At 63.2% G+C, this 112141-nt stretch carries 111 protein-coding genes and 2 pseudogenes (2 of these 113 cut by a window edge); 64 read left to right on the top strand and 49 right to left on the bottom strand.

Translation table 11 applies throughout. The features are described from left to right. Positions 1 to 822 carry the 5' portion of an inositol-3-phosphate synthase gene (locus FJ972_RS24505; RefSeq protein ID WP_140515202.1) on the bottom strand. The gene continues 282 nt to the left of window position 1, outside the view, so only the first 822 of its 1104 coding nucleotides appear in the window; its start codon is at positions 820 to 822; its stop codon lies off the left edge, out of view. Between the two features lie 152 nt (positions 823 to 974). Here FJ972_RS24505 and FJ972_RS24500 point away from each other — a divergent pair, with 152 nt between their 5' ends. Beyond that, positions 975 to 2729 (top strand): hypothetical protein, encoded by a 1755-nt coding sequence (locus FJ972_RS24500; RefSeq protein WP_140525131.1) that lies wholly within the window; start codon positions 975 to 977, stop codon positions 2727 to 2729. Positions 2730 to 2732: 3 nt separating this feature from the next. Here the strand turns inward: FJ972_RS24500 and FJ972_RS24495 are convergent, their stop codons facing one another. From FJ972_RS24495 to FJ972_RS24455, 9 genes are all read right to left on the bottom strand, one after another. After that, positions 2733 to 2918, bottom strand: coding sequence for a hypothetical protein (locus FJ972_RS24495; RefSeq protein ID WP_140497402.1), 186 nt, complete (start codon positions 2916 to 2918; stop codon positions 2733 to 2735). A gap of 139 nt (positions 2919 to 3057) precedes the next feature. Beyond that, positions 3058 to 4098 (bottom strand): UDP-glucuronic acid decarboxylase family protein, encoded by a 1041-nt coding sequence (locus FJ972_RS24490; RefSeq protein ID WP_140525130.1) that lies wholly within the window; start codon positions 4096 to 4098, stop codon positions 3058 to 3060. Positions 4099 to 4121: 23 nt separating this feature from the next. Beyond that, positions 4122 to 5225 (bottom strand): glycosyltransferase, encoded by a 1104-nt coding sequence (locus tag FJ972_RS24485; RefSeq protein ID WP_140497406.1) that lies wholly within the window; start codon positions 5223 to 5225, stop codon positions 4122 to 4124. Next, positions 5225 to 6316, bottom strand: coding sequence for a glycosyltransferase (locus tag FJ972_RS24480; protein ID WP_140525129.1), 1092 nt, complete (start codon positions 6314 to 6316; stop codon positions 5225 to 5227). Before FJ972_RS24480 ends, FJ972_RS24485 begins: the two co-directional genes overlap by 1 nt. Next, the gene (locus FJ972_RS24475) at positions 6313 to 7443 is read right to left on the bottom strand and encodes a glycosyltransferase (protein WP_140525128.1); all 1131 of its coding nucleotides are present in this window, start codon (positions 7441 to 7443) and stop codon (positions 6313 to 6315) included. Before FJ972_RS24475 ends, FJ972_RS24480 begins: the two co-directional genes overlap by 4 nt. A 2-nt stretch (positions 7444 to 7445) precedes the next feature. Beyond that, positions 7446 to 8546 carry a glycosyltransferase family 4 protein gene (locus tag FJ972_RS24470; protein WP_140497412.1) on the bottom strand — a complete coding sequence of 367 codons (1101 nt, stop codon included), beginning with the start codon at positions 8544 to 8546 and terminating at the stop codon, positions 7446 to 7448. Next, complete coding sequence (locus tag FJ972_RS24465) at positions 8531 to 9823, bottom strand: TIGR04295 family B12-binding domain-containing radical SAM protein (RefSeq protein WP_140525127.1); 1293 nt, start codon at positions 9821 to 9823, stop codon at positions 8531 to 8533. The genes FJ972_RS24470 and FJ972_RS24465 overlap by 16 nt, the downstream gene beginning before the upstream one ends. Continuing rightward, positions 9820 to 10809, bottom strand: a complete 990-nt coding sequence (locus tag FJ972_RS24460; protein WP_246671721.1) for an NAD-dependent epimerase/dehydratase family protein — start codon at positions 10807 to 10809, stop codon at positions 9820 to 9822. Before FJ972_RS24460 ends, FJ972_RS24465 begins: the two co-directional genes overlap by 4 nt. Before the next feature lie 86 nt (positions 10810 to 10895). After that, on the bottom strand, positions 10896 to 12002 hold the full coding sequence (locus FJ972_RS24455) for an NAD-dependent epimerase/dehydratase family protein (RefSeq protein WP_140497418.1): 1107 nt from the start codon (positions 12000 to 12002) through the stop codon (positions 10896 to 10898). A 216-nt stretch (positions 12003 to 12218) separates the two neighbouring features. Between FJ972_RS24455 and FJ972_RS24450 the strand changes: the two genes are divergently transcribed. After that, complete coding sequence (locus tag FJ972_RS24450; RefSeq protein WP_140497420.1) at positions 12219 to 12491, top strand: hypothetical protein; 273 nt, start codon at positions 12219 to 12221, stop codon at positions 12489 to 12491. Between the two features lie 40 nt (positions 12492 to 12531). Here the strand turns inward: FJ972_RS24450 and FJ972_RS24445 are convergent, their stop codons facing one another. After that, positions 12532 to 13128: a response regulator gene (locus FJ972_RS24445; protein WP_140497422.1), complete on the bottom strand. Its 597-nt coding sequence runs from the start codon at positions 13126 to 13128 to the stop codon at positions 12532 to 12534. A gap of 288 nt (positions 13129 to 13416) precedes the next feature. On the opposite strand from FJ972_RS24445, the gene FJ972_RS24440 reads away from it, so the two are divergent. Beyond that, positions 13417 to 16524, top strand: coding sequence for a CheR family methyltransferase (locus tag FJ972_RS24440; RefSeq protein WP_140525126.1), 3108 nt, complete (start codon positions 13417 to 13419; stop codon positions 16522 to 16524). Further along, on the top strand, positions 16521 to 16892 hold the full coding sequence (locus FJ972_RS24435; RefSeq protein ID WP_140515210.1) for a response regulator: 372 nt from the start codon (positions 16521 to 16523) through the stop codon (positions 16890 to 16892). Before FJ972_RS24440 ends, FJ972_RS24435 begins: the two co-directional genes overlap by 4 nt. Before the next feature lie 404 nt (positions 16893 to 17296). Here the strand turns inward: FJ972_RS24435 and FJ972_RS24430 are convergent, their stop codons facing one another. The 3 genes from FJ972_RS24430 to FJ972_RS24420 all read right to left on the bottom strand — a co-directional run bounded on the left by FJ972_RS24430 (position 17297) and on the right by FJ972_RS24420 (position 22481). Continuing rightward, the gene (locus tag FJ972_RS24430) at positions 17297 to 18475 is read right to left on the bottom strand and encodes a zinc-dependent alcohol dehydrogenase (protein ID WP_140497428.1); all 1179 of its coding nucleotides are present in this window, start codon (positions 18473 to 18475) and stop codon (positions 17297 to 17299) included. 80 nt (positions 18476 to 18555) lie between these two features. After that, positions 18556 to 19341, bottom strand: a complete 786-nt coding sequence (locus FJ972_RS24425) for an SDR family NAD(P)-dependent oxidoreductase (RefSeq protein ID WP_140525125.1) — start codon at positions 19339 to 19341, stop codon at positions 18556 to 18558. A gap of 806 nt (positions 19342 to 20147) precedes the next feature. Continuing rightward, on the bottom strand, positions 20148 to 22481 hold the full coding sequence (locus tag FJ972_RS24420; RefSeq protein WP_140525124.1) for an FdhF/YdeP family oxidoreductase: 2334 nt from the start codon (positions 22479 to 22481) through the stop codon (positions 20148 to 20150). A 178-nt stretch (positions 22482 to 22659) separates the two neighbouring features. On the opposite strand from FJ972_RS24420, the gene FJ972_RS24415 reads away from it, so the two are divergent. From FJ972_RS24415 to FJ972_RS24385, 7 genes are all read left to right on the top strand, one after another. Then, positions 22660 to 22878 (top strand): hypothetical protein, encoded by a 219-nt coding sequence (locus FJ972_RS24415; protein WP_140497436.1) that lies wholly within the window; start codon positions 22660 to 22662, stop codon positions 22876 to 22878. Between the two features lie 34 nt (positions 22879 to 22912). Next, positions 22913 to 23515 (top strand): diguanylate cyclase, encoded by a 603-nt coding sequence (locus FJ972_RS24410; RefSeq protein WP_140525123.1) that lies wholly within the window; start codon positions 22913 to 22915, stop codon positions 23513 to 23515. 137 nt (positions 23516 to 23652) lie between these two features. Beyond that, positions 23653 to 23889 (top strand): hypothetical protein, encoded by a 237-nt coding sequence (locus FJ972_RS24405; protein ID WP_140497440.1) that lies wholly within the window; start codon positions 23653 to 23655, stop codon positions 23887 to 23889. A gap of 476 nt (positions 23890 to 24365) precedes the next feature. After that, the gene (locus tag FJ972_RS24400; RefSeq protein ID WP_224647132.1) at positions 24366 to 24752 is read left to right on the top strand and encodes a hypothetical protein; all 387 of its coding nucleotides are present in this window, start codon (positions 24366 to 24368) and stop codon (positions 24750 to 24752) included. After that, positions 24749 to 25969, top strand: a complete 1221-nt coding sequence (locus tag FJ972_RS24395) for an Nramp family divalent metal transporter (RefSeq protein ID WP_140525122.1) — start codon at positions 24749 to 24751, stop codon at positions 25967 to 25969. Before FJ972_RS24400 ends, FJ972_RS24395 begins: the two co-directional genes overlap by 4 nt. Beyond that, on the top strand, positions 25969 to 26328 hold the full coding sequence (locus FJ972_RS24390) for a hypothetical protein (RefSeq protein ID WP_140515218.1): 360 nt from the start codon (positions 25969 to 25971) through the stop codon (positions 26326 to 26328). The genes FJ972_RS24395 and FJ972_RS24390 overlap by 1 nt, the downstream gene beginning before the upstream one ends. Then, on the top strand, positions 26328 to 26681 hold the full coding sequence (locus FJ972_RS24385) for a hypothetical protein (protein WP_226880401.1): 354 nt from the start codon (positions 26328 to 26330) through the stop codon (positions 26679 to 26681). Before FJ972_RS24390 ends, FJ972_RS24385 begins: the two co-directional genes overlap by 1 nt. 83 nt (positions 26682 to 26764) lie before the next feature. On the opposite strand, the gene FJ972_RS24380 is transcribed toward FJ972_RS24385, so the two are convergent. Beyond that, on the bottom strand, positions 26765 to 27094 hold the full coding sequence (locus tag FJ972_RS24380; RefSeq protein WP_140525120.1) for a hypothetical protein: 330 nt from the start codon (positions 27092 to 27094) through the stop codon (positions 26765 to 26767). 247 nt (positions 27095 to 27341) lie between these two features. Between FJ972_RS24380 and FJ972_RS24375 the strand changes: the two genes are divergently transcribed. Continuing rightward, positions 27342 to 28088, top strand: coding sequence for a DUF4142 domain-containing protein (locus FJ972_RS24375; RefSeq protein WP_140525119.1), 747 nt, complete (start codon positions 27342 to 27344; stop codon positions 28086 to 28088). Positions 28089 to 28109: 21 nt separating this feature from the next. Continuing rightward, a complete protein-coding gene (locus FJ972_RS24370) occupies positions 28110 to 28703 on the top strand; it encodes a general stress protein (RefSeq protein ID WP_140497452.1) in 594 nt (197 codons plus the stop codon). 138 nt (positions 28704 to 28841) lie between these two features. Here the strand turns inward: FJ972_RS24370 and FJ972_RS24365 are convergent, their stop codons facing one another. The 8 genes from FJ972_RS24365 to FJ972_RS24330 form a co-directional block, all read right to left on the bottom strand. Continuing rightward, positions 28842 to 29003 carry a hypothetical protein gene (locus FJ972_RS24365; protein ID WP_140497454.1) on the bottom strand — a complete coding sequence of 54 codons (162 nt, stop codon included), beginning with the start codon at positions 29001 to 29003 and terminating at the stop codon, positions 28842 to 28844. 69 nt (positions 29004 to 29072) lie between these two features. Continuing rightward, positions 29073 to 29558 (bottom strand): YbhB/YbcL family Raf kinase inhibitor-like protein, encoded by a 486-nt coding sequence (locus FJ972_RS24360; RefSeq protein ID WP_140525118.1) that lies wholly within the window; start codon positions 29556 to 29558, stop codon positions 29073 to 29075. 134 nt (positions 29559 to 29692) lie between these two features. Next, complete coding sequence (locus tag FJ972_RS24355; RefSeq protein WP_181167175.1) at positions 29693 to 29830, bottom strand: hypothetical protein; 138 nt, start codon at positions 29828 to 29830, stop codon at positions 29693 to 29695. A 154-nt stretch (positions 29831 to 29984) separates the two neighbouring features. Next, entirely contained in the window at positions 29985 to 30503 is a 519-nt protein-coding gene (locus tag FJ972_RS24350) for a ferritin-like domain-containing protein (RefSeq protein WP_140497458.1), read from the bottom strand. Positions 30504 to 30735: 232 nt separating this feature from the next. Continuing rightward, a complete protein-coding gene (locus FJ972_RS24345; protein WP_140525117.1) occupies positions 30736 to 31284 on the bottom strand; it encodes a DUF6496 domain-containing protein in 549 nt (182 codons plus the stop codon). A gap of 120 nt (positions 31285 to 31404) precedes the next feature. Then, complete coding sequence (locus FJ972_RS24340; RefSeq protein WP_140515222.1) at positions 31405 to 31863, bottom strand: DUF1772 domain-containing protein; 459 nt, start codon at positions 31861 to 31863, stop codon at positions 31405 to 31407. 80 nt (positions 31864 to 31943) lie between these two features. Beyond that, positions 31944 to 32609 carry a dienelactone hydrolase family protein gene (locus FJ972_RS24335; protein ID WP_140525116.1) on the bottom strand — a complete coding sequence of 222 codons (666 nt, stop codon included), beginning with the start codon at positions 32607 to 32609 and terminating at the stop codon, positions 31944 to 31946. 29 nt (positions 32610 to 32638) lie between these two features. Continuing rightward, a complete protein-coding gene (locus tag FJ972_RS24330; protein ID WP_226880392.1) occupies positions 32639 to 34630 on the bottom strand; it encodes an erythromycin esterase family protein in 1992 nt (663 codons plus the stop codon). 310 nt (positions 34631 to 34940) lie between these two features. Between FJ972_RS24330 and FJ972_RS24325 the strand changes: the two genes are divergently transcribed. Continuing rightward, complete coding sequence (locus FJ972_RS24325) at positions 34941 to 35132, top strand: DUF2934 domain-containing protein (RefSeq protein ID WP_140497466.1); 192 nt, start codon at positions 34941 to 34943, stop codon at positions 35130 to 35132. 81 nt (positions 35133 to 35213) lie between these two features. Here FJ972_RS24325 and FJ972_RS24320 read toward each other — a convergent pair whose 3' ends face one another. The 4 genes from FJ972_RS24320 to FJ972_RS24305 form a co-directional block, all read right to left on the bottom strand. Then, entirely contained in the window at positions 35214 to 35642 is a 429-nt protein-coding gene (locus FJ972_RS24320) for a hypothetical protein (RefSeq protein ID WP_140515225.1), read from the bottom strand. A gap of 252 nt (positions 35643 to 35894) precedes the next feature. Further along, positions 35895 to 36725 carry a sensor histidine kinase gene (locus tag FJ972_RS24315; RefSeq protein WP_140515226.1) on the bottom strand — a complete coding sequence of 277 codons (831 nt, stop codon included), beginning with the start codon at positions 36723 to 36725 and terminating at the stop codon, positions 35895 to 35897. A gap of 351 nt (positions 36726 to 37076) precedes the next feature. Next, positions 37077 to 37850, bottom strand: coding sequence for a Crp/Fnr family transcriptional regulator (locus tag FJ972_RS24310; RefSeq protein WP_140497473.1), 774 nt, complete (start codon positions 37848 to 37850; stop codon positions 37077 to 37079). Next, positions 37847 to 38236 (bottom strand): response regulator, encoded by a 390-nt coding sequence (locus tag FJ972_RS24305; protein ID WP_140497475.1) that lies wholly within the window; start codon positions 38234 to 38236, stop codon positions 37847 to 37849. The genes FJ972_RS24310 and FJ972_RS24305 overlap by 4 nt, the downstream gene beginning before the upstream one ends. Before the next feature lie 231 nt (positions 38237 to 38467). Here FJ972_RS24305 and FJ972_RS24300 point away from each other — a divergent pair, with 231 nt between their 5' ends. Then, a complete protein-coding gene (locus FJ972_RS24300) occupies positions 38468 to 38689 on the top strand; it encodes a hypothetical protein (RefSeq protein ID WP_140497477.1) in 222 nt (73 codons plus the stop codon). A 121-nt stretch (positions 38690 to 38810) separates the two neighbouring features. Here FJ972_RS24300 and FJ972_RS24295 read toward each other — a convergent pair whose 3' ends face one another. Continuing rightward, entirely contained in the window at positions 38811 to 39110 is a 300-nt protein-coding gene (locus tag FJ972_RS24295; RefSeq protein WP_224519082.1) for a DUF1236 domain-containing protein, read from the bottom strand. A 194-nt stretch (positions 39111 to 39304) separates the two neighbouring features. Here FJ972_RS24295 and FJ972_RS24290 point away from each other — a divergent pair, with 194 nt between their 5' ends. After that, positions 39305 to 40246 (top strand): DUF1236 domain-containing protein, encoded by a 942-nt coding sequence (locus tag FJ972_RS24290; RefSeq protein ID WP_140728045.1) that lies wholly within the window; start codon positions 39305 to 39307, stop codon positions 40244 to 40246. 93 nt (positions 40247 to 40339) lie between these two features. Here the strand turns inward: FJ972_RS24290 and FJ972_RS24285 are convergent, their stop codons facing one another. The 3 genes from FJ972_RS24285 to FJ972_RS24275 are packed head-to-tail and all read right to left on the bottom strand — an operon-like array spanning position 40340 to position 43025. Further along, the gene (locus FJ972_RS24285; RefSeq protein ID WP_140515229.1) at positions 40340 to 41449 is read right to left on the bottom strand and encodes a mannonate dehydratase; all 1110 of its coding nucleotides are present in this window, start codon (positions 41447 to 41449) and stop codon (positions 40340 to 40342) included. 6 nt (positions 41450 to 41455) lie between these two features. After that, on the bottom strand, positions 41456 to 42241 hold the full coding sequence (locus tag FJ972_RS24280; protein ID WP_140525114.1) for an SDR family NAD(P)-dependent oxidoreductase: 786 nt from the start codon (positions 42239 to 42241) through the stop codon (positions 41456 to 41458). Continuing rightward, positions 42234 to 43025: a FadR/GntR family transcriptional regulator gene (locus tag FJ972_RS24275; RefSeq protein ID WP_224671760.1), complete on the bottom strand. Its 792-nt coding sequence runs from the start codon at positions 43023 to 43025 to the stop codon at positions 42234 to 42236. Before FJ972_RS24275 ends, FJ972_RS24280 begins: the two co-directional genes overlap by 8 nt. 134 nt (positions 43026 to 43159) lie before the next feature. Between FJ972_RS24275 and uxuA the strand changes: the two genes are divergently transcribed. From uxuA to FJ972_RS24210, 13 genes are all read left to right on the top strand, one after another. Then, positions 43160 to 44344 carry a mannonate dehydratase gene (gene uxuA, locus FJ972_RS24270; RefSeq protein WP_140525113.1) on the top strand — a complete coding sequence of 395 codons (1185 nt, stop codon included), beginning with the start codon at positions 43160 to 43162 and terminating at the stop codon, positions 44342 to 44344. Between the two features lie 129 nt (positions 44345 to 44473). Next, on the top strand, positions 44474 to 45622 hold the full coding sequence (locus tag FJ972_RS24265) for an ABC transporter substrate-binding protein (RefSeq protein ID WP_140525112.1): 1149 nt from the start codon (positions 44474 to 44476) through the stop codon (positions 45620 to 45622). Next, positions 45622 to 46473: an IclR family transcriptional regulator gene (locus tag FJ972_RS24260; protein WP_140515233.1), complete on the top strand. Its 852-nt coding sequence runs from the start codon at positions 45622 to 45624 to the stop codon at positions 46471 to 46473. Before FJ972_RS24265 ends, FJ972_RS24260 begins: the two co-directional genes overlap by 1 nt. A 27-nt stretch (positions 46474 to 46500) precedes the next feature. Further along, positions 46501 to 47532 (top strand): sugar ABC transporter substrate-binding protein, encoded by a 1032-nt coding sequence (locus tag FJ972_RS24255; protein ID WP_027027652.1) that lies wholly within the window; start codon positions 46501 to 46503, stop codon positions 47530 to 47532. A 132-nt stretch (positions 47533 to 47664) separates the two neighbouring features. Then, positions 47665 to 48648 carry an ABC transporter permease gene (locus tag FJ972_RS24250; protein ID WP_140515234.1) on the top strand — a complete coding sequence of 328 codons (984 nt, stop codon included), beginning with the start codon at positions 47665 to 47667 and terminating at the stop codon, positions 48646 to 48648. Further along, positions 48638 to 50170 (top strand): sugar ABC transporter ATP-binding protein, encoded by a 1533-nt coding sequence (locus FJ972_RS24245; protein ID WP_140525111.1) that lies wholly within the window; start codon positions 48638 to 48640, stop codon positions 50168 to 50170. Before FJ972_RS24250 ends, FJ972_RS24245 begins: the two co-directional genes overlap by 11 nt. Positions 50171 to 50173: 3 nt before the next feature. Continuing rightward, positions 50174 to 51169: an ABC transporter permease gene (locus FJ972_RS24240; protein ID WP_140525110.1), complete on the top strand. Its 996-nt coding sequence runs from the start codon at positions 50174 to 50176 to the stop codon at positions 51167 to 51169. 2 nt (positions 51170 to 51171) lie between these two features. Beyond that, the gene (locus FJ972_RS24235) at positions 51172 to 51957 is read left to right on the top strand and encodes an SDR family NAD(P)-dependent oxidoreductase (protein ID WP_140497497.1); all 786 of its coding nucleotides are present in this window, start codon (positions 51172 to 51174) and stop codon (positions 51955 to 51957) included. A gap of 22 nt (positions 51958 to 51979) precedes the next feature. Continuing rightward, entirely contained in the window at positions 51980 to 53185 is a 1206-nt protein-coding gene (locus tag FJ972_RS24230) for a CaiB/BaiF CoA transferase family protein (protein WP_140525109.1), read from the top strand. Positions 53186 to 53187: 2 nt separating this feature from the next. Further along, positions 53188 to 53976 carry an enoyl-CoA hydratase/isomerase family protein gene (locus FJ972_RS24225; protein ID WP_140525108.1) on the top strand — a complete coding sequence of 263 codons (789 nt, stop codon included), beginning with the start codon at positions 53188 to 53190 and terminating at the stop codon, positions 53974 to 53976. Continuing rightward, on the top strand, positions 53973 to 54989 hold the full coding sequence (locus FJ972_RS24220; RefSeq protein ID WP_140525107.1) for a hypothetical protein: 1017 nt from the start codon (positions 53973 to 53975) through the stop codon (positions 54987 to 54989). Before FJ972_RS24225 ends, FJ972_RS24220 begins: the two co-directional genes overlap by 4 nt. Before the next feature lie 14 nt (positions 54990 to 55003). Continuing rightward, positions 55004 to 56773: a CoA-transferase gene (locus tag FJ972_RS24215; protein ID WP_140525164.1), complete on the top strand. Its 1770-nt coding sequence runs from the start codon at positions 55004 to 55006 to the stop codon at positions 56771 to 56773. 6 nt (positions 56774 to 56779) lie between these two features. After that, on the top strand, positions 56780 to 57622 hold the full coding sequence (locus FJ972_RS24210; protein ID WP_140497508.1) for an SMP-30/gluconolactonase/LRE family protein: 843 nt from the start codon (positions 56780 to 56782) through the stop codon (positions 57620 to 57622). 14 nt (positions 57623 to 57636) lie between these two features. Here the strand turns inward: FJ972_RS24210 and FJ972_RS24205 are convergent, their stop codons facing one another. From FJ972_RS24205 to FJ972_RS24185, 5 genes are all read right to left on the bottom strand, one after another. Continuing rightward, positions 57637 to 58557 carry an ABC transporter permease gene (locus FJ972_RS24205; RefSeq protein WP_140515241.1) on the bottom strand — a complete coding sequence of 307 codons (921 nt, stop codon included), beginning with the start codon at positions 58555 to 58557 and terminating at the stop codon, positions 57637 to 57639. 31 nt (positions 58558 to 58588) lie between these two features. Continuing rightward, the gene (locus tag FJ972_RS24200) at positions 58589 to 59683 is read right to left on the bottom strand and encodes an ABC transporter permease (RefSeq protein WP_140497512.1); all 1095 of its coding nucleotides are present in this window, start codon (positions 59681 to 59683) and stop codon (positions 58589 to 58591) included. Beyond that, complete coding sequence (locus FJ972_RS24195) at positions 59667 to 61214, bottom strand: ABC transporter ATP-binding protein (RefSeq protein ID WP_140525106.1); 1548 nt, start codon at positions 61212 to 61214, stop codon at positions 59667 to 59669. Before FJ972_RS24195 ends, FJ972_RS24200 begins: the two co-directional genes overlap by 17 nt. Before the next feature lie 98 nt (positions 61215 to 61312). Continuing rightward, positions 61313 to 62407 carry a BMP family ABC transporter substrate-binding protein gene (locus FJ972_RS24190; RefSeq protein WP_140525105.1) on the bottom strand — a complete coding sequence of 365 codons (1095 nt, stop codon included), beginning with the start codon at positions 62405 to 62407 and terminating at the stop codon, positions 61313 to 61315. Then, positions 62404 to 63237 (bottom strand): GntR family transcriptional regulator, encoded by an 834-nt coding sequence (locus FJ972_RS24185; protein WP_140497518.1) that lies wholly within the window; start codon positions 63235 to 63237, stop codon positions 62404 to 62406. Before FJ972_RS24185 ends, FJ972_RS24190 begins: the two co-directional genes overlap by 4 nt. Positions 63238 to 63486: 249 nt before the next feature. On the opposite strand from FJ972_RS24185, the gene FJ972_RS24180 reads away from it, so the two are divergent. The 8 genes and pseudogenes from FJ972_RS24180 (at position 63487) to FJ972_RS24145 (ending at position 71282) form a co-directional block, all read left to right on the top strand. Beyond that, positions 63487 to 64344 carry an aromatic ring-hydroxylating oxygenase subunit alpha gene (locus FJ972_RS24180; protein WP_140525104.1) on the top strand — a complete coding sequence of 286 codons (858 nt, stop codon included), beginning with the start codon at positions 63487 to 63489 and terminating at the stop codon, positions 64342 to 64344. Between the two features lie 31 nt (positions 64345 to 64375). Continuing rightward, positions 64376 to 65266, top strand: a complete 891-nt coding sequence (locus FJ972_RS24175) for an aromatic ring-hydroxylating oxygenase subunit alpha (RefSeq protein WP_140525103.1) — start codon at positions 64376 to 64378, stop codon at positions 65264 to 65266. A gap of 21 nt (positions 65267 to 65287) precedes the next feature. Next, positions 65288 to 67054: a Rieske 2Fe-2S domain-containing protein gene (locus FJ972_RS24170; protein ID WP_140525102.1), complete on the top strand. Its 1767-nt coding sequence runs from the start codon at positions 65288 to 65290 to the stop codon at positions 67052 to 67054. Between the two features lie 9 nt (positions 67055 to 67063). Further along, positions 67064 to 67711 carry a glutathione S-transferase family protein gene (locus tag FJ972_RS24165; RefSeq protein ID WP_140525101.1) on the top strand — a complete coding sequence of 216 codons (648 nt, stop codon included), beginning with the start codon at positions 67064 to 67066 and terminating at the stop codon, positions 67709 to 67711. Between the two features lie 57 nt (positions 67712 to 67768). Then, positions 67769 to 68896, top strand: a complete 1128-nt coding sequence (locus tag FJ972_RS24160) for an S-(hydroxymethyl)glutathione dehydrogenase/class III alcohol dehydrogenase (RefSeq protein ID WP_140525100.1) — start codon at positions 67769 to 67771, stop codon at positions 68894 to 68896. A gap of 273 nt (positions 68897 to 69169) precedes the next feature. Further along, the gene (fghA, locus tag FJ972_RS24155; protein WP_140497531.1) at positions 69170 to 70003 is read left to right on the top strand and encodes an S-formylglutathione hydrolase; all 834 of its coding nucleotides are present in this window, start codon (positions 69170 to 69172) and stop codon (positions 70001 to 70003) included. A gap of 48 nt (positions 70004 to 70051) precedes the next feature. Beyond that, positions 70052 to 70153, top strand: a pseudogene (locus tag FJ972_RS24150) (isocitrate/isopropylmalate family dehydrogenase); the annotation flags it as partial. Between the two features lie 58 nt (positions 70154 to 70211). After that, a complete protein-coding gene (locus FJ972_RS24145; protein WP_140525099.1) occupies positions 70212 to 71282 on the top strand; it encodes a tartrate dehydrogenase in 1071 nt (356 codons plus the stop codon). 127 nt (positions 71283 to 71409) lie between these two features. On the opposite strand, the pseudogene FJ972_RS24140 reads toward FJ972_RS24145, so the two are convergent. Continuing rightward, positions 71410 to 72343 (bottom strand): annotated as a pseudogene (locus FJ972_RS24140) (LysR family transcriptional regulator). 77 nt (positions 72344 to 72420) lie between these two features. On the opposite strand from FJ972_RS24140, the gene FJ972_RS24135 reads away from it, so the two are divergent. Beyond that, the gene (locus FJ972_RS24135) at positions 72421 to 72948 is read left to right on the top strand and encodes a hypothetical protein (protein WP_140514462.1); all 528 of its coding nucleotides are present in this window, start codon (positions 72421 to 72423) and stop codon (positions 72946 to 72948) included. A 64-nt stretch (positions 72949 to 73012) separates the two neighbouring features. Here the strand turns inward: FJ972_RS24135 and FJ972_RS24130 are convergent, their stop codons facing one another. The 3 genes from FJ972_RS24130 to FJ972_RS24120 all read right to left on the bottom strand — a co-directional run bounded on the left by FJ972_RS24130 (position 73013) and on the right by FJ972_RS24120 (position 76183). Further along, positions 73013 to 73759, bottom strand: coding sequence for an SDR family NAD(P)-dependent oxidoreductase (locus FJ972_RS24130; protein ID WP_140525098.1), 747 nt, complete (start codon positions 73757 to 73759; stop codon positions 73013 to 73015). 59 nt (positions 73760 to 73818) lie between these two features. Continuing rightward, positions 73819 to 75330, bottom strand: a complete 1512-nt coding sequence (locus FJ972_RS24125) for a UxaA family hydrolase (RefSeq protein ID WP_140497541.1) — start codon at positions 75328 to 75330, stop codon at positions 73819 to 73821. Between the two features lie 178 nt (positions 75331 to 75508). Then, entirely contained in the window at positions 75509 to 76183 is a 675-nt protein-coding gene (locus FJ972_RS24120; protein ID WP_140497544.1) for a GntR family transcriptional regulator, read from the bottom strand. Between the two features lie 310 nt (positions 76184 to 76493). On the opposite strand from FJ972_RS24120, the gene FJ972_RS24115 reads away from it, so the two are divergent. From FJ972_RS24115 to FJ972_RS24090, 6 genes are all read left to right on the top strand, one after another. Further along, the gene (locus FJ972_RS24115; protein WP_140525097.1) at positions 76494 to 77993 is read left to right on the top strand and encodes a sugar ABC transporter ATP-binding protein; all 1500 of its coding nucleotides are present in this window, start codon (positions 76494 to 76496) and stop codon (positions 77991 to 77993) included. Next, positions 77990 to 78988: an ABC transporter permease gene (locus FJ972_RS24110; protein ID WP_226880389.1), complete on the top strand. Its 999-nt coding sequence runs from the start codon at positions 77990 to 77992 to the stop codon at positions 78986 to 78988. The genes FJ972_RS24115 and FJ972_RS24110 overlap by 4 nt, the downstream gene beginning before the upstream one ends. After that, complete coding sequence (locus FJ972_RS24105) at positions 78988 to 79983, top strand: ABC transporter permease (RefSeq protein ID WP_140525162.1); 996 nt, start codon at positions 78988 to 78990, stop codon at positions 79981 to 79983. The genes FJ972_RS24110 and FJ972_RS24105 overlap by 1 nt, the downstream gene beginning before the upstream one ends. Before the next feature lie 14 nt (positions 79984 to 79997). After that, positions 79998 to 80936 carry a sugar ABC transporter substrate-binding protein gene (locus FJ972_RS24100; protein WP_140525096.1) on the top strand — a complete coding sequence of 313 codons (939 nt, stop codon included), beginning with the start codon at positions 79998 to 80000 and terminating at the stop codon, positions 80934 to 80936. A 164-nt stretch (positions 80937 to 81100) separates the two neighbouring features. Continuing rightward, positions 81101 to 81316: a KTSC domain-containing protein gene (locus tag FJ972_RS24095; protein WP_140525095.1), complete on the top strand. Its 216-nt coding sequence runs from the start codon at positions 81101 to 81103 to the stop codon at positions 81314 to 81316. A gap of 133 nt (positions 81317 to 81449) precedes the next feature. Next, positions 81450 to 82130: an aspartyl/asparaginyl beta-hydroxylase domain-containing protein gene (locus tag FJ972_RS24090; protein WP_140525094.1), complete on the top strand. Its 681-nt coding sequence runs from the start codon at positions 81450 to 81452 to the stop codon at positions 82128 to 82130. Between the two features lie 43 nt (positions 82131 to 82173). Here FJ972_RS24090 and FJ972_RS24085 read toward each other — a convergent pair whose 3' ends face one another. Then, positions 82174 to 83670 (bottom strand): HAL/PAL/TAL family ammonia-lyase, encoded by a 1497-nt coding sequence (locus FJ972_RS24085; protein ID WP_140525093.1) that lies wholly within the window; start codon positions 83668 to 83670, stop codon positions 82174 to 82176. Positions 83671 to 83919: 249 nt separating this feature from the next. Here FJ972_RS24085 and FJ972_RS24080 point away from each other — a divergent pair, with 249 nt between their 5' ends. Both FJ972_RS24080 and FJ972_RS24075 read left to right on the top strand, forming a co-directional pair. Next, entirely contained in the window at positions 83920 to 84600 is a 681-nt protein-coding gene (locus FJ972_RS24080) for a GntR family transcriptional regulator (RefSeq protein WP_226880386.1), read from the top strand. A gap of 197 nt (positions 84601 to 84797) precedes the next feature. Then, on the top strand, positions 84798 to 85631 hold the full coding sequence (locus FJ972_RS24075; protein WP_226880612.1) for an SDR family NAD(P)-dependent oxidoreductase: 834 nt from the start codon (positions 84798 to 84800) through the stop codon (positions 85629 to 85631). A 6-nt stretch (positions 85632 to 85637) separates the two neighbouring features. Here the strand turns inward: FJ972_RS24075 and FJ972_RS24070 are convergent, their stop codons facing one another. Then, positions 85638 to 86513, bottom strand: coding sequence for an SMP-30/gluconolactonase/LRE family protein (locus FJ972_RS24070; protein ID WP_140514479.1), 876 nt, complete (start codon positions 86511 to 86513; stop codon positions 85638 to 85640). After that, positions 86510 to 87169, bottom strand: coding sequence for a GntR family transcriptional regulator (locus FJ972_RS24065; protein WP_140497561.1), 660 nt, complete (start codon positions 87167 to 87169; stop codon positions 86510 to 86512). Before FJ972_RS24065 ends, FJ972_RS24070 begins: the two co-directional genes overlap by 4 nt. A gap of 141 nt (positions 87170 to 87310) precedes the next feature. On the opposite strand from FJ972_RS24065, the gene FJ972_RS24060 reads away from it, so the two are divergent. The 9 genes from FJ972_RS24060 to FJ972_RS24020 all read left to right on the top strand — a co-directional run bounded on the left by FJ972_RS24060 (position 87311) and on the right by FJ972_RS24020 (position 96834). Then, the gene (locus tag FJ972_RS24060; RefSeq protein WP_140525091.1) at positions 87311 to 88507 is read left to right on the top strand and encodes a UxaA family hydrolase; all 1197 of its coding nucleotides are present in this window, start codon (positions 87311 to 87313) and stop codon (positions 88505 to 88507) included. Positions 88508 to 88542: 35 nt separating this feature from the next. Further along, positions 88543 to 89313: an ABC transporter permease gene (locus FJ972_RS24055; protein WP_140497565.1), complete on the top strand. Its 771-nt coding sequence runs from the start codon at positions 88543 to 88545 to the stop codon at positions 89311 to 89313. After that, entirely contained in the window at positions 89310 to 90062 is a 753-nt protein-coding gene (locus FJ972_RS24050; RefSeq protein ID WP_140525090.1) for an ABC transporter permease, read from the top strand. Before FJ972_RS24055 ends, FJ972_RS24050 begins: the two co-directional genes overlap by 4 nt. Further along, on the top strand, positions 90059 to 90865 hold the full coding sequence (locus FJ972_RS24045; RefSeq protein WP_140514487.1) for an ABC transporter ATP-binding protein: 807 nt from the start codon (positions 90059 to 90061) through the stop codon (positions 90863 to 90865). The genes FJ972_RS24050 and FJ972_RS24045 overlap by 4 nt, the downstream gene beginning before the upstream one ends. Positions 90866 to 90889: 24 nt before the next feature. Beyond that, positions 90890 to 92122 carry an ABC transporter substrate-binding protein gene (locus tag FJ972_RS24040; protein WP_140497572.1) on the top strand — a complete coding sequence of 411 codons (1233 nt, stop codon included), beginning with the start codon at positions 90890 to 90892 and terminating at the stop codon, positions 92120 to 92122. Between the two features lie 57 nt (positions 92123 to 92179). Further along, on the top strand, positions 92180 to 93079 hold the full coding sequence (locus FJ972_RS24035; RefSeq protein WP_140525089.1) for an NAD(P)-dependent oxidoreductase: 900 nt from the start codon (positions 92180 to 92182) through the stop codon (positions 93077 to 93079). Next, positions 93076 to 93357, top strand: a complete 282-nt coding sequence (locus FJ972_RS24030; protein ID WP_140497576.1) for a UxaA family hydrolase — start codon at positions 93076 to 93078, stop codon at positions 93355 to 93357. The genes FJ972_RS24035 and FJ972_RS24030 overlap by 4 nt, the downstream gene beginning before the upstream one ends. Before the next feature lie 127 nt (positions 93358 to 93484). Then, complete coding sequence (locus FJ972_RS24025; protein ID WP_140525088.1) at positions 93485 to 94273, top strand: DeoR/GlpR family DNA-binding transcription regulator; 789 nt, start codon at positions 93485 to 93487, stop codon at positions 94271 to 94273. An 83-nt stretch (positions 94274 to 94356) separates the two neighbouring features. Beyond that, a complete protein-coding gene (locus FJ972_RS24020; RefSeq protein ID WP_140525087.1) occupies positions 94357 to 96834 on the top strand; it encodes a GcvT family protein in 2478 nt (825 codons plus the stop codon). Here the strand turns inward: FJ972_RS24020 and FJ972_RS24015 are convergent. Beyond that, positions 96831 to 97700: a LysR substrate-binding domain-containing protein gene (locus FJ972_RS24015; protein WP_140497582.1), complete on the bottom strand. Its 870-nt coding sequence runs from the start codon at positions 97698 to 97700 to the stop codon at positions 96831 to 96833. The two genes, FJ972_RS24020 and FJ972_RS24015, sit on opposite strands and share 4 nt — an antisense overlap. A 293-nt stretch (positions 97701 to 97993) precedes the next feature. On the opposite strand from FJ972_RS24015, the gene FJ972_RS24010 reads away from it, so the two are divergent. From FJ972_RS24010 to FJ972_RS23970, 9 genes are all read left to right on the top strand, one after another. Continuing rightward, positions 97994 to 99193, top strand: a complete 1200-nt coding sequence (locus FJ972_RS24010; protein ID WP_140525086.1) for a 2-aminoethylphosphonate--pyruvate transaminase — start codon at positions 97994 to 97996, stop codon at positions 99191 to 99193. A gap of 25 nt (positions 99194 to 99218) precedes the next feature. Then, positions 99219 to 100475: a phosphonoacetate hydrolase gene (gene phnA, locus FJ972_RS24005; RefSeq protein ID WP_140525085.1), complete on the top strand. Its 1257-nt coding sequence runs from the start codon at positions 99219 to 99221 to the stop codon at positions 100473 to 100475. A gap of 238 nt (positions 100476 to 100713) precedes the next feature. Further along, positions 100714 to 102171: a phosphonoacetaldehyde dehydrogenase gene (gene phnY / locus FJ972_RS24000; protein WP_140525084.1), complete on the top strand. Its 1458-nt coding sequence runs from the start codon at positions 100714 to 100716 to the stop codon at positions 102169 to 102171. Positions 102172 to 102244: 73 nt separating this feature from the next. Beyond that, positions 102245 to 103609, top strand: coding sequence for an aspartate aminotransferase family protein (locus FJ972_RS23995; RefSeq protein WP_140514502.1), 1365 nt, complete (start codon positions 102245 to 102247; stop codon positions 103607 to 103609). After that, positions 103606 to 104616: a 2-hydroxyacid dehydrogenase gene (locus FJ972_RS23990; protein WP_140525083.1), complete on the top strand. Its 1011-nt coding sequence runs from the start codon at positions 103606 to 103608 to the stop codon at positions 104614 to 104616. Before FJ972_RS23995 ends, FJ972_RS23990 begins: the two co-directional genes overlap by 4 nt. Before the next feature lie 279 nt (positions 104617 to 104895). Beyond that, positions 104896 to 105924 (top strand): 2-aminoethylphosphonate ABC transporter substrate-binding protein, encoded by a 1029-nt coding sequence (locus FJ972_RS23985; RefSeq protein WP_140497593.1) that lies wholly within the window; start codon positions 104896 to 104898, stop codon positions 105922 to 105924. Positions 105925 to 105983: 59 nt separating this feature from the next. Next, positions 105984 to 107096, top strand: coding sequence for an ABC transporter ATP-binding protein (locus tag FJ972_RS23980; RefSeq protein WP_224680228.1), 1113 nt, complete (start codon positions 105984 to 105986; stop codon positions 107094 to 107096). Then, on the top strand, positions 107089 to 107946 hold the full coding sequence (locus tag FJ972_RS23975) for a 2-aminoethylphosphonate ABC transporter permease subunit (RefSeq protein WP_140497597.1): 858 nt from the start codon (positions 107089 to 107091) through the stop codon (positions 107944 to 107946). Before FJ972_RS23980 ends, FJ972_RS23975 begins: the two co-directional genes overlap by 8 nt. Positions 107947 to 107948: 2 nt before the next feature. Next, positions 107949 to 108746, top strand: coding sequence for an ABC transporter permease subunit (locus tag FJ972_RS23970; protein WP_140514512.1), 798 nt, complete (start codon positions 107949 to 107951; stop codon positions 108744 to 108746). A 7-nt stretch (positions 108747 to 108753) separates the two neighbouring features. Here the strand turns inward: FJ972_RS23970 and FJ972_RS23965 are convergent, their stop codons facing one another. The 5 genes in view from FJ972_RS23965 to FJ972_RS23945 are tightly spaced (at most 10 nt apart) and all read right to left on the bottom strand, a layout consistent with a single transcriptional unit that may run on beyond the window. Continuing rightward, positions 108754 to 109200, bottom strand: coding sequence for a MaoC/PaaZ C-terminal domain-containing protein (locus FJ972_RS23965; protein WP_140525081.1), 447 nt, complete (start codon positions 109198 to 109200; stop codon positions 108754 to 108756). 7 nt (positions 109201 to 109207) lie between these two features. Next, on the bottom strand, positions 109208 to 110284 hold the full coding sequence (locus FJ972_RS23960; protein ID WP_140497603.1) for a Gfo/Idh/MocA family protein: 1077 nt from the start codon (positions 110282 to 110284) through the stop codon (positions 109208 to 109210). After that, positions 110277 to 110606 carry an L-rhamnose mutarotase gene (locus tag FJ972_RS23955; RefSeq protein ID WP_140497605.1) on the bottom strand — a complete coding sequence of 110 codons (330 nt, stop codon included), beginning with the start codon at positions 110604 to 110606 and terminating at the stop codon, positions 110277 to 110279. Before FJ972_RS23955 ends, FJ972_RS23960 begins: the two co-directional genes overlap by 8 nt. Positions 110607 to 110616: 10 nt before the next feature. After that, positions 110617 to 111729, bottom strand: coding sequence for a mandelate racemase/muconate lactonizing enzyme family protein (locus tag FJ972_RS23950; RefSeq protein ID WP_140497607.1), 1113 nt, complete (start codon positions 111727 to 111729; stop codon positions 110617 to 110619). Positions 111730 to 111733: 4 nt separating this feature from the next. Then, positions 111734 to 112141, bottom strand: partial view of an ABC transporter ATP-binding protein gene (locus FJ972_RS23945; protein ID WP_140520949.1) — the 3' end only. Its footprint extends 690 nt past the window's final position; 408 of the gene's 1098 nt are visible here — the last part of the coding sequence; its start codon lies off the right edge, out of view; its stop codon occupies positions 111734 to 111736.

The following is a 112141-nucleotide window of genomic DNA, read 5'->3' as shown; positions in this document are numbered from 1 at the left end:
TTTGCGATCGGTGAGCCATGGCACATGGTCACTGGGGCCGACATGAATGTTGCCCGGCTCCAGGGGAACATCGAACTGGCTGGTCACGGACTGCGTCTTCGAGATCTTCTTCGATTCCAGCCGCTCGCGTTCCAGCATGTTGAGGAAATCGGTGTTGCCGCCGAAGTTCAACTGATAAGTGCGGTCGATGCGGACGCCGCGCTCGCGGAAGAGATTGGCCAGCAACCGATGCACGATTGTCGCGCCGACCTGGCTCTTGATATCGTCGCCGACCAGCGGCAGCCCGCGTTCCTCGAAACGCAGGCGCCATTCGGGCCGTGACGCGATGAAAACCGGTATGCAGTTGACGAAGGCGCAGCCGGCCTCGAGGGCGCATTCGGCATAAAAGCGCGTCGCTTCCTCCGACCCCACCGGCAGGTACGAGACGAGCACATCGGCACCGCTGTTCCGCAGGATTTCGCTGACATTGGCAACCGGCTCCGGCGCTTCCTCGATTTCCGTGCGCAGATATTTGCCGATGCCGTCCAACGTGGGGCCACGCTCCACGCGAACCCCGGTTGCAACCGCATCGGCAAAACGGAACGTGTTGTTCGGGGCGCTGTAGATCGCTTCGGCCACGTCGCACCCGACCTTGCCCTTGGCGACGTCGAACGCACAGACGACCTCGATGTCATCGACGTGGTACCCGCCGAGATCGGCGTGCATCAGCCCGGGGATCGGCTCGTTGCCTTTTGCGTCTCGGTAATAGGAAAGGCCTTGCACCAGGGAGGATGCGCAATTGCCTACACCGACGATACCGACACGAACTTTCTTCGATCCCACGAAATTGCCGTCCTGTGCTGTCCAAGGTAAGTTCCTGGGCCCGAACCGTCAGCTTGCCGGAATGTTCCTTGGCATGTGGAAAAATTGCGCGCGGCAGGATGGATCAAAGCCGCGCATGCCGCGTTGGCGCACGGCGAGCTTGGAATCGGTGGATGATCGTCTACGGCGACCACAAACGAACGGAAGACGCGCGACAGCTTCGCGAGGCTGCAAGCGAAATGGCTGAAAGCCTCGATTGCAGGCCCTGCGGCATTCAACGCCACGCTGCGCTGGTAGGGTTGTTCGTCAAGGTCTCGGAACTGGTCCAGGCACTGGCCGACGTCGAGTTCGAGGCCCGCGGCGGGGACACCCCTTCGCCGAGGCAGCGGCAAGGTGCCAAGCTGCTGGTCGGCCTTGCGGCGGAAGTGGCGAGGTCCTGGCGAAGCGGCTTCACAGTGACCGGCGCCGTCGATCCCATGCTGAGGCATATGCTGGCCGCGCTCGACTGCCGGGGCAAGGTTCTTACCGGCACGGCCGAGGGATACGCGCATTATGCGCTCTATCCTGAAAGCTATCTCGGCGCGGCGCGGGCATCAGGCCTCGACGCGAATACATGCGTCATCGGCATCCGCAGCATTGGCCTCGGGCTTGCCGCCCTGGTCGCCGCGGCGATCGACGCGCCGGGACCCATCAGCGTGCGCCCGATCGGCCATCCTTTCCGCAGGTATGTCAACGCCGACCCGGAATTGATCAGCGCCTGGAGGGACAAGCCCTCGGCTTGCTTCGCTGTCGTCGACGAGGGCCCCGGCCTGTCGGGCAGTTCGATGCATGCCGTCGTCGCATGGCTGCGGCGGCTGGGCATCGATAGGGATCGCATTCACCTGTTCCCCAGCCATTCCGGCGGCCCAGGTGCCGAAGCCTCTAAGGAGGTTCGTGAGACATGGTCGGGTTGCCGCAAACATGTGGCGCGGGCCTTCGAACGCACCTTCCCGGGCGGCGCGCAAATGCCGACGCTACGCGATTGGGTGGCGGAGGCTGCCGGCAGCCCGCAATTGGCCCTGACCGAAATATCCGCTGGAGAGTGGCGAAACCTCCACTACGCCGAGGAGAGGCTCTGGCCGCCGATTCAACGCGGCATCGAGCGGCGAAAATTCCTGGCGTCCGCGGGACGCGATCGGTGGCTCGTCAAATTTGCCGGCCTCGGTCAAACCGGGCAGCGCAAGATGCAAACCGCGGAGATGCTGCACGAAGCCGGCTTCGGACCGCAGATCGTCGGGCTTTGTCACGGTTTTCTGGTTGAACGGTGGATCGAGGGAAAGACAATGGATCAGGCAAACCTGTCCAGAGACAGGCTTGTCGCGGAGCTCGCACACTATCTCGCTTGGCGTGCGGCCAATCTCAGAACTCCGGAACTGGGTGCTGGATTGCCGGAACTCGCTGAGATGGCCGTCCACAATGGCGCCGAAGCCCTGGGTGAGCGGCGCGCGGCGGAACTGCGGAACTGGTTCTCGAAGCGTGCCCCTGCGCAAGCGCTGCCACGGGTCGAGATCGACGGAAGGCTTCACCCGTGGGAGTTTCTCGTTTGTGACGACGGGACGTTGATCAAGACGGATGCCGTCGATCACTGCCGGGGACATGATTTGATCGGCTGCCAGCCCATAGAGTGGGATATTGCCGGCGCTCGCGTCGAATATGGATTTTCCGACAGCGAGCTAGCGACGTTGGTCCACCGCATGGAAGCCGGGGAGCGGCTCAATATCGATACCGGCCTCATTGACTGTCTCGAACCTTGCTACCTGGCGTTTCAACTGGGACTCTGGGACGTTGCTGCCCGATCCGAGCATGGCCCGGAGAAGCCAAGGCTGGTAGCTGCGGCAACGCGGTACAAGAAAGGGCTGCTACGGTTCCTGGAGAGGTCCGGGCCGTGACGATCAGTCCAGTCTCCGCAGCATGTCCGCTTCGCGTTCGAGAATGGTGGCCACTTCCTCGCGCTGCAGATGCGTCATCATTAGGCTGACGCAGCACTCGAGATAGGTGATGGAGGCCCGTCGCAGAAAGGCAGCCGTCTCTCTTTCCGCAATCTGCTCGATATCCTTTGCGGATCGTTTGGGTTGCACAGGTCCGTTCTCCATAGCGGGATCTCATCGTCAAACCCCGAGCTTGCCAGGATGTTCCGCGCAATCCGCAAAAGTGCGACAGGAGGCATGACCGTGCTTGAGCGGTCATGCCGGAACACGTGGCTGCGGCGGCCTGGCCTCAGGCCGGAAGGTCCTGCAACCTGCCCGATCTTGCGTTTGTCGCAATAGCTGTCATCCGGCCGTCGATCTCGCTGGTTTCGAGATTGGAGAAGTATCCGATCGTCTGCATCAGCCCTTGCCTGAGGGGCACTTTCGGCGTCCAGCCGAGCAGCGCCTTCGCACGCGAGATGTCGGGCTGCCTGCGGCGGGGATCGTCTTGCGGCAAGGGCAGGAATTTCAGATCCGATTTGGTTCCGGTCATGTCTCTCACCATGGATGCCAGTCGCATGATGGTGAATTCTCCGGGATTGCCCAGGTTGACAGGTTTTCCGGGATTGGGGTCGAGATCCATCAGGCGCATCATACCTTCGATCAGATCGGAGACGTAGCAGAAGGACCTTGTCTGCAACCCATCACCGAATATCGTCATCGAGCGCTTCTCAAGCGCCTGCATGATCAGGTTCGAGACGATGCGGCCGTCGGCGGGGTCCATCCTGGGACCGTAGGTATTGAAGATGCGAGCCACGCGAATATCGGCTTTTGCTGCTCTCAGATAATCGAAGCAAAGCGTTTCGGCGGTGCGCTTGCCTTCGTCGTAGCAGGCGCGCGGGCCGGTGAAGTTCACATGGCCAACATAGTCTTCCCGTTGCGGATGTTGTTCCGGGTCGCCATAAACTTCACTTGTCGACGCCTGCAGGAATCGCGCATTGTTGCGGGCGGCGAGTTCGAGCAGGTTGAGCGTTCCGATGACGCAGGTGCGTGTCGTGTGTATCGGATCGGCCTGGTAGCGCGGCGGCGAAGCAGCGCATGCCAGGTTGAAAACGCGATCGACCGGCTCGCCGAGGTTCAGCGGCCGGCAGATATCCTGCTCGATCAGCCGGAAGCGCGGCTGGTCCATGATCGAGACGATGTTGTCCATGCGGCCGGTAAGGAAATTGTCGACGCAGATCACACGCCAGCCGTTGCGGAACAACGTTTCGCAAAGATGCGAGCCGAGGAAACCCGCGCCGCCGGCGACAAGCACTGTCTTCGCCCTTCGCGCTTTTCTTGTTTGCCGCATCGCTGTTTTCTCCTGTCTTTCAGTCATGCTGCGGTTCCGATATCGAGATCGATCATCGCCGCTCTCGGTCGTGTCAGCAGCGACACGAATTCGCGGGCCCTGGCCGCACCGGTATGTGCTGCCAGGACGAGTTCGCGCGCCCGGCCGGCCATGGCGAGCCGGGCGCGCTCGGATTCCCTGAGCAGGATATCGACGATGTCATCCGCCTTGTCGGCCGTGCGGATCGCCGAAGCAGGAAAGAAGCTGTCGAGACCCGGCCAGCGATCGCTGATAATCGGCGTGCCGCAAGCGGCAGCCTCGAAAAGCCGTACGCTGGGCGACCATCCGGCGGCGATCATCGATCTGCGCGTGACGTTCAGCGTGTAGCGCTGGCGGCTATAGAATGCGGCATGGTCGGCCGGCGGCAAATGTTCGATTCGTTCGACATTCTCAGGCCAGACGATGTCGGACGGATATTGCGAGCCGGCGACGACGAAACGGCGCTCCGGCATGCGCCGTGCGGGCTCGAGCAACAGCGCGTTGAGCGTTGCCTGCCGGTCGGTGCTGTAGGTGCCGAGATAACCGAGGTCCCAGCCGACTGGGTCGGCGGTTCGGTGATGCCGTTGCGGATCGACCGAACAGTAGAGCGGTTCGGCACGGCGCGCACCGAAATCCTGCGCCAGTCGGCCAAGCGTCGGCCCGCCGGTGAAGGAGAAATAGACATCGAAATACGGAATCTGCCGCCGACTAAGATAGTCGCATTCATCCGTCGAAAGCTTTGCCAGGGTCACCGGCGTGTCGATGTCATAAAAGCAGAGCGCCCCTTTGCAGAGCGCCACGGCAATGTCGATGACCGCGCGCCCCTCCGGAACGAAGGACCCCACGACCACGACATCGGCCTGTTGCAGGCATCGTGCCCAGTCCTGTTGCAACTCCTGCGTCGTTTCGTAGTAGCGCAGAGTGCAGAAATCGGGATCGCGCAAGTCGCGGTGATTGGCATACCACGGCACGTTGCGCTCCAGAAAGGTCACGCGGTGACCGAGTTCATGCAGGCCTTTCAGCAGGCCTCGAAATGTCGTGGCGTGGCCGTTTCCCCAGGACGAGGAGAGGGACAGGCCGAGAAAGACGATGTTGAGCCGCTTGGTCATTACGCCGCCTCCACGGTCCCGCGCTCGAAGTGCCGCCTCAAGACCGTATCGGTCACGGCCGCTCTCATGGCGTAGGTATGTTCACCGCGGACGCGGCGCAGCGCGGACGCGCCGATCGCCTTTGCCCGGTTGGGGGTCAAGGTGCGCATGATTTCGGCGACATCGCCGCCGTCGCGCGCGACCAGGATCTCCTCGCCGGGTTTCAGGAACAGTTCGACGCCCAGCCACGCATCCGTGATGAGGCAGGCACCGGCGCCCGCCGCCTCGAAAACCCGGGTGGCGGGCGAAAAGCCGTTTGCGGCCATGCTGTCGCGGCTGATGTTCAACACGGCCTTCGGGGTGACGTTGAAGGCGTTGTGGTCGCGGGTGCCGACGTGGCCGAGCCAACTGAGATTGGCGGGAAGCGGCTTGTCGCCCCAGCCCGATCCGCCAAGCAGGAAACGCTGCTCCTGCAAACGGCTGGCCGGATCGAGAAAAAACGCCTCGACGCGCGCCTCACGGTCCGGCAGCCGGTTTCCGAGGAAAGCGAGGTCGCAAGCAAAACGCGCCTGACTGGAGACTGGATGATGCGTTTCAGGATCGAGCGCATTGTAGATCGGCACGCATTCCTTCGCTCCCATGGCGCGATAGGCCCAGACCACGGGGTCGCCGCCGCCATAGGTCAGCACAAGATCGATTTGCCGCAGCGCGGCATGCAGCGGATGGTCCGGTTCATCGCGCAATTGGCCGAGCGTCGCCGGAGCATCCACGTCCCAGAACACGACGAGCGCGTCAGGACGCGCGTGATCGAGCACGGCGCGCAGCAGCGCCTCATCCTCGAAACCGACGCCGCTCGCCTTGACGACGATATCCGCCTCGGCGGCGCACGCCGCCACCTGCATCAGCGCGTGCTGGGTCGCCTCGTACACGACGACGGCGCACCAATCCGGCGCCTCGATGTCGCGGTTGTTCCGGCGGTCATAGACGTCAGGTTCATAGAAGGTGATTTCGTAGCCGAGTTGGGAAAGCGCCTTGAGCAACCCACGGTAATAGGTAGCGGCGCCGTTCCAGTAGGACGACAACAGGCTCGATCCATAAAAAGCGATCTTCATTCAGCAGCTTCCTTTGCGGCGGTCGGATTGGTGATGTGTTGAGGTCCGCATTCGGCGAGCACGCCGAACAACTCGTCCACGCGGTGCCGGCATGTGTGCCGCAGGCGGATGGTCTCGAGACCAGACGCCGCCAGGGAGGCAGCGAAATCCGCGTCGCCGAGTACGGCCCGGAGGTGTCGCCGCATCTGGGAGCCATTGTCCGCAAACAGGAAATCGACGCCTGGCCTGAACAGTTGCTCGGTGTCGGACCACGGGGCCGAAATCAGCGGAATGCCGCAGGCGAGCGCCTCGAACACGCGGATGGTCGGAATGCCGGGCAGGCCTTCCCGATAGGGGCGGCGCGGAACATGCACCGTGACACGATGCGTTGCGAACGCCTTCGGCACGTCGGCATTGGCGATCCAGCCTTCATGGCGCAGGCCGGCGGCTGCGAGATCGGCGAGCGCCTGCCTGGGGTAGCGCACGCCATGAACGGTGGCATCGAGGCCGAGTTCGTGCACCGGCTCGATCAGAAATTCCTTGAGCTCCGCGGTACGCTCGTCGTCGCCCCAGTTTCCAATCCAGATCAGATCGGAGGTCGGGCGGATCTCAGGATGCGGTCTGAACAGGCGGTCGTCAGCCGCCTCGTGCCAGGTGAAGACGCGTTTGCCCCACCCGGCGCGCAGGTAGCTCTCGCGCAGGGCTTCGCCAAAGGCGAGGACGCCGTCGTAATGCTCCAGCCGGAGCGCCGAGATCGCCTCGGTCGCCGACACGGCGCGGTGGTGGGTGTCGTGAAACAGGAGGATAAAGTTGCCGCCGTTGGCCCTGGCGCGACCAAGGCGCGCGACGAGGTCCGGCTCGGTCCATTCATGGACGACCACCACGTCCGCATCGGCGATCCAGGCCTCGTGGTCGAAGCCGGCATCGTAGGTCACCGGCATCAGCTCGGGGAAATCGTTCCTGAAGCGCTCGATGGCGAAGGAGCCCTTCTCGGCCAGCAGATTCGAGCGGCTCCAGCCGTCCGCCGGCTCCAGCGCGATCGCCTGATGCTGGCGTGCGACCAGCTCCCGCATGACGCCGCGCACGAAATGTGCGTTGCCGTGGTTCCAGTCGGAAACGACCGAATGGGTATAGAACAGAAAGCGCATGATCAGCGCTCCGCCATCGCTAGGGCCGCTTTGTCGTAGACGTCGCGCATGGCCGCTGCCTGCCTCGCCAACGAAAACCTGCGGCTCCGGCGCAGGGCTGCCCGTCCGAGCTCCCGCCTGTGCTGCGCATCCGCGGAGAGACGGTTGATGCAGGCGGCGAGATCATGCGGATCGCGCGCGTCGTAGAATAACGCGGCCCCGTCCCATAACTCGCGGTAGGTGGCGATGTCGGATAGAACCAGCGGCGTCGCCGACATGGCCGCTTCCAGCGTCGCCAGGCCGAACGGCTCGTAGAGCGATGGCGACACGAAGATTCCGGCGCGCGCCATCAGGGAGCGCATCTCATCATGCGGTAGCGCTCCGAGAGCGACGGCATGGCTGAAGCCGGCGCGCTGGCCGTCCGGACCTTGCGTGGAACCGGCTGCAAAGACGGGCCATTGCGTTATCGACGCGGCCTGGTCGATCACCATCGCGTTCTTGGCTTCGTCCCACCAGCGGGCGGCGGCGAAGACGAGCGGTTGACGCTTTTCGGCTTTCGCTACCGGGCGGGCGCCGTTGGCGACGACATTAAGACGCGCGATTTGTCCATAGCAGGTTTCGAGCATGCCGGCGTGGCTGTGGCTCGGCGCGATGACGGCGTCGGCCGTGTCGAAGCCGCGCCTGTTGCGCTGCTTCTGCCAATCCCATGCGCTGTCCACCGCCTGTCCCTTGACGGCATGGAACCATGTGACCACGCAGGAATGCGAGACCACCACGATAGGGCAGGGCGCATCGAGCCCCACTGCCTGCGTCGGGGCATTGAGATGAACAAGGTCGATGGCGTGGTCACGAATGGGCGCATGCAACTCCCCCGGCAACGCATCGAGGTCGCTGGCATTGCGGGTCATCCAATCCGGCGGCGTGTTCAGCCAGGTCAGTGTCGCCAAGGACTGTGCTTCTTCGGCCTGTTGCGTGGATGGTTCCGGGCCGAGACCGGCGAGCAAAACGCTGTCCCCGCCGTCCACGAATTCCCGCGCCAGATCAAGCGCGTACCGCCACACGCCGCCCACGGCATCGACCGTCATCAGGATGCGCCGCGAACGCGGGGTCAGTGTCCGCAACATGTCGCCTCCAGTTCCGCCAGCGGACGCGGGCGCTTCTCCTGGATGTCGCTGAATTTTTGGAACGAGGCGAGATAGTGTTCATGCGCGCGCTCCCACGCGATGTCATCGGGCTCGCCCCAAAGCTCGCGATAGCTGGGCGAACTCGGGTAGGGATAGAGCGGTACCGGCTCATTGGCCCATACCCCGTTGTCGATCAGGTGGTTTCGCCAGTAGTCGACCAGGGCAGGGTCATCTTCGACCACGCCGATCAGATTGGCCTGGACGAACGGAACATGGCGTCTTGCATCGACGAGCAGCGCGGCGAGTTCCTCCGTGCCCAACCGGCAGCGCTTGGCCAGCATGGCCCGACCCTCCACCGTTAGGCTTTCGAGGCCCGCTTCGATTGACACGCAACCGGCCGCGCCAAGCAATTCCAGCAGTTCGGGCTTCCACAGGTCGATGCGGGTCTGTACGCCGAATTTCACATCACGGTCGACCAGTGCCTCCAGCAAGGCTTTCTGCGGCAGGAAAATCTCGTCGATGAAGTAGATATAGCCGACACCTTGGGCGATCAGCCGGTCTATTTCCGTCACGACCGCCTCGTGGTTTCGGCGGCGATAGGCATCGCGGAAATCCATCTTGGCGCAGAAGCTGCAATTGTAAGGGCAGCCGCGCGACGCCTCGACTTCCGCGCCGAACCCCACCTGGTGGTCGTCGAACCTGTGATGGTGGTGCGCGTGCGCGGCGATCCAGTCCGATGGCCATTCGAGCGGTGGATGGTCGATGAACGAACTGGCGTGGACGCCGCCGTTGGAGACCAGCCTTGCTTCGCTAAAGTAGGCGGTTGACGACACCGCACTCCAATCATCGCGCCGTGCAAGGTCGGCCACGACCTCCTCGCATTCGCCGCGCACGATGATGTCGACGCCGAGCTTGCGCAGCGTTGGCGCCGGTGTCGCCGAGCCATGCGGCCCGACCGCGACGGTGCGCCCGCCCCGCCCGGCAAGGCGGTTGAGAAAATCGGCCGGCACGCGCAATTCCGGCGGCGCGCAGCGCCAGAACAGATAGGTCGGCGCTGTGGTGACGACCGTCATTGCCGGCGCGAACTCGGCCACCCGTTCGGAAAGGCTGGAATTGTCAAGCTTCTGAAGCTGTCCGTCCAGCATCAGCACCTCATGGCCAGCCCGTTCGAGCAAGGCTTTCGAGTAGCCGAGTTCCAGGGGTAGATGCGGTTGGCGGCAGCCGAAATAGATGCTGTCGTCGTAGGTCCAGAATGGGTTGACCAACGCGATTTTCATGCGACGTACCTCTCGGCTTCGGCGTGGGGTTCGAGCCGGTGACGCTGCAACCATTCGGCGAGGTCGCGGATGCCTTCTCGCCACGAAACATGCGCCGTCCAGCCAAGCGTGGTTTGCATCTTTCTCGTATCGGCGACGAAGAAGGGCTGGTCGCCCGTCCGCTCTGCCTCATAGCGGATCGACAGTGCTCGATCCGTCAGGCTGCCGATCTCGCTCAACAGCATGCGCAGGCTGAGCGCATTTTTCGGTCCGCCGCCGAGATTGAACGCCTGGCCCGTGATCGTCTCGATCCGGTCGAGCACGGCCCTGTAGGCTGCAACTGCATCGGAGACGTGCAGGATGTCGCGCACCTGCCTGCCGTCGCCGTAAATGGTTATCGGCCGCCCCGAAAGCGCGCAAAGGAGGAAGTGCGCAACCCAGCCCTGGTCCTCCGTTCCGAACTGGCGCGGGCCGTAGATGCAGCTCATCCGCAGGACCGCCGTCGGCAAGCCATAGGACTTGGCGTAGTCGAGCACGTACTGGTCGGCCGCGCCTTTGGAGCAGCCATAGGGTGTGCAAAAGTCCAGGCTGCGGCCCTCGCCGATGCCCTCGGTGCGGATCGCAGGGTCGCAGGGCACATAGCGCTCGCCCTCCGGGCGAACCGCAATGTCGGGGAGGCTGCCGTACACCTTGTTGGTGCTGGCGAAGATCACCGGGATTCGTTCGCCGCTCTGTCGCGCCGCCTCCAGGACGTTGAAAGTTCCTCTAAGGTTAATGTCGAAATCCTCGCCCGGCCGAACCAGGCTGGTGGTAACGGCGGTCTGCGCGGCCAGGTGGAATATGGCTTTCGACCCCGTGAGGGCCGAAGCCAAGGCGTTGGCGTCGCGCACATCGACGGTTTCCACGGTGAGGCGGCTTCCATGCTTGTGCGACAACCATTCAAGGTTCTGTTCGACACCAGCGCGACTGAGATTGTCGATCACCAGCACCGGCTCGCCGTCCGACAACAGGCTGTCGGCAAGATTGGACCCGATGAAGCCGCTGCCGCCGACGATGGCGACAGGTGCTTCGCGACGGTTGCGCCTACCCGGCTTCATGACACCAGCCCGCGTTCTTCGAGTTCGCGTTTCATGTCGGCGCCGCGATCGATGGCAATCGTGTTGCGCACCCAGGAAACGAAGTCGCCGAGGGAATTCTCCAACTGCCGCCCTGGTTCGAAACCCAGCAGTTCGCGCGCCTTGGAAATGTCGGCGAAGCAGTTGCGAATGTCACCGGAACGCGCTTTGCCGAGCAGCTCGGGCGAGCGGTCCGGCGTTCCCATGGCCTCGGCCAGCAGGCGCGCGACATCGCGGATCGCATAAGCCCGGCCGCTTCCGATGTTGATGACGTGGCCTTTTGCCTGGCGTTGCTCCAGTGCCAGGCGAAAGGCGCGGGCGACGTCACGTACATGAACGAAATCGCGCTTCTGCTGGCCATCTTCGAAGATCATCGGCCGCTTGCCGTTGGCCAGACGCGAGGCGAAGTTGGCCAGCACGCCGGTATAGGGGTTTGAAAGCGCCTGTCCGGCGCCGAAAACGTTGAACAGGCGCAGCGCCACCGCATCGACGCCATAGGCTTCGCCGAAGATCAGCACGGCGCGTTCCTGGGCATATTTCGTCAATGCATAGATGGAGGCGAGATCGATCGGCTTTTCTTCGTCTGTCGGCAACGGCGAGAGAGGTTCACCGTCCGCCGACAAGGGATCCCACTGTCCGCCTTTGAGGTCGTTGGCCTTGCGCCGGGCGTTGCCGACGCGCCGGCCGTCGGGCGTGGCATACAGACCTTCGCCGTAGACGCTCATCGAAGACGCGACGACGATCCGCTCGACCGGGTGCTTGATCAACACCTCGAGCAGTGTTGCAGTGCCGAGATCGTTGGCGCCGACATAGCGGGCGATCTCGTACATGGATTGGCCGACGCCGACTTCCGCAGCCAGGTGAACCACCCCGTCGACGCCCTTCAGCGCCTTGGTGACGGCTTCGCGATCGCGCACGTCGCCCTTGATCAGTTCGGCTCCAGCGGGAAGGTTGACCGCTTCGCCGGCATGCACCTGATCCAGCAATGCATCTAGGATGCAAACCGAATAACCGTGATCGGCGAATTCTTGTGCGACGTGGCGACCAATGAAACCACAGCCCCCTGTGACCAGTATACGTTTCACGACAACTCCTCGGACTGGTGACCTCGGCGCCCCCAACTTCTCGGCAAAAGCTTTGTTCCCTGCGCATCAACAAAGTTCTCCTGGCGGTTTCATTCGACAGCAGGCGCATCGCACCACGCGACGGGTGCTGGAACATTGCCTGCCGTGTGCTGTTAGGACGCTCAACAGTTGCCGCGGTGCGTGCGCGGCGAGAGAGCTGGCTGAAAGGAGATTTCAATGTCGCAATCGCAGACGACCACCAATCACGAGGAGATTCGCAAATGGGCCGAGGAGCGGAACGGCCGGCCGGCAGTGGTGCGAACCAAGGGCGAGGGCGGCATCCTGCGGATCGATTTCGGCGAGCCCGAGGAGGCATTCGAACCAGTCGAATGGGATGAGTTCTTTCGGATATTCGATGAGAACCGTCTGGCTTTTCTTTACCAGGCCAACACCGGCGGCGGGCAAACCAGCCGTTTCAACAAGTTCGTCGAGCGTGACCAAAAGGGCTGACCGAGGGCCGGCTGGCGATCAATCGGAAACCTGGTTCGGCTCAGTTCAGAAGCCTTGCGCCGCCGGACTTTGCCAAATCGCGCATGATGGCGTTAAGCCAGTCTTCGGTGGACTGGCCGATCCGCCTTTGGTCGATGTCACGGATCGCTCGCTCGAGCGTCCTTTCGACAAGCCGGTCGGAGGCTTCCACATCCCCCAGCAACAGACGTGCCGCAAGCCTGAGCTTGGGCAGGAGCGAAAACACGTCATCCGGCGAACTTGGCACAAAGCCGCTCGCCTCAGCCGGGCCTTGCGGCGGGAAAAGGGCGTTGAATACAGCCCCGCTGCCCGAGGATTTTCGCAGGTTGCTGGCATGCCGGAGATGTTCGGGAATGGCGATATCGCTGTCACCGCTGAAAAACACGAACGGCACGCCGCGGCGCATCAGTTCGTCCGCGATCGGAAAGACACGTCGCCCGTTGAGGTTGACGTCGAGGATGGCAGCCTCGGCCGATTCAGTGTGCAATGATGCTTGTTCGACCGTCGCTGCCGGTCCCAGGATGATCGCACCCATATTGCTGAAATAGCGGGCGAGATCTCCGGCTACCATCCATTCGTCTTCGACGATCAGAAGATGCACCCCTTGCAGATCGCGCACCTCGTCATCCTTTCTCGACCGGTATCTCGTGGAAACAGTCTCCCTGGCCGAGCCTGCCGGCGTTTCGGCACGAGCCCGGCCGAAATCGTCGAGCAATTCCACGCCGTTGACTCCATGTGCGTCGGGAGCTTTGTTTCAGAATGGACGTTTGGTCATTGAACACGTGAACTCTAAATTCAACGCCATCCGTCGCGACTTGTTCCGTATCTCCGCCGCGCCTATGCTTACCTGCTGTCCAGCCTGCTTCATAAGTGATTTCGCACACAGGTGCCGAAAGGGGAACTTCCAGTGACAGCCCAGGCGAAAAGATTTCCCATCGTGGGCGTCGGCGCGTCCGCCGGCGGGATTCCGGCGATGGAAGGGCTGTTCAAGGGCATGGCCGATCAGCCCGGCATGGCGTTCGTCGTCATCACTCATCTCAGCCCTAAGCGAGAGAGCCTGTTGCACGAGGTCGTCGGCCGCTACACCGAAATGGCGGTCGAAATCGCGGCGGACGGCATGATCGTTCAACCGAACCACGTCTATGTCATGCCGCAGAACGTGACCATGACCATCGACAAGGGAATGCTGCGCCTGCGCCGGCCCAATGGGTTCAGCCAGGAGCGCAAACCCATAGACATCTTCTTCAGCGCACTTGCCGAAGACCAGGGCGAACATGCCGTCGGCGTCATCCTGTCGGGCGGAGATTCCGATGGAACCTTGGGCGCCAAGGCGATCAAGGAGCATGGCGGGCTCACCGTCGCGCAGATCTCCGACGGCTACGGCCCGCGCAACCCCGATATGCCGCAGAGCGCCATCACCAGCGGACTTATCGATATAGCCGCGCCCGCCGAGGACATCGGCACGAAACTGGAAGCCTTCACGCGCGGCTTCGACGCGTTGAATGGGTTGACGGAGGAGGATAGCGTCCGCACGGCGGGTATGGAAAAGCTCCTGTCCCAGATCTACGGCATCCTGCGCAGCCACTCAGGCCATGATTTCTCGGGCTACAAGACCAAGACGTTCCTGCGACGCATCAAGCGGCGCATGCAGATCGCGCAGATGCAATCCATTGGCGCATACGTGGAATGGCTGCAGAAGGACCCTCGCGAGGTGATGAACCTTTTTCGCGACCTGCTGATCAACGTCACCAACTTCTTTCGCGATCCCGAGGCCTTCGAACTGCTCGAGCGAAAGATCGTACCGCAACTCTTCGAAGGCAAGACCGCCAACGACATCATCAGGGTGTGGATTCCCGGCTGCGCCACAGGCGAAGAGGTGTTCTCCATCGGCATCCTGCTACGCGAACATGTGGAAAAGCTCCCGGTCGTTCCGCGAATCCAGATATTCGCGACCGATATCGACGAACCGGCGCTGGCGGTGGCGCGGGCAGGGCGCTATCCCGAAGCCTTGCTGCAGGGACTTTCCCCCGAACGCCGCCAACGGTTTTTCAATGGCGACGGCGACACCTATGTCATCAGCAACGAGATACGGGAGCTGTGCATCTTCTCGCCGCACAGCGTCGTTCGCGACCCGCCTTTCTCACGCATGGACCTGGTCTCGTGCCGCAACCTGCTGATCTATTTCGGCCCAGCCATTCAGAGCCGGGTCATTCCTATTTTTCATTACGCCCTGAAGCCTGGCGGTTACCTTTTCCTCGGCACCTCGGAGAGCGTCGGACAGAACGACGATCTGTTCGCTACCGTCGACAAGAAACATCGCATCTTCCAGGCGCGGGAGCATGCCTCGCCGCATGTCAGGCTGCCGGCCCTGATCGGCGATGGCCGTTCAGGCGCATTCCCGTCCGAGAGCACTGGCTTGAGGAAGGGAGCCGCCGGTTATCCCCTACGCCAGGCGGTCGAGGCGCAGGTGCTGGAGCGCTTCGCCCCCCCGCATGTGCTGGTCAACGCCGAGGGCGATGTCGTCTACTACTCAGCTCGCACCGGCAAATATCTCGAAGCGCCGCAAGGCATTCCCAGCCGGCAACTGTTGACAATGGCGCGCCGTGGGCTGCGACTCGACTTGCGCGCCGCGCTGCGGGAAGCGACGTCGACGCGCCGGACCGTCATACGGGAAAATCTCACGGTCGAGGAGGATGATGAGCGGATCCAGCCGATCAAGCTCACCATTGAGCCGCTGGCGGAACGCGACAATGGCGAGCCGCTCTATCTCGTCCTGTTCGAACCGTCGGGACCTACGCAGATCCGCACAGACCAAGGCGGCAGCCATGACACCGACAGCACCGCCGATCTGGAGCGAGAACTGCGCGATGCGAGGGAGCGCCTGCAATCGACGATCGAGGAATATGAGACCGCACTGGAAGAGGTGAAATCGTCCAACGAGGAACTCGTCTCTGTCAACGAGGAGGCCCAGTCGACCAATGAGGAACTTGAGGCCTCGAAGGAGGAAATGCAGTCGCTCAATGAGGAACTGAACACTATCAATGCCGAGTTGACGAACAAGATCGAGGAACTCGATCACGCCAACAGCGATCTGCGCAACCTGTTCGAAAGCACGGAGATCGCGACCATTTTCCTCGATCGCAATCTGGTGGTGCGGACCTTCACGCCCGCGGCTTCGTCGTTCTTCAGTCTGCGACCCTCCGACGTCGGCCGGCCGCTGACGGACCTGTCGAGCCAGTTGGAGTATCCCGAGTTGAAGCAGCATATCGCCGAGGTGTTCGAGACAGGCGAGACCCTGAACCACCACCTTGCGCGCGACAGCGCCGGGCGGTTTCACATGGTCCATATCAATCCCTATCGGGACAAGAGCAACCGCGTTCAGGGTGTGGTCGTGACACTGGTCGACGTCACCACTCTGGCTCAGGCGGAAGAACATCAGCAGGTTCTCATCTCTGAGCTCAACCACCGGGTCAAGAACATGTTGGCGGTGATCGTCAGCATTGCGAGCCGCACGCGGGAGAAATCCGTGTCGAAGGATGAATTCGCGGAAGCCTTGATCGGGCGCTTGCATGCGATGTCGCGGGCCTATGGGTTATTGAGCCGGAAAAGCTGGAAGGAAGCTTCGGTCAGCGAGCTGCTTCACCAGGAGCTCGAGCCGTTTGGCATTGAACGGTTCGAACTGAACGGCCAGGAGATAGAACTTGGACCGCAACAGGGCCTTTCCCTTAGCATGGCCGTCCACGAACTGGCCACCAACGCGGCCAAATATGGCGGTCTTTCCAAACCTCGTGGCAAGGTGGTGGTGATGTGGTCGATCGCTGACGACATGTTTACGCTTACCTGGCGCGAGAAGGACGGTCCCCCTGTCAATGAACCCGTCGGCAGCGGCTTCGGCCTCACGCTGCTGCAGGGAGAGATCGGCTACAGGCTTGGCGGCCATGTCGAAACCGTTTTTCGCAAGGAAGGCCTCAACGTTCAGATCGCATTTCCCGTTAACCGGAAGGAGGGGTCGTGAACGACGGACCGCGCGTCCTGGTTGTCGAGGATGAATGGCTAATCGCGGAAGACACCGCGTTAGTCCTGCGTAGCGCCGGTTACCAGGTGGTCGGTCCCGCGCCTTCGGTAGCCGCGGCGCTTCGTCTCGTCGGCTCGGACAAGATCGACATGGCGTTGCTGGACATTCAGTTGAACGGTGAAACGAGCCTGCCCCTCGCGGAGACATTGCAGGCGCAGGGTGTTCCCTTCGCCCTCATGACGGGATTTGGCGCGCGCGACCTACCGGCATCCTTTCGCGACTGCAAATTCGTGCCCAAGCCGGCGACTGAAGCAGCTATCCTGGCTGCGCTGGCCGACCTGGGGTCGCTGCGCGACGTTTCGCGTTGACGGGCACTCGAAGGGCGCCACAGGATCAGTCCAAGGGCTTGTCCGTCGGTCGCGGAGTCGTGCTGGGCTGACGGGGACGACCGGCATTTCGATTGGCTGTGGGATTGTCCAGGGGAGGGGCTGAAGGGTGAGATCCTCCGGCAGTCTTCGGCGTCGGCGATTTCGCCCCTGCGTCCGTATCACCGGCGTCTCGCCTCGGGTGTGGCAAACCATCGGTGTTCGGAGACCGAATAACGGGTTTCGAGCGAGAATTCTCGTTGGCCATGGCGGCACCCTTCTTCTGAACCGAACTCAGCGGGTCAATCGCCGACACAGCAGAAGGTTCCGAACTGCCAATGCCGATCGGGCGGGCGTCCAACGGATGCCGGGAATGAGACAGCTCTTGCCTCTGGAATTGCGACATCTCAGCCATGCGGCCGCATAACCACCTTGATGCAACCATCCTGCTTGTCTCGGAAGGTCTTGTAGAGGTCCGGCCCGGCTTCGAGCTCGGCTCTGTGGGTGATGACGAAAGACGGGTCGATCTCGCCATTCTGGACCTTGGCCAGAAGTGGTTCGAGATAGCGCTGGGTATGGGTTTGGCCCATTCGGAAGGTCAGCCCCTTGTTCATCGCGGCGCCGAACGGGATGTGATCGACCAGGCCGATATAGACGCCGGGAACCGAGATGGTGCCGCCCTTGCGGCAGCAATAGATCGCCTCTCGCAGCACATGCGGCCGATCGGTGCCGAGATAGACGGCGGCCTTCACCTTGTCGAGCATGGCGTCGGCGCTGGCGCCGGGGTCGGATTCAGTGCCGACGCAGTCGATGCAGCGATCCGGGCCGCGGCCGTCGGTCATCGCCATCAGTGCGTCGTAGATATTGGAATTGCTGAAGTCGAGCGTCTCTGCTTTGCCGTGTTCACGCGCCATGGCCAGCCGCTCCGGCACCTTGTCGATGGCGATGACGCGGCCGGCGCCGAGCATCCACGCGCTCTGGATGGCGAATTGGCCAACCGGGCCGCAACCCCATATCGCGACCGTATCGCCCGGCTCGATGCCGGCGTTCTCTGCCGCCATGTAGCCGGTCGGGAAGATGTCGGAGAGAAACAGCACCTGTTCATCTTCCATTCCCTCCGGCACCTTGATCGGACCGACATCGGCGAACGGAACCCGCAGATATTCCGCTTGTCCGCCCCAATAGCCGCCGACAAGATGCGAATATCCGAAAAGGCCGGCCGGCGATTGACCCATCGCTTCGGCGGCCTGTTTTGCGTTGGGATTCGAGCGGTCGCAAAGCGAAAACAGCCCGTTCTGGCAAAACCAGCACTCGCCGCAGGAAATGTTGAACGGCACCACCACCCGGTCACCCTTCTTGAATTTCGAATGGCCCTGACCAACCTCCACCACTTCGCCCATCGTCTCGTGGCCAAGCACGTCGCCCGATTTCATCGTCGGCATGTAACCGTTCATCAGGTGGAGGTCGGAGCCGCATATGGCGCAGCAGGTAACCTTGATGATCACGTCGCGGTCATCCTCGATGACGGGATCGGCCACTTGGTCGCAGCGTATGTCGCCTTTGCCGTGCCATGTAAGGGCTTTCACGATGTTGCTCCTGAGTTTCGAGGGTGCGTTTCATTGGTGAGACGCGCGTTTCTCGTGCGTGGCGCCGGAGATGCCGCCGGTCAGTCCTGGGACGCCGAGCCCGGCGCAGCCATCTCGCGGTGCTGTTCGGCCAGCGTACCCGCTGGCGTGACATGCGCAGCGGCGACCTGCAGCTTGTTCTTCCAGCCGCTGACCACCTGTTCTTCGCCAGTCATCATCGCTTCGTAGCCGGCCTTGGCAACGTCGGCCGGATTGTCCTTCTCGTCGGTGCCGACCTTGGTGTCCATCATCTCGGCGCGTTCGAAGAAGCGTGTCTGCGTGGCGCCGGGCATCAACACGGTCACCGTGACGCCGGTGTCCTGCAATTCGTGACGCAAGGCGATCGCGAAGGAATCGATGAATGCCTTGGTGCCGTTGTAGACGGCTTGGAAAGTCCCGGGCATGAAACCGGCGATCGACCCGGTGAAAAGAATGCGCCCGCGCCCGCGGCGAGCCATCTTGGCGCCGAGTTCATGCGCGAGATACACCGTTCCGGTGATATTGGTGTCGATGATGCGCCGGATCTTCCCCCAGTCCTGGTCGACGAAGCCATTGCCGAGCCCGCGTCCAGCGTTGAGAAACAGCAGGTCGATGTCACGCTCGCTAATTCGGGAGATCAGCCGATCCACGCCTTCGACGGTCGCGAGATCGGCCTCGACGGCTTCGACTGCGATGTTATGTGAGCCGAGTGCCTCGGCGGCCTGCTGGATTGCCGGTTCATCAGCCGCAACGACGAGATTGTAGCCATCCTTCGCGCAGAGTTTCGCAAGTTCCTTGCCTATGCCGCTCGAGGCGCCGGTGACCACTGCGAGTTTTGCATCCGTCATGATTTCCTCCGTCGTGCCGGCCGAACCAGCAGAGGAGATGATTGTTCCGTGGATCGGTATCGTCCGGTCGGCGCCTGTCGGGAGTCTGACTTCTGCTCTTGGCCGGGCGATGGATTTTCGGAATTCGGGCGGGAACAACCGGATGGTCCCGCAGTTCGGCGCGTGCAGGAGGAACATGATGCAACATGCTGATAAGATCGCGCTCCGGCGTGTGAAAATGCTGGTCGAGCAATATGTGCTGACCAGGAGCAGGCGATATGATTTCGTGTCGACGGAGTTGGCTTGCAGGGCCATTCGTGAGGTGATGCGCAGCCCGATCGAAGATGCCGAACTGGATCGCATGTTGGCCAGAAGCGCGGCCAGGCAGGGGCTTTCGGTGCGATTCGACCGGATGGAAGCTTGGCAGGCTGCTTCGCCATCTCCCACCGAAGGAGTATCGATATGAGAGCCGTGTTGCTGATGCTGGCACTGGTCTGTCTGGCCGGGTGCAACAATCCCGATCCCGACAAATCCAAAGCGGATACGAACAGTCAGCCGGTCGACAAAAACCCCACAACCGACACGAACCCCACCCCACAAACCACCACCGGCGGAGATCAGCAAGGCACCCAACCGGCCCAGCCGGCATCCCCTAAGCCGGCTGGCGGCTAGCTACCGGCCTAGCCCACCAGACTGGGACCGCCATAGAGCAGTTCATCGTCTGCGGAAACGGCTAACCACTCTGTGTTGTTGTTTTTGCGCAATTCCTAAGGGAAAGCGCACCGCGCTTTTCCCCGGAAAGCCGTACACACTTTTCCTGGATTGCTTTAGTGGCGCGCCGAGCTTCTCGTTCTGGGTTCCCTGGCAACAATTCTGACGGGTACCGATTTGACGGCGGGGACGTGAGCCTTCTTGGCCCGGTGCCACAGAGGAACCAGGGGATTGAGTTCCGGATAATAACCGGCGCAGTTGCCTTCGGGCACGGAGTAGGGGGTGATGCGCAAACCTCGAACCCGCCGCTCCACGCCATCATCGGCATGGGTTTCCAGATCGATTTCCTGCCCGGCGCTCAATCCGAACCGCTGAATGTCGGCCTCGTTCATCAACAGGACCATGCGTGTGCCGTGTATGCCGCGCAGTCTGTCATTGTACCCATAGACGGTGGTATTGAACTGGTCATTGGAGCGCACCGTTATCAGCGTCAGCACATTGTGACCCGAAACATCGATGTCCGGGTCTGTTTCAAGCGTCGTCGGCAGCTTGAAATTGGCTTTCTTGTTCGGCGTCTCCCAGACCCGTTTCGAGGCCTTGATATCGCGGTGAAAGCCTCCCGGCGTCAGGAACCGCTTGTTGAACTCACGAAAATGCTGCGGGTAACAACGCTCGATCTCATCGCGGATAAGGGAATAATCGGCGACCCATTTATCCCACGGGATCGAACTCACCCCCGATACGGTGGCCTTGGCCAGTTCCGCCACGATCTTCGGTTCGGAAAGCAGATGCGGTGAAGCCGGCGGACGCGAACCGAAGGAGCCGTGGATACAGGCGGTGGAGTCCTCCATTGAAACGGTCTGGTCACCGCTCGCCTGATGGTCCCTTTCCAGCCGCGACAGGCAGGGCAGCAGATAGGTCACCGCCCCTGGCAGGAGATGGCTGCGGTTGAGCTTGGTGGCGACTTCGACATGCAGCCCAAGCCGACGCCATGCTTTCTCGATCAGGCCGGTTTCGGGAACGGCGCGAACGAAATTGCCGCCGAGTCCGATGAAGCCGTTCACCGAGCCGGCGATGACGCCCTCGCAGGCCTCGACCGTGTCGAGACCCTTCTCGCGTGGCGGCTCGAAATCATAGAACCGGGCGAACTTGTCGAGCGGGACGAGCTCGGGCTTTTCGGATATGCCGACAGTGCGCTGGCCCTGGACATTGGAATGGCCACGCAGCGGTGAAATGCCGGCGCCGGGCTTTCCCATGTTGCCGCGCATGAGCAGCAGGTTGCATAGCATCTGCACGTTCTCGGTACCGTGCCGGTGCTGTGTCAAACCCATGCCGTAATTGCCGATCACCGCATTGGAGCGGCTGTAGACCTCGGCAACATGTTCGAGATCCGCCTGCGCTATTCCCGAGCGCCTGACGACTTCGTCCCACCTGGCTGCCCGCAGGTAAGCCTCGAATTCGGCAAAACCATCCGTGTGCTCGGCAATGAAATCGACGTCGAGGACGCGCGGATTCCCGTGTTCCCGTGCCGCGTCGTCGAGCGCCAGCACCGCCTTGGCGATGCCGGTCATGGCGGCGATATCGCCGCCGCTGCGGACCTGGAAGAAGTCGCTGGACATCTTCGTGCCGGGCCCCGGCGACAGCATCTCAAGGGGATCTTGCGGATTCTTGAAGCGCTTCAGCCCCCTTTCCGGCAAGGGATTGAAGGTGAACACCGGCACCCCGCGTTGACGAGCCTCTTGCAGCGGATGCAGCAGCCGCGGCGCCGTCACCCCGGTGTTGTGGCCAAAAAAGAACATCATGTCGCACTGGGAGAAGTCCTCGAGCTGCACGGTTCCAACCGGCGAGCCGATCGATTCGGGCAGCCCGACCGAGGTCGATTCGTGGCACATGTTGGAAGAATCGGGCAGGTTCGATGAGCCATAGATACGCGCAAAGAGCTGATACATGAACGAAGCCTCCAACGAGGCCCGGCCGGATGTGTAGAAGACGACCGATTTCGGATCGAGCCGCCGAAGCTCCATCCCGATCTCGAGGAACGCGTCATCCCAGGAAACCGGTTCATAGCGGTCGGTTACGGCATTGTAGCGCAGGGGATCCGTAAGCCTGCCCTGTTTTTCGAGGTCACGATCCGGCCAGTCGAGCAGTTCGGTGACCGTATGTCGTGCGAAGAAATCGGGGCCGCAACGCAGCTTCGTCTGATCCCACATGGTCGCCTTCGCGCCATTTTCGCAGAACTCGAAGGGCCGCGGATCGGCCGGCTTGGCCCATGAACAGGAAACGCACATGTAGCCATCGGCTTTGTTCTGCTTGAGCAGCGTGCTCCATATGCCCGACATCAGCAGGCCTTCGCCGTATGCCTTGCGGACCAATGACCTCAGGGATCCCCATCCGCCTGTGGGATGGTTGTATTTTTTTGTTTCAATACGGTCGGTTACGGCAGGTTTCATCGAGATCGTCCTTGAAGAACCGATACCGAACCTCGCCCGTCACCGATTGTTCCCGCGGCTCCGTGCAGAGTTGGGGTCGAATCTTGCGGGTCGAAGCCGACGCGACCGAGGAGTGATCGCGGCCGGTCGTGGAACTATTTTCGTGATCGGCTGTTCGGCTTGGGAAGGGAGCCTGGCAATGGTGCGACGCAATGCAGTGCTTTCGCTCGTGATAGCCGCCATCATCATCATCGGCTTCCTCATAGGATTTCTCTATGCCGACATGGGCTGGCATACCTCGCCACTGAAGCGGGCGCCTGAACAGAACCGGGGCGGTAACGCGCCGACGGATACTTCGCCAGCCGCGGGTGTCCGGAAAAATCCCCAGGAAAACACCGAAATGCCGGGGCAGCAGTAGCGACCTCGAACGGGATCCCGCGCGAAAGGATGTCATGCTGTCAGATCCTACCGTGCTGATCTTGATGTATTTCCTGCTGCCGGTCTGGTTGGCCGCCGGATTTGCCGACTGGATCTGCCATCGCGCCTCTCACATCGAATCGACGACAGGCGCCAAGGAGTCGTTGATCCACCTTCTGATGTTCGCCGAGGTCGGAATACCTTTGCTGGCCGCCATGTTTCTTGACGTGAATGCTCTCATCATTCTCATCATGATCGTCACCTTCTTCGTCCACGAGGCGACAGCGATGTGGGACGTCAGCTACGCCACCACCGCCCGCACCGTCACGCCGATCGAGCAGCACGTTCACAGCTTCCTGGAGATGATCCCGCTGATGGGGCTGGTCAGCGTCATTTCCCTCCACTGGGGACAGTTCCTCGCCTTGTTCGGGGCGGGGACGGAAACCGCGCGCTTCGAACTTGTCTGGAAATCGGAGCAGCTGCCGGTGACCTACATTGCCTGCGTGATGGCCGTGATCCTGATTTTCGAACTGCTTCCCTATCTGGAAGAGCTCGTCAGGGGATTGCGGGCCAATGCCGGGAAACTGATCCCGTCGAAGGCCAGGCGAGGGGATCCGGGCCAGACGACATTGCGTTGACGTGATCGCGCAGCGACACTCCTCCGGCCACTGGCATCGGAATCCAGCCGGTCTGCAATGCCAGGATCGTTGTGCGGAACATTTCTGTCGGGCGAGCCATTGAGAGAGCGGGCATGGCAGCGATGGGGAGTGCGACGATGGGATTTCTATCCGACCTCGACAAGAAATTGACGGACAATGTCTACGAACATGGCAGCCAGCTCACCGATTCCGCCGCGGATCTCCCGCAGACGGTCGGCGAAATTGTCGAACGGCTGATGCCTTTCGTCCAACCTGAGGCGCGCGAGACGGTCAAGGCTCAGATTCTGGGCCTGATCCACGAGTACAAAGCCGAGCGCACCCGGAGCGCCGCCGAGCAGGATCATCCAGACTGAACTACCCGTTCTGGTCTATCGCGTGAGGCGCCGGCTGGCTGCCGCCCCCGCTGCCCGATGTATCGCGCCCGAACCATATCCAAGCCGCGACAAGCACAATCACCACGATGGCTATCCAGGCAATGAGACGGGGCATCGAGGGGTCCTTCCCTGCCAGTCGATCGTTCGGGCGGCGCGGCGATCAGGATGGAAGTCGAACCGCCCGACTCCTCGTTAATCCGATTGCCGATCCTTTGTTCCGCTCGAGCTGGTCCCCGTCGCTGCCGCTTGGCACCTGCCGCGGCCGACAGACTTGCACTCCGTGCTGGGCTCGATCGTGGCCTCGGTTGACGGGGAGGGCGGGCGCGCTAGATCAAAACTTACGCCGAACATGGTTTTCGTTGGTGGGGGAGGTCATTCGTGTGGCGGGTCCAACGCCGGATCTAATTCTTAGCGGCCGTCGCCTTGGCCGCAACAGCGCATGCCTGCTGTTGCTCATGGCCATGTCGACCGCGTGCTCGTCCTCGGACCAGATCGAACAGCAATCCCGAACTGCCGCCTCGACGGCGCAGACCGTATCAATGACGCTTGATGCCTGGGCGGCGGGAGCTGCCCCTTCCAAATATGCTTCGGGCACGCTGCAATCGGCCGGCACGACACTGGCCGATATCGACGCGAAGATCCGATCGGCCACTACGGCTGAACCTGCCGAGCAGGCTGCGTTGGCGGAGGCGGTCAAGGACCTGTCGATCGCGGTGAACCGCGCCCAGGCGGGAGTGCAAGCGGACCGCCGCCCGCAAGTGCAGGAGGCTCAGGAAGATATTCGGACGGCCACGCGCTCCCTGGCCGCCGCTTACTTCAGATATTTCGCGCCGAAGCCATGAAGAAGCTCCTGGAAATATCGCTGGGCATCGTCACCAGTGTTGGCGGCTTCCTGGAAGTCGGATCGATGGCGACGGCAGCCCAGGCAGGTGCGACCTTCGGGTTTCAGCTGATCTGGGCGGTGGTTCTCGGCACCATCTGCATCATTTTTCTGGTCGAGATGGCCGGCCGGTTTGCCGCCGTGAGCCATCACACGATCTCTGACGGGATCCGGGAACGATTTGGCTTCAACGTTTCGCTATGGCCATTGCTTGCCGCCCTGCTGGTCAATTTCATGGTGCTGTCCGCCGAGATCGGTGGTGTTGCCATCGCGCTCGAACTTGCCACCGGCATTGGCTTTCAATGGTGGGCTTTACCCGTGGCTTTGATGGCATGGCTGTTGCTGTGGAAAGGCACGTTCGGGCTGATCGAGAAAGGCGTGTCGATACTCGGCCTCGTGACGCTGTGCTTCGTGGTCGCAGCGATGATGCTGAAGCCCGATTGGACAGCTGTCGCGTCCGGCGCGGTGCCTACACTGCCGACCCATGATGCGGCGAGTTACTGGTTCATGGCGGTCAGCATCCTTGGCGCTTCGATATCGCCTTACCTGTTCATGTTCTATTCCTCGGGGGCGATCGAGGACCAGTGGGACAGAAGCTATCTCGGAACCAATCGGGCCATCGCCGGACTGGGCATGGCCTTTGGCGGCACCATTTCGATCGGCGTCTTGATGGTGGCCGCGCTCGTGCTTGCAACGCACGGCATCGATCAGGTCGACGACTATCATCAATTACCGTTGATGCTGATCCCGATATTCGGCTTCTGGGGGTTCGTCCTGTTCGTTGCCTCGCTCGCCATCGCTTGCTTCGGCGCCGCACTCGAGGTTGGGCTGCAACAGGCTTATCTGGTGGCGCAAGGGTTTGGATGGAACTGGGGCGAAAACCTCAAGCCACGCGACGATCCTGGCTTCAGTGCCGTCTACACGGTATCATTGTTTCTGGCCGCCATCCCCATCATGCTTGGGCTCGATCCGCTGAAGCTCACCATTTTTTCCATGGCGCTGACCGCCGCCAGCCTGCCGCTGACGGTAATTCCTTTCCTTTTCCTGCTGAACGACAAGCGCTATGTCGGCGAGCACCGCAACGGCATTGTCTCGAATGCCGCGGTGATCTTCATCATCGGGCTTGGTTTCGTGCTCGCCGTGGTGACCATTCCCCTGCAGATATTCGGAGGCACGTGATGGATTTGCTGCGCGACATCCTCGACAAGCAGATCGTCGACCGCGAACAGGTCAAGATCGGCAAGATCGACGGGCTGGTGGCGGAGTTGCGGCCGGGCAAGCCGCCGAGGATCATCGCGGTCGAGCTCGGCTCCGTCACCTTGGCGCGTCGCCTCGGCGTACGGCCAGGGCGTTGGATGACGCAGCTCGCGGCAGCGTGGGGCGGCAAACGCCATCGCAAGCCGCACCGGATCGCCTGGAAGAAGGTCCAGGACATAGGCGTCGACATCCAGTTCGATATCGATGTGCGCGAAACCTCGATCTTCGCCTGGCAGGACTGGCTGCGCGACCATGTCATCGGACGCATTCCGGGAGCTTGATGATGTCCACCGTCAACCTCGAACATCTGGCCGGACGACGCGTTCTCTCGCGGCAAGGCGAAAGCATCGGCTATATCGAGGAGATACGAGCCGAACCGGCCGGCGACGACTTCGTCGTTACCGAATTCCATGTCGGTATCTACGCCGCTTTCGAGCGTCTCTCGGCCTCGACCATCGGTACGGCGGTGCTGGATTTCTTCCGGCTGCGCCGTCGCGACGGCCTGTACCGTATTCCCTGGGACAAGCTCGACATCTCCGATCCTGCACGGCCGAGGCTGCTGTGTTCGACAACGGAACTTTCCGGCATGAAGGGCGCGCCCGAATTTCATCCACGAGCGAGGCAGGATCGATGACGACCCAGGCGGACGGCCGCGCGAAAAGTGCTCGAACTCAGCCAAGGGTTATCTGATGCTGTCTGCACTCAGGATGATGCGCCTTACCGCAGCAGGCTGGCTGCCAGGAACACCGCGGCCGCTATCAGTACGACGGCCGCAATCACCATTAGCGGCCAGTTGCTGCGGGGCTGCAGTTCGGGCTCGTTCTCCACCGGCCGCATCGCGTTGGCGAAGCTGGCATCGTTTTCGAATTTTGGCCGGAGAGAACGCTGCGGACCTGCTTCAGTGACCGGGTTCTGCGTGTCCGCCGCCTCGGCGTCGGTCTCGAACGGGGCAACTGCAGGATCGAATCCGGGCGTTTTGTCCCGTGTGGCTCCGGCCTGAACTTCTCCCCTGGCTGCGGCAGGTGTGGAATTTGAAATCTTGGCCATGAACTCTCCTCGGAACCCAATTCGGCAAGTTCGCTCGGTCGACAGATTGACGCTCATGGGTCGCATTTAAAATCAAATCTCGCAGCCGCCGATTTGTTCCGCGCCGCGGTCCCGATGTTGAAGGTCTCCTGGCCGGCTGTGGGGCCTGTCCGAAGGCGCTTGCAGCGCATCGCACGGCGCCGGAACAAAGCCCATCCTGGCTTGTTAGGGCGCATCGTAAGTTCGCGCATCGACAAGGACAAAGCCAATGAAAACGCGACACCTTCTTGCCTCGCTCGCCGCTGCTTCCATGCTTATCGCAATGCCTGCTTTGGCTGCTGCCGACAGCGCCCAGGATTTCGTCGACAAGGCCGCCGTCGGCGGCAAGTTCGAAGTCGACTCAAGCAAGATTGCCCAGGACAAGGCCCAGGATCAAAGCATCAAGAATTTCGCGCAGACGATGATCCGGGACCACGGCGCGGCCAACGCCAAGCTGGAAACGATTGCCGGCGAACAGAAGTTGAAGATGCCGACGGCGCTCGATGCGCAGCATCAGGCCGATCTGGATAAGCTCCAGAACGCACAGCCGCCAATCGATCCGGCCTATGTGGACATGCAGCGCAAGGCGCACGCCGATGCCGTCAATCTGTTTGAAAGCTACGCCCGCGACGGCGACAACGCGGCCCTCAAGACGTTCGCCCAGCAGACGGTCGATACGTTGAAGATGCATCGGCAGATGATCGAAAAGATCGCCGCCGGCCAGGACTCCATCACGGGAGCGACAACGCCCGCTGTGAAAACCACGAACACGCCCAATGCCGCGGCCCTGGTGCCCGGCGCAAACAGTTTCACCGAGACCCAGGCAAAGAGCCGCATCGAGGATGCCGGCTATTCCAATGTGTCGAAGCTTGCCAAGGACGATCAAGGCATCTGGCGCGGCCAGGCGACCAAGTCAGGCCAAAGTGTCGCCGTCGGGCTCGACTATCAGGGCAACGTCGTCGCCGACAGCAAATGAGCCCGATCAGGAGATATCAAAATGAAAACCGTAACTGCACTGTTCGACAACTATGACGACGCAGCCGACGCGGTCGGCGAACTGGAAGCGTCCGGAGTGCCACATTCCGATATCAGCATCATCGCCAACAACTCGGATGGCTGGTACGAGAGAGATCGTTCCGAAGCCGCTGAAGATGCCGCGAGCGGTGCAGGGATAGGGGCCGTGGTCGGTGGCGCCGGCGGTTTGCTGACAGGGTTGGGCGTCATGGCCGTTCCGGGCGTCGGACCTGTGGTTGCGGCCGGATGGCTTGCCGCTACCGCCACCGGGGCGGTTGCCGGCGCGGTGGCTGGTGGTGCGGCGGGCGGTATCATTGGCGCTCTGACGGATTCGGGCGTTTCCGAAAACGATGCAAATGTCTATGCAGAGGGCGTACGTCGTGGCGGTACGCTGGTGACGGCCAAGGTGGACGATGGGCTTGTTCCGGAAGCCGAGGACATTCTGGGTCAGTCCAGCTCGGTTGACGTGATGGAACGCCGCAGGGCTTACGAGGCGGATGGCTGGACCGGCTTTGACGTCAACGCGGGCGACTATGTCCCTGAGCGCGACGGCGGCAGGGCAATAAACCGGCCCTGAAGAACAAGCCTGCCAGGGCGGCGGGGCACTTTGCAGCCAGGCCGGCGTGGGTGCCTCGCCCGAAATTTGATCTTCGGGACATGTGCGAGGGATGTTTGGACCGCTGATCGAGTTTGCTGTGGGCCACAGTAGCTACAATCAATCCTTGTCCTGATGATAGAGCCGATCGGTGGCTCGATCGCTTTCTCTGCGTTCTGCGGGACCGCGGCGACGTCGAGTGACAATGACGTAGGCCAGCAATACGAGCAGTAGCAATGGCCCGCCGGCGACGACGATCAACCACATGACGCTTTCAAACATGGGAGGTCTCCTTTCCCTCACAACCGGCAAGGAGAAGAACCGTTCCGCGCGTGGACGACGGCACCTGGATCAATCTGCCTTCAATTGCCGGCCACGTTCGTAGGTTCCGACGAGTTCCGCCTGCTCCAGCAAATGTTTTTGCGCCTCCTGCCAGATACGCTCCACGCCCGTGCTTGCGGGGATAGCAAGGTTCGGCGTGTCGAGCGCCGCCAGCCGGAAGTGGTAGTGATGGACACCGTGGCCCACAGGCGGTTCAGGGCCGTCGTAATAGGCGTTACCGAAATCGTTCCGCGCTTGCCTGAGGGCCTGTGGACCCGGTCTGCCGCTTTCCGCTTCGGGCAACTCCTGCACCTCCGGCGATATGTTGAACACCCCCCAATGGCCGAACATTCCGCTCGGCGCGTCGGGATCCTGGACGACAAGGACGAGGCTCTTTGTGCCGTCCGGTACCCCGGCCCACTTCAGAGGCGGAGATACGTTCTTGCCGTCACGAGTATAGGCTTCGGGGATCTCTCCGCCGTCGGCAAAGGCGGGGCTGCTGAGCGTCAGGGGCATGGTTGGCACTCCTTTCGAGGAACATTCGATCGCATCACCGCCGCGTCGCAAAGCGTGCCGGAATTGTTGCGGTCATCGAATTGCTTGCGAGCACGTTCCGGCGCGGCTCAAGCGCGCTGCGGCTCGAAAGGATTCTAAGATCCCGTCATAAGCGGCTTGAGGACGAATATGGCCAAGAGGCCAATAAAAAACACGGCGGCGATCACGACACCCCAGGTGATGAGCTTTCCGGTACCGCGTTGCTCTTCCTCGCGAGACAGGTCTTCCGGCATTGCGCGGATCCTCCTGTAAGGTTCGATGATTTTAACAACCTGTTTTGTCGAGGTCCCGGCAGCCAAATCCAGAGCAGGACCCGCAGTTCAACTCGAACGCACCCCGCTCTGGACAGGAAGGCTGCCGGGCGCTTAGCGCCGGGCTGCCCCGCGGCTAAGCGGCTTTCTCAAGAGCCCGCTCATTGACCCCGCCTTCGCCTAAGCCTGTAAGCGCTTCATCGGTTGCCACTTCCTCTTTGAGCGTCTCGTTGAGGAGCTTGACCGCGTCGCTCTTGCCAAGCTGTTCAGCCCACGCGATCAACGTGCCGTAGCGTGCGATTTCATAGTGCTCGACCGCCTGTGCCGCTCCGACCAGTCCTGCATCCAATGCTGGGTCGCCCTTATAGTCGTCGAGAATCTCCGAACCCTCTTCGAGAATGCCGTCGATTGCCGGACAGGTCTTGCCGCGGGCTGGCTTGTCCATCAGGTCGAACACCTGTTCGAGGCGGTCGACCTGGCCTTCGGTTTCCACGCGATGTTTCTCGAACGCCGCCGCGACCTCCTCGGACTCGGCACCCTTGGCCATCTTGGGCAGCGCCTTTAGTATTTTCTTTTCGGCGTAATAAATATCCTTCAGCCCGTCGAGGAACAGGGCTTCCAGCCCTTTCGTCGCCGCCTTCTTCGCAGTCGCCATGTCTTCGTCTCCCTAAGGTTGTCATGAAAGCTCCACCACCGGTGTAGCTTTCCATAACCTTGAACACGGGCCGTTGTTCCCGCCGGATCGAGACAAAGACAAGGACGGCCGTATCTCACACGATCGCACTGTCCCAGCTGACATAGTGCGCATCGCTTGACGCTGGCTGCGGTCCAGCTACCTCTCACCAGCCGGCTGGAGAGAGTGCGCAGCGGGTTTTCGACCTTCTAGTCTAGGTTCGGCCCGCACGCGTGCTGGCGGCCTTCTGCGCTGCTTTCTTTCTTCCGGCAGCACCCTTGGTGCGGACCGCCTTGCGTGCGGCGGCGGACCGGCCTGCAGTGCCCTTCGTCGCCGAGGCTTTCTTGGCTGCGGCCGAGCGCTCCTCGGCCGTCCGGCGCGACGCCGCCTGCTTGGTCTGTCTTGAAAGCGCCTCATGGGATGCCGTGTTCTTCGGCTCGTGCTCGAGAACCTCGGAAACGGCCTTCGAGACCTTGGGGCTGCGTTTTGGCTTACGTTCGCCCTGGCCAACTTCATAGGCGTATTCGGCGCTCTTGCGGGTGCTCTCCTTGACGCTTCGTTTCTTGGGCGGAGGCAGGTCGACGCCTGCGCGGCGCGCCTCCGAAAGACCGATGGCGATCGCCTGCTTGGTCGAGCGCGCGCCGTGCTTGCCGCGACGGACCTTCTCGATCTCCTCATGCACGAATTCGCCGGCCTGCGTGGTGGGCGATTTACCTTCGCGCTTGTCTTTTTTCGCTTTCTCGATGGTTTTCTTATCCGGCATCGCTTTCTCCTCGTTGGATACAGCGGGACAGATGGCGGTGCGACGTCGCGACCTCCAGAAAACCTAACGCATCGATGGCGCGAATGATCCGGAGGAAAAGAGACTTTCTCCGGCGACAATCTACAGATCGGCCGGACGCCACGAGAGCGCCGACAGCGTCGCGAGACAGAGTGCTGCAAATACAATCGCGGTATTTACCGCATGAGAATATTCCCATTGCTGCCTGAGCGCTTCCCAGTTTGCGGGAATTGTCGTCCAGTTCTGCGTCGCCTGGTTGGCAGGGAGCGTCCAGACAACGAAGATCGCGAGCATGATCGCGAAACACAGCGCCGCAAGCAGGGCGAGCCAAAAGGGCCAAGCCTGTGAGCGCACGGAGATCGCCAACAATGCGTTCACGATCAGCGCGGCAGGCCAGAGCAATCCAAGGATCGCCCATCCGTAATAGATGCCTTGGACGGTGAAATATTCCGGCTGCGGCAGAGATATCTTGTTGGGGAGAGCTGCGAGATGGGCCCCTGCCGGGATGAGCGCGAGGGCCGAAATGACAATGGCGAGAAATTGCAGAACCCTGACTGTCATGGAAGCTTCTCCGCGGAATGATTTTTAACGCGCCGACGACCCAATCGATCTGGCTCTCTGATGAGGCGTTGGCGCCGGCGTCACGCGGGCAGTTGGCGCAGGAACCATTGGATCGCGAGGTCCGCCACTTCTTCCAGCGCGCCGGGCTCCTCGAACAGGTGCGTCGCAGCCGGAACGATGGCCAGCTCCTTTTCACACCGCAGCGCCGCGAACGCCGAACGGTTGAGCGCAATCACCTGCGTGTCTGCGCCGCCGACCACGAGCAGCGTTGGTGCCCGGACGCGGGGCAGGGCAGGTGCCGCAAGATCCGGACGCCCGCCGCGCGAGACGACGGCGGCCGCCCGATCCGGACGTTCGGCCGCAGCTATCAGCGCCGCGGCAGCCCCTGTGCTCGCGCCGAAATAACCGACGCGCAGCGCCGACGTTTCCTCGGACATGTGCAGCCAGTCGGTAACCTGAACCAGTCGATCGGCGAGCAAGCGGATGTCGAACCGCAACTCGGCGGTAATCTGGTCGATACGCTCCTCTTCGGTCGTCAACAGGTCGATGAGCAACGTGGCGAGTTCCGCCTCGTTCAACCGTCCGGCCGCATAGCGGTTGCGCGGGCTGTGCCGGCTGCTGCCGCTGCCGTGAGCGAAGAGGACGAGCCCACGGGCTTCCTGCGGCAGCGACAGGTTGCCCGCGAGCATTGCGCCGCCGGCGGGAACCTGCACGGCCTTCTCGTTTGTCTTCAGGACTGAGACCATGGCGATCTCCATCTCAACTGGATCGGTCCCTAAACCCCGAACGGATAGGTCTCCGCGAGCTCGCCGGCGTCCCATTGCGAGCTGCGCTCCAGCGGCTCAACCGCCCGCGTCTCGTCGAAATGCAGCAGCATGTCGAATTGCGCGGCAAGGTCGGCATGGAAGTAGTGGCTGGCCCGTTCGGTCTCAGGCCGGTAGATGACGCCGATCGCGCGCTCCAGGAGCCGTCGCGGCAGGGCTTCGCCGTCGCCGCGCAGATCGAGCTGGAAGCGATCGGCCGGGACAGCATGCAGTAGCGCCTCATAGCTGCGCGCCAGGGCAGGTCGGACAGCCTTGCGCTCCGCCGGACCGTCCCAGTTCGACGCGGCCGTCACCGTTCCTTGATACGTCGTGAAGCCGACGAGGAAGGCCTCGCGCTCATGCTTTTCGCGGATAAGCTGTCCGAGGTTGATTTCGCCATGCAGGCTCCTGTCTGTCGCCCTGGCGTCGCCAAGATGGGAGTTATGCGCCCAAACCACGATCTTCGGCGATCGCCCGAGCCGGCCGAGATGAGCGGTGAGAGCTTCGAACGTCTCGGCCATGTGCCGGTCACGCAGGTTCCAGGTCGATTCAGGCGCCAGGAACATGGCCCGATAATAGGCCTCCGCATTTTTTACGAGGCGGGCGTTTTGCTGCGCCGCGAAGAGTTCGTCCGCGACGGCGCCTTCGCGCGGCTCGGCCTTCGCCGGGCGCCGCTTCAGCATCTCGACCAGCTGTGCGACCACAGCCTCCTGGCAGGATTTGTCGACCTCATTGCCGGCTATGAAGCCATAAGCCTGCGGGTCAGGGCCGAAATGGTCGAAACAGGCATAGCGGCGACGCGCGATCTCCGCCGCGGCCGGGTCGGCCTTTTCGAGATAGCGTAGCACCGCCTTCATCGCGCCATGCAAGGCATAGAGGTCGAGCCCGTAGAACCCGGCTTTCGGATTGCCCTTGCCGGGCGCTTCATTGTGCCGGCGCAGCCATTCGACAAAATCGACGACGACCCTGTTCCGCCACATCCAGGTGGGGAAGCGTCGGAAATCGGCGAGCGCCTCTTCCGCGTCGATATCCTCGCCTGTTCCCTGAACATAGCGGTTGACCCGGTATGTGTCGGGCCAGTCGGCTTCGACAGCAACGGCGGCAAAATCCTGCTCCTCGATTAGCCGCCGCGTGATCCGCGCGCGCTCCTCATAGAACTCGTGTGTGCCGTGCGAAGCTTCACCGAGCAACACGAAGCGCGCCTCGCCGATCGCCGCCAAGAGCTCGTCGTAGTCTCGCGCGTCTCCGGAGAGCCGAACGACGTGCTTGTGCAATCGACTTGCCGTATTCTGCGGCGCATCGCGGCCGGACGGTGCGGTTGGTCGCCCCGCCTTGGCGAGAAGGGCGCGGACCTCGTCGTCGCTCGTTTGGGAGAAGTCTTCATACCAGCGCCCGACGCCGATGAGCGGCTGCGGCGTCGTCGCACAGACGACCTCGTCGGCCTCGCTCTCCATCGCCTCGCAGGTGTCGGGACTGCCGACCGGAACGGCCGCGACGATGCGGGCCGGCCGCTTTTCCCGCAGCGCCCTGACTGCCGCGCGCATGGTCGACCCAGTGGCGAGCCCATCATCCACGAGAATGACGGTGCGTTCCTCCACAAGGAGTGGCACCCGCTCGCCGCGATAGAGGTGCTCGCGGCGTAAAAGCTCCCTCTCCTCGCTGGCCGTGACCGCGTCGATGACATGGGGCGGCACGGCGAGGCCTTCGACGATCTCGTCGTTCAGGACGCGTACGCCGGAGGTCGCGATCGCGCCCATGGCCAATTCTTCGTAACCGGGAACGCCGAGCTTGCGCACGACGAAAACGTCGAGCGGTGCCTTCAATGCCTGTGCGACTTCGTAGGCGACAGGCACGCCGCCGCGCGGCAGCGCCAGCACGGTGACATCATCGCGCGCTGCGAAGTGGCCGAGCTTATCAGCGAGAACGCGTCCTGCCTCGCGACGATCCGAAAAGACAATAGTCATGATCTCAAGCCCAATATTTGCGCCGCGCCCACCCTTTGGGGTCCCGCTGCAAGGCTTTGATTGGCCGAGGCCACACGGGGCGGCAAGGCGTGGCGCAGGCACATCATTGGCGTGTTCGTCGCCAAGAGTTCGAGCGGCGGGCATTCCCAAGTCATCCACCACTGCGCCGATGCTCGGAAACGGCCTAATCCCCCAAGGGTTCCGTGTCGCTCCGGTGCGGCTAGTCCGGATCGCTCCAAAAGCGTTGCCTTTGTTTCCGGAGGGAACAAAGCGGCCTGCCGGAGATTGGGGCACGCAGGAGGAGTTTCCAATGGACAAGGAAGAACTCATAAAGCGACGAGCCTACGAGATCTGGGAGCGCGAAGGCCGCCCGCCGGGCCGAGAGCAGGAGCATTGGGACCAGGCCGTGCAGGAAATAGAGGCGGAAGGATCGGAAGCCGAGCGCGGTCCGGTGGTGCCCGATCCGACCATCGGCAGCGGGTCAGAGCCTCGAAGCTCCTGAAGCGACGTCACTTGCCGCCAAGGAGGAAAAATGCGTCGACCGACTGTTCATTCCGTCGACGCATTCGAGATGGCGTCTCGGTCAACGTCCGAGCAGCGCCCTGAGCCTGGCGAAGATATTGAAACCTTCGCCCATGGCGGCGCGCACGCGAACGGCGACCCACCCGGCTTTCATGGTCGCACCGACGTGGCAATCGCAGACGATGTTGTGCAACTGCCAGTTGGACAGTTCGAAAAAGCGCTTTGCCTCGCCATAGGTGTCGCCTTCCAGACCCTGCGCCCGCAGTATCGGATCTTCGAACGCGACGCTGATGGGGGATTGCACGCAGTAGGCGTTTTCGCGCATGTCGGGGCTCATATATTCGGTGCCCGGAAGCGCTCCGAGGCGCCGTTCAGGATGACGCTCAAGAAGACTTGCCCAGCGCTCCAGGCGTTGGTTCCGCGTCATTGTCGGGCACACCGTATCAACTTCCGCGATTGCGTGTAGTTGTTCGAGTGTATGGGACTTCATGGTCAGCTCCTGTTGATCCAGGTTCCTCCCGCTTCAAGGTGAGTCGCGAGATCACGACAGCGCGCTCGCCGTCGCCGCGCTCCGAACTCTTTGTTGTCGCTGAAGTTCCATCATTTTGAGAATTTGAAGGCTGGTGCGGCGGCAACTCGGCAAACCCCAGGGCCGTTGCGCCACCTCGGTCGGTGCTGGGTCAGCCCCTTCCAACTCCACGCTCCTGGCCCCGGCCGCCTTTCGGCGCAGGAGTGTCGGTGTTCAATGCTGGAGATCGTCGGGCGGGTCCTCCAGGCTCCTGCTGGGGTGAATTTCGTTCGAGAGGGGGATATCCATCGTGCAGATCACCTCGGCATCGGTGAAGCGCAGCGAGCCAGCTCCGCCGATCTCATAGGGCACCACCTTTTCGATCAGCTCGGATCCGAAGCCGCGTCGCGCAGGTATTGCTGCCGGACCATGCAGGTCCTCGATCCAGCGGATCTTCAGCTCCTGTCTGGCGGGCGTGCCACCCACTTTCCAGCTTACGCTGATTGATTTGTCGGCTGCCGACAGCGCGCCATATTTCATCGAGTTGGTGGCGAGTTCGTGGAACGCCAGGCCCAAGGTCTCCGCCGTCTTTCCGGACAAGGAAATATCCGGGCCATCTATGGTGAACTGATCTTCCGTCCGGCCGCCTTGGGACGCAAGCTCGTCAAGGACAAGCATGTCAAGCTGCACGGTGGCCGAGGCCGATCGCATCAGCACATTGTGCGTGCGTGCAAGCGCATTGATGCGGCCCTCGAGGTGAAAGGCATAGTCCTCGACATTGTTGCTGTTTTCAACCGACCGGCGAGCGATCGAACGGACAATGCTCAACGTGTTGCGAACGCGGTGCTGCAATTCGGCGGCAAATGCCTTCGTCGCCTGGAGGCGGTCGCGTGTGACCTGGAGTTCGGCTTCGAGCCGGGCGATATGATCGTCACGTTCGTCCATCTGTTCATCGACATGGCTGAGCCGCATCGACGCGGAAGCATCGCGTTCTTCGGCGGACACACCTTGCGGACGGGAGAATGTACCCGTGACGTCTTTCTTGGGAGGTCTTTTTCCAGCCACCTGTCAGTCCTTCAACCGTTCATCGATCATGCGCGGTGCCAAGCGCATCGTCTCGTCGGCCTTTGGCTCGCGTTCACGCGCCCAGGATTGGCTTTCGTGCCGCCGCGCGGGGTTTTCAGCCGGCGAAAATGATACCGTCGAGCCGGCAGGAGCATTAATGCCGCCGCTGTCGGCGGAAATATGGAGGGCGATCGCAGCGGCCCAGCGGATCGATCGTACCTGCCGATCCGCCGATCAAATCGCGCTTGGCCATCGCTCGCTACCGCCTCCGGTCACGCCGAACCGGCAGAAGCAGGCCAGGTTCCCTATGATGTTTCATTTTTGCGCTCCACTCGATGAGGCCGTGCCTGATCATGCAAAAGGCTCCCTGACGTCCAACAGATGAAGGTAATCAGGATTGAAAAAGGCCGCCGCCTCCAGTTTCGCCAGGTTCTTGATCGTTACAGTGCCGTTGTTGAACGAAATGAGGCCGTCGCGCCTGAGATCCTGAAGCGTACGGTTGATGTGCACGTTCGAAAGACCGAGCGTATCGCCCAGGGTCGCCTGGGTTACCGGTAGGGGATAGCTCTTGCCGGCCGTTTCACCAATTGCGTGAAGCCTGTGGAACAGCTCGCAAAAAAGGTGAGCCATCCGCTCATAAGCAGTCCGCTGGCCGATGTTGACGACCCATTCGCGGGTGATCGCCTCGTCGAGCAGCGTGGTCCACCAGAGCGCACGCGTAAGATTGGGATAGCTGTTGGTGAAGCCGAGGATGGCGCTCTGCGGGATCGCCGCAACCTTGGAGCGGCTGAGAGCACCGATCGAGTGGTCCATGCGCCGCAGCAGGAACACGTGAAGATCGCAAAGGTCGCCCGGCACCAAATAGGCAAGGATCTGTCGCCGACCGTCTTCGAGAATCTTGTAGCGGCAGGCAAATCCTTCGAGCAGCAGGTTGACCCCGCCTGTCCTGTCGCCCCTTTGGATGACGTCATCGCCGGCGGCGAATTCGGCGACCTTTGTTGTCGCGCTCTCGATGGCGTCGCATTCTTCCACGGACAGGACCGTGAAATTGGACAGCTTGCGGATAAGCGGGTGCCGCGCGGTCTTCGCTCTCAGGCCAACCGCCGGCTCGCTTCTCTCGTTCATCGCGTATCGTGTGCCGTCGCGGCAACGAACTCGACAATGCTGCCGAATTCCAGAGGCTTTTCAAATCGCCTGATCCCGCCGAGCTCTGCTGGTATGGCCGTCTGATCATAGCCGGTGGCGAAGGCGATCGGAACGCCTTTCGCCAACGACTCGCGGGCAATCTCGAATGTCTGCTCGCCGCGCAAGTTGATATCGAGAATCGCAAAATCGCATTGACCGCTGTTCAGCAATTCGATTGCGGGCTCGACCGTGGCGACCGGGCCGAGCACTATCGCCCCTTGTGTGACGAGAGCCTTACGCAGGTCATCGGCGAGAAAATATTCGTCTTCCACGATCAAAACGCGAATCCCGCCCAGAAAGGCTGATTTCGCCGCTTCCCCGTCCATGGTGCAAGAGCTCTCCCTTTGCAGCGGCCATCACTTGGGACACTACACCGCAACCCGCTGCACTCCCAGTTATATTTCCACCGATGCAGCGGAGGTGAACTCCAAAGCCACCGCCAGCCCCTATTTTCCTGAATCGACATCTTTTTCGTCTGCCGTTTTAACAATTGTGATGGCAGGTTTCGGTGTCCGTCAACACAGTGAGAAAAACGGGGAAATAAGGAGGAGGAACCGATGCCTGTGATCGATATGACCTCGAAGGAACTGATCCGGGCCATCGATCACTACATCAATTCCCGCAGAAATCTCGAATGGCCAATTTCCACGGCGCAGGCGGTGTCAGCCATCCGTTACGAACTGCCAGAATGCACTCTCTCCGACAAAGAACTGGCGGACATTGTTGCCAGCTCAGCAATTCAAAAGCATCGCAACATCGCATTTGACCTGCAGTCGTAGCCATGCTCATGCATGTCGCCCAAAACGCCTCGGTTTGGAACAAAGACATGCATGAAAACAGAAACCTGACACAGGTCGCTCGCCTCGACGCATGCCGGGGCGGGCGCTTTGGAACATGCGGTCATTGAAGGACCTGGACGATTTTCCGGGTTTCCGGGTCGACCAGAACTGTTCGATTGTCGACCACGACGTAGCGGTATTTCACATCGGGAACTTCATGAAGTTCGACCGTATCAGGCACGGTGGATCCGACATTGAGTTCCACACCGGGCAGTTGGACCGAGGCCAGCGGCTGCTTCTTCACATACTCCTTGATAACGGTTTCTTGCTCCGGCTGGATGACCACATCTTGCGCCGCGGCCGCTCCGGCCCCCGCAAGAAACAGGATGCCCACTGCCGTTCCCAGTAGATATTTTTCCACTTCTGTCTCCATCAGATGTTGGGCAGGGCGCCAAGCCGACGACGCCACCGGCGTTTCGGCAGGTGCGCCCCATGCGCCGAACTTCGCAAAATGCCGGCAGTTCCATCCGCTCCGGAATATATTAGCCTTCGGTGGAACAATCACGGGGTGGCAAAGTTTTGCCGCGAAGGGACTGCCATCCTAGGAGATTTCCCATGAGAACCACTCTGATCACCAGCATGTTAGCGCTTACCCTCGGATGTGGGGCGGCAATCGCGCAGACCCAGCAGCAGTCGGGCGAAGCGGCCCAATCGGGTGGGGCAGACACTTGCGCAGCCGGCTCGGCCAATTGCCAGAAGGGCGGCAGCACCGAGCAGCAGACGCAAGGCAAGGCCGGCATGAAGACCGACGAGCAGGCGCAAGGCAAAGCCGGAGCGAAGACCGATGAGCAGGCGCAGGGCAAGGCGGGCGTAAAGACCGACGAGCAGGCGCAAGGCAAGGCCGGCATGAAGACCGATGAGCAGGCGCAAGGCAAGGCCGGCATGAAGACCGACGAGCAGGCGCAAGGCAAGGCCGGCATGAAGACCGACGAGCAGGCGCAAGGCAAAGCCGGAGCGAAGACCGACGAGCAGGCGCAAGGCAAGGCGGGCGTGAAGACCGATCAGCAGGCGCAAGGCAAGCCCCGCATGAAGACCGACGAGCAGGCGCAGGGCAAGGCCGGTACGACTACCGGTCAGCAAGCGCAGGGCAAGGCCGGTACGACGACCGATCAGCAAGCGCAGGGCAAGGCCGGTATGACGACCGACCAGCAGGCGCAGGGCAAGGCCGGTACGACTACCGATCAGCAAGCGCAGGGCAAGGCCGGTACGACTACCGACCAGAGTTCAACCGCTTCAATCAACAATATATCCGTCGAGCAGAAGACCGAAATCACCAACGTCATCCGCGAGACGAAGGTGGAACCGGTCTCGAACCTCGACGTGGACATTTCGGTCGGCGTGAAAGTGCCGAAGCAGAAGGTGCGGCTGCATCGACTTCCGCACCGGATCGTCGAAATCGTTCCTGCCTATGAGAGCTATGAATATTTCCTCCTGGCCGATGGCAGGATTGTTATTGTCGATCCGAACTCATATGAGATCGTCGCTATCCTGAGTTAGGAACCGAGCCGACTAACAAAAGCCCGCTCTCCATCGAAAGCGGGCTTTTGCGGCGCCTTCGGGCTCGAAAAATGTCAGTCGTGCGTCCCCTATTCACTCCGCTGCCATGTCGGGTGCCCGGCTTCGTACCGGGCCTAGCGCGTCGGCGTTCTGCACCAGTGCGCGCATGTAGCCCAATGCGAAGGCCTTGCCGGCGTGCCATGGCGCGTCGCAGGCCATCTCAGGCGTGTGATCGGGTATCATGACGCCTTGATAATTCTCGTCGCGCAGAATGCGCACGATCTCGGCCATGTCGATGTCGCCGTCGTCGACGAAGGTTTCGTGATATTTCGGCACTTTGCCCCGCACATTGCGGAAATGGATATAGCCGATGCGGCCACGCCGCGCGAAACGGCGCACATGGCTGTAGATCTCCTCGGTCTGCGGCATCTCCTGCAGCGAGCCGAGGCAGAGCTCCAGCCCGTTGGCGGGCGAGTCGACGATATCCATCAGCCGATCATATTTCTGCGGCCGGTTGACGAGGCGCGCCGTGCCGCGCAGCGCCTCGGCGGGTGGATCGTCCGGATGCGCAGCCATCACGACGCCGGCCTCTTCGGCCACCGGTACGATTTCGCGCAGAAAGACGCCAAGCCGTTCCCACAGTTCTTCTTGCGAGACCCTGACAGGCGCGGCGCCGGCTCGGCCCGGCCGGTAGCGCATATTCCAGACCACTCCGTCGGGCAGCGGCAGGTCGGGATCGATATTGGACAAATCGAGCCCCACGGACATGGCGTCGCCGCGCGCGAATGGCCCGCGCTGCCAGCCCCACACGCCCGCGATCGAGAAGTTGTAGCCTATGCAGGGAATGCCGGCCCGGCCGGCGTCACGCACCAGGCGCTTGAGGCCGTCGAGCTGCCTCGACCGATCGGGGCCGCCGAGCAGCACGTCGGACCAGAAGCGCGGCGACAGGTTTTCGATGCCGGCGATCTCCAGGCCGTTGTCGCGTACGGTTTTCACCAGTCCGGTGAAATCCTCGTAGCTCCACAATCCATCCGTCGAACAATCGCCCCAGCCATCCGTTTCGGTGCCGGCCGACAGCGAGGGATCGCGGCCGCGAAAATAGTTGGTGAGATGCGCAACGACATGCGTTGCGCCGGCCTGCCGGGCAAAACGGAAATTCTCCGGCGTCAGCGAATCGCGATAGAGGCCAAGTCCGATCTTCATGTCGCCCTACTTGACGCCGATGCCAGCGGTGAGGCCGCCATCGATCTTGTAGTCAGCGCCTGTGCAGAAGCCGGCTTTCGATGAACACAGGAAAGCAATGAGTTCCGCCACTTCCTCCGGCTCGCCGATGCGGCCGAGCGGATGGGCGGCGCCGAAGCGCTTGTAGGCTTCTTCGACATCGGCGTCGCTTCCATTGTCGCCACGCGCTGCCTTCTCGAGGATTGGCGTGCGGATCGAGCCCGGGCTGACCGAATTGACCCGGATGCCGGCCGCGGCATAGTCGAGCGCCAGCGAACGCGTCAGCGTGTGGATGGCGCCCTTGGTCGTGGCATAGGCGGCGACGTTCTGCTGGCAGGCGAACCCCTGCACCGAGGCGACATTGACGATGGCACCGCCGCCTCGGCGGATCATTTCGGGAATGCCGAAATGCGCGGTCAGGTAGATCGACCCGACATTGACCGTCATCGCCCGGTTCCAGGTTTCCCAGTCGGTGGTGGTCGCCGTGCCGTAGGGGTGGACCGCCGCCGAATTGACGATGATGTCGATGCCGCCGAACCTCGCGACGCCCGCTGCGACCGCGTCGCGCACCTGGTCGGAAACGGAGACATCCACCGTTTGCACCAGCGCATTCGCTCCGGCCTTGGCGAGGCTCTCCTGCATGGCGGCATTGGCCGCCCGGTCGATGCCGCAGGCGATGATCGCAGCGCCGCCTTGCGCCAGGCGACTCGCAGTGGCGAGCGCGATGCCGGTCGTGCCGGTGATCAGCGCCACCTTGTTCTCAAAATCAGACATGATGCAAATCCTTGGAAGATGCCGGACCCGGATGCACCGGGTTTGCCGCCGACATACGGGCGTTTTCGAGGTCGTCGGGAACGAAGCGCAAGCCGAAATCGAGATGCCGGCTCATCAGGTAGCAGTAGGCAATGCGGTCGCGCGCGCGCAGCGCCGCGATGATCTCGCCATGCGCGTGGCGTGTTTCGCTCAGCACCGGCCGGATGGATTTGCCGACGGTCATGATGTGCAGGATGACCGGCGACAGGAACTGATAAGTCTGCACCAGCATGCGGTTGCCGGCGAGCTTCATCAGCGCCAGATGGAAATCGAAATCGCGTTGCGCGGCTTCCTGGACATCCTTGCTGGTCTCGATCAGGCCATTGACCTCGTCCAGGGCTTCAAGTTCGGCGGCGCTGGCATTGAGGATGATGTGGTCGCCGACGCTCACTTCGATGATGCGGCGAAATCCTTGTATGTCGTGAAAGGACGTTTTCGATATGTCCATTTGCGCGGCGAAAAAATTCTGGATCGCGACATTCTGGCGATCGGCGAGCACCGCGCCGACGCGCGGCTTGGGATCGATCAGCCCATAGGTTCGGATGGTGCGCAGCGCCTCGCGTATCGTGTTGCGGCTGGCGCCGAACAGTTCGCCAAGCTCCCGTTCGGTGGGCAGCACATCGCCGATGGACATGGCGCGATTGCGGATGAGGTCGAGGATCTGCCGCACGGTCTGGTCGACGGCGGAACTGCTGATCCCGGCTTCGTCTGCCGCCTCCATCGAATCGTGGCTCGCCTGTTCCACCGCAGAACTCCTTGCTATTTGTTGGACCACCCTAGGGCTCGATCCACAGGAAATCAACTGTATGGCGACGGAAAGGTTCTGTTGACAGGCTTGTGGTCCGACAATATGGTCGCCGCCAACCCTGAGGAGGCTTCATGGAACAGTGCTGGCGCTGGTATGGTCCCGATGATCCGGTGACGCTTGAACATGTCAGGCAGGCCGGCGCCACCGGCGTTGTCTCCGCGTTGCACCAGATCTATGACGGCCGCGCCTGGCCTGAGGCCGATGTGCTCGAGCGCAAGCGGATCATCGAGGCGGCTGGCCTGAAATGGTCGGTCGTCGAGAGCATTCCGGTGCACAATTCCTTCAAGATCGGCGCGCCCGAGCGCGAGCGCTATGCCGGCTACTACCGCGACAGCATCCGGGCGCTCGCCAAGGCCGGCATCGAGACGATCTGCTACAATTTCATGCCGGTGGTGGACTGGACCCGCACCGACCTGATGTATCGCCTGCCGACAACCGGCTATGCGCTGCGCTTCGATGCGATCGATTTCGCGGCCTACGATCTTTTCGTGCTGCAGCGCAAGAACGGTGCGGCAAGCTATACGCCGGCGCGTATCGCCGAGGCCGAGAAGCGGCTGAAGATGCTGACGCCAGAGCAGATCGACCGCATCGAGCGCAACCTCATTGCCGGCCTGCCGGCGACCGAACGCAGCTATAACAGGGACAGTTTTCGCGAAGCCCTGGCTGAATACGATTCGATCGGGCCGAAGGAGTTGCGCGACAACCTCGCCTGGTTCCTGCGCGAGATCATTCCGGCGGCCGAAGAGGAGGGGGTGCGCATGTGCATCCATCCCGACGACCCGCCATTCTCGCTCTACGGCCTGCCGCGCGTGGTTTCGACGGCACAGGACGCGCGTTTCATCCTCAACGCCGTCGACAGTCCCGCCAATGGACTGACCTTCTGCACCGGCTCCTATGGCACGCGCGCCGACAACGACATCGTCGCCATGGTCAAGGAATTCGCCGACCGCATCCATTTCGTCCACCTGCGCAACATCACCATCGAGGAGGACGGCTCGTTCTATGAAGCCGAGCATCTCGAAGGCGGCACCGACATGGCGCACGTCATCCTCGCTCTGATGCAGGAAGAAAAGCGCCGTCGCGAGCAAGGCCGGGCCGACTGGCAAATCCCGATGCGGCCGGACCATGGGCATCTGCTTGCCGACGACATCGGCAAGAAAAAGATCAACCCCGGCTATTCGCTTATCGGACGGCTCAAGGGGTTGGCTGAACTGCGCGGCATCATGCGCGCCGTGGAGCGTTTCGATCTGGCTTGAACCCTGCATCGGCCAGTCGGGAGGATGTGTGCGCTTTTTGCGCAAATGAAAACAAGTTGCGCATATGAAAAATGGTGCTAGTGTCGATGGCGAGCCGGCTATTGCCGGTGCCGGGAGGATTTGAGTGGCATGACGAAGCTGCGCGGACTGGCGTGGGATCATAGACGATGCTGGGGTCCGCTGGACGCCAGCATCGAGTCCTATTGCGCCGCGCATCCCGGCCTGGAGATCCAATGGGACCGCCGCAGCCTCTATGAATTCGGTGAGGGCGCCCTCGGTCCGGTGCTCGGCACTTACGATCTGGTCGTGTTCGACCATCCCTTCATCGGCGATATCGCCCAGGATGAACTGATGGTCCCGTTCGACGCTTATCTGTCGGCCGAACAGATCCGTTTCTTCGAACGTGACTCAGTCGGGGCGTCCTGGCGCTCTTACCAGAAGAACAGCCGTCAGTGGGCGCTGCCGATCGATGCCGCCTGCCAGGTCGCCTCCTATCGGCCGGATTTGCTGGAGCGCTACGGGCCGGTGCCTAGCACGCACCAGGAAGTGCTGGAGCTTGGCCGGCGCGCGCGCAGCGACGGCAAGTGGCTCGGCCTGCCCTTCGTGCCGACCGACGCCATGTGTCTGCTTCTGACGCTTGGCCGTCCCCAGGAAGATGGCGAGCAATTCATCGCGAAGGAAATGGTCGAGCAGGCGATTGCGCAATTGCGCGAGCTTGTCGCGCTTTCGCACCCGGACTCGTCGAAGTGGAATCCGATCCGCTGCTACGACCACATGATCGCGCATGACGACGTTGTCTACGTGCCGTTCGCCTTCGGCTATGTGAATTACGCCTCGAAACCCGACAGGCCCCATCTGCGCTTCGCCGAAGTGCCCACCCCGCAAGCCGCCGGCGCCTTGCTCGGCGGTGCCGGCATCGGCGTCAGCGCCCAATCGAAGCACAAGCAGGCCGCGATCGACTACGCACTGTTCCTGTGCTCGCCCGAATACCAGCGCGGCGACTATGTGAAATCTGGCGGACAACCGGGTTCGCTGGCTGCCTGGAAGGATGCCGGGGTCAATGGTCTTTCCGGCGATTTCTTCGGCTCGACGCTGCGGACGATCGCCTCGTCCTATCTGCGTCCGACCCATCCGGGCTTCATCGCCTTCTTCCGCGAATGCGCGCCGCATGCCGCCGCAGCCATAGCCGGTGACATGTCGGCGACCGAACTCGCAGGCCACGTCAACAGCCTCTACCGCGAAACCAGGCAAGTCCAGCCGGAACGGAGCGTCGCCTGATGGCCGCCAGCGTTGCCGAGACGCTCGACGAGGGCGAAAGCGGCCGCAACGGCTATCGCGTGCCGGCGGTGGAGAAGGCGCTCGACGTTCTGGAATTCATGGCCTCCAGCGCCGAAACGCTGACCCAGACCGAGATCGCGACCGGCCTCGGCCGCTCCATTCACGAGATCTACCGCATCCTGCTTCTGCTGGAGAAACGGGGCTATATCTTTCGCACGCAATCGGACCGTTTCCGGCTGTCGCTGAAGCTGTTCGAATTGGCGCACATGCATCCGCCGGTAAACCGGCTGGTGGAATGCGCTCTGCCGGTGATGCGCGAATTGACCGCCAATGCCGACCAGAGCTGCCATCTCGTGGTGCGCGAGGGCCAGAACGCACTGGTGGTTTTGCAGATCGATTCGCCGCTGCCGATGCGCTACTCGGTAGCACTTGGGTCGCATTTCCCGATCCTCGAAACAAGTTCGGGTGCCGTGCTGCTCGCCCATTCGAACCGGGCCGAGCGCGACCGCATCGTCGAGCGCATCGTGGCCGCCGGTGAGGGCCAGGGCACGCGGGCCGAAATCGAGGCGCGGCTGAACGAGGTCGCCAGGCTCGGCTACGAGATGCGCGCTTCCTTGGCCGTTGCGGCCTGCACCAACATCTCCATGCCTGTGCACGATCACACCGGTGCCGTCATCGCCGCGCTAACCGTGCCGCTGCTGCCGCAGAAGGCGGCGCGGTTCGACAGCGAAACCGTCTTCGAACGCACCCGCGCCGCCGCCGAGAAGATATCGGCGGCACTCGGCTGGGGCGAAGCCACCAACTCCTTACGTGCCGACCCGGAACGGCGGGACTATCCGTTCAGCGACTAACAAAAGCGATAAATCTGGGAGAAGAAAATGCTCTGGTCCAAGTCAATCCTGTTTGCGTCCGCCGCCGTGCTGGCGCTCGGCGCCGCCGCCGCGCATGCCGAGAACATGCCCAAGCGCATCGGCTACGTCACCAACTACGCCACCCATGAGTGGTATCAGAACGTCATCAAGGGCATGAAGGCTCACGGCAAGGAACTCGGCATCGAGGTCGAGGTGCAGGATGCCAATCTCGACATAGCCAAGCAGGTCGCCGCGGCCGAAGACTTCATCGCCAAGGGCGTCGACGTGCTGATCATCACCCCGGTGAACGAAGAAGGCGTGGTGCCGCTGCTGCGCCAGGCCAAGGCCGCCAACGTGCCGGTCGTGCTGGAAGGCAATCCGGTCAAGGGCATGACGACCATGGTCGCCATCTGCGACTACGACACCGGCTATTTCTCCGGCGTCGAGGCCGGCAAATACGCGAAGGAAAAGCTCGGCGGCGTTGCCAAGGTGATGAATGTCGGCCTGCCGCTGCTTTCCGCCACCGTGCTGCGCTCGCACGGCTTCATGGACGGGCTGAAGACCATCATCCCCGATGCGGTCATGGTCCACGATCTCGACGGCGGCGGCAATCCGGACCGCGCTCTCGAAGTGTCCTCCGCGGCACTGGCCAAGAACGCCGATATCAACATCATCTACGGCATCAATGATTCGTCTTCGTTGGGTGGCCTGCAGGCCTGGAAAGCGGCGGGCAAGTCGCAGGATGGCCTGTTGACGGTCGGCACGGGCGGCGAAGGGCTTGCCTTCATCAACGCGATGCAGAACGAGCCTTCCTACCGCATCGAAGCCGCGATGTTCCCCGAGAAGGAAGGCTTTACCGCCATCGATGCCGCGGTGAAGCTTTTCAACAATGAGGAAGTGCCGGAGCACATCGTCAGCCCGACCGCGCCGATGAACGGCGACGATTGGAAGAAGTTCTATGACTATGACGGCACCACCCGCACCATCAAATGGGATGCCGTCAACGCGCTGCAGCCGCCGGCAAAGTGCATGAAGACCTCCGCCGACCTGAAGAAATAAGGCCGGCCGATATCGCCCTTCCCGTGTTGCGGGAAGGGCAGGCGGCCAGGACCTTTCGGTGGGCAAGACAAATGCCGGGTTCGACACGACAGGTTCCAGAGGGACCAGGCAAACGGCCGGGAATGGACTGAAATGAGCGAGCTTACACAGGCCTCCGCGTCGAAGCGTTTCATCGGCGGCAACCTTCTGGGCAGCAGCCAGCTCGTGCTGGGCGCAATCCTGGCCGTGCTGTGCATCGCCATCTCGATCGCGGCGCCGCAATTCTATTCGGAGGCCAACATCATCGCCATCCTGCGCCAATGCGCTCTGGTGCTGATCGTCGCCTCGGGCATGACCATGCTCATCATCACCGCCGAGGTCGACTTGTCGGTCGGCGCGTCGCTCGCCTTCGTCGGCTGCATCGGCATGGCAGTGCTCAATTCCACCCATAGTCTTACGCTCGGCATGCTGGCGGCGCTCGCCTTTGCCGGCGGGGTCGGCCTGTTCAACGGGCTGGTCGTCACCAGGCTCAGGGTGAATTCGCTGATCGCCACCATCGGCACGATGATGATGCTGCAGGGCGGCGTCTATCTCTTCACGCGCGAGGCGGTGCAGAACCACAACCAATTGGCAAACTTCACCGATCTCGGCGCCGGTTATGTCGGCCCCGTGCCGGTTCCCGTCATCCTGGCGGCGCTGATCTTCGTGGTTGCCTATGTGACGCTGCGCTTCACCACGCTCGGCCGCTACCTCTACGCGGTCGGCGCCAACGAAAAGGCGGTGCGCCTGTCAGGCATTCGCTCGGAACGGCTCAAGCTGTTGGCCTTCGTCGTCACCGGCCTGTGCGTCGGTGTTGCCGGCATGATCCTGTCGTCGCTGATGAATGCCGGCCAGCCTACCGCCGGCCGTGGCTTCGAGCTGACGGTGATTGCCGCCGTCATCCTCGGCGGCACCAGCCTGCTTGGTGGCCGCGGTTCGCTGTTCGGTACCTTGCTTGGCGTTCTGGTGCTGAAGGTGATCGACAACGGCATCATCATCCTCGGCTGGAACCAGGATTTGCAGATGGTGGTGCCGGGCATCGTCATCATCCTGGCAACCTATCTCGACATCATCCGGAACAGAGCCAATGTCCGTTGATTTCCTGCATCCTGGCGAAGGCGCGGCCATCGATACCGATGTGCCGGCGCTGGAACTGCGCGGCATCGGCAAGCGCTTTCCCGGCGTCGTGGCGCTCGACAATGTCGACTTCACCCTGGAGCCCGGCAAGATCCATGCGCTGATGGGCGAGAACGGCGCCGGCAAGTCGACGCTGATCAAGATCATGGCCGGCGTCTACGGCAAGGATGCCGGCTCCATCCGCATGCACGGACGCGAGGTCGACATCAAGTCGCCGCGCGACAGCTTGAAGCAAGGCATCAAGGTCGTGTTCCAGGAGATCGCGCTGATCTCCGAATTCACCGTTGCCGAGAACATCTTCCTGGAAGGCTATCCGACCGGCAGAAGCGGCTCCATCGACTGGAAGAAGATCCGCGCCGATTCAGCCGCGCTCTTCGACCGCATCGGCTTCAACGTCGATCCGGCGGCGCGAACCGGCTCGTTGCCGGTCAGCCAGCAGCAAATGGTCGAGATCGCCCGCGCGCTCGCTCATGAAGCCCGCGTGGTGGTGATGGACGAGCCGACATCCTCGCTGACGCCGAACGAGGTTTCGCTGCTGTTCACCGTCATCCGCCGGCTTGCCGACCTCGGCATCGCGGTGGTCTATGTCAGCCATAAGCTCGACGAAGTGTTCGAGATCGCCGACACGGTGACGGTGCTGCGCGACGGGCGCCACATCTCGACCAAGCCGATCGGCGAGCACACCAACGACACGCTGATCCAGGACATGATCGGCCGGCGCATCGAAAATCTGTTTCCCCGCAAGCGTGGCGCACCGGCTAGCAAGGTAGCCCTGTCAGTGGACAAGCTCAGCACGGCGAAGAAGCTCAACGGCGTGTCCTTCGAGGCGCGCGCCGGCGAGGTGCTCGGCTTCTTCGGGCTGATGGGCGCCGGTCGCACCGAACTCGCCAAGGCGATCGTCGGTTACGATCCGATTACTTCGGGCACGATCACCGTCGACGGCCAGCGCCTCTCGCCGCACGATACGCGCACCGGCGTCAGGTTAGGCATCGGTCTGCTCACCGAGGACCGCAAGAGCGAAGGGCTGATGGGCGAGCTGCCTGTCTACCAGAATGCCAGCCTCGCCTCGCTCGGCGCCTTCGCCCGCATGGGCTTCGTCGATAAGGCCAGGGAACACAAAGCAGTGCAGGATTACGTCGACCGCTTCCGCATCAAGACGCCCAGCCTGTTCCAAGAGGTGAAAAACCTCTCAGGCGGTAACCAGCAGAAGGTGCTGATCTCGCGCTGGCTGATGCGTGGCCTCAAGGTCATCGTCGTCGACGAGCCGACCCGCGGCATCGATGTCGGCGCCAAGTCGGAGATATTCGCCTTGATCGACCGGCTCGCCGGCGAAGGCCTGGCGGTCATCATGATGACGTCGGAAATGCCGGAACTGCTCGGTCTTGCCGACCGGGTCGCGGTGATGTGCGAAGGCCGCCTGACCGCGATCATGCCGCGCGACGAAGCCACGCAGGAGAAGATCCTCAATGCGGCGATCGGATAAGACATGAGCGTTGTGAATACAGTCTCCGCGAAAGCCCGGCCGTCCATGCTGGCGCGGCTCTTTGCCCGGCAGGAATTGGCGCTGCTGGTCTGCCTCGTGCTGGTGCTGGCTTTCTTCTCCGTTACCGTCGAGAATTTCTTCTCCGTGCGCAACATGACCAATGTGCTCGGCCAGGCCTCGCTCGCGCTCACCGCCGGCATTGGCTGCGCCATCGTCTTCATTTCCGGCGAGGTCGATATTTCGATCGGATCGCTGCTGGCGACCATTGCACTGCCGCTGATCATCATCATGAACGACACCAATTCGCTGCTGCTCGGCGTCGGCGGCGCGCTGTTGTTCGGGCTGATCATCGGTGTCGTCAACGGCTATCTCACCGCCTATGCCGGCATCAACTCGCTGATCGTGACGCTGGGCACGATGTTCATCATGCGCGGCGGCGTCTATCTCTACACTGGTCAGCGGGCGATCCCTGACGATGCCAGCCTCGACAGCTTCATCGCGCTGTCGGATGGCCGCCTGTTCAACGTCATCCCCTATTCGGCCGTCATCGCCATCGTCCTGCTCGCCGCCTTCGCCTACATGATGCGGCACCGGCCGTTCGGACGGCAAATCTATGCCGTCGGCGGCAATCAGGAAGTGGCCCGCCTTGCAGGCTACGACGTGCGGCGGGTCAAGTTCATCTGCTTCATCATCAGCGCGCTGCTGGCGACGGTCGCCGGCATCATCCTGGCTGCGCGGGTCGGCTCGGCACAGCATACGGCGGGGCTCAATTTCGAATTCCAGGTGGTTGCCGCCACCGTGCTCGGCGGGGTCAGCCTTGCGGGGGGCATCGGCAGCCTGACCGGCATGGCGCTGGGCGTGCTGATCCTGCAATTCCTGTCCAACGGCCTGCGCGGGCTTGGCCTGCCGACCGAGTGGCAGCTGGTCATCACCGGCATGATCATCATTGCCGCGGTCGCCCTTGATGAAGCGAAACGCCGGCGTGCGAATGGAGGCTGAAGATGGCTCGTCTTGAAGCAAAAATCGCCGTCATCACTGGTGCGGCCGACGGGATCGGCCACGCGATCACGCAAGCGATGGCGCGCGAAGGGGCGCATGTCTTCCTGGGCGACATCGCCGACAGCGCTGGTGAGGATTTCGCGGCCGCACTTCGCGCCGCCGGCCACCGCGCCGACTACCTGCATTGCGACGTTTCGCAGGAGGCCGACATTTCAGGCCTCATCGACAGTGCCGTCAAAAAGACGGGACGCCTCGACATCCTCGTCAACAACGCGGCCATTGCCATTGGCGGCATGCCGGTGCACGAGATGACCGACGAGCAGTGGCACCGGCTGATAGCAGTCAACCTGACCAGCGTGTTTCGCGGCTGTAAATACGCGCTGCCGCACATGATCGCGCAGAAATCGGGCTCGATCATCAACATGGCCTCCGCGCAAGGCCACATCGGACTTGATGGCTGGACCGCCTATGCCGGTGCCAAGGGCGCGGTCATGGCGATGACACGCCAGATGGCGGTTGAATTCGGGCCGCTGAACATCCGCGTCAATTCGATCTCGCCGGGCACCATCAACACGCCGATGAACGACAAACTCATCAAGGAGATCGGCGGCAATCTTGCCAAGGCCTGGGTCAAGATGCATCCGCTCGGCCGTATCGGCGAGCCTTCGGAGGTGGCCGAGGCCGCCGTCTATCTTGCCTCCGATGCCGCCGGCTTCACCACCGGCACCGACCTGCGCGTCGATGGCGGGCTGACGGCGGCGCCGCGCTACGTTCCCGAACTGCTTTGAAAATTTTGAAACGAGACATGACATGAACAAGGCCCTCGAAGGCGTCCGCATCCTCGATTTCAGCCATCTGCTGCAGGGGCCGTTCGCTACCCAGCTGCTCGGCGACATGGGCGCCGATGTCATCAAGATCGAGCGCGCCGGCGCCGGCGACATGTTCCGTGGCATGACCTTCTTCGCCAAATGGGTCGGCGGCTCGGAGAGCCCGAACTTCCTCGCCTGGAACCGCAACAAGCGTTCGATCGCGCTCAACCTGAAGAGCCGCAAGGTGCATGCCATCATCATGGAAATGGCGAAAAGCGCCGACGTGGTGGTGCAGAACTTCCGCCCAGGCGTGCTGGCCAAGCTCGGCTATGGTTATGAGGATTTCAAGACTGTCAATCCCCGCATCATCTATTGCTCGGGCTCGGGCTATGGCGAGGAAGGGCCTTATGTCGAGCGCCCCGGCCAGGACATGCTGATCCAGGGGCTCGCAGGGCTGATCGCCAACACCGGCCGCGGCGATCAAGCCCCGGTTCCCGCCGGCGCCGGCCTCGCCGACCAGATCGGCGCCATGAACATGGTCTACGGCATCCTGTCGGCGCTCTATTATCGCGAGAAGACCGGCAAGGGCCAGAAGATCGAGGTCAACCTGCTGGCCGGCCTCTTGGCGCACCTCAACCAGGAATATGTCGCGGTGCTCAACCTTGGTGAGGACTTCGTGCGGCCGAATTCCGGGATCGGCCATCCCGGCATGCAGGCGCCGTTTGGCATCTACGAGACCAGCGACGGCGGCTACGTGTCGATCGCCATGAGCCCGTTCAAGACGCTCTACGAGGTGCTGGAGGCGCCGCAGCTTGCCGTCTACGACGATCTCAAGACTTTGTTCGACAAGCGCGATGAAGTCTTCGAGAAGGTGAATGCCGAGACCAGGAAATTCGCCACGCAGGATTTGTTGGCGCGGCTGCTGGCAGCCGACATCTGGTGCGCCGAGGTGAAGGATATCCGCCGCGCCGCTGAGGACCCGCAGGTCAAGCACATGGGCATGATCACCAGCTACGACCATCCGCGCGGCGGCAAGGTGCGGGTGGTCGCTCCGGCGGTCAAGATGAGCGAGACGCCCGCGACCATAGAACGGCCGGCGCCGCTGGTCGGCCAGCACGGCCGCGAGATCCTGGCCGAGTTCGGCCTCTCCAAGGACGAGATCGCCGCATTGGAGGCGTCCGGTGACATGACCGTGGACGCCGCCTGACGATGCGCACCTACCAGACACTCACGGTCGAAACCGCGGGCCGCGTCGCGATCGTCACCTTCCGCCGCGCCGATCAGCTCAACGCCATGAACCGGCTGATGCAAGGCGAGATCACTGAAAGCTTCGAGTCGCTATCCGGCGATGCAAGCATCGGGGCGATCGTGGTGACAGGGGAAGGGCGCGGCTTCATGGCCGGCGCCGACATCAAGGAATACGCCGCCCAGACCGGACCGGAATTCGACATTTTCCAGGCTGCCGGCATGCGCATGTACGCGGCCATCGAGAACAACCGCAAACCGGTGATCGCGGCGGTCAACGGCTTCGCGCTGGGCGGCGGCATGGAGCTGGTGCTGTGCTGCGACCTCGTCATCGCCAACCAATTCGCCAAGCTCGGCCTGCCGGAAATCAAGCTCGGGCTGATCCCCGGCGGCGGCGGCACGCAACGCAGCGTGGCCAAGCTCGGCCGCAACCGCGCCAATTTCCTGCTGATGACCGGCGCCATCGTCCCGGCCTCGGAATTCGTCGCTGCCGGTCTGGTCAACGAGATCGTCGAGGTCGACCGGCTGATGCCACGCGCGCTGGAACTGGCCGAAATGATCGCCGCCGAGCCTGCTGCCGCAATCGACGGACTGAAGGCGCTGACGGCGCATGCCGTGTCCGGCGATCTGGACGATGGGCTCACCATGGAGCGCGACATATTGGGTGAGCTCTATCGCAGCGAGATCGGCCAGCAGCGCGTCAAGGAGTTCGCCGAGCGGAGCACGACAAAGGCAAAGAAGGGCGGGCCGTGAACGCGGGCGACGATTATCGCGGATTGGGCTGGGCGCATGGCGCGCTGACTGTCCAGCGGCTTGGCGCGATGCTGGCGCCGGTTACGTTCATTCTGGAGGACGGTCGGCAGGTTTCGCCGATGCACATTGCGCCGTGGTCGAACGAGCCGCAGGCGCAAGCGCTGCCAGGCATCCTGCGCAGGTTGCGCGGCGAATGGCCCTGCGTGCCCTTCGGCTATTCGGTGCCGGCCGATGGATGGCCCGAGGACTGGGCTCGGGTGATGGGCTCGCCGGAGGAGGGCGAGGAAGCCCATGGCCATAGCTCCAACCATGACTGGCAATGGCGCGAGAGCGCCAAAGGATCGTTGTCACTGACACTCGCCTATCCAGCCGGAAGCCCGGTCGGGCGTGTCGAGCGGACGGTGACGCCCGACTCGTCGATGCCAGCCGTCGACGTTGAATTCAAGATCGTCGTTCGCCATGCCTGCCGATTGCCGATCGGCTTGCATCCGGTGTTCCGGCTGCCAGCGGAGATCGGCGCCGCCGCGCTGGAACTTGGTTCCTTCGATCACGGTCGCACCTATCCACACGATGTCGAAACTGGCGCTGAACTGTTCGTCCGGAACGCGTCCTTCACTGACTTGTCGAGCGTACCGGCCCGCGCGGGTGGCATGGCTGATGCTTCGCGACCGCCGCTGGTGCCCGACACGGAGGAATTGTTGCAGATCGAGGGCCTGGATGGCACGGTGGCGCTCGCCAATCATGCGGACGGGTACCGCGTGAAACTTTCCTGGCAGAAGGAGCATTTCCCGAGCCTTTTGCTCTGGTACTCCAATCGTGGCCGCAAAGCAGCACCCTGGAACGGGCGCCATGTCGCCATCGGCATCGAGCCGATCTGCTCGCCCTTCGGGCTCGGCCCGGCGACAGCGTTGGCCGACAATCCGATCGCGCAATCCGGCATTGCGACGGCGCAGGAATTCTCGCCTGAAAAACAGTTCGTGACCCGCTATCGCATCGAGGCATCCGCGCTGTGACGAACCATGCCGCAATGTCCCTGGTCAAGCCGAACCGGCCGCGCTTCACGGATGTCGAAGGACTGGCCGCGATGGTCGGCCATGGCGAATCGTTTGGTGTCGGCGGCCACCATTTCGCCCGGCTGCCGATCGCATTGCTGCGTGCGATAGCCCGGTCGGGCGTCAAGGATCTGCATTACATCTGCTGGGCCGGCGGCTTGCCCCTCGAACTGCTGCTCGAAGCGCATGCCGTGGCTGAGATCGACCTCTGTTTCTCCAGCCTCGACATTTTCGGCTTGCCGCCAAAATTCCGCGCAGCCGCCGAAAGCGGCGCGATACCGGTTCGCGATTGGACGGCGCTGGCCATGATCCAGGCGCTGCGGGCGGCGCAGCAGAACCTGCCCTCGATGCCGTTCCAGCTTCCGCTGGGATCGGGCATGCTGGCGCGCGTGCCGGGTGCGAGCGCCAGACCTGATCCGATTGCCGGTACCGAAAACGGATTCGTCCCGCCGCTGCGGCTCGACACATTCGTCGTCCATGCCCAGCGCGCCGATGAAAGCGGCAATGTGCAGATCATCGGGCCCCGCGCGCTGGACTTCGCCATGGCGGGTGCGGCGCGCAAGGTGCTGGTCACGGTCGAGGAAATCGTGCCGGGCGGGACGCTGCGCCAGGACGGCCGCCAGAGCGTGCTGACCCGCAACCAGGTTTCGGCGATTGCGCTGGCGCCGGCCGGCGCCTATCCGGCCTCGTGCCTGCCGTTTTACGTCACGGATTATCAGCGATTGTCGGAGGCGTTCGCCGACCGGCAAACGCCTTTGGCGGACAATCTGCGCCCGCCTTCCGAGGGCGTGCCGAAGCCGTTGCAAACAGCCGCGAAGGTTCGAGCTGACACAGTGCTTGCCATGCCGGCGCTTGCGCGCGCCGAAGAGAAAGCATCCGTTGACGAGATCATCGCCGCCCGCATCGCCGCCGAACTCACCAATGAGAGCTTCGCCAGCGCGGGTGCGGTCTCGCCGCTGGCCAACGTCGCCTACCGGCTGGCCAAGGCAACGCACGCGCCGGACATGATCATCGCGACGACGAGCTGCGGCCATCTCGACATCGCGCCAAGCCCGATGATCCTCTCGCTGATCGAAAGCCTCGATTGCGAAACGGCTGTCGCGCATGCCGGCGGCGACGACACCTACTCGACCTATTACCAGGCCGGCGCGGTGACGCACGAGATCGTCGGCGCGGCACAGGTCGACCGGCGCGGCCGCGTCAACACGATCGCACTGCGCAAACCAAGCGGCGGCCTCATCCGGTTGCCGGGGCAAGGCGGCATGGCCGATGTCGCCAACATGCACCGCGATTACCTGCTCTACATCCCCCGCCACTCGATCCAGTCGCTGGTGAATGAGGTCGAAATCGTCAGCTCGGCTCGCGGGCTGCTGACGGCGGCCGAACGCGAGCCGATGGGCTATCGCACCGGCAGGGCGCTGGTCTTCACCGATCTCTGCGTCTTCCGGCTCGACGAGACTTCGAGGGAATTGATCGTCATCGAAACCATGCCGGGCGTCACGCAGCAGCAGATCCGTGACGCCACCGGATTTGCGGTGTCGTTCGACGCCTGTTGCCGCGAGGTCTCGCTGCCTTCCGACAGCACGCTCGCCATCTTGCGAAACCGCATCGACCCGCTCGGTCTGCGCCGTCTGGAGTTCGTCAGCGCCAAGGAGCGCGGCGCGCTGATCGCCGAGATTCTTGAAGCCGACCGCGCGATGGTCGAACGCTGCATCGCCGTGCAGACGGCGCTTGTCGAAAGCTGAGATCCCATGGCCAAGCCGTTGCTCGACATGTCAGCCGCGCGCGTTTTCTTCGACGGCATCTTCACCAGCCCGCGCGTCGCGCATCCGGAGGGCGTGGCCGTTCACCGCGATGGCTCGATCTGGTGTGGCACCGAAACCGGCGACCTGCTGCGGCTGGCCGCCGATGGCGGCTCGGTCGGGCGCATGGGCGGCACCGACGGTTTTCTGCTCGGCATCGCTTTCGACAGCGCGGGAAACTGCTTTGCCTGCGACCTCAGGCATGCCGCGATTTTCCGCTGGGATGCCGCGACAGCGCGCATGGAGCGCTTCGCGTCGGCCGGCATTCGCGTGCCGAACTACCCGATCGTCGACGAGGCGAGGGGTTGGCTCTTCGTTTCGGACAGCGTTGGCCAGGACAATCGCTCGGGCATCTTCCGCTACGATCTCAAGACGGGCGAGGGCGGCCTGTGGTGCCGGGAGGCGATGTCGTTCGCCAACGGCATGGCGATGGCGCCGGACGGCAACGGCCTCTATGTCGTGGAAAGCGACGCACCCTGCATCAGCTATGTGCCGATCCTTGCTGACGGATCGGCGGGGGCTCGTGAGATCGTCGTCGAAGGCGTGCACAATGTTCCGGACGGAGTGGCCTTTGCGCCTGACGGCTCATTGTTCATCTCATGTTATGAGCCCAGCCGTATTTATCGCTGGCAAAAGGACAAAGGTCTCGAAGTGCTGATCGAGGATCCCGCCGCAACCACGCTGGCGCACCCCACCAACATCGCCTTCAAGGGCGACAAGCTCTATACCGCCAATCTGGGTCGCTGGCATATTACCGAGATCGACTTGAGCCTTCTCCAGCAAGGGAAGTAGCATTTCGCAGAAGGTCAACTCGTCGGGCGAAAGGGTTTTGCCAGCGAGGCCGGGAAGTGCAGGGCCAGCATCTGGCGGTTTCGTGAGATCAGCACCAGAACGATGATGGTGGCGAGATAAGGCAGGGCCGAGAGCAGTTCGGATGGCACGTCCAGCCCCAGCGCCTGACCTTGCAACTGAAGGATCGTCATCCCGCCGAACAGCCACGCGCCAAGCAGGATACGCAGCGGCCGCCAGGTGGCGAAGACCACCAGCGCAAGCGCGATCCAACCCTTGCCGGCAGTCATGTTCTCGACCCAGAGCGGCGTGTAGGCGACCGACAAATAGGCGCCTGCCAGGCCTGCCATCAGCCCGCCGAACAGCACGGCCATGTAGCGGATCCTGATCACGGGATAGCCGATCGCATGCGACGTCTGCGGCGACTCGCCGATCGTGCGCAGCACCAGGCCAGCTTTCGTGCGGTAGAGAAACCAACTGATGGCGACGAACATCAGCAGGGCCAGATAGACCATCGGATCGAAGCGGAACAGTAGCGGACCGATCAGCGGCAGATCGGACAGAACGGGGATGTCGAGGCGGCGCAGTGCCTCGATCGGCTCGCTGCCGAAGCCGCGCCCGAGGAAGGCGGAGACGCCCGAACCGAAGATCGCCAGCGCCAGGCCGGCTGCATATTGGTTGGTCAGGAACGTCAGCGCCAGAACGCCGAACAGCAGCGAGGCGGCCGCACCCGCCAACGCGCCGGCCAGGATCGCCACAGGCATCGGATAGCCCGCGGTGACGGCCCAGAATGCCAATGCGGCGCCCATCAGCATCATGCCTTCGATGCCGAGATTGAGGACACCCGACTTCTCTACCACGAGCTCGCCGAGCGCGGCGAATATCAGCGGTGTGGCGGCAATGACGGTGCCGGTGAAGATGGCGATGAACAGATCCATCAGGCTGTCTCCCGCACGATCCGAAACCCGCTCATCGTGCCGTCTCCAGCGCATGCGTGTCCCGGACGGGTCGCACCAGGCGAACGCGATAGAAGATGAAGAAGTCGGCGGCGAGCAGGAAGAACAGCAGGATGCCCTGGAAGATCCGCGTCAGGGCCGAAGGCAGGCCGAGCGTCATCTGCACACCTTCGCCGCCGAGGAAAAGCAGCGACATCAACAGCCCGCCAAGCACGATGCCGAAGGCGTTCAGCCGTCCGACGAAGGCAACGATGATGGCCGCGAAGCCGTAGCCTGGCGAAATCTGCGGCGAGAGCTGCCCGAGCGGCCCGGCGGCTTCCGCCATTCCGGCGATGCCGGCCGCGGCACCTCCCGCCAGCAGTCCGATCCAGACCGCAGCCGATTCGCGAAAGCCGGCATAGCGGGCGGCAAGCGGTGCAGCCCCGCTCACCGACATCTTGTAGCCGAGAAAGCTGCGGTCGGTGAACAGCCACATCAGGAGCACGGCGACGACCGTGATGAATATCGACGGGTTGAGGCGATAGGCGGGGTCAAAGGATTCGAACAGGGCCGCCGTCGGCAGAAGTGCCGTCTGCGGATAGTTGAAGCCGGCCGGATCGCGCCACGGTCCGTGCACGAGATAGGACAGGAACAGCGTCGCGATATAGGTCATCATCAGCGTGACGAGGATCTCGTTGGTGTTCATGCGGGCGCGCAGAAAGGCGGGGATTGCCGCCCAGGCCATGCCGGCGCCCATGCCGGCGATGAACATCAGCGGCAACAGCAGCACGCTTTCGGGGTTCGGCCAGAAAAGCCCCACGCCGCTGGCCGCGATTGCCCCCATGGTGAACTGGCCCTCGGCGCCGATATTCCAGACATTGGCGCGGAAGCCGACCGCCAGCCCGCAAGCGATGAGGATCAGCGGCGAGGCCTTGAGCAGCCATTCGGACAGGCCGTTCATGGAAGAGAGCGGCTCGATGAAGAAGGCATGGAGGGTCGCCAGCGGATCATGTCCGAGGGAGGCGAAGAAAATCGATCCGACGATGACGGTCAACAGGGTCGCCAGTGCGGGCGCGGCGACGCGCATCAGCGAGGAGGGCTCCGGCCTTTGTTCAATCCTGAAGCGCATTGTTGCCACCTCCGTTCGCCAATGCGCCGTCGCTCATGCCGCGGCCCGTCATCAGAAGTCCGATCTCCTCGCGATCGGTCGTCTTGCGCTCCAGCGGCGGGGAAACCTTCCCTTGGCAAATGACCAGCAGCCGGTCGCAGATCTCGAACAACTCGTCGAGTTCCTCGGAGACGACGAGCACCGCCGCGCCGGCGCGGCTGAGATCGACGATGGTCTGCCGGATGAAGGCGCTCGCGCCGACGTCAACCCCCCAGGTCGGCTGAGACACCAGGAGGAGCTTCGGCTGGAGCGCGATCTCACGCCCGACGATGAATTTCTGCAGATTGCCGCCGGACAGGCTTTGCGCGGTCGCCTGCGGCCCGTTGGCCTTGACCTTGAACCTATCGATTATGCCGGCGGCGAACGCCTTGGCCCGGCGCCGGTCGACCAGCCCGTTGCGCACCGTGCCGAAGCGGTGCGCGGTCAGCACCGCATTCTCCCACAGCGTGTGCGAGGGCACGGCGCCGCGCCCGAGCCGCTCTTCGGGAACGAAGGCGACGCCGAGCTTGCGGCGCTCGTGCGGGCGAAGGCGGGCTGCGCCGGTTCCGCAAATCCGGATGGCGTCGCTGCGCTCATGCGTGCGCTCGCCGCTGAGCAAGGCGATCAGCTCGGCCTGGCCATTGCCGGAAACCCCGGCCAGGCCGACAATCTCGCCGCCATGCACCTTGAAAGAAATGTCCTTCAGGTCGACGCCGAAATGATCCCGGGACTTCACCGTAAGTCTGTTGACCTCGAGCACCGGTCTGTCGCTTGGCGTCGGCGGGCCGACATGCATTTCAGGCAGCTTCGAACCCACCATCATGCGGGCAAGCTCCAGCGACGTCGTCTCCTTCGGACGCGCGGTGCCGGTGACCTTGCCGTTGCGCAGCACGGTGGCGGTGTCGCAGAGCTCCTGGACCTCGTCGAGCTTGTGGCTGATATAGACGATGCTGCAGCCCTCGGCGGCAAGTTGGCGGAGCGTCTCGAACAGCTTCACCACCGCCTGCGGCGTCAGTACCGAGGTCGGCTCGTCGAGGATCAGCAGTTTCGGCGCCTGCAGCAGGCAGCGCACGATCTCGACGCGCTGGCGCTCGCCGACCGACAGGTCGTGCACCTGGCGATGCGGGTCGATGGGCATGCCGTAGCGGCGTGACAGATCGCGGATATTCTCGGCGAGCGAGGGCAGGTCGTACGCGCTGCTGGCCGAGAGCGCTATGTTCTCGACCACCGAAACGGATTCGAACAGCGCGAAATGCTGGTAGACCATTTCGATGCCGAGCGCGCGCGACATCGCCGGGGTGTGCGTGGCGATCGGATTGCCATCGCAAAAGATCTCGCCGGAATCGGCTTGCGTCGCCCCATAGATGATTTTCATCAGAGTGGATTTGCCGGCGCCGTTTTCGCCCAGCACGGCATGGATCTCGCCGGGTTGAATCGACAGCGACACATCGTCATTGGCGATGACGCCGGGATAGCGCTTGCAGATGTTGCGCAGTTCTAGTCGCGGATGCATGGCGGGTCCTGCCGTGGCGTGAAGCGAGGTTGGACGGGAACCAGGCAAGGAGACGCCGAAGGTATGGACTTGGGCGTCTCCCGGCACTTTTACGGCGATCAGCTCAGCCTGCCGATCATCCCCTTCACGAACCAGTTCATGCCGCGAATGTCGTCATCGGCCAGAACCGAACCGGCGGCAACCTTGACGTTGCCGTCCTGATCCTTCAGCTCCCCGGCGTAGGGATGAAGCTTGCCGCTGCCGATGTCGGCCTCGAGCTGCTTGAGCTTGGCGCGGGCATCGACGGGGATACCCTCATTGTAGGGGGCCATTTTCACCACGCCGGCCGCCAATCCGTCCCAGCGGACTTCCGGCTTCCAGGTACCGGCGGCCACGGCCTTGGCTGCGCCGACATAGTCGCTGGTCCAATCGAGAACGAAAGAGGTCAGCTGCTTGCCCGAGGCGAATTTCGACATGTCGCTGGCATAGCCGATCGACCAGGCGCCACCTTCGCCGGCGACCTGTACGCCGGTCGCGGTGTCCGTCATCGAGCAGACCACGTCGCAGCCTTGAGAGATCAGCGTCTTGGCCGCCTCCTTCTCCTTGCCCGGGTCGAACCAGGAATTCAGGAAGATGGTGTTGCAGGTCGCGTTTGGATTGACGCTCCGCGCGCCAAGCAGCAGCGCATTTGCCGGACCGACGATGTCGGGGATCGGAAAGCCGCCGATGAAACCGATCTTGCCCGATTTGGACATGTAGCCGCCCGCCGCGCCGGCGACGAAGGTGCCTTCGTAATATTTCGCTTCGAAGGTTCCCAGATTGGCTAGGTGGACGATGCCTGAGCAGTGTTCGAACGCCACCTTGGGAAAGCGCGGCGCCACCTTCTGCATCGGCGTTCCATGCGAAAAGCTTGTGCCGAAGATCAGCCTGTTGCCGGCGCTGGCCAGTTCGCGGAAGACACGCTCGGCGTCCTGCGGCATGAAGATGTTGTCGATGACGGTGAGCTCGACCTTGTCGCCGAATTCGGCCTTGATGGCCTCGACGCCGAGGCTGTGCTGCTTGGTCCAGCCGATCTCGGCGACCGGCGAGACGTAGACGGCACCGATCTTCAGCACCTCCTGCGCCTGTGCGATGGTGCTCAGCGCTCCCGCGCCAAGAGCCGCGCCGGCCGCGCCGCTGTGTTTCAGGAATTCACGTCTCGTCAGTTTCTTCATGATGGTAGCCCTCTGTTGGTCTTTTTTGTTGATGCCCGGCTTGTCGGTGCCCGGTCTGTTCTGGGGATATGGAGGTGGAGATGCGTTGCCGCGTCGCCGCCGCCGGATGCATTCGACAATCTTCGCAGCGGCACAGTCGCGCCGTCGGCCTTGCCGTCGAGATAGGGCGCTAGCGCTTCGGCAGGCGTCATCTCTGGAAACACTGCGCGATCCATGATGTAGCCGCGCACCACCGCGCGGTGGTGGGTGTCGATCAGGTCCATGGCCGGTTTCAGCCGGCCCTTCTCCAGCAGGTCGACGACCCGCGAGTGGTCGTCCAGCAGATTGCAATAGTCGAAATCGGCTGAAATGAGGGAGCGCAGCAGCGTCGTGCGGCGCACCAGCTGCGCGTGGATTTCCTGCATGACCTTGTTGCGGCTGAGGCGTACGAACACGGTATGGAACTCTTGGCCCAGCACGTCGGCCAGCGCATCGTTGCCGGCGGCAACAGCTTGGCGCTGGCGCTCGACATGCTGGCGCAGTTCGGCCCAGCCGGCCGGCCCAAGGCGATCGCTGAGCTGTGCTGCGACGCCCTGTTCGACGAGCGTCAACGCGTCGTAGATCTCCATCGCCTCCTGCATGCTCGGCTTGGCGACGAAGGCACCGCGGTTGCGTTCGATCTGGGCCAGCCCGTCATCGGCGAGCCGGATCAGGGCCTGGCGCACCACGATGCGGCTCACGTTGAATATTTCGGAGAGTTCGCGTTCGCCGAGCTTGCAGCCGGGCACGAGGCGATGGTCGATGATGGCGCGGGTCAGCGTATCCGCGATGGTCTGGGAACGGCTGCTCAAGGCATGGTTCTCCGCCATTTCGACGACATGATCAGCGGGCTTTCGTGATGGCGACATGCCTCGTCAGGACACGACATATCCCAGGTTCAGCTTTCTCATATCGGAATTCAATCATCATAATCTGTCAACACAAAAAAGGATTTTGGACGACAAAAAAATGTTGATTGGTATCCAATCTTGTGGTTTCGTCATCCCGAAACGTCGGGCTAGGTTCATGGTGAAGGGCTAGCCGAGTTGGGAGGGAAGCCGATGGCAACCCGTTGCGTTGACCGCGAGCTTTTGAACGATTGGCACATCGTCGCGGATCAGGAATCGCTAAGCCAGGATACGCGGTTTGCCACATGCCTGCTTGGGGTCGCTCTCACCGTTCACAAGTGTTCAAACAAGATCGAAGTCGTTCGCAGCGATACGGGCGCCACGCTGAAAAGCGCCGAGCGTTATGGCTTCATCTGGACCTGTCTGGAAAAGCCCTCGCGCGACATCATCTATATCCCCGAGGCCAGTGAGGCAGACCGGCATCTTGTCGGCGGCGGTTCGATCGCGGTCAAGGTGTCGGGCCTCCGCGCGGTCGAGAATTTTCTCGATATGGGGCATTTCCCCTTCATTCATACCGGCTGGCTCGGCGAGGAGCCGCATACCGAGGTCGCGCCCTACAAGGTTGAGATCACAGCGCAGGACGAGGTGCTGGCGACCGAATGCAAATTCTATCAGCCGGTGGCTTCGCCGACCGCCAAGGAAGGCTTTGTCGTCGACTACATCTACAAGGTGATTCGGCCCTACACGGTGGCTCTCTACAAGAGCAACCCGATCCAGAAGGACCGGCTCGATGTCATTACCCTGTTCGTGCAGCCGGTGGACGAGGAAAACTGCATCGCGCATCCTTACCTCTGCTATCTTAAGGAAGGCATGGAGGCGGCAACGGTGCGCAGCTTCATGCAATTGATCTTCGCCCAGGACAAACCGATCCTGGAGAACCAGGTACCTAAGCGCCTGCCGCTCGATCCGCGTGCCGAGACCCCGATCCGTGCCGATGCCGTGTCGGTTTCCTACCGGCGCTGGTTGCGTGATCGGGCCGTCACCTATGGCGCGATACCGGCACAAGCCTGATGACGTTCGAGGGCATCCAGAGGATAAAACGATGACAAAATGCTCGGATCCCGTGATCCTCAATCTCTGGCATCCCGTAGGGGCGATCGCCGAGACCGTTCCCGGCGGTGTCCAGGACACCGTTCTGCTCGAGGAGCGCCTCAGTTTTGCGGTCGATATGGATGGTGAGCCCGTCGTCTGGCGCTCACGTCCCGATGTAGAAGGGGTGGATCGTGTTCCAGGCGCCGACAGGCTGCCGGCAAGAAGCGCCTACGGCTATGTCTGGACTTCGCTCGGCTCGCCACCGGCCGAGCTGTTCCCGATCCCGGAATATGAAGAGCCGGACCGCCGCAAGCTCAACGCGGCCACGTTTGGCGTCAACGTCTCGGCACCGCGCGCCATCGAGAACTTTCTCGACATGGGCCACTTTCCCTATGTGCATACCGACATACTCGGCGTCGAGCCGCATACCGAAGTCAAGGAATACGACGTCGAGATATCCGTCGACCGTGACGAGATACTGGCCACGCGCTGCCGCTTCTTCCAGCCAATGGCTTCGACCGCTTCCGGTGGCGGTGCCGACGTGGACTATGTCTATCGCGTGCCGCACCCCTATTGCTCCGTGCTCTATAAATCGAGCCCGGTCGACGAGGCACGGCGCGACGTCATCGCCATCTTCCTGCAGCCGGTCGACCAGGAGCATGTGCGCGCCCACATGCTGCTTTGCGTGCTCGACGAAGACAATGAAGACAAGGTGATCAAGCGCTTCCAGCAGACGATCTTCGGCCAGGACAAGCCGATCCTGGAAAACCAGGTGCCCAAACGCCTGCCGCTCGATCCGCGCGCCGAAACGCCCATCCGGGCCGATAAGTCGGCCATCGCCTACCGGCGCTGGCTCAGCCAGAAGGGAGTGACCTACGGTGTCATTCCGGTTGCGGCCTGACGAGATTCTTGGAGACGATTGATGTTGGAAGAAGCCAGAAGCCAGTGGCATCCGATCGCCGCTTCCCATGATTTGCCGTACCGCCACGTTTTCCATGGTCAATTGCTCGGCCGGGAATTCGCCGTCTGGCGGGCCGATGACGGCTACATCAACATCTGGGAAAACCGCTGCCTGCATCGCGGCGTCAGGCTGTCGATAGGCATCAATGACGGGCGCGAGCTGAAGTGCCAATATCACGGCTGGCGTTATTCGAACCGCACCGCCGGCTGCACCTACATTCCAGCGCATCCTGCCGACGCGCCGGCCCGCACCATCACCAACCGCACCTTCCCCGGGGTCGAGCGCTACGGCTTGGTCTGGTCCTCCGAGGAGCCTCGCGGCGAGGTGCCGGATGTTGCCGCGCTGACCGAAGGCAAGCTGCTCGCCTTGCGCGGCATCGCGGTCAACGCGCCGGCCGACAAGGTCGTCGAAAGGCTGAAGGCCTATCGCTTTCAGCCCAACGCAGCGATCGAAGGCGAGGGCGCGGAAACCATCATCGAGGCCGCGCGGGATTTTGCCGTGGCGCTGCACTCGCGCGATGGTGGTGCCGAGACGCGCGGCGTGTTCTTCGTGCAGCCGGTTGATTCAAACCGTTCGGTGATCCGTGGCGTGCTCGATCAGGAGGTCGAAGCAGCCGCCCGCATCGCCATCCTGCGCCACCACAATGAGCGGCTTTCCAAGCTGCGCGACGAGGTCGAGCGCGACGTCGCGAACGCACCGGCGCCCGCGCCGATCGAGCCGATCTACGAAAGGGTGTCGGCCGAACTCGCCGAAATGCCCGAGGTGACCGCGCATGGCCGCAAGGCGGCGCTGCGCGTCAGCGTGGCCAGGAAATGGCAGGCGGCCGACGGCGTTGCCGGTTTCGAGCTCCGCCCGATCAAGGGCATCCTGCCGACGTTCCAGCCTGGGGCCCATATCGACGTCCATATGCCCAATGGCGAGATCAGGCAGTATTCGATCACCAACGGCCCTGGTGAAACCGACAGCTTCATCATCGGCGTCAAGCTGGAGCGGGATTCGAAGGGCGGCTCCAAATGCATGCATGAGACAGTCCGCGAGGGCGACGTGCTGGCGATCTCCGAGCCGCGCAACAATTTCCCGCTGCGCCGTGACGCGATCAAGACGCTGTTCGTCGCCGGCGGCATCGGCATCACGCCGCTGCTCGCAATGGCGCAGGCGCTGAAGAACCAGGAGCTGGCGCACGAGCTGCACTATTTTGCGCAAGGGGAGGAACACCTCGCTTTCGCCGATCGGCTGAAGCATCTCGGCGATGCGCTGAAGCCGCATCTCGGGCTGTCGCCGGACGCGACCGGCGCCGAGCTTCGGGGGATTCTCGCCGGTTACCGGGACGGCATGCATCTCTACATCTGCGGTCCCGGACCGATGCTGGAAGCCGCCCGCAAGATCGCCGCCGAGCAGGGCTGGCCGGATACCGCCATCCATTTCGAATATTTCAAGAACACCAACAAGATCGACGACAGTTCGAGCTTCGAAGTAGCGCTGGCGCGCTCCTGCGTCACGCTGCAGGTGCCGGGCGGCAAGACGATCATGCAGGTCATGCGCGAGAATGGCATCGATGTTCCGTCGTCCTGCGAGCAGGGCGCATGCGGTACCTGCGTCGCGACAGTGATCGAGGGCGAGCCGGACCATCAGGACGTCTACCTCAACGATGCCGAGCGCAAGGCCGGAACCAGGATCATGACCTGCGTCTCGCGCGCCAAATCGGCACGCCTCGTGCTCGACGTTTAGGAACTCCCGATGATCACGCTTTACGATTACGAACTTTCGGGCAATTGCTACAAGCTGCGGCTGCTGATGAGTTTTCTCGGCATCGACTACAAGACAGTGCCGGTCGACTTCTACCCCGGCCGCGAACACAAGTCGGAATGGTTCCTGAAGCTCAATCCGCTCGGCCAACTGCCGGTTATCGAGGATGGAGGGCTGATCCTGCGCGACGCCCAGGCGATCCTGGTCTACCTCGCGTCGAAATACGATCCGTCGAGCACATGGTATCCCCGGAACAGACCGGCCCTGCTCGGCGAGATCAGCCAGTGGCTGGCCTTCGCCGACGGCATCACTTCGACGGCGTCGGCCGCCCGCCTGCACGACGCGCTGTTCTACGATTTCGACATCGATGCCGCACGCGCCGGCGCGCACCGGCTGTTCCGTATCCTCGACGAGCATCTGTGGTTCGGCGAGCAGCAGGGCCGCGGCTGGATCTGCTCGGCCGATCATCCGACCATCGCCGATATTGCCTGCTTTCCCTACATCATGCTGTCGGAGGAGGGCGGCATTACGCGCCAGGACTATCCCGCCATCCGGCGTTGGTGCGATCGTGTCAAACGCATCAAAGGCTTTACCGTGATGTCGGGCGTGTTCCCGGCGGGGCCGGCCAAGGCCGCATGATTTCTATCGCAACGCCGGGCGATCGATCGTCCCGGCAAGCAAGTTTGGGAGAAAGAAATGAAAACCCGCGCCGCTGTTGCCGTTGCCGCCGGAAAGCCGCTTGAGATCATGGAGGTCGACCTCGACGGCCCGCGCGAGGGCGAGGTGCTGGTCGAGATCAAGGCGACCGGCATCTGCCACACCGACGAGTTCACGCTGTCGGGTGCCGATCCCGAGGGCCTGTTTCCCGCCATTCTCGGCCATGAGGGCGCCGGCGTGGTAGTCGATGTCGGCAAGGGCGTCACCTCGGTCAAAAAGGGCGACCATGTGATCCCGCTCTATACGCCCGAATGCCGGCAGTGCCCGTCGTGTTTGTCGCGCAAGACCAATCTGTGCACCGCCATCCGCGCCACGCAGGGGCAAGGCCTGATGCCGGACGGCACCTCGCGCTTCTCGATCGGGGGCGAAAAACTGTTTCACTATATGGGCTGCTCGACCTTCTCCAACTTCACCGTGCTGCCGGAGATCGCCGTTGCCAAGGTCAATCCCGACGCGCCCTTCGACAAGATCTGCTACATCGGCTGCGGGGTGACCACCGGCGTGGGCGCGGTCATCAACACCGCCAAGGTCGAGCAAGGCGCGACCGCGGTGGTCTTCGGCCTCGGCGGCATCGGGCTGAACGTCATCCAGGGCCTAAGACTTGCCGGCGCCGACATGATCATCGGCGTCGATCTCAACAACGACAGACGAGCCTGGGGCGAGCGCTTCGGCATGACGCATTTCGTCAATCCGAAGGAGATCGACGGCGACATCGTTCCCCATCTCGTCAACATGACCAAGCGCGGCGCCGACCAGATCGGCGGCGCCGACTACACGTTCGACTGCACCGGCAACACCAAGGTGATGCGCCAGGCGCTGGAGGCTTCGCATCGCGGCTGGGGCAAGTCGGTGGTCATCGGCGTGGCGGGCGCCGGCCAGGAGATCTCGACGCGGCCCTTCCAGCTGGTCACCGGGCGGACCTGGATGGGCACCGCCTTCGGCGGCGCGCGCGGCCGCACCGACGTGCCCAGGATCGTCGACTGGTACATGGACGGCAAGATCGAGATCGACCCGATGATCACCCACACGCTGAAGCTCGAGGACATCAACAAGGGGTTCGACCTCATGCATGAGGGCAAGTCGATCAGGGGTGTCGTGGTTTACTGAGGGCGGCCCACACGCCGCGGGCCCGAGGACATCCCCGCTTGGACCGACAGGAGCCCTGTCGGCTTGAGAAGGCGGGCCACAGAAATGCCCGGACTTTTCGCTACCTCCAGCCTCCCGGCCAGGTCGGCGTGTTCCCAAAGTCCGGCGTCGACCGGCGGCGTGACCAAGGTGCACCTCGGTTACGCCGCCGGTGCTGTTTGCAGGGCTGAAGGTTGCGGGTGCGGCGGCCGGCAGCTATGTCGGACCGAAAGGTCATGACGAAAGGCAGAGTTGATGAAAGTCGTTTCCACGTCCAAGTCGCATGGCGGCGTCCAGGGTGTTTATTCGCACGCTTCAGAGGTCTGCGCCTGCGACATGACCTTTGCCGTCTTCGTGCCGCCGCAGGCCAAGGATGGGCCGGTGCCGGTGCTGTGGTATCTTTCGGGTCTCACCTGCACTCATGCCAATGTCATGGACAAGGGCGAGTACCGGCGCCTGGCGGCCGAGCTTGGTCTCATCGTGGTCTGCCCCGACACCAGCCCGCGCGGTGCCGATGTGCCGGACGAGAAGGATAATTGGCAGTTCGGCTGCGGCGCCGGTTTCTATGTCGATGCGACGCAGCAGCCTTACGCCAGGAACTACCGTATGTATTCCTACGTCCTCGACGAGCTGCCGGGATTGATCGCCGCGAACTTCCCTGCCGACATGGCGCGCCAGGGCATATCGGGGCATTCGATGGGCGGACACGGCGCGTTGACGATCGCGCTGAAGAACCCCGACCGCTTCAGGAGTTGCTCGGCCTTCGCGCCGATCGTTCAGCCGACGACTGCTGGCTGGTCGCGGCCTGCGCTCGAGAAATATCTCGGCGCCGACGACAGGGACTGGCGCGCCTATGACGCCACGCTGCTTATCGAGGACGGCCGCCGTTTTGGCGAGTTCCTGGTTGACCAGGGCACGGCCGATGGGTTCCTTGACGAAGGCCTCCGTCCGTGGCTGCTCGATGAAGCCTGCAAGAAGGCCGGCATCGACCTCACCTTGCGCATGCAGGAAGGCTACGATCATTCCTACAACTTCATCTCGACCTTCATGGACGATCACCTGAAGTGGCATGCCGCTCGGCTAGGCTGAAGAACCGCCGGGCATCATCAGCGGTAGGGTCTGTGCATCGGCGAAGGCGACATAGCCACGGCGCAGGCGGCGCACGGGTCCGCGCCCGATATCGCCGGCAAGGGCATCGTCAATCCCTATGCGATGATCGAATCCACCCGCATGCTGCTGCAATGACTTGGCCACAACCGCGGCGCCATCGTCGCTGCCATCGAGAAGGAAACTGAAAATGTCCTCGCATAGGATCGCCGTCATCGGCGGTGACGGTATCGGGCCGGAGGTCGTCGAAGCCGGCGTGAAGGTGCTGGAAGCCCTGACCGCTGTCGAGCCGGGTCTGGCCTTCGACTTCAAGCGCTTCGACTGGGGTTCCGATTATTACCGCCGCAACGGCCGCATGATGCCGCAGGACGGCCTCGGGCAATTGGAGGGTTTCGATGCGATCTATTTCGGCTCGGTCGGCGATCCGGACCTTCCCGACGACGTCACCCTCTGGGGGCTGCGCCTGGCCATCTGCCAGGGGTTCGACCAATACGCCAACGTGCGGCCGACGCGCCTCTTGCCCGGGCTGACCGGCCCGTTGCGGCCCGATCTCGGCAAGCAGATTGACTGGGTGATCGTGCGCGAAAACAGCGAAGGCGAATATGCCGGCGTCGGTGGTCGCGCCCATCGCGGACTGCCTATCGAGGTCGGCATGGATGTCGCCGTCTTTACCCGCGCCGGGATAGAACGCATCGCACGTTTCGCCTGCGAGCTTGCGCTGTCGCGCCCCCGCAAGCTTCTGACGGTTGTCACCAAGTCGAATGCGCAGCGTCACGGCATGGTTCTGTGGGACGAAGTCGTGCGCGGCGTGCTTCGCGACTATCCCGGTCTCAGCGTCGACTGGATGCTGGTGGACGCCATGACCCAGCGCATGGTCAACAAGCCCGGCAGCATCGACACGGTTTTGGCGACCAACCTGCATGCCGACATCCTCTCCGACCTGGCCGCCGCGCTGGGTGGATCACTCGGCATCGGCTCGACGTCGAACATCGATCCCTCGCGCAGCCGGCCGTCCATGTTCGAACCCATCCACGGTTCGGCCTTCGACATTACCGGCAAGGGCGTCGCCAATCCGCTCGGATCGTTCTGGACGGCGAGCCTGATGCTTGAGCATCTCGGCGAGCAGGCCGCCGCGCGGCGCCTCATGGTTGCGATCGAGCTTGTCACGGACCGGGCGGAATATCTCAGCCCCGATCTCGGCGGCACCGCGAGCACCGCCGAGGTTACCGCCGCGATGATCGCGGCCCTTCGCGCCAATTAGAGTAATTCCAGGAAAAGCGTGTACGGTTTTCCCGGGAAAAGCGCGTAGCGCTTTCCCTTGGGAATTGCGACAAAAACAAAGAGATAGCGCGGCACGAACAGGCAAGCATGTCATCGAGGGCGTGGCCTCAGGAAGTTCGCGCGCCTTCGGCGTCCGTTCCCCGATATTTAACATGCTCTATGAAAGCGCGCAGCTTGGGCAGGACCTGGCGTCTGTCGGGAATACAGAAAAACGCCCGGCGTCGTGACGGCGAAGGGCGTGAGCAACGCTTGCAACCGGCCATCGGCAATCGGGGCTTCGGTGAGAGGGCCGGGCACCTGTGCAAGTCCGACACCTTGGATCGCCGCGCCAAGCAGTGTCGGGTAATCATGCGCGACCAGCGGCCCGGAGACGATTGCCTCGACCGTCTTGTTGCCGTCGATGAAGGGCCAGGGCGCGATCGATCCGTTGGAGCGGCGCATGCGCAGGCAGGCATGGCCGCGCAGATCGTCGATGCGCTCCGGCCGCTTCTGCCGGCGCAGATAGCCAGGGCTGCCGACGACCACGAGCGGGAACGGCGGCGTCAGCCGAACCGCGACCATGTCGGCGGCGATGAACTGGCCGAGCCGGATGCCGGCGTCGAACCCCTCGGCCGCCAGGTCGACCAGTTCACCGCTTGCGGCGATCTCCACCTCTACTTCGGGATAGGCCTGGCAAAAGGATGCCACCAGCGGCTCCAGCAGGATCGGCACCACGGCGCGCGGCACAGAGAGGCGCAACAGCCCAGTCGGCCGCTGCCCAAGTTCACGTGCGACTTCGCTTGCGGCGACCAGTTCCTCGAAAGCGGGCTTTGCGCGCGAAAGGAACCGTTCGCCGGCTTCGGTCAGGCCGACGCTGCGCGTCGTGCGCATGAAGAGCGCCGCACCGACGCGCACCTCGAGCGCGCGCACCGCCTGGCTGATCGCCGATGGCGTGACGCCGAGCTCCGCGGCCGCTTTTCGGAAGCTGCGGTGTTGCGCGACGCCGAGGAACGCCTCCACGCCGTCGAGCGCACCTTTCCGGATTGTGAAGTTCTGCTTCATGCCCCGTCAACATTATCGCGAATAGTCGACCGCTGGAAGCGGGCGTAAATTGCGCCTTGCATCTCTCGGGAGGCCATATGTCGCCTGCAACCATTTTCCTGTTACATCTCGCTCTAGGCTACGTGCCTTGGCTGCTCTGCGTCGGCGTGTATGTCTTGCCCCGGCTCAGATCCGTCAACCTGGTCGAGGCGCAACGTGCCATCGCCACGCTGCACAGCTTCCGCTTCTTCGGGCTTGTCTTCATCGTTCCAGGCGTCGTCGGGCGCGATTTGCCGGCTGATTTCGCCACCTTCGCCGCCTATGGCGACTTCGCAACCGGAGTGTTGGCCATGCTGGCGCTTTTGACGACGAGGATACGTCCGCTGTTCTGGTTGTCCGTCGTCGCGTTCAATCTCGTGGGGACGATCGATATCGCCGTCGACTACTATCACGGCAGCCAAGCCGGTCTTCCTGAGCTGGCGGGGCAGTTGGGCGCTGCATACGCGATCCCCGTAATCTATGTCCCACTGCTGATGATCACGCACGTCGTCGCGTTCTACCTGATGGTGCGCCCCCAGATCCAGGCAGCTCGAGTCTTCGCAGGCGACGCGGCCGCATCTCCGTGAGGCAGCAAGTGCCGGTGTACCGGCGCGCCGCGGCGCAGACGCTTCGCGGCGCGCGGGTATTCGACTAATAGGTCGTGCGCCCGCCCGACAGGTCGAAGGTCGAGGCGGTGGTGAAGCTGTTTTCCTTTGAGACGAGCCAAGCGACCATGGCGGCGGCCTCGTCGACCTCCAGCAGACGGCCGCGTGGAATGCGCGAGCGCATGTATTCGATGTGCTCGGGCGTGAGTTGTTCGAGGATTCGGGTCTGCGCGGTGGCCGGCGAGATGCAGTTGACCGCAATGTCATACTGCGCGAGCTCCTTGCCGAGCGATTTGGTCATGCCGATGACCGCCGCCTTCGAAGCGGAATAGGCGGCGGCGTTGGGATTGCCTTCCTTGCCAGCGACGGAAGCGATGTTGACGATCCGCCCGTAATTGCGCGCCTTCATCCCGGGCACCACGGCGCGGTTGACGTAGAAGGTGCCGTTGACGTTGATGTCGATGATCTTCTTCCACGTCTCTATGTCGTAGCTGTCGAGCGGGGCGGCGGGACCGGCAATGCCGGCAGAATTGACCAGGATGGAGATTTTGCCGGCGCTCTCCTCGGTTTTCGCCCGCGCGGCGTCCACCGTCTCCCAATTCGCAATATCGACGACCAGCGTCGTGGCGGCCTTGCCAAGGTCGCGCTTGGCCGTTTCGAGGCGCGCCTCGTCGACGTCCCATAAGGTGACCGTCGCGCCGGAGGCGACGAAACGTTTGGCCATCGCGAAGCCGAGGCCTTGCGCGCCTCCAGTGATCACGGCGTGTTGGCCGTCAAGATCGATCCTGTTCATGCCGGGCGTTCTTTCTGGTTGAGTGAATTGAGGTTGCCTGTTGCGGGCGGGCGATGTCGCTACATGGTAGCGCCGAGGTTCCAAGGCACGAACTCATTGTCGCCGTAGCCCAGCGATTCCGATTTGGTACGCGCGCCCGATGCCACGCGCAGGATCTCTGCGAAGATCTCCTGGCCTTTGTCGTCCAGCGTGACGCCGTCGAGGATGTCCCCGCAATTGATGTCCATGTCCTCGCGCATCTGCTCGAAAATGAAGGAATTGGAGGCAAGCTTGATCGAGGGCGTCGGCTTGCAGCCGAAGGCCGAACCGCGCCCGGTGGTGAAGCACAATATGTTCGCGCCGCCGGCGACCTGGCCGGTTGCCGAAACCGGATCGTAGCCGGGCGTGTCCATGAAGACGAGGCCGCGTTCGTTGATCGGTTCGGCATATTCCAGCACCGCGCGCAGATTGGTCGTCCCGCCCTTGGCGGACGCGCCGAGCGACTTCTCCAGGATCGTCGTCAACCCGCCGAGCTTGTTGCCGGGAGACGGGTTGTTGTTCATCTCCATGTCGTGCTTGGCTGTGTAGTCCTCCCACCAGCGGATACGCTCGATCAGCTTCTCGCCGACCGCGCGGTTTTCCGCACGCATGGTGAGCAGATGTTCGGCGCCGTAGATCTCCGGCGTCTCGGACAGCACCGCCGTGCCGCCTTGCGCGACAAGCAGGTCCACGGCGGCGCCAAGCGCCGGATTGGCGCTGATGCCGGAATAGCCGTCCGACCCGCCGCATTGCAGCGCGAGCACCAGTTCGGAGGCCGGTTGTGGCGTCCTTTGCGCGGCGTTGACCATGGGCAGCATATCGACGATCGCCTTGACCCCTGCCTCGACCGTCTTGCGTGTGCCGCCAGTCTCCTGGATCGTCATCGTGCGGAAGGTCGTGCTCTCCTCGATATTGTAGGACTGCATCCAGCGCGGAATCTGGAACGCCTCGCAGCCGAGCCCAACCATCAGCACGCCGCCGACATTGGGGTTCGTGGCAAAACCCCACTGCGTGCGCTTCAAGAGGTCGTAAGCGGGGCCTTTGGTGTCAATGCCGCAGCCAGTGCCATGGACGAGCGAGATCACGCCGTCGACATTGGGATAGTCGCGCAGGATGCCGCAGCGGTTGACCTCTTCTACGATGAAGCGGGCGACGCTGGCCGAACAATTTACCGAGGTCAGGACAGCGATGAAGTTGCGCGTCCCGACCTTGCCGCTCGGCCTGCGGTAACCCATGAAGCTCGCGCGCTCGGCTTCAGGGACGACAGGCGTTTGCCTGGCGTTGGTGCCGAACAGATAGTCGCGTTCGAAATTGCGCAGATATACATTGTGCTCGTGAACCCAATCGCCGGCGGCGATCGGTCCGCGGGCGAATCCGATGGTCTGCCCATATTTCACGACCGGCTCGTCCGAAGCGATGTCGCGGATCGCCATCTTGTGGCCGCGCGGTATGCGCGCCTTCGCGGGCATGTCGCCTGCCTTGTCGCCGATCATCAACGGATCGATCGCCAGAAGGATGTTGTCGGCATGCGAAAGCTGGATGAACCGCGCCATTACAAACTCTGAAAAAGCCCCCGTCGGCACAATGCCGCCGAATGGATCGGAATACTAATATAATAGATTGTCAACGGTCAAGCTGCGAACACGGCTCACCAGGCATCGGCAAGCCGGTCGGATGCCAGGTTCGGGACCTCAAACCTGCGCCGCCCGTCTCAGCGCTCAGTCGAGGTCGTCAGTCGAGAAGCTCGGCGGCGACTTCGAGCGTGTTGCGAAATGACGTCTCGAGGTGATGCTCCATTGCCTGTGCGGCGCCCTCGGCGTCGTGACGCTTCAGCGCGTCCAGAATGGCCTCGTGCTGCTCGATCGTCTGCTCGCCATAGCCGGGCTTCGGAATGGCGAGATAGCGGCCGCGATCCATCTGCGCCTTTGAGATGTCGACGGCGCGCCAGATCATCGGCAAGCCGCATATTTCAGCAATGGTGCGGTGAAAGACGTCGTCGAGCTGAATCGCTGTGGCGTACCTGCCGCGCGCAATGGCGAGCTTATGCGCGGCCATGTTGTCTTCCAGCAATTCACAGGCAGCCGGCGTCAGCTTGGCGGCGGCGCGCCTGGCGCTCTCCATCTCCAATGCACGCCGGATGACATAGGCTTCCTCGAGGTCGGCCCGGCTGATGGGAGCAACGTAGGTGCCGGTCTGCGCCAGGATCTTGACGAGCCCTTCGTCGCTGATGCGTTTGACCGCTTCGCGCACGGGCGTGCGCGAGACGCCCAGCGCTTCGGCAATTGCGATCTCATTGATGACCTCACCCGGTTTCAGCCGTCCGACGACGATCATGTTGCGGATCTTGTTGTAGATCTGGTCGCGCAGCGGGAGGGCTCGATTGAGGGTCGAAGGATCTAGATCCATGGAAAATCCCATCGTTCGTCCACCTGAAATGGCAAAATTATTCGAATGTCAAACGGAATGCACCTGCTTGCGACGCGGGGTTCGTTGCGATCCGACGCCAGTGACGGAGCGGTCAGATCCAGCTTGCCAGAACTATTATATTAGTGCAATAGTGCCGCCCGTTGCGTGATTTTCAGCCTATGGTGAAGTGCCTGGTGCGGATGCGCTGAAAGGGGCCTTCGGGCGGGCTCGAGGTGGGCCGAACCGTGCCTTGAAGTGCATTATACTAACATAACGCTGCCCGCATGCTACCAGGGAGGACCAAGCCTAGATGAGTGCCGCCGCCGATTGTGCCCTGGACATGAGAGGCATCTCCAAGAGTTTTCCCGGCGTGAAGGCCCTGTCGAACGTCAATTTCGCCGTCCGGTTCGGCACCGTCCATGCGGTCGTCGGCGAGAATGGCGCCGGCAAATCGACGCTGATGAAGGTGCTCAACGGATCCTACGCTCCGACCGCCGGCACGATCCTCGTCGGCGGCGCCGAAGTGCGCATGCGGCGTCCCGCCGACGCCCAGGCGCTCGGCATCCGCATGGTGCACCAGGAGATCAATCTTGTTCCCGACCTGACCGTCGCGGAGAACGTCTATCTCGGCCGCATGCCCGGCAAATGGAGCTGGCTGCACAAGGGCGAAATGGTCAGGAAGGCCGCCGCCGTCCTCCACGAGCTGGGCGCGGCCATCAACCCGCGCGCGCGGCTCGGCGACCTGTCCATCAGCCAGCAGCAACTGGTCGAGATCGCCAAGGCCTATGCGGCGCAGCCCAGGATCATCGTGCTGGACGAGCCGACATCGAGCCTGAGCGAGCACGAAACCGCGGCGCTGTTCCGGATCCTTCGCAAGATGCGCGATGACGGCATCGCCATCGTCTACATCAGCCATAGGCTGAAGGAGGTTCTCGAGATCGCCGACGAGGTGACCGTGCTGCGCGACGGCTCAATGATCGAAACCCGTCCGATCGACGGCATAACCGCGGCCGAGATGATCAGGCTGATGGTTGGCCGCGAGGTCGCCAACGTGTTCCCGAAAAGCCCGGCCGCGATCGGCAAGTCCGTGCTGCGTGTCGAACGCATCGGCGACGGGGCGCATTTCAGTGATGTCAGCTTCGATGTGCGCGCCGGGGAGATACTGGGCTTGACCGGACTGGTCGGGGCGGGTCGCACCGAGGTAGCACGCGCCATCTTCGGCCTGTCGCGGCTGGTGGAGGGAACGGTCAGCGTCTACGGGCGCAAGGTCGCCATCAACTCTCCTTCCGAGGCGGTGCGAGCCGGGATCGCCTACGTCCCCGAGGACCGCAAGGGCGACGGCATCATTCCGGGCATGTCGGTCCGCGAGAACATCAGCCTGTCGATATTGCGGCGTCTGACCAGCTTCGGCCGTATCAGGCGCAGCGCCGACCGTTCGCTGGCGACGACCTATGTGAAGCAGTTTTCCATTTCGCCGCCCGACGGGGAGCGGCGCATCAACCTGTTGTCGGGAGGCAACCAGCAGAAGGCGGTCATCGCCAAATGGCTCGCGGCCAAGCCCTCCGTGCTCATTCTCGACGAGCCGACGCGCGGCGTCGACGTCGGCGCCAAGGCCGAGATCCACAGCATCATCGGCCGGCTTGTCGCCGACGGCATGGCGGTGGTGATGATCTCGTCGGAACTGCCCGAAATCCTCGGCGTCTGCGATCGCGTCGTTGTGATGCGCGACGGCCGCGCATCGGAGGCGCTCGCCCGCGCCGAACTGAGCGAGGAGCGCATCATGGCGCTGGCGACGGGGGAGGCTGCATGACTGATGCGGCCATGGAGACCAGCGGGGCGAACCGCAATGACCGCTTCACGCGCGGCAGCAGGCTTGCCGATGTCCTGTCCAAGGCGGGGCTTGGCTTCGCTATCCTTGCAGTGGTGCTCTACGGCTCATTCGTCAGCCCCGCCTTCTTCACCACAGGCAATCTGCTCAACGTCCTGACCTCGATGTCCATTGTCGGCATCGTCGTCGTCGGCATGACTTTCGTGCTTGTGGCAGGCGGCTTGGCGGACCTGTCGGTGCCGGCCACCATCGCCTGCGGGGCCATCCTCTCGCTCGGGCTGCAGCCAATGATCGGGCCGGTTCCTGCCTTCGTCCTGGCGGTGGCGCTTGCGGGCCTTATCGGCCTGCTCAACGGCGTGCTGGTCGGCTATGTCGGTATCAATCCCATCATCGCCACGCTCGGCATCGGCACCATCGGGCTGGGCATCGTGCAGGCGGCCGTCGGCGGCGTCATCGTCTATGGCAACAATCCCGCTTCGGCCGAATTCGCCAAGGGCCGGCTCTTCGGCGTCCCGGTCGTGGTGCTGATTTTCCTGCTGATCGCCCTCATAGGCCATATCGTCCTCTCGCGCTCCTTCTGGGGCAGGTGGACGCTCGCCACGGGCGGCAATTACAGCGCCGCCGAGGCGAGCGCGGTGCCGGTGGAGGCGGTGAAGGCCGGTGCGTTCGTGATCACGGCGTTGGCTTCGGGCGTCAGCGGCGGCCTGCTGGGCCTGACCTTGCAAAGCGCGCGGCCGCTGATCGGCGCCGGCTACGAGTTCAGCGCCATCACCGCGGTCGTGGTCGGCGGCGTGTCGATCATCGGCGGTTTCGGCTCGGTGCCGAGGGCGATCGCGGGCCTGATCTTCGTGCAGCTTCTGACCAACGTCATGGTGCTCGACGGCGTGCGCACGGCGATCCAGGGTTTTGTCCTCGGCATCCTGATCGTCGGCGCCGTCGGCATGGACGCGGCATTGCGCAAGAGGGGGGTGGCGTGATGAGGTTCCTGGCGCTTGCCTCGCGGCACAGGGTGATGATCATCCTCGGCCTGACGCTGATCATTTCCGCCCTGGCGGTTCCGGGTTATTTCTCCGCATCGACCCTCGGACTCGGCCTCGACCGGGCGGCGACGATCGGCCTGATCGCCATTGGACTTACGGTGCTTCTGGTCGCCGGCCAGATCGACCTCTCCGGCGGCGCGGTGTTCGCGCTGGCGGGGATCATGTCGGTCATCCTGCAGCGCGAGATCGGCATCCTGCCTGCCGCATTTGTCGGTATCCTGGTCGGCATGCTGGCAGGCGCCATCAACGGCGCGCTGGTCGTCGGGCTGAAGGTGAACTCGCTGGTGCTGACGCTGGCGACGATGCTGATCTTCCGCTCGCTCGCGCATTGGATCACCAACAGCCAGCCGGTGACCGGCACCGACATCATGCTTTCGCTGGCGTTCGCCAAGATTCATCTCGAAATCTTCACCATCCGCAGTGCGCTGTTCATCGTTCTAATCGTGCTGCTGCATGTCTGGCTGACGCGTACCATACCGGGCCGAAATGTCTTTGCGGTCGGGTCCAATCCGGCGGCGGCCAAGGAGAGCGGTATCGCCTCCGATCGCATCGTTTTTCTGGGCTTCGTCTTCGCCGGGACGCTCGCCGGTCTCGCAGGCGTTCTCCAGAGCCTCGTCACCAACACCGGTTCGCCCGTCTTCGGCTCGGAACTGACAGTCGCCGTCATTGCCGCGGTCGTGGTCGGCGGAACCCGCCTCGAAGGCGGCAAGGGATCCGCGCTCGGCACGCTTGGCGGCGTGCTGACGATCGGCTCGCTGACCATCGCGATGGAGTTCCAATCCGTTCCCGCATACGTCCAGCAGGTCGTGTCGGGGCTTATCCTGATCCTGCTCGTCGTGCTCGATCGGGCCGTGACTACCAAGGGGAGGGCGCCGGGCACAGGCCCCGCGCTCATTCGCGACAATCCAATCACTCAAGGAGGAAATACATGATCGGGAGGAAACCTATGATTGGCAAGAAAAGCATGCTCCACATTACCGCCATGGCGGTAATATTGGCCTCGACGGGCTGGGCCAGTGCAAAGACGGTCTGCTACGTCACGGCCGCGGATTCGCATGCCTATGCGACGCCGGCCAACAAGGCGCTCCAGGCGCGCGCTGGCGAACTCGGCATCGAGATCCTGAGCCTCAGCCAGGATTTCGACGTCCAGAAGGGCACGGAGCAGCTCAACACCTGCGTCGCGCGCAAGGTTGACGGCATCATCCTGTGGCCGCTCGACCCGCAGGCCTACATACCGGGCCTCGCCCGCGCACAGCAGGCGAACATTCCCGCGATCCTCATCAACTCGCCGATGAGCGACGATGCCAAGCCGTTCATCAAGTCGTTCACCGGGCCCGACGTTTACGAGGAAGGCAAGCTTGCGGCCGACTCGCTCAGCAAGGCGCTTGGCGGCAAGGGTTCCGTCGTCATCATCGCCGGCCAGGCCGGCAACGGCACGACGATCGGCCGCGTCGGCGGCTTCACCGATCGTCTCAAGGAAACCAGCGCCGACATCAAGGTGCTCGATACGGTCAATGCCGATTTCGACCAGCAGAAGGCGCTGGTGGTCAGCCGCGACCTGATCACCCGTTTCGGCGACCAGATCAGCGGCGTCTACGCCAATGACGACACCATGGCGCGCGGCTTCATCGACGCCTGGAAGGAGGCCAATCCGTCCAAGGCGGCACCGCCGATCGTCGGCATCAACGGCCAGAAGGACGCGTTCGAATCGATCCGCACCAACGAAATGTACTCCACCATCGTGCAGTCGCCGGTCGAGGACGGCCGCCTGGCGATCGACACCATGGCGGAGATCATGGACGGCAAGGAGGTCAAGGACCGTTTGCCGATCCCGCTGACGGTCGTCACCAAGGACAATGTCAACGCGGTCGAGCCGGCGTTCTGATCCCTTGGGGCCGGCTCGGCAGAACCGGGCCGGCTCCTTCGTCTTCTGGCGCGGACGGACGATCCGGCTGCGCTGCTCACTATAGGAAGGCCTGCCAGCCAAGGCTGCGCGGCACAGTTGGAACTTCCGTTTGCGCCCCGGATTATCCATCCGGGAGAACGCCAATGCCTTCTACGGCCATCCGCAGCACACAGTACCATCCCGCCACCAGGGTGCTTTCGGTCTGGTTCGTACCGAGCGGAAACCGCTATGACTACGAAGACGTGGAGCCCGAGACCTACGCTGCCTTCAAAGCCGCCTCTTCCAAGGGACGCTTCTTCAATGAATTCATACGGGATCGCTACAGGTTTCGTCTGGTCGAACGCGCCCCTGAACGCTGATGCACGCCAGCAACAAAGCGTGGGATCGCGGGACTGTTCGTCGGTCACGAATTCGTGCCGACAGGCATACGCCGAACAAGATCAGCAACTTAATTGCCGGATATTCGTTTCATGATGTCCTCGAGGCCATGAAATGTCTCAAGTTTACGATCTTGCATCCGGTCTGGTGCGGCGGATCTACGAAAAGCGCATCGACGCGCCGGCGATCCTCGATACCGCCAGCGAATTTCCAAACGCCACCAAGTTCACGGCCGCCTGGCAGGCCATCCGCGACGAAGCGCTTGCCGTGGGCAAGGCGCCCCGCTTCCACGACATCATGCCTGAACAGGCCGACATCTCGGCCAATGACGGTCGCGACTGGCGTATGTTCGTGCTCAAGGCCTACGATGTCGCGGTTCCGCAAAACCTCGCGCGAATGCCGGTCCTCGACCGGCTGCTTGCAGAATGCCCTGAGGTGAAGTCGGCGGCGATCTCTTTCCTGGCTCCGGGCAAGCACATTCCCAGCCATCGCGGCCCTTTCAGGGGCATAATGAGGTTCCATCTCGGCCTGGTAATCCCTCGACAGGCAGATGGTCGTCCGGCGACGGTCATGATGATCAATCATCAGGAGAGGCGGATCGCCGACGGCGAGTGTCTGTTGTGGGACGACACGTTCCCTCACGAAGTGACAAACAACGCCGACAAGCCTCGCGTGGCCCTGCTTTTGGATATCTGGCGTCCACGAATGCCGCGCGACATGGAAATCCTGTCACGCCTGATCGTCCACGGCGTGCAGGCAGGCATGCGCCGCAGAGGCGTGTCCTTTTCTGCGTGAGGAGAGGCTCGCGGGCCATGGGCTCGCCGAGCGCCTTGGCGCGTCAGTCGCGTGGGCCCGCCACCATCCGTGCGATCCGTGTCATGTCCGTGCTCATTTCGCGGTCGTCGTCAAGCGGGCTGACAAGGGAGCGCACGGCGGCGAAGGTGCGCTGCGGTCCGTCGCCCATGCCGTCGACGACACCGCGCAATTCCACCCCCGTAGCCGCAAAGATCAGTTCCATCGCAACGAGATAACGCAGCCGCTCGACGATTTCGGCTGTCTTGGCCACCACGCGCGGGGCCATCGACGACTGATCCTCGATGCCGTCCGAAACGGCAAGCGGGCTGAGCGACATCGGGTTGGCGAGGTGCCGGATCTCGACTTCCAGCGCGGCAAGCGGTTTCTGCAGCTCCGCGTAGCCCTGGCGGCTCCCACCCCTGGCCGACAGGAAGCGCGGCAGCTCCGCCGTTATCGGCGACATCAGCTTCATGCAACGGTTGGCGGTGCCGACCGCGCAATGCGCAAGCGCCTGGCCGAGCTGTTCCCAGGCCAGCGTCATCGCCGTCAGGTCGAAGTTGCCGTTCGAGACGACCCGCTCGATCTCCGGCAGGATAACCGGGTTGTCGCCCGAATGAGCCAGTTCGATCTCCGTCGCCAGCTTCGCCTGTTCGAACGCATGCAGCAGGCCGCCCCACACCTGCGGCACGCAGCGATAGCTGAGCGGGTCCTGGAGACGCCGCGCGGCGTTGTCCTCCCACAGGCCGCTTCCCGCCAGTTCCGCCCGCAGACGCGCGCCGATCTCGCGCTGGCCGAATGCCGGGCGGGCTGACAGCGCCTCCTCGCTGATTGCGCTGACGGATGAGCGGAATGCCTCATAATTGAGGGCCACGGCAGCCAGCGACCAGTCGATGAGATGGGCGACGTCTTCCAGGCACAGGCATGCCGTTCCGGTCGAAAGGCTGTTCGCGACGATGATGGCGTGGCCGTCCTTTTCGCGCAGGTTGAGTGGTTCGAGCCCGGCGAGAGCCAGCGCCTCGGCGGACGGCATGATCTTGCCCTGGAACTCCGCTTCGCCGTCGCCGCGCAGCGCCCTTGCCATATGCCCGAGGGCGGCAAGGTCCGCCGCCCCGATCGATCCCCAACTGGGGATCACCGGATGAACCCCGGCGTTAAGTGCCGCCACAAGGCCCATGACCACATGTTCGGAGGTGCCGGTGCCGCCGGCCGCCATGCCTGAAATCCTTGCGGCCATAAGCGCCCGCACGGCCTCTGTCGGAAGGGCGGGGCCGATGCCCATACTGTGGCTGAGCGGTACGCTATGCTGGAACGCGACCAGGTCGGCCTGCGCAAGCGGAGTATCCACGCACGCACCGAGACCGGTGGTGACGCCATACATGGGCTTGCCAAGTTGCGTGAGATGCTCGATGAGCGCACGGCTCTCGCGGATGCGGCGCATCGCCTGACCACCCAACTCGAGGCGGGCATTGCGTCGTGCGACCTCGGCCACATCAGCCGCACTGGGCGGCTTGCCGTCAAGCACTACCATTCTGAGTGTCATATCCTGCCCCCATGATCGCTGCCGCCAATGCCGCGCCGGCCTGGCCGCATGCGGCTTGCGGCTGCCAGTTTTGCTGTTTCCGCGGGCCAAACTGCAAGCCATTCCCGTTCCGAAGGTTTCGCCGCGGCGATCTCGCGTCCATGCCGGGTGCATCGCCGCCGGCTTGCAACTCTTCTCGTACACATGGATACCTATATCCGAGAATGAAGCTTTCCCCTAAGCTGACGATACGTGAAATGGGAGCATGGATTGCGCGGATTTGGCGAAGGCTTGATCGAGAGGCCGCAAACGGTTGCCGAGCAGGTCGCCAATGTCTTGCGCGAGGCCATTGCCAGCGGGACCCTGAAGGCCGGCACGACGTTGCGCCAGGATGATCTGGCCGAGCAGTTTGGCTTCAGCCGGATGCCGATCCGGGACGCGCTTCGTCAGCTCGAGGCCGAAGGCATCGTGTCCATCCACCCGACAAAGGGTGCGCACGTCGCCAGAATGGACGGCGACGAGATCCGAGAGATCTATGCCGTGCGCGAACTGCTCGAGTGCGAGGCACTGCGGCTCTCCATTCCCGGCCTGCCCGGCGGCAAGCTGGACGAGGCCGAACAGGTGCTCGATCAGATCGATGCCGAGCGCAATGTCGGCAGGTGGGGCGTGCTGAACCGGGCCTTTCATCTGACGCTTTATGACGCCTGCGGCAATCGCCGATTGCTCGGCCTGATCGAGGCGCACCATAATGCAGCCGACCGCTACGTCCGTATCCTGTTGTCGAACCTCGACTACCGCGCCCGCTCGCAGACGGAGCATCGCGACCTCTTGGCCACTTGCCGGCGACGCGACGCCGGCGAGGCCGTCAGCGTTTTGACGCAGCATCTGCGCCAAGGCAGCGAGACACTGGTCAACGCCATAGAAGGCGACGGTCTGTCGCGAAAATCTTAGAATCTTTGTCCAATTCCGATGGGCGCGCGTGACGGGCTGTACGCCTTCGTCTAGCCGCTGCCGTCAGGGACGCTGCTTTTCAGCCTGCCTGATTTGATCAAATGGAAGAATTGGTTCTGGATTTCTCCCTGAAAATGCGTTTTGAAGAGCACTCCAAATAAAAGTGTGATCAAATTGGAAAGGCTGGGCTATTGACGGTGCAAAAGGAAGAGATCGACATCCAGAATGCGCTGGCTCTTGCCGAGCGCTTCACGATGGCTGGCCGGCGCGCCTTGGTGACCGGCGGCAGCGTCAGCATCGGCCGTGAGATCGTGCGGGTTTTTGCCGAGGCGGGCGCCGATGTGGCCGTCCATTTCGCTCGCGACGCCGACGTGGCATTCGGGCAGCCGGATGCGGCCGCCGAAGCTGTCCGTGAAATTCGCGGGAAGGGCAGGCGCGGCGTCGCCATCGATGCTGATTTCGCTCGGGCCGGAGAGGCGGCTCGCTGTGTCCAGGCGGCGATCGAGGCGTTGGGCGGTGTCGACGTGCTTGTCGTCTGCGCCTCGATCCAGTACCGCACGCCTTTCCTCCATCTACCCGCCGAGCAGATCGAGCACCAGATCCAGATCAACTTCAAGGCGACGATCGAATTGCTGCAGGCCGCCTTGCCCGGCATGAAGGACAATGGCTGGGGCCGTGTGCTGACGATCGGCAGCATCAACCAGACGCGGCCCGAATCCGATCTCGCCGTCTATGCCGCGCTGAAGAGCGCGCAGCACAATCTGTCATTCAACCTTGCCAAGGATTATGCGCCACACGGGGTGACGATCAACAACCTGTCGCCCGGGCTTGTCGTTACCGAGCGCAATCGCTGGCGCCGCGAGGACGCGGCCAAATGGGCGGAGATCCAGAAGGGGTCCGCGCCGATGCAGCGGGCCGGCGAGGCGCGCGAGATGGCGGGAGCGGCGTTGCTGCTTTGCTCCGACGCCGGCAGCTTCATCACCGGGGCGGACCTGCAGGCGACGGGTGGCCGCCATCTCGGCTGGCAATAGCCGAGATTAACCGGCAAAAGCCGGCTCCGGCAGTCCCGCCACGCCGACGTCGAGTGCAAGCAGGCAACCCGCCAGGGGCTCGTTGGCCAGTTGATCCTCCGTCAGCTTCTGCGTTGCGGTCGTCACGTACAGTGTCTTCAGGCCTGGACCGCCGAAGGCGCAGGAGGTCGGCTGAGTGACTGGCAGAGGGACCAGCCTGTCGAGCCGGCCATCGGGCGCGAACCGCGCCAGCGAGCCGCCTTGGTAGCGCGCATTCCAGAGGAAGCCGTCCGCATCGACGGTGGCGCCGTCGGGCTTTCCAGGCGCCGCGTGCCGGTCGGCGAACAGAGACCACGGCCCCACAAATCCGCTCGCCGGGTCGAAATCCGCCCGCTCTATGTCGCCTTGCCGCGTATCCGTGAAGTAGACGGTACGGCCATCCGGGGCAAAGGCGATCGCATTGGGCACGGCGATCCCGTCGCGGATCCGGCTCGAACTTCCGGCGGCGTCGATCCGGTAAAGCGCCCCGGACGCATGCAGCCCATAGTCCCACATGCTGCCGCAGATTATGCCGCCGCCGGGATCGCACTTCATGTCGTTCAGCCGATGCTCGGGCGGCCCATCCTCCACGCGCGCCAGCAGGCTCAGTGCGCCGCTGGCGGGATCAAATGCGTGGAGACCTTGCCGCAAGGCCACGACGACACCGCCCGATGCTCGTGGAACCACCGAGCCGATGACCTCAGGCATCGGCCACGATGTCACCGCTCCTGTCTCGGGCCGCAGCCTGTGCAGGCAAGGACGCCGCAGATCGACCCAGAACAGCTCTCCGCCCCGCGCCAGCCATGTCGGCGATTCGCCCAGCGTATCGCCCGTCGACGCCGCGACCTCGAACCCGGCCGTCATTGCCGGCCGATATCGGGTTTGGGATCGACGGCGATGCGCGCCAGGAGGTCGTGTTTGGCCTTTTCGATATGCGCGCCCATCAAGGTCGCCGCCGAGCCGGCATCCTGGCGCTCTATGGCCCGGATGATGTGGCGATGATCGTCGATGACGCCATGGAAGCGCCCCTCGTCATAGCCGTAGCGTTGCCAGATCGCCGCCACCAGCAGCCAGTTGCGATCCACCATCGACAGCGCGCCCGGATTGCCGGCCGCCTCGTTTATGACGCCGTGAAAGATGTTGTTGGCATGTGGGACGGCAAGGAAGTCGTCGCTGGCCACTCTTTGCTCAAGCATGTCCTGCGCGGCCTTCAGATCGCGCAGGTGCTCGGCGGTGCGCCTTTCGCTGGCGCGCCGTGCCAGCATCGTTTCGACGGCGCTGCGGATATCGAACAGGTCGATCACAAACGACATGTGGACCGTCCTGACGCTGGCACCGCGATTGGGTTCCAGCACGACCAGTCCCGTGCCGCTCAAGGCGCGCAAGGCCTCGCGGACCGGCATGTGGCTTACGCCATAGCGGCCGGCGAGATCGTCGATCCTCAGCCTTGCCCCGAATGGAATGGCTCCGGAAACGATGTCGTCTCGAAGAAGCTTCTGAACGTCGGGAATACGCGCCATGCATCCAAGCCTACCCTGATTTGAGCAAATATTGCTCGCACGGCGATCGAAAGAAGTCAATTTTGCCCTTGCCAAGGCGACATTTGATCAAATATTGAGATTTGAAGAGATTGCCACGCTCGCGACCGTTTGGAAACGCCAATGCCACTGCCTGCCTCCGGTGCCGACAAAATCGACGGCCTGCCGCCATTCAGTGGCTACAGGCGGGTCGATGGCCGCGCCGGAATCCGCAATTATGTGCTGATCCTGTGCATCAATGGTTTGGCGCTGCGTGTCAGCGAGCGAATCGCGGCGGGTCTCGAAGGCGCGCTTCTGGCCGCGACGAGCGCGGGCAGGGGGCACATCGAGCCGGACCTCGGCCTGCACCTTGATCAACTTGTCGGTCTCGGCCGCAATCCGAACGCCGCCGCCGTTCTGGTGGTCGGAGTGGATTCGGCGACGACCGAGATGGTCGCGGCCCGCATTTCGGCTTGCGGCAAGCCGGTCGCCAGCGTTTCCTTCGCCGAGCAGCATGAGGACATGCTGTCGGTCATGGGCGAGGGCATCAGGCGCGGTGCGGCGTTGCTGCGCGAGGCTTCGCGGATCCGGCGCGAGACCTTGCCCGGCGCGCAGCTGGTGGTCGGCATCGAATGCGGCCATTCCGACGCGACGTCGGGTCTGGTCAGCAATCCGGTCGTGGGGGCCGCGGTCGATCTTCTGGTTTCGCATGGCGGCACCGTCATTGTCGGTGAGACCGTCGAGTGGCTGGGGGCAGAACATATACTCGCGGCGCGCGCTCGCGATGCAACGGTGGCACGACAGATCCTGCAGGCCGTGGAGCGCAAGGAAGGCTTCGCCGCCGCTTCCGGCCACAGCCTGACCGGCAACAATCCGGGCGAGGAGAATATACGCGGCGGGTTGAGCACGATCGAGGAGAAGTCGCTCGGCGCCCTGGCCAAGACGGGAACTTGCCGCATCGACGGCGTGCTCGGCATGGCCGAACCGGTCACCGCCGGCGGCCTTTACCTCATGGACGGCCCGTCCTTCTCGCCGGAATCGATGACAGGCTTCGCCGCGGCCGGTGCCCAGATCATGCTGTTCACAACCGGGCCAGGCAACAGCACCGCGAGCGCGCTCGCGCCGACGATCAAGATCACGGCGCGGCGCGAGACGGCTCGCCGGCTGCCTGAGCAGATCGATTTCGACGCCAGCCCGGTTTCGGAGGGGATCGAAACCGTCGCCGAAGCGGCGAACCGGCTGCTGGCGACCATCCTCGATGTCGCCGGCGGCACCCTCACCTTCGGCGAGATTTTGGGGGAAGGGCTCGAAGTTCCGACCCGCGTGCGGGGCTCGTTGTGACGGCTATCTCCTCGAACGATGCCGGCCAAAGGACAATGCGCTTTGCGCGCCTGACCAGCCTGTTCGTGTATTTGCGCACGATGGGCCTGTTCGTCCTTGCCTGGTATGTCGGCTCGTTCTTCGTGCCTTCGAAGCTGCTCTTGCCGTCGCCGGTCGCGGTTGCGCTTGCGCTGCGCGATACGGCCCTCAACGGCGAACTGCTCGGCAATGCAGGGATCAGTCTGGCCCGTCTGCTGGTAAGCGTCGCGGCTGCCGCGGCGGTGGCGGTGCCGCTCGGGCTGCTGATGGGCCGCAGCCGGCTCTGGAACGATCTGCTCGAACTGCCGGTGGAGATCCTGCGGCCGATAGCCGGCATCGCATGGATACCGCTTGCGCTATACATGTTCGGCATCGGCCATCGGCTGCCGCTGTTCATCATGTTCTATACCGCCTTCTTCCCGCTGCTGATCGGCACCGCCGCGGGCGCCGCCGCCGTCGACAGGCGGCTCGTCGCGGCGGCCAGCACGATGGGCCTGTCTGGGCGGGCGATCATGCGGCGCGTCATCGTTCCGGCGGCGCTGCCGGCGATCCTGGTCTCGGCACGGCTTGCGGTGGCGGCCTCGTGGACCGCCGTCGTCGCTGCCGAACTGGTAGGAGCGCCGAACGGCCTCGGCTACGCCATCGAATACTACCGCAGCATGCTGTCGACGCCGACGGTGATGGCTTTCATCGTCGCCATCGGCCTGCTCGGCTTCCTGACGGACAAGGGGTTGCGCTGGCTCTCTGATGTCTTGACTCCGTGGGCGCGGACGGAGGTGGCGCGATGAACAGGTTTGCGCTTCGCCTCATCGTTCCCGTGCTGCTGCTGGTCGTCTGGGAAGCTCTCGCGTCCGGCTCCGCCCAGGCGCCACGCCCCAGCACGGTGGCCGAAACGGCCATTTCCATGCTGCGCGACGGCGATCTGGCGGCCGGTCTCGCCACCAGCCTCGGACGGGTCTTCGCCGGCTTCGCGGCGGCGGCCCTGTTGGCGATCCCGCTTGGCATCGCCATGGGCAGCATGCCGGCCGTCGAGCGCAATCTCGATCCGCTGGTCGAGACCTTCCGGCCGATAGCGGCACTTGCCATCCTGCCCCTGGTTATCCTCTGGTTGGGCTCGGGCTCCGGGGCAGCTGTCGCCATCGTTGCCTATGCCGCCTTCTTCCCGATCCTGATCAACACCATCTCGGGCGTGAAGCGTATCGAGCCCAGTCTGATGCGCGCCGCGCTGACCATGGGGCTGGCGCCGCTGACGCGGATGCGGGTGGTGCTGCTGCCGGCCGCCTTGCCGTCCATTCTGGTCGGCATGCGCATCGGCCTCGGCATCGCCTGGACGGCAATCATTGCCGCCGAGCTCGCGGTCGGCGCCAAGTCCGGCAGCAGCGGCGGCATCGGCCAGATGATGTTCGTCTTCTACGCCTACTCGATCAATCTCAACGGCATGGTGGTCTGCATGATCGCGGTCGGCATCGTGGCCTTCGCGCTCGACCGCATCCTGCGTGCCGCACTCGCCTTCGCCGTGCCGTGGAGCCAGCCATGAGCGATGCCAAGATACGCCTCGACGGCGTCAGCAAGTCCTTCGGGGAATCTGCCTCAGTGGTGGCGGTCGACAGCCTGTCGCTGGACATCAAGGCCGGCGAGTTCATGGCCATCGTCGGCCCGTCCGGTTGCGGCAAGACGACCGTTCTCAACATGCTCGCCGGCCTCGACAGGCCAACGTCGGGCACGATGAGCCTGAACGGCAGGCCGATCGAAGGACCGGGGGCCGAACGCGGCGTGATGTTCCAGGACTATGCCCTGTTTCCCTGGCGCACCGTGCGCGGCAATGTCGAGTTCGGATTGATCTATGGGCCGGCCGGGGCGAGGCTTTCGCCCGCGCAGCGTGCCGACCGCGTCAGCCGTACCGTCGAAATGGTCGGCCTGACCGGCTCCGAGGACAAGTACCCGCACCAGCTATCGGGCGGCATGCGCCAGCGCGTGGCACTGGCGCGCCTGATGGCGAACGAGCCGGAAATCCTGCTGATGGACGAGCCGCTAGCGGCGCTGGACGCGCAGACCCGCGTCATCCTGCAAGACGAATTGCTGCGCATCTGGGGGCAGGACCGCCCCGCTGCCGAGCGGCGGACGGTCGTCTTCATCACGCACGCCATAGACGAGGCGGTGTTCCTGGCCGACCGGGTCGCGGTGCTAAGCAGCCATCCGGGCCGCCTGAAGCAGGTCATCGACATCGACCTGCCCAGGCCACGCGGCGACGAGACGCGGCGCTCCGGCGATTTCGCCAGGCTCAGCCAATCGATCTGGGAACTGATCCGCGAAGAGGCTTACCGCGCAACGATGAACTGAAACGACAACAGGGAGAGGATTGTCATGAGGAAACTTCTGGAAACCGCATTCAACCGACGCGCAGTCCTGAGTGGTGCCGCGGCTGCCGCGCTGGCCATGCCATCGATCGTGCGGGCGCAGGACCGCAAGCCGGCCAAGGTCTCAATCGGCCGCCAGCCCTACGCGGCTGGCAACTCGCCGCTGACGCAACGCATGATCAACGAAAAGCTGCTCGAGAAGGCGGCCGCCGAACTCGGCTACGACCTGACAGTCGACTGGCGCGACTATCCTTCCGCGCTGCCGATGGTGGAGGCTTTCGTCTCCGGCGATCTCGACATCGGCATGTGGGGCAACACCCCGATCGTGCGGCTGCTTTCGCAGGCGCAGCCGATCAACATTCTCACCGTCGGTGAGGGCCACATGCGCATGGTGCTGGCGACCCGCAAGGGCTCCGCCATCAAGAACATCGGCGACCTCAAGGGCAAGACCGTCGGCGCGCTTGTCGGCGGCGACCCCTACAACGCGCTCTCGCAAATGCTGCTGCAGGAACTGGGCGACGCCGACCCGCGCGCCTTCGGCATCAACATCGTCAACACGCCGACCCAGGCCGTTGCCGCGTCCCTCCCGGAGGGCATGGACGCGTCGGTGGTGATCTACCCGGCCTTCCTCAAGGCGAATGCCGAAACCGGCCTCACCGGGATCATGAATTCGTTCGGCTATACCGAGGCCGGCTACAGCGGACCCGCGGGCGAGGGCGAAGGCCACATGCTGCCCGGCGTCAAGAAGTCGAAATTCTACCCCGACGGCTACTATTTGCACCGTTCCTTCTGGATCTGCAGCGACCGCATCGTCGGCGACGATGCCGCGCTCGGCCAGGCCTTCCTGACGGCCGCGCAACGCGCGCTTGCCGATCTCCAGAAGATCGACCCGCGGGAGATCTCGCAGTCGGTTGTCAAATATTGGGGGCTCGATCCTGCGCTGGGCGCCAAGGTCATCGGCGACGAGGTGCTTTTCCAGCGCGGCTGGATCTGGCCGACCGAAGGCGATGCGGCGGCAATCAGCCAAATCTCCCAGTTCATGGTTGCCGGCAAGATGATTCCTGAGGCGCTGAGCTGGGACCAGGTCAAGGCCGCCTTCGGCAAGGCGGCGCCGCTGCTTCAGAAAGCGTATGAGGGCACGGGCAAGGTGCCGGACGAAAGCGGCTTCACCGACAAGAATGCCAAGGATCTGCGTGGCCTGCCGGCATGGCAGCTCGACCAGTGGAAAGTGCCGTCCTGAGGAGTTCGGGCGGCACGCGCATTCGCAGCAGAGTCATTCAGGGAAGGAAGTTGATCCATGACGTCAGTCGGTTTTGTCGGACTTGGAACCATGGGCGCACCCATGGCCCGCAACGTGCTCAAGGCAGGACATGCGCTGACGGTCTTCGACCTCAACCCCGTGGCGGTGAAAAAACTCGTCGAGGCCGGCGCTCGGGCGGCGGCGTCGCCGCGCGAGGTTGCGCAGCAATCGGAAATCGTCATCACCATGCTGCCGGATGCGCCTGATGTGGAGGCGGCCGTGCTCGGTGCCGACGGCATCGGCCATGGCCTCAGGGCCGGCAGCCTCTATATCGACATGAGCACGATCGACCCGCAGACCACCCAGCGCATCGGCGCATGGCTGGCGCAACGCGGCGTCGACATGATCGACAGCCCGGTCGGCAAGACGGTAGAGCACGCCATCGCCGGAACCTCGACGCTTATGATCGGCGGCGATGCCGCCGTGCTGGAGCGCGCGCGCCCGATCCTGTCGAGCATGGGGGCCGACCTCATCCATTGTGGCGGGCTCGGCATGGGGCAGGCAATGAAGCTCACCAACAACCTGCTCGCCAGCGTGCTGATCACGGCCAGCTCCGAGGCGCTGGTCGCCGGCGCCAAGGCGGGCCTGACGCTCGACACCATGATCAGCGTGCTGAAGACGACGATGGCCTGGAACCAGCAATTGGCGGTGGCGATGCACAACCGCGCGCTCAAGGGCGACTTCGAACCAGGCTTCATGGTCAAGCTTGCCCACAAGGATTGCCGGCTTGCCCTGGCGATGAACGACGCGCTCGGCGTCGAGACGCCGGTCGGGGGCGCCACGCTCGCCGTGCTCAGGGAGGCGATGGATGCTGGCATGGCGGGCAAGGATGTCGGCGCCGTGCTGAAGCTGCGCGAAGACGCGACCGGCGTCCAGGTCCGGCTTGCCGGCGCATGACCAAGCCTGGAGCCATAGTGCTGCACGCTGACGACGACGTGGCTGTCCTCGTGGAACCGGTCGAGGCAGGCGCCGAAGTGACGACGCGAGGCGCCCGCGAGGGGGTTGTCCTCAAGGCCGGCGCCGCGTTGCAAGCCGGTCATAAGCTGGCGTTGCACGACCTGGCCGCCGGCTCCACCATACGCAAATACGGCGAGGCGATCGGCCGCCTGACGGCTGCCGTGGCGGCCGGCGACCACGTCCACGTGCACAATCTGCAAAGCCTGCGCGGACGCTGACGCCGGGTCAGCACCCGAACAGGGCCAGACCTTATCGATCGACTATGGCCACGCCGTCCTCGCGGTTGCCTCCCGGCCGGTTCACTGCCACATATTGCAACATCATTCGTTCGATATGAGGTTCTTCATGTCCCCCGACAGCCGTCTGCCGGCACGTGCCCTTGCTCCTCGCCGCCATGACGAGATCCTGAGGCGCCTGGGTGCCCAGGGCTCGGTCAGCGTCGCCGAACTGGCCGGTTTCTTCGACGTCTCGCGCGAGACCATCCGCCGCGACCTGAAGCTGCTTTCTGACCAGGGACGGCTCGGCATCGTGCACGGCGGCGCCGCTCGCTTCGAGCCGAGCGAGCCGGCAATGGGCCTGCGCAGCCGGGAGAATGCGCCTGGCAAGGCGGCCATCGGCAGGGCGGCGGCCGGCCTCGTTAGCAGCGGTATGGTGGTCTTCCTCGATTCCGGCACCACCACCTTGGCCGTCGCGCAGGCCATGAATGATCTGCGCGATCTCACCATATGCACGGCCAGCCTGAAGATTGCACTGCATCTGTGCCATGTGCCCGGCATGCGTGTGCACATACTGGGCGGTGAAGTCGACCCGGGCGAGGAGGCCGCTTCCGGCATCGATGCGCTGGATGCAATGGCGCGCTTTCGCGTCGACATCGCCTTTCTCGGCGGCGGCGCGCTATCGCCGGATGGCGAAGTGACCGATTTCACCAGGGCCGGCGCCGAGCAGCGCGGCCGCATGATCGCGCTCGCCGGCAAGACCTATTTCGTCCTCGACAGCAGCAAGTTCGGCAAGCTGACGCCGCTGAGGATTCCGAACTTCGACCGCACCGCCGGCGTTATCGTCGACGCCCGGCCGCAACCTGCGCTTGCCGACGCGCTTTTACAAAAAGGGCCGGAACTGATCATCGCATCTTGATGTGATATTTTGTGGCTTTTTGACTTGATATTTGACTTTCCTGTGTTAGCTTGCCGACCATCCCTCAAGATGGCGGAACCCTCATGGCACATGAATTTCCAACGCAGGCACGCGTCGTGATCGTCGGCGGCGGCATCATCGGCTGCTCCGTCGCCTATCACCTGACGAAGCTCGGCTGGGCCGACGTTGTCCTTCTCGAGCAGGGTCAGCTCAGCGGCGGCACCACCTGGCATGCGGCGGGTCTGGTCGGGCAATTGCGCAGCCATTCCAACATGACCAGCCTGATCAGGTACTCCACTCAGCTCTATGGCGAACTGGAGGCCGAGACCGGTCTCGCGACCGGCTGGAAGAATTGCGGCTCGCTGTCGGTGGCGCGCACCGCCGACCGCATGACGGTGCTGAAGCGTACGGCTGCGTCGGCGCGCGCCCAAGGCGTTGAGATCGACGTCATCTCGCCGAGCGAAGCCGGCGATCTGTGGCCGGTCATGGTGACGGACGATCTGGTCGGCGCGGTCTGGCTGCCTGGCGACGGCAAGGCCAATCCGACCGATCTCACGCAATCGCTCGCCAAGGGCGCGCGCAATCGCGGCGCGAGGATATTCGAGCGGGTAAAGGTCACCGGCATCATGGTGAGAAACGGCGTCGCCTGCGGTGTCGAGACCGACCGCGGCGACATCGCCGCCGAGATCGTCGTCAACTGCGCCGGCCAGTGGGCGCGTAAGGTCGGGCTGATGTGCGGCGTCTCGGTGCCGCTGCATTCGGCCGAGCACATGTACATCGTCACGGGCCGGATCGAGGGTGTGCATCCGGACCTGCCCGTCATGCGCGATCCGGACGGCTTCGTCTATTTCAAGGAAGAGGTCGGCGGGCTGGTCATGGGCGGCTTCGAACCGCATGCCAAGCCGTGGGGCATGAACGGCATCCCCGAGAATTTCGAGTTCGCGCTGCTGCCGGACGATTGGGATCAGTTCGAGATTCTGATGGAAAACGCGCTGGTGCGCGTGCCGCAACTGGCGCAAGCCGAGGTCAAGAAGTTCTACAACGGTCCCGAAAGCTTTACGCCCGACAACAATTTTCTCCTCGGCGAGGCGCCGGAGCTGAAGAATTTCTATGTTGGCGCCGGCTTTAACTCGATGGGCATCGCCAGCGCCGGCGGTGCCGGCAAGGCGCTGGCCGAGTGGATCGTCAACGGCGCGCCGACCATGGATTTGTGGCCTGTCGATATCAGGCGCTTCGCCGCCTTCAACAACAATCCGCGCTGGCTGCATGATCGCGTCAAGGAGACGCTCGGTTTGCATTACGCCATGCCGTGGCCGAACCGCGAGCTGGACACCGCCCGACCCTTCCGCCGCTCGCCGCTCTACGACCGGCTGGCCGCCAGGGGCGCCTGCTTCGGTTCCAAGATGGGCTGGGAGCGCGCCAACTGGTTCGCGGCCCCGGGAGAGAGGGCCGGGAACGATTATGCCTTCGGCCGCCAGAACTGGCATGAGGCAGTCAAGCGCGAAATGAAGGCGACGCGCGAGGCTGTTGCCGTATTCGACCAGACCTCTTTCGCCAAGCTTCTCGTGCAGGGCCGCGACGCCTGTGCCCTGCTCAACCGCATCTGCGCCGGCAATGTCGATGTACCGGTCGGTACATCCGTTTACACGGGCGTGCTCAACGCGCGCGGCGGGTACGAAAGCGATCTCACCGTAATGCGACTTGGTGCGCAAAAATTCCTCATCGTCACCGGTTCGGCGCAAGCGGTCCACGACGCCGACTGGATCGCCAGGAACATCCCACCGGACGCACATGCCATCGTGACCGACGTCACCTCGTCCTACGCGGTGCTGGCGCTGATGGGGCCGCGCTCGCGCGATCTCCTGGGCAAATTGTCGTCGGCCGATCTTTCCAACGCCGGCTTCCCCTTCGCCACCATCCGCGAGATCGATATCGGCGACGCTACCGCCTACGCCAACCGCATGACCTATGTCGGCGAGCTCGGCTGGGAGCTGATCGTGCCGACGGAATTCGCCGTCGGCGTCTACGAGGCGCTGCACGAGGCTGGCGGCGAATTCGGCCTCCTGGACGCCGGCTACTACGCGCTTGATGCCTTGCGCATCGAAAAGGGTTTTCGCGCCTGGGGCCGTGAGTTGACGCCTGACATTACCCCCTGGCAGGCGGGGCTTGGCTTCGCCGTCGCCATGGACAAATCGGGTGGCTTCATCGGCCGTGACGCGCTGGTCGAGGCCAAGCCGTCGACGGCGCCAGCAAAACGCATCGTACTGTTCACGCTCGACCATGCCGAGCCGATGCTGTGGGGCGGCGAGCTGATCCTGCGCGACGGCAAGCCCGTCGGCGAGGTCCGCTCGGCCGCCTACGGTCACACGCTTGGCCGCTCGGTGGCGCTCGGGCTGATCGAGAACGAGACGGGCGTCGACGCTGCGTTTCTGGCTAGCGGCCGTTTCGAGATCGATCTTGCCGGCGTTCGCCACGCGGCCACGGCACATTTGCGCACCCCTTACGATCCGAAGTCGGAACGGGTGAAAGCGGATGTGGAGGAGATCAGGGCCGCCGCCTAATCCGCCGACATCGAACGCGCCATGTCGAGGAAGGCGCGCACCAGCTTGCCGCCGCTGCGTTCGCGCAGGCAGATCAGCGCTTCGTCCATCAACGTCTCAGGCGCGTCGAGCGCGATCGCTACCAGCCGCGAATCCTGGCCGAATTCGGCCGCCGAGACAAAGCCGATGCCGGCACCCGAGGCGACGATCTCGCGGACGGCTTCACGGCCTTCCGCCTCGATCACCGGCCTGAGTTCGACCTTCGATGCCGCGGCCAGATCCTCGAGCTTCTGGCGCGTCTTGGAGCCGCGCTCCCGCATGACCAGCGATTCCTGCGCGAGTTGCTTGAGGCTCAATGATTTCTTGCCCGACAGCGGATGATCGACGGACGCAAAAGCGATGATCGGCGTCGAATTGAGTTTCAGCACCTCGAAGTCGCGTCCGGTCGGCACCTCGCCCAGCACGCCGATGTCGGCATCATAGCTGTAGAGGCTGCTGATTACCGTCTCGGTGTTGCCGGCGCGCAGCGAAACCTGGACGCCGGGATAGCGCGCGCGAAAACTGCCGAGGATGTGAAGCAGATGATGCGCGGCGTCGGCGACGATGCGCAGCGTGCCGGAGCGCAGGGCGCGCGATTCCGTCAGAAGCTCGAGCGCCTGCTGCTCGGTGTCGAACATGCGGTGGGTAATTTCGAGCAGCTTCTGGCCCGAATGGGTCAGCGTGACCTGCTTCTTGTTCCGGTTGAACAGCAGCACGTCATATTCTTCCTCGAGCTTGCGCACCTGGTCCGAAATTGCTGGCTGCGTCAGGAACAGCGCTTCCGCGGCACGTGAAAACCCGCCTGATATCGCCACCTGGTGAAAGGCTCGCAATTGAACGTAGCGCATGTTCTCAGCTTTCTAGATCCGAGTTCCGGCCGCCACCCTATCATAAGCCTCGCAGGCAAAAAGGCATGAAGGAACGATTCTTCTTATATCTGGGGATGATCGCCCACGGTCACGCACACGTCATGGATACCACGCAGGCTGCGCTCGGCTGGAGGCGCGATTATCCCGCCGGGCAATAATTCGACTGCAAGCCAGATCATCGGGTGAGCTTATACATCAATACAAAATAACGATTTTACAAATACGTCGTTCCAGCCAAGAATGGCCCCACATAAAAAGCAGCGGAGGACACTATGCTCGCCGAGACGAAATTTGCCGCGGAGCCGTTGGCCGGTCCGGCGCTGGGCGAGCCATACCTGCTGACGCCCGGGCCGCTCACCACCTCCTATCCGGTCAAGCAGGCGATGCTGCGCGACTGGGGATCCTGGGACGGCGATTTCCGCGCCATGACGTCAGACCTGCGCCGCCGCCTGCTGGCGCTGACCGGCGATGCGAAAGGCGAATTCGACTGTGTGCCGATGCAAGGCAGCGGCTCCTTCTGCGTCGAGGCGATGCTGGGTTCGTTCGTGCCGAAGGACGGCAAGGTTCTGGTCCTGGCCAATGGCGCCTACGGCCTGCGCGCGGCCCAGACCATGCAGTATCTCGGCCGCGCCTATACGCTGATCGACAAGGGCGACTACCTGCCGCCGCGCGGCGACGAGGTGGCCGCCGCCCTCGAGGCCGATCCTGCCATCACGCATGTGATCGCCATCCATTGCGAGACCAGTTCCGGCATCCTCAACCCCGTCGCCGAGATTGCCGAAGCCGTCCATGCCAAGGGCCGCAAGCTGCTGGTCGATTCCATGAGCGCCTTCGGCGCCATCGCGCTCGACGTGAACGAGATCCGCTACGAGGCGATGGTCTCGTCCGCCAACAAGTGCATCGAGGGCGTGCCGGGCTTCGGCTTCATCATCGCCCGCAAGAGCGAATTGGAAGCCGCCAAGAGCCGCAGCCATTCGCTGTCGCTCGACGTCCATGCGCAGTGGGCGCATATGAACAAGACCGGGCAGTGGCGCTACACTCCGCCGACCCATGTCGTCGCCGCCTTCCTTGAAGCGCTTCGCCAGCACGAGGCCGAGGGCGGTGTTGCCGGCCGCGGCGCCCGCTACACCAGGAACCGCGACGTGATGGTGGCCGGCATGCGCGAGCTCGGCTTCGAGACTTTGCTCAGGGATCGCTGGCTGTCGCCGATCATCGTCACCTTCTTCAACCCGGCCCACGCCAACTTCGCCTTCGACCGCTTCTACGAGCTGATGAAGGACAAGGGCTTCATCATCTATCCGGGCAAGCTGACCGTCGTCGATAGCTTCCGTATCGGCTGCATCGGCCAGATGGACGAACATGTCATGCGCCGCGTCGTAGAGGCGGCGGCGCAGTCGCTGAAGGAGATGAACGTCGACACCGCCGCTCCTCCCGCCGCGGCAATCGCCGAGCGCGCCAAACTCGCCGCCTGAAGCGGCAGAATTTTTGAGGATTTCGATGAACCAGATGTCTCCCATCAACGTCGCGGTCAACGGCCGCACCTACGCCTGGCCACGTGTGCCGGCCATCGCCATCTGCCTCGATGGCTGCGAGCCGGCCTATCTCGACGAAGCCATCAAGGCCGGGCTGATGCCGGCGCTGGAGAAGGTCAAGCAGAAAGGCACGGTGCGTTTTGCGCATTCTGTCATTCCGAGCTTCACCAACCCCAACAATCTGTCGATCGCCACAGGCCGCCCGCCGTCGGTGCACGGCATTTGCGGCAACTACCTCTACGAGCGCGAAACCGGCAAGGAAGTGATGATGAACGACCCGCGCTTCCTGCGCGCGCCCACCATTTTTCAAGCCTTCTACGACGCCGGCGCCAAGGTCGCCGTGGTCACCGCCAAGGACAAATTGCGTGCACTGCTCGGCAAGGGCCTCGCCTTCGACGACGGCCGCGCGCTGTGCTTCTCGGCGGAAAAATCCGACACCACCACCAAGGCCGAGCACGGCATCGACAATGCCTCGAAGCATTTTGGACTGCCGGTACCGGAAGTCTATTCGGCCGAACTGTCGGAATTCGTCTTCGCCGCCGGCGTCCAGCTGCTGAAGGAATTCCGCCCCGACATCATGTATCTGACCACCACCGACTATGTGCAGCACAAATACGCACCCGGCGTGCCGCAGGCCAACGCCTTCTACGAGATGTTCGACAAGTACCTGGCCGAGCTTGATGCGCTGGGCGCGGCAATCGTGGTGACCGCCGACCACGGCATGAAGCCCAAGCACAAGCAGGATGGTTCGCCTGACGTCGTCTATGTCCAGGACCTGCTCGACGAATGGCTGGGCAAGGATGCCGCGCGCGTCATCCTGCCGATCACAGATCCCTATGTCGTGCATCACGGCGCGCTCGGCTCGTTCGCCACCGCCTACCTTCCTGACGGCGCCGATCAGGCCGACATCATGGCGCGGCTGGCGAAGATCGACGGCATCATGTTGGTTGTCGACAGCCCGACCGCCTGCGAGCGTTTCGAACTGCCGGCCGACCGCATCGGCGACATCGTGCTGATCTCGACGCAGAACAAGACGATCGGCACCTCGGAACACCGCCACGACCTGGCAGCCCTCAACGAGCCGCTGCGCTCGCATGGCGGGCTGACCGAGCAGGAGGTGCCGTTCATCGTCAACCGCGTGCTGCCCGATTTGCCTGATGAGCCCGTGCTGAGGAACTTCGACGCGTTCTACTACGCGACGATGGCGGCCGCGCAGGCTTGATATCGAGCGTGATTGTCGACCCCCACTCCGCCGAGCTTCGCTCGGCACCTCTCCCCCGATCGACGGGGGAGAGGAAAGGCGCCAGGGCTAGCGGCGGCTTAGCCCGGAAACGTGGTGGCGCCGACCTCACCTGATTTCCTCTCCCCCGTCGATCGGGGGAGAGGTGGCCCGAAGGGCCGGAGTGGGGGTCGACAATCCGTTGCACCACTTTCTCCTTCGAATTGCTGGAACGGAACCGATGACCAAGCTCGATACTTCGATCAAAGTCCGCCACGAACCGATGCGCATAGCTGGTCGCAAGGTCGACGCCGACGGCGTCGTTCCTGTCCACTACCCCTATACCAATGCGGTTATCGGCACCGTGCCCGCCGGCCGCGCCGAGCATGCCCGCCAGGCCTTCGAGATCGCCGCCGGCTACAGGTCGAAGCTGACGCGCTACGAGCGTCAGCAGATCCTGTTCCGCACGGCGGAAAAACTGGCGTCGCGCCGGGAAGAAATATCTGATCTCATTACGCTCGAGCTCGGCATCTCCAAGACGGATTCGCTCTATGAGGTCGGCCGCGCCTATGACGTGTTCACATTGTCGGCGCAGATGTGCATCCAGGATGACGGCCAGATCTTCTCCTGCGATCTCACCCCGCACGGCAAGGCGCGCAAGATCTTCACCACGCGCGAGCCGCTGAAGGCGATCTCGGCGATCACCCCGTTCAACCATCCGCTCAACATGGTCTCGCACAAGGTGGCGCCGGCGATCGCCACCAACAATTGCGTGGTGGTCAAACCGACCGAACTGACGCCGATGACGGCGCTGCTTTTGGCCGACATCCTCTACGAAGCCGGCCTGCCGCCGGAAATGCTCTCGGTGGTGACCGGCTGGCCGGCCGACATTGGCAACGAGATGATCACCAACGACAACATCGACCTGGTCACCTTTACCGGCGGCGTGCCGGTCGGCAAGATGATCGCCCGCACAGCCGGCTACAAGCGCCAGGTGCTGGAGCTCGGCGGCAACGATCCGCTGATCATCCTCAACGATCTCTCGGACGACGATCTGGCCAGGGCCGCCGATCTCGCCGTCGCCGGCGCCACGAAGAACTCCGGCCAGCGCTGCACGGCGGTCAAGCGCATCCTCGTCCAGGAAAGCATCGCCGACCGCTTCGTGCCGCTGGTGCTGGAGCGGGCCAGAAAGATCCGCTTCGGCGACCCGATGGACCGTACGACCGATCTCGGCACCGTCGTGCACGAGAAGGCGGCGGCACTCTTCGAAGCTCGTGTCCACATGGCCGCCGGGCAGGGCGCCGAAATCCTCTACAATCCGGGCCGGCAAGGCGCGCTGCTGCCGCCGATCGTCGTCGATCGCGTGCCGCACACATCCGAACTGGTGATGGAAGAGACGTTTGGGCCGATCATCCCGATCGTGCGCGCACCGGACGATGACGAGGCGCTGATCAGGCTGTCCAACTCGACCGCCTTCGGCTTGTCCTCGGGCGTCTGCACCAACTCGTTCCCCCGCATGCAGAAATACATTGCCGGCCTTCAGGTCGGCACCGTCAACATCTGGGAAGTGCCGGGCTATCGCATCGAGATGTCGCCCTTCGGCGGCATCAAGGACAGTGGCAATGGCTACAAGGAAGGCGTCATCGAGGCGATGAAGAGCTACACCAATGTGAAGACGTTTTCGCTGCCCTGGTCCTGACCGGACCACTCGGCTGACAGAACAACAGAGAGGGAGCGTTCCACGCTCCCTCATTCGCGTTTCGGAGAGGGTTATGGTCGCGATCAAAGAGCTTGTGCATACCGAGGGTGATTCCAACACCACGGCGGCCCGCAGCCGCTGGGATTCCGGCCAGGACGATCCGCGCATCCGCGGACTGCTTGACCGCGACGCTTCGGCCTTCATGCACCAGAGCCTGTCCAGCCCCTGTCTTTCGACGATCGCCAAGGCCGAAGGCATCTGGATCGAGGACACCGCCGGCCGCCGTTTCATGGATTTCCACGGCAACAGCGTGCACCATCTCGGCTATGGCCATCCGAAGCTGGTCGCCGCGATCAAGAAACAGCTCGACGATCTCTGTTTTGCGCCGCGCCGCTTCACCTGCGAACCCGCTGTCGAACTGGCCGAGAAATTGGCCGAGCTGGCGCCCGGCGATCTCGGCAAGGTGCTGTTCACGACAGGCGGTTCCGACGCCATCGAGGTGGCGCTGAAGATCGCGCGCGCCGCGACCGGTCGCTTCAAGACGGTTTCGTTCTGGGATGCCTTTCATGGCGCCGGCTTCGGTGCCGCAAGCGTCGGCGGCGAAGCGACCTTCCGTTCCCATATCGCCGGCCCGATGATGACCGGCACCGAACATGTCGCGCCTTGGGACGGCTACCGCTGTCCTTACGGCCACGGCACCCTGGAAGCCTCCGGGCTCGCCTGCGCCAACATGATCGCCTATGTGCTCGGTCGCGAACAGGATGTGGCCGCGGTCGTCGCCGAGCCGATGCGGGCAACGCCCAACCCGCCGCCGCCCGGTTTCTGGAATCGGGTGCGCGAGGCCTGCGACCGGCACGGCACGCTGCTGATCTTCGACGAGATCCCGACCGGCCTTGGCAAGACCGGAAAATTCTTCGCCCATGAGCATGACGGCGTGACGCCGGACATAGTCGTTCTCGGCAAGTCGCTCGGCGGCGGCATCCTGCCGATCGCCGCTGTCATCGCCCGCCGCGATCTCGACGTCACCGGCGGTTTTGCCATCGGTCACTACACCCACGAGAAGAACCCGGTGACGACGCGCGCGGCGCTGACGACGATCGATATCATCCTGGAGGAAGGACTGGTCGAGCGTGCGGCCGAGCTTGGCCGGCATATGCTGGGACGCATGCAGGATCTGATGGGGCGCTCGCCTCATATCGGAGATGTCAGGGGCAGGGGATTGATGGTCGGCGTCGAACTCGTCGAGGACCGTACCTCGCGCCAGCCCGCGCGCGATCTTGCCGAACGCGTCTTCTATGCCTGCCTGGAACGGGGGCTGAGCTTCAAGGTCAGCCACGGCAACGTGCTGACGCTGTCGCCGCCGCTGGTGATTTCGAAAGCCGATCTCGACCGTGCGCTCGATATCGTCGAACGCGCCGTGCTGACGGCCTTACCGTGAAGGCCGTCCGTACCGACCGCGAGCTCGAATGCCCGGGCATCGATGCCGGCTTGCGGGCAAGGGGTGTCGAGCTGGTGACGCTGCCGGACGGCATTTCCGAGGCGGAGCTCAAAGCCGCGGTCGCCGACGCCGATCTGCTCTTGATGTGCTACACGCCAGTCACTGCGGAGGTGATCGACGCGGCGCCGAGGTTGAAGGGCATCATCAAATATGGCGTCGGTATCGACGCCATCGATATCCCCGCTGCCATGCGGCGCAGTATCCCCGTCGTCAACGTGCCCGAATATGCCGAGGAAACCGTCGCCGAAGGTGCTTTCGCCATGATGGTCGCGCTGGCCAAGCGGCTGCCCGCCATCACCGCGGCGGTATCGCGCGATGGCTGGATCTGGCCCGAGCCGCGCTGGCTGGGACGCGACATTTCAGGCGCCACGCTTGGGATCGTCGGTTGTGGCAAAATTGGCCGCAGCATGGCGCGCATGGCCGGCCAGGGATTTCGTGCGCGGCTTCTTGGCTTCGATCCCGGTGTCGACGCCGAAACGATGCGCGCCGCCGGCATCGAAAAAGCCGACGACCTCCAGGCAATGCTTCGCGCCTGCGACTTCGTCTCAATCCATTGCGTGCTGAACGACAGCACGCGCGGCCTGATCGGCAAGGCTGAACTCGCCTGCCTCAAGCCTTCCGCCATCATCGTCAACGTCTCGCGCGGCGCGCTCATCGACGAGGCGGCCCTTGTCGAGGCGATCGTTTCCGAGCGCATCGGCGGCGCCGGGCTCGACGTCTATTCGGTCGAGCCGCTGGCCAAGTCGGGCCATCCGATGGGCGCGCTTTTCGGCCGCGACGACGTCATCCTGTTCCCGCACCTCACCTTCTTTACGCATCAGGCGATGCGCCGGCTCGAGGACGACACGCTCGCGCGCTGCTTTGAGATTCTCGACGGCCGGCCGGTGATCGTGCGCTCGTCCGACCCGCGGTTGCGGGCGCAGACTTCTGGCGTTTCATTCGTCTGATCATCACCTGCTCAAACGCTTCGACGGCCTGCCCTGAGCAGGCCGAAATATGTTCGCGACATGACTGCGACGGTTCCATGACAACTATCAGATGAAGTTTGCCTGTCATAAAATAAATAGATTTTACTTATCGATTCCCAATCCCCAGAGTTGTCCTAACGACGACGCTGCCGGTACTAATCGAAGCAGAAGCAGAAGCAGAAGCAGAAGCAGAAGCAGCCGGCGCCGTCGCCACAGTGCATCGCAGAATGTGCCATCAATCAAAAAGGGGAACTGGACATGAAATCACGCAACGCAACCACGGTCGCGGCTTTCGCCGCGTTGCTGGCGTCGGCTGCCCTCATCGGACCGGCGATGGCAGATGGCGTCGTCACCATCTACTCCGCCGATGGCCTGCATGACGGCAACGGCAGCTGGTTCGAAACCGAGTTCGCCGCCTTCACCAAGGCCACCGGCATAAAAGTGCAGTATATCGAGGCTGGTTCGGGCGGTGTCGTTGAGCGTGTCGCCAAGGAGAAGTCGAACCCGCAAGCGGACGTGCTGGTGACATTGCCGCCCTTCGTGCAGCGCGCCGCCGCCGGCGGCCTGCTGCAGGATTACAAGCCCGAAGGGGCGGACCAGATCGACGGCGGCACCGACAAATACCGGCCGCTGGTCAACAACTACATGAACTTCATCTACAACAGCGCCGTGCTTTCGGAAGCGCCGAAGAGCTACGACGATCTGCTGGACCCGAAATTCAAGGGCAAGATCCAATACTCGACGCCCGGCCAGGCCGGCGACGGCACCGCTGTCATGCTGCAGATCATCCATGCCTTCGGCGGCGAGGATGCAGGTTTCGAGTTCATGAGGAAATTGCAGGACAACAATGTCGGCCCCTCCGCTTCGACCGGCAAGCTGACGGCGCTGGTCAACAAGGGCGAGCTGCATGTCGCCAACGGCGATTTGCAGATGAACATGTCGCAAATGGCCGACAATCCCAACATCAAGGTGTTCTGGCCGGCGGGGCCTGACGGCGTGCGCTCCACCTTTGCGCTGCCCTATGAGATCGGCCTGGTAACCGGCGCGCCCAATGCCGACAACGGCAAGAAGCTGATCGACTTCCTGCTCTCAAAGGAAGCTCAGTCGAAGGTCAGTTCCGTGGCTCTTGGTCTGCCGGCCCGCAAGGATGTGACGCCGAACGACGCCAATTTCGCGAAGGCGCAAGAGGCGATGAAGGGCCTGACCATCTGGTCGCCGAACTGGGATGACGCTCTGGCCAAGCTGCCTGACTACGTCAAGCGGTGGAACGAAGCGACCGGAAGTTGATCCCTGCCAATCCGGAGGACCATGCCATGTCGGCCGCCGCTTTTACTGGGACCAGTGTCATGGACATCGACGCCGCGAAGGTTCGCGGCGCCGGCTCCAACGTCCATTTCGACAAGGTTGTTGTCGCCTATGGCGCTCACGTCGTCCTGCATCCGCTGACCCTGGATATTGCTCCCGGCGAGATCCTGGCGATGATCGGCCCATCCGGCTCCGGCAAGACCACCGCCTTGCGGGCGGTGGCCGGCTTCGTGCGGCCGAGAAGCGGACGAATCCGCATTGGCGCGACGGATGTGACCGATCTGCCGCCTTATGAGCGCGGGCTCGGCATGGTGGTCCAGAACTACGCGCTGTTTCCGCATATGCGGGTCGAGGACAACGTCGCCTTCGGCCTCAGGGCTCAGGGCGCCGACAAGGCGCTGATCGCCGAGCGGGTCAAGGATGCGCTCGGTACCGTCGGCATGGCTGCCTATGCAGGACGTTATCCGCGCGAGCTTTCCGGCGGCCAGCAGCAGCGTGTCGCGATTGCGCGCGCTCTTGCCGTGCGGCCCCGCGTGCTGCTGCTTGACGAGCCGCTTTCGGCGCTGGACGCACAGATCCGCCGCAATATGGTCGAGGAGATCGCCAGGCTGCACCGCAGCCTGCCGGGCCTGACGATCCTCTATGTCACTCACGACCAGACAGAGGCGCTCACCCTCGCCGACAAGATCGCCATCATGCGCGACGGCTCGGTCTGTTCGCATGGACCGACGACCGAGCTCTACCGCCGTCCGCCCAACCGCTTCACCGCCGAGTTCCTCGGCCGCGCCAATCTACTGCCGGTCACCATTGCCGAGGCTGCCGGCTCCAAGGGTTTTGCCGCGGCAAGGCATGGCGACGCGGTGCTGATGGGCACCGGCCGTGACGAGAAGGTCGGCGACAAGAGCCTGCTTTGTATTAGGCCCCAGCACCTCAGCCTGACGGCCGATGGCGACCATACCAACCGCATTGTCGGCACGCTCCTGGAGGTGCACTGGCAAGGCGAACTCACCCATCTCGTGCTCGATGTCGACGGCACGACGGTGCGCGTCTCGGCGACGAGACTGCCGATGGCCCTGCCGGAACCCGGCGCCAAGGTGCCGCTGTTCTTCGCGCCCACCGACACCTCGCTCGTTCCGGAAGACGCCGGTGTCTGAGGCTGTCGCTATCGCCTCGCCAGCGGTCAGGAGAGAGCCTGGCAGATTCTGGATCGTGCCGCCGGCCGCACTCTTGGCCCTGCTGTTCTTCTATCCGCTGGCGCTCATCGCCCGGCAGGCCTTCCTGGACGACAGCGGCGTTGCCAATGTCGCCGAAGTGATCCGCGTCCTGCATTCGCGCTTCTTCCTCAACGCGCTGATCAACACGGTGACGATTTCGGTTACCGCGACTGCCGGGTGCCTGATCGTCGGTCTCGTGCTGGCACTGATCCTGGCCTTCGTTCCGTTCCCCGGCAGCGGCTTCATCGCCAGGCTGATCGACACCTTCATCGCATTGCCGACCTTCCTGGTGACGCTCGCCTTCACCTTCCTCTACGGCTCCGCAGGCATGCTCAACGCAGGGCTGATGGAGACCTTTTCACTGCCGTCGCCGCCCGTCGATTTTCTCTATTCGAGCTGGGGCGTGGTGCTGGCCGAGGTCACTGTCTACACGCCGTTCATCCTGCGGCCGCTGCTTGCCGCCTTCTCGCTGGTGGACCGCGGCCAGATCGAAGCGGCAAGCGTGCTCGGCGCGCGGTCGTTCCGCATCGTGCGCCAAATCATCCTGCCGGCCGCCATCCCGGCGCTCATTGCCGGCGGGAGCCTCTGCCTGCTGCTCACCGTCAACGAGTTCGGCATCGTGCTGTTCATCGGCGCCAAGGGGGTCATCACGCTGCCGCTGCTGATCTATGGCAAGGCGATCCAGGAATCGGCCTATCAGGTCGCCTGCATCATCGCCCTGATCAACATCGCGCTGTCGCTCGGCCTGTTCGGGCTCTATCGTTTCGCAGCCGGCCGGCTGGGGGTCTAGCCATGCTGGTCTGGTCCCGCTCCGGTCGCCTCGTTCTGTGGCTCCTCTTCGCGCTGATCTTCGGTGTGCTGTTCCTGGCGCCGCTTGCGGTCATTCTCCTGTCCAGCCTTGCCGGCCAGTGGAACGGGGTGCTGCCGAGCAGCCTGACGACGGAACACTACAGCGACGTCTTGCATGGCGCGGCCGGCGATGCGGTCAAGGCGAGCCTTCTCACCGGTTTTGCAGCCAGCGCGCTGGCGCTGGTCAGCGGCACCTGGGCGGCGCTGTCGCTGCGGGTCCAGGGGCATGCGCTGCGGCGCCTGCTCGGCCTGTTGTTCTTCATCCCCAGCGCCGTGCCTTCGGTCTCCGTCGGCCTTGGCCTGCTGGTCGCCTTCAGCCATCCGCCGCTGCTGCTCAACGGTACGATCGCGATCGTCATGATCGCCCATTTCGTGCTGATCTCAGCCTTCACCTTCGGCAATGTGTCGGCCGGACTGGCGCGACTCTCGCCCGATTTCGAGCAGGTGGCATCGAGCCTCGGCGCGCGGCCGGCCTACCGCCTCTGGCACGTCACCTTGCCTCTGCTCGCACCCTATCTGGTCGCGGCGTTCGGGCTCAGCTTCGCACTGTCGATGGGTGAACTCGGCGCCACCGTGATGGTCTATCCGCCGGGTTGGGTGACGCTGCCGGTGTCGATCTTCAGCCTCACCGACCGAGGCGACATCTTTGCGGGAGCAGCGCTCACCATGATCCTGGTGGTGGCGACCCTGGCGCTGCTGCTCGGTCTGGAGCGCATCACCGCCCGCGCCACGGGATCGTAGCGCTGCCTCAGCCGGGTTTGCGTTCGACGATGTAGATGTGATCCGCGGCCAACACCACTTCGTCGCGCTGGTTGATCACCTCGCAGCGTTCGATCACCCGGCCCGCGGCCGGCCGCTTCGGATCGTCCTCCTTGGCCGCGATGGTGGTGCGCGTGCGGATCGTGTCGCCGATGAACACCGGCTTGATGAAACGCAGCCGATCATAGCCATAGGAGAAGGCAACGGGATTGACGACGCTTGCCGTCAGTCCGATGCCGACCGAGAACACCAGCGTGCCGTGCGCGATGCGCTGACCGAACGGCGTCGTCTTCATGAACTCGGCGTCCATGTGGTGTGGGAAGAAATCGCCGGTGTGTCCGGCATGGACGATGAAGTCGGTCTCGGTAATGGTGCGGCCGCTGGTCAGCCGCGAAGAGCCGATCTCGTAGTCCTCGAAATAGGTGATCTGTTCCATGTCCCGCCTATGGCTTTTCGGCCAGCGGCGTCGCCGGCGCCGCACTCGATTTATAGGCGGCTTCCACCAGCGCCATGGTGTTCCAGGCGTCCTCGACCGAACTGACCAATTCGTCGTCTTCGCCCGCGGCAAAGCGCTGCACATTTGCCATGCGTCCGACGAAAGCGTCGGGGAACCATTCACCGGCGAGCGGCACACTGATCCAGTCCGTTCCGCCTCTTGGATAGATTTCCAGGACGTCGGGTTCGCCGCGCGGATAGTCGAGATTGAGGCCGAGCTTGAGATAGGCGGCCCCTTCGGTGCCGCAGATGCGAAACTCGCAAGCCTGGTGCCGGCGGCCGAACTTGTGGTCGTGGTTGATCGACAGTGCGCAGCGAACCGTGTCTCCATAGTCGAGAATGGCGCTAGTGCGAGTCTGCGCCACCTCGTGGTTGGGATGGCCAAGCGTCTTGGCGTGGACGCCCTTGGGGTCGCCGAGCAGTTGCCGGATCAGGTCTAGATAGTGGATCGAATGCATGGCGATCTCGACACGCGGCGCCTTGAGCAGGAATTCCCACAGTTCCCAAGGTGTCGCCAGCGCCAGCCAGGCGTCGAAGTCGACGATCTCGCCGAGCCAGCCCCTGGCGATGGCGTCCTTGAGGCCCAGCATCATCGGCGCGAAGCGCAGCTGGAAATTCACGGCTGCCTTGAGTTTTCTGGCGCGGCAGATTTCGAGGATTTCGGTTGCCTCGCCGAGGTAGTTGCCCATCGGCTTCTGGATCAGCGCGACCGAACCGTCGGGCAGAGCCTTCAGGATCTCGGCGTGCCGTCCTGGCGGCGTCGCCAGATCGAAGATCGCATCCTTGACGGCCGCCGCTTCCTCGACGGAGTGGAAGGCCGTCACATTCCATTTCTCGGCCAGGGCCTTCGCCTTGGCCTGGTCCGGATCATAAAGGCCGGTAATCGGGAACCCCGCTTTTCGGTAGGCGGGAAAATGGGCATCGCCGACAATCGAACCTGCGCCGAAGGTGACGATCGGCCGGGGCTTTGTAGGCTTGGGCCAGGACTGGATGAGTGAGGCAGGGTCGAAACCGCCTTCAGTCATGATGGAAGACCTCGTCCATCGAAGCCCACCATTCGCCCTCCTTGCGGGTCGCCAGCGGCTCCTGGCAAGGCATGCAGAGGGCCCACCATTCCTGTGTTTTCGGGTCTGCCGCCATCTTGGCCATGTCGGCGGCATAGTCGGTGCCGTGGTATTCGAAATAGGCAAACAGCAGGTTCTCCGGCCGCTTCAGGTAGATCGAATAGTTCTCGATGTTGCAAGCCGAGATCATGGTCAGCACGTCGGGCCAGACGGCGGCATGGAGGCGCACATATTCCTCGACCTTTTCCGGCTTCAGTCCCAGAACCATTCCCATCCGCTGCATGTTCGTTCCCCTATTTCGTGATCGCCGTGGTGAATTCGGCGATGCTCATGGCCTTGACCGCGTCCCAGTCCCAATCGATGCCGATGCCGGGCTCCTCGGGTGCCAGAGCGTGCCCATCCTCGATGCGCATGCGCTTGCCGGTCAACTGGTCAAGCTGCGGAATGTACTCGACATAGCGGCCGTTCTGAACAGCGCAGGTGAGGCTGACATGCAATTCCATCAGGAAATGCGGACAGACCGGAATGTCGAAGGCCTCCGCCGCATGCGCCACCTTTAGCCAGGGCGTGATACCGCCAATGCGACCGACATCGACTTGCACGATCGAAGAGGCGCCTTTCTGCATGTATTCGCGGAAATGCCTGATGGAATAGAGCGACTCGCCGATGGCAATCGGCGTCTGCGTCGAATTCGACAGCCTGACATGGCCATCGATGTCGTCGGCCGGCAGCGGCTCCTCGATCCAGGCGAGATCGAGTTCACGCAGCCTCGCTGCGCGGCGGATCGCTTCGTCGACGGAGAATCCCTGATTGGCGTCGGTCATGATCTCGTAGCCGTCGCCCACCGCCTTGCGCACCGCCGCCAGCCGCGCCAGATCTTCCGATCCGTGCGGTTTGCCGATCTTCACCTTCGAGCCGCGAAATCCCTTGGCCTTCGCGGCCAGCGCGTCATCGACCAGCGCCTGCGTCTCGATGTGCAGCCAGCCGCCCTCCGTCGTGTAGAGCGGGCAGCGGTCCTTGGCGCCGCCCGCCAGCTTCCACAGAGGCAGGCCCTGCTTCTTCGCCCGCAGGTCCCAAAGCGCGGTGTCGATCGCCGCGATCGCGATGGCCGTGATCGCGCCGATCGTGGTGGCGTGTGTGGCGAATTCGAGATCGTGCCAGATCGCCTCGATCATGTCGGGGTCGCGGCCGATCAGGCGCGGCGCCAGATGGTCGGACAAGAGCCGCATCACAGACGAGCCGCCGGTGCCGATCGTGTAGCTGTAGCCGGTGCCGACGGCGCCGTCGGAATCGGTGATCGTGACGAGAGGCGTTTCCTGGCTGACGAAACTCTGGATCGCGTCCGTGCGCTTGACCTTGGGCACAAGGTCCACCATCCGCAGTTCTATCTTTTCGATCGTGGCCATGTCGTCAGCTCCGCAATGACTTTCCCGTGTCGGCGGCAAACAGATGCGCCTGCGACAGGTCGAGGCTCATGGCCACCCGCTCGCCCGATCTCAAAGCTCTTGGGTTCAGCATGCGCGAAACCCAGTCTGCGCCATTGAACTCGACGAACACCAGCGTCTCGTTGCCGAGTGGTTCGGTGACCGTGATCGGCAATTCGATCTGGTGGACGTCGGCCGCACCACCGGAACTGATACCATGGCCGGTCGGGTAGATGTCGTCGGGCCGCAACCCGAACACCACCTTGTTACCCCTGGCGACATTGGCTTTGAATTGGCTAGGCAATGGCAGCTTTTCGCCGCTGGCGAAAACCAAGTGGCCGTCATCGATCGTCGCCTCGTGCAGATTCATCGGCGGCGAGCCGATGAAGCCCGC

It is taken from the genome of Mesorhizobium sp. B2-1-1, assembly GCF_006442975.2.
Classification (GTDB): domain Bacteria; phylum Pseudomonadota; class Alphaproteobacteria; order Rhizobiales; family Rhizobiaceae; genus Mesorhizobium.
This window is presented reverse-complemented; position numbering and strand designations above follow the sequence as displayed.

What these genes read in the sequence shown, in the direction of transcription:
- FJ972_RS24500 (WP_140525131.1), top strand. Translation starts at nt 975, where the DNA reads ATGATCGTCTACGGCGACCACAAACGAACGGAAGACGCGCGACAGCTT.
- FJ972_RS24490 (WP_140525130.1), bottom strand. Translation starts at nt 4,098, where the DNA reads ATGCGGCAAACAAGAAAAGCGCGAAGGGCGAAGACAGTGCTTGTCGCC.
- FJ972_RS24485 (WP_140497406.1), bottom strand. Translation starts at nt 5,225, where the DNA reads ATGACCAAGCGGCTCAACATCGTCTTTCTCGGCCTGTCCCTCTCCTCG.
- FJ972_RS24480 (WP_140525129.1), bottom strand. Translation starts at nt 6,316, where the DNA reads ATGAAGATCGCTTTTTATGGATCGAGCCTGTTGTCGTCCTACTGGAAC.
- FJ972_RS24475 (WP_140525128.1), bottom strand. Translation starts at nt 7,443, where the DNA reads ATGCGCTTTCTGTTCTATACCCATTCGGTCGTTTCCGACTGGAACCAC.
- FJ972_RS24470 (WP_140497412.1), bottom strand. Translation starts at nt 8,546, where the DNA reads ATGTTGCGGACACTGACCCCGCGTTCGCGGCGCATCCTGATGACGGTC.
- FJ972_RS24465 (WP_140525127.1), bottom strand. Translation starts at nt 9,823, where the DNA reads ATGAAAATCGCGTTGGTCAACCCATTCTGGACCTACGACGACAGCATC.
- FJ972_RS24450 (WP_140497420.1), top strand. Translation starts at nt 12,219, where the DNA reads ATGTCGCAATCGCAGACGACCACCAATCACGAGGAGATTCGCAAATGG.
- FJ972_RS24425 (WP_140525125.1), bottom strand. Translation starts at nt 19,341, where the DNA reads ATGACGGATGCAAAACTCGCAGTGGTCACCGGCGCCTCGAGCGGCATA.
- FJ972_RS24420 (WP_140525124.1), bottom strand. Translation starts at nt 22,481, where the DNA reads ATGAAACCTGCCGTAACCGACCGTATTGAAACAAAAAAATACAACCAT.
- FJ972_RS24415 (WP_140497436.1), top strand. Translation starts at nt 22,660, where the DNA reads ATGGTGCGACGCAATGCAGTGCTTTCGCTCGTGATAGCCGCCATCATC.
- FJ972_RS24410 (WP_140525123.1), top strand. Translation starts at nt 22,913, where the DNA reads ATGCTGTCAGATCCTACCGTGCTGATCTTGATGTATTTCCTGCTGCCG.
- FJ972_RS24405 (WP_140497440.1), top strand. Translation starts at nt 23,653, where the DNA reads ATGGGATTTCTATCCGACCTCGACAAGAAATTGACGGACAATGTCTAC.
- FJ972_RS24400 (WP_224647132.1), top strand. Translation starts at nt 24,366, where the DNA reads ATGGCCATGTCGACCGCGTGCTCGTCCTCGGACCAGATCGAACAGCAA.
- FJ972_RS24395 (WP_140525122.1), top strand. Translation starts at nt 24,749, where the DNA reads ATGAAGAAGCTCCTGGAAATATCGCTGGGCATCGTCACCAGTGTTGGC.
- FJ972_RS24390 (WP_140515218.1), top strand. Translation starts at nt 25,969, where the DNA reads ATGGATTTGCTGCGCGACATCCTCGACAAGCAGATCGTCGACCGCGAA.
- FJ972_RS24385 (WP_226880401.1), top strand. Translation starts at nt 26,328, where the DNA reads ATGATGTCCACCGTCAACCTCGAACATCTGGCCGGACGACGCGTTCTC.
- FJ972_RS24380 (WP_140525120.1), bottom strand. Translation starts at nt 27,094, where the DNA reads ATGGCCAAGATTTCAAATTCCACACCTGCCGCAGCCAGGGGAGAAGTT.
- FJ972_RS24375 (WP_140525119.1), top strand. Translation starts at nt 27,342, where the DNA reads ATGAAAACGCGACACCTTCTTGCCTCGCTCGCCGCTGCTTCCATGCTT.
- FJ972_RS24370 (WP_140497452.1), top strand. Translation starts at nt 28,110, where the DNA reads ATGAAAACCGTAACTGCACTGTTCGACAACTATGACGACGCAGCCGAC.
- FJ972_RS24365 (WP_140497454.1), bottom strand. Translation starts at nt 29,003, where the DNA reads ATGTTTGAAAGCGTCATGTGGTTGATCGTCGTCGCCGGCGGGCCATTG.
- FJ972_RS24360 (WP_140525118.1), bottom strand. Translation starts at nt 29,558, where the DNA reads ATGCCCCTGACGCTCAGCAGCCCCGCCTTTGCCGACGGCGGAGAGATC.
- FJ972_RS24355 (WP_181167175.1), bottom strand. Translation starts at nt 29,830, where the DNA reads ATGCCGGAAGACCTGTCTCGCGAGGAAGAGCAACGCGGTACCGGAAAG.
- FJ972_RS24350 (WP_140497458.1), bottom strand. Translation starts at nt 30,503, where the DNA reads ATGGCGACTGCGAAGAAGGCGGCGACGAAAGGGCTGGAAGCCCTGTTC.
- FJ972_RS24345 (WP_140525117.1), bottom strand. Translation starts at nt 31,284, where the DNA reads ATGCCGGATAAGAAAACCATCGAGAAAGCGAAAAAAGACAAGCGCGAA.
- FJ972_RS24340 (WP_140515222.1), bottom strand. Translation starts at nt 31,863, where the DNA reads ATGACAGTCAGGGTTCTGCAATTTCTCGCCATTGTCATTTCGGCCCTC.
- FJ972_RS24335 (WP_140525116.1), bottom strand. Translation starts at nt 32,609, where the DNA reads ATGGTCTCAGTCCTGAAGACAAACGAGAAGGCCGTGCAGGTTCCCGCC.
- FJ972_RS24330 (WP_226880392.1), bottom strand. Translation starts at nt 34,630, where the DNA reads ATGACTATTGTCTTTTCGGATCGTCGCGAGGCAGGACGCGTTCTCGCT.
- FJ972_RS24325 (WP_140497466.1), top strand. Translation starts at nt 34,941, where the DNA reads ATGGACAAGGAAGAACTCATAAAGCGACGAGCCTACGAGATCTGGGAG.
- FJ972_RS24320 (WP_140515225.1), bottom strand. Translation starts at nt 35,642, where the DNA reads ATGAAGTCCCATACACTCGAACAACTACACGCAATCGCGGAAGTTGAT.
- FJ972_RS24310 (WP_140497473.1), bottom strand. Translation starts at nt 37,850, where the DNA reads ATGAACGAGAGAAGCGAGCCGGCGGTTGGCCTGAGAGCGAAGACCGCG.
- FJ972_RS24305 (WP_140497475.1), bottom strand. Translation starts at nt 38,236, where the DNA reads ATGGACGGGGAAGCGGCGAAATCAGCCTTTCTGGGCGGGATTCGCGTT.
- FJ972_RS24300 (WP_140497477.1), top strand. Translation starts at nt 38,468, where the DNA reads ATGCCTGTGATCGATATGACCTCGAAGGAACTGATCCGGGCCATCGAT.
- FJ972_RS24290 (WP_140728045.1), top strand. Translation starts at nt 39,305, where the DNA reads ATGAGAACCACTCTGATCACCAGCATGTTAGCGCTTACCCTCGGATGT.
- FJ972_RS24285 (WP_140515229.1), bottom strand. Translation starts at nt 41,449, where the DNA reads ATGAAGATCGGACTTGGCCTCTATCGCGATTCGCTGACGCCGGAGAAT.
- FJ972_RS24280 (WP_140525114.1), bottom strand. Translation starts at nt 42,241, where the DNA reads ATGTCTGATTTTGAGAACAAGGTGGCGCTGATCACCGGCACGACCGGC.
- uxuA (WP_140525113.1), top strand. Translation starts at nt 43,160, where the DNA reads ATGGAACAGTGCTGGCGCTGGTATGGTCCCGATGATCCGGTGACGCTT.
- FJ972_RS24265 (WP_140525112.1), top strand. Translation starts at nt 44,474, where the DNA reads ATGACGAAGCTGCGCGGACTGGCGTGGGATCATAGACGATGCTGGGGT.
- FJ972_RS24260 (WP_140515233.1), top strand. Translation starts at nt 45,622, where the DNA reads ATGGCCGCCAGCGTTGCCGAGACGCTCGACGAGGGCGAAAGCGGCCGC.
- FJ972_RS24255 (WP_027027652.1), top strand. Translation starts at nt 46,501, where the DNA reads ATGCTCTGGTCCAAGTCAATCCTGTTTGCGTCCGCCGCCGTGCTGGCG.
- FJ972_RS24250 (WP_140515234.1), top strand. Translation starts at nt 47,665, where the DNA reads ATGAGCGAGCTTACACAGGCCTCCGCGTCGAAGCGTTTCATCGGCGGC.
- FJ972_RS24245 (WP_140525111.1), top strand. Translation starts at nt 48,638, where the DNA reads ATGTCCGTTGATTTCCTGCATCCTGGCGAAGGCGCGGCCATCGATACC.
- FJ972_RS24240 (WP_140525110.1), top strand. Translation starts at nt 50,174, where the DNA reads ATGAGCGTTGTGAATACAGTCTCCGCGAAAGCCCGGCCGTCCATGCTG.
- FJ972_RS24235 (WP_140497497.1), top strand. Translation starts at nt 51,172, where the DNA reads ATGGCTCGTCTTGAAGCAAAAATCGCCGTCATCACTGGTGCGGCCGAC.
- FJ972_RS24230 (WP_140525109.1), top strand. Translation starts at nt 51,980, where the DNA reads ATGAACAAGGCCCTCGAAGGCGTCCGCATCCTCGATTTCAGCCATCTG.
- FJ972_RS24225 (WP_140525108.1), top strand. Translation starts at nt 53,188, where the DNA reads ATGCGCACCTACCAGACACTCACGGTCGAAACCGCGGGCCGCGTCGCG.
- FJ972_RS24215 (WP_140525164.1), top strand. Translation starts at nt 55,004, where the DNA reads ATGTCCCTGGTCAAGCCGAACCGGCCGCGCTTCACGGATGTCGAAGGA.
- FJ972_RS24210 (WP_140497508.1), top strand. Translation starts at nt 56,780, where the DNA reads ATGGCCAAGCCGTTGCTCGACATGTCAGCCGCGCGCGTTTTCTTCGAC.
- FJ972_RS24205 (WP_140515241.1), bottom strand. Translation starts at nt 58,557, where the DNA reads ATGGATCTGTTCATCGCCATCTTCACCGGCACCGTCATTGCCGCCACA.
- FJ972_RS24200 (WP_140497512.1), bottom strand. Translation starts at nt 59,683, where the DNA reads ATGCGCTTCAGGATTGAACAAAGGCCGGAGCCCTCCTCGCTGATGCGC.
- FJ972_RS24195 (WP_140525106.1), bottom strand. Translation starts at nt 61,214, where the DNA reads ATGCATCCGCGACTAGAACTGCGCAACATCTGCAAGCGCTATCCCGGC.
- FJ972_RS24190 (WP_140525105.1), bottom strand. Translation starts at nt 62,407, where the DNA reads ATGAAGAAACTGACGAGACGTGAATTCCTGAAACACAGCGGCGCGGCC.
- FJ972_RS24180 (WP_140525104.1), top strand. Translation starts at nt 63,487, where the DNA reads ATGGCAACCCGTTGCGTTGACCGCGAGCTTTTGAACGATTGGCACATC.
- FJ972_RS24175 (WP_140525103.1), top strand. Translation starts at nt 64,376, where the DNA reads ATGACAAAATGCTCGGATCCCGTGATCCTCAATCTCTGGCATCCCGTA.
- FJ972_RS24170 (WP_140525102.1), top strand. Translation starts at nt 65,288, where the DNA reads ATGTTGGAAGAAGCCAGAAGCCAGTGGCATCCGATCGCCGCTTCCCAT.
- FJ972_RS24165 (WP_140525101.1), top strand. Translation starts at nt 67,064, where the DNA reads ATGATCACGCTTTACGATTACGAACTTTCGGGCAATTGCTACAAGCTG.
- FJ972_RS24160 (WP_140525100.1), top strand. Translation starts at nt 67,769, where the DNA reads ATGAAAACCCGCGCCGCTGTTGCCGTTGCCGCCGGAAAGCCGCTTGAG.
- fghA (WP_140497531.1), top strand. Translation starts at nt 69,170, where the DNA reads ATGAAAGTCGTTTCCACGTCCAAGTCGCATGGCGGCGTCCAGGGTGTT.
- FJ972_RS24145 (WP_140525099.1), top strand. Translation starts at nt 70,212, where the DNA reads ATGTCCTCGCATAGGATCGCCGTCATCGGCGGTGACGGTATCGGGCCG.
- FJ972_RS24135 (WP_140514462.1), top strand. Translation starts at nt 72,421, where the DNA reads ATGTCGCCTGCAACCATTTTCCTGTTACATCTCGCTCTAGGCTACGTG.
- FJ972_RS24130 (WP_140525098.1), bottom strand. Translation starts at nt 73,759, where the DNA reads ATGAACAGGATCGATCTTGACGGCCAACACGCCGTGATCACTGGAGGC.
- FJ972_RS24125 (WP_140497541.1), bottom strand. Translation starts at nt 75,330, where the DNA reads ATGGCGCGGTTCATCCAGCTTTCGCATGCCGACAACATCCTTCTGGCG.
- FJ972_RS24120 (WP_140497544.1), bottom strand. Translation starts at nt 76,183, where the DNA reads ATGGATCTAGATCCTTCGACCCTCAATCGAGCCCTCCCGCTGCGCGAC.
- FJ972_RS24115 (WP_140525097.1), top strand. Translation starts at nt 76,494, where the DNA reads ATGAGTGCCGCCGCCGATTGTGCCCTGGACATGAGAGGCATCTCCAAG.
- FJ972_RS24110 (WP_226880389.1), top strand. Translation starts at nt 77,990, where the DNA reads ATGACTGATGCGGCCATGGAGACCAGCGGGGCGAACCGCAATGACCGC.
- FJ972_RS24105 (WP_140525162.1), top strand. Translation starts at nt 78,988, where the DNA reads ATGAGGTTCCTGGCGCTTGCCTCGCGGCACAGGGTGATGATCATCCTC.
- FJ972_RS24100 (WP_140525096.1), top strand. Translation starts at nt 79,998, where the DNA reads ATGATTGGCAAGAAAAGCATGCTCCACATTACCGCCATGGCGGTAATA.
- FJ972_RS24095 (WP_140525095.1), top strand. Translation starts at nt 81,101, where the DNA reads ATGCCTTCTACGGCCATCCGCAGCACACAGTACCATCCCGCCACCAGG.
- FJ972_RS24090 (WP_140525094.1), top strand. Translation starts at nt 81,450, where the DNA reads ATGTCTCAAGTTTACGATCTTGCATCCGGTCTGGTGCGGCGGATCTAC.
- FJ972_RS24085 (WP_140525093.1), bottom strand. Translation starts at nt 83,670, where the DNA reads ATGACACTCAGAATGGTAGTGCTTGACGGCAAGCCGCCCAGTGCGGCT.
- FJ972_RS24070 (WP_140514479.1), bottom strand. Translation starts at nt 86,513, where the DNA reads ATGACGGCCGGGTTCGAGGTCGCGGCGTCGACGGGCGATACGCTGGGC.
- FJ972_RS24065 (WP_140497561.1), bottom strand. Translation starts at nt 87,169, where the DNA reads ATGGCGCGTATTCCCGACGTTCAGAAGCTTCTTCGAGACGACATCGTT.
- FJ972_RS24060 (WP_140525091.1), top strand. Translation starts at nt 87,311, where the DNA reads ATGCCACTGCCTGCCTCCGGTGCCGACAAAATCGACGGCCTGCCGCCA.
- FJ972_RS24055 (WP_140497565.1), top strand. Translation starts at nt 88,543, where the DNA reads ATGCGCTTTGCGCGCCTGACCAGCCTGTTCGTGTATTTGCGCACGATG.
- FJ972_RS24050 (WP_140525090.1), top strand. Translation starts at nt 89,310, where the DNA reads ATGAACAGGTTTGCGCTTCGCCTCATCGTTCCCGTGCTGCTGCTGGTC.
- FJ972_RS24045 (WP_140514487.1), top strand. Translation starts at nt 90,059, where the DNA reads ATGAGCGATGCCAAGATACGCCTCGACGGCGTCAGCAAGTCCTTCGGG.
- FJ972_RS24040 (WP_140497572.1), top strand. Translation starts at nt 90,890, where the DNA reads ATGAGGAAACTTCTGGAAACCGCATTCAACCGACGCGCAGTCCTGAGT.
- FJ972_RS24035 (WP_140525089.1), top strand. Translation starts at nt 92,180, where the DNA reads ATGACGTCAGTCGGTTTTGTCGGACTTGGAACCATGGGCGCACCCATG.
- FJ972_RS24030 (WP_140497576.1), top strand. Translation starts at nt 93,076, where the DNA reads ATGACCAAGCCTGGAGCCATAGTGCTGCACGCTGACGACGACGTGGCT.
- FJ972_RS24025 (WP_140525088.1), top strand. Translation starts at nt 93,485, where the DNA reads ATGTCCCCCGACAGCCGTCTGCCGGCACGTGCCCTTGCTCCTCGCCGC.
- FJ972_RS24020 (WP_140525087.1), top strand. Translation starts at nt 94,357, where the DNA reads ATGGCACATGAATTTCCAACGCAGGCACGCGTCGTGATCGTCGGCGGC.
- FJ972_RS24015 (WP_140497582.1), bottom strand. Translation starts at nt 97,700, where the DNA reads ATGCGCTACGTTCAATTGCGAGCCTTTCACCAGGTGGCGATATCAGGC.
- FJ972_RS24010 (WP_140525086.1), top strand. Translation starts at nt 97,994, where the DNA reads ATGCTCGCCGAGACGAAATTTGCCGCGGAGCCGTTGGCCGGTCCGGCG.
- phnA (WP_140525085.1), top strand. Translation starts at nt 99,219, where the DNA reads ATGAACCAGATGTCTCCCATCAACGTCGCGGTCAACGGCCGCACCTAC.
- phnY (WP_140525084.1), top strand. Translation starts at nt 100,714, where the DNA reads ATGACCAAGCTCGATACTTCGATCAAAGTCCGCCACGAACCGATGCGC.
- FJ972_RS23995 (WP_140514502.1), top strand. Translation starts at nt 102,245, where the DNA reads ATGGTCGCGATCAAAGAGCTTGTGCATACCGAGGGTGATTCCAACACC.
- FJ972_RS23985 (WP_140497593.1), top strand. Translation starts at nt 104,896, where the DNA reads ATGAAATCACGCAACGCAACCACGGTCGCGGCTTTCGCCGCGTTGCTG.
- FJ972_RS23980 (WP_224680228.1), top strand. Translation starts at nt 105,984, where the DNA reads ATGGACATCGACGCCGCGAAGGTTCGCGGCGCCGGCTCCAACGTCCAT.
- FJ972_RS23970 (WP_140514512.1), top strand. Translation starts at nt 107,949, where the DNA reads ATGCTGGTCTGGTCCCGCTCCGGTCGCCTCGTTCTGTGGCTCCTCTTC.
- FJ972_RS23965 (WP_140525081.1), bottom strand. Translation starts at nt 109,200, where the DNA reads ATGGAACAGATCACCTATTTCGAGGACTACGAGATCGGCTCTTCGCGG.
- FJ972_RS23960 (WP_140497603.1), bottom strand. Translation starts at nt 110,284, where the DNA reads ATGACTGAAGGCGGTTTCGACCCTGCCTCACTCATCCAGTCCTGGCCC.
- FJ972_RS23955 (WP_140497605.1), bottom strand. Translation starts at nt 110,606, where the DNA reads ATGCAGCGGATGGGAATGGTTCTGGGACTGAAGCCGGAAAAGGTCGAG.
- FJ972_RS23950 (WP_140497607.1), bottom strand. Translation starts at nt 111,729, where the DNA reads ATGGCCACGATCGAAAAGATAGAACTGCGGATGGTGGACCTTGTGCCC.